The following is a 115343-nucleotide window of genomic DNA, read 5'->3' as shown; positions in this document are numbered from 1 at the left end:
TGGAAGAGGTATTCATCCTCGCCAAAGAACTAGAAAAAGCCGGAGTGACAATCATCAATACTGGTATCGGCTGGCATGAAGCACGCGTTCCAACCATCGTTACTTCCGTGCCTCGCGCGGCGTTCGTTGATGCCACAGCCAAAGTAAAAGAAGTGGTCTCTATTCCTGTTATCGCTTCTAACCGAATCAACATGCCAGACACCGCCGAAGATATTATCTCTTCAGGTAAGGCCGATATGATTTCCATGGCTCGTCCATTATTAGCGGATAGCGAATGGGCAGTGAAAGCAAAAGAAGGCCGTGCTGACGAAATCAATACCTGTATCGCTTGTAACCAAGCCTGTCTTGACCACACGTTTGAAGCCAAACGCGCTAGCTGCTTGGTAAACCCTCGCGCTTGTCACGAAACTGAATTGCTTTACACACCAACACACAATCCAAAACGCGTTGCGATTGTGGGCGCCGGACCTGCCGGTTTGGCATGTGCCACTGTCGCTGCAAAACGTGGCCATCGCGTAACGATATTTGAAGGTCGCGATAGCATTGGTGGTCAGTTTAACTATGCAAGTAAAATCCCAGGTAAAGAGGAGTTTAAAGAAACCCTCCGTTACTACAATAAGATGATTCAGGTGCATAACATCGAGCTGAAACTAAACACTTATGTTAGTGCTGACGAGCTAAAAGATGCTGGCTTTGACGAGATCGTAGTTTCTACAGGGGTAGAACCTCGCGTACCGAACATGCCGGGTATCGATCACGAAAAAGTGGTGAGCTACCAAGACCTGTTAGAGAAAGAACTAAAGCTTGGTCAGAAAGTCGCCGTCATGGGTGCCGGTGGTATCGGTTTCGATGTGAGTGAATATTTAACGCATGAAGGCGTCAGCCCTACCCTAGACAAAGAAGCTTGGTTTGGTGAATGGGGTGTCGACATTAACAACACCAATCATGGTGGCTTGAAAGACAAGCACATTGAGCCATCTCCACGTCAAGTTTATATGCTACAACGTAAGACAACGTCTTTGGGCAAAGGCTTGAACAAAACCACTGGCTGGGTTCACCGTGCCGTCATGAAAATGAAGAACGTAGAAATGATCGCTGGTGTCAGCTACGACAAGATCGATGATGAAGGCTTGCACATTACCATCAGCAACAAGGATGGTGATGTCATGGATACTCGTGTCTTAGATGTCGATCATGTGGTGATCTGTGCAGGCCAAATCAGTGTTAATAAACTTTACAAGCAACTACAAGGTAATAACGAGCACAACTTTGGCTTGCATCTTGTGGGTGGTGCTGAATTCGCTGGTGAACTGGATGCGAAGCGCGCTATTAAACTTGCGTCAGAACTGGCTGCTCGTTTGTAAGGCATAGTCTTCAATCAAAAGGTGTTTACTTCTCTTTAAGTAAACACCTTTGTATTTTCTCTACTAGATCTTCTACTTTAAATGGCTTTGATTGAACATCATCAAAACCTTCTTCCATATAATTCTGTACATCTTTTTTCATGACATTGGCTGTCAAAGCGAGAATACAAGTATTCTGATAGCCTTCGAGATCACGTATTTGTTTCATAGCTTCAATACCTGACATTCCAGGCATCTGTATATCCATTAAAATGAGATCATAAGGTACAGTCATGGCAGCATGTATCGCATCCTGACCACTCTCTACAGTATCAATAGAATTAAAGTAATCCGACAAAAGGGTCGATGCGACCTCTAAATTAATCAAGTTGTCATCGACTATCAACAAGCGTTTTTTAGCTAAATAGCCTAAATCCAAACTACTTTCGGAGATGACTTCCTGCGTATCGCTACCCGTTTTTTTCATAGTAAGGGTAAACTCAAACGTACTCCCCCCACCCAAGCGCGATTCTACCTCTATGTGACCACCTAAGGCTTTAACAATTTGCTGGCTGATGAACAAACCTAATCCCGTTCCACCATATTGTCGCGTGACAGAATCATCGCTTTGCTTAAATGCTTCAAATAAATGTGGGAGTGCATCATCACTAATGCCTATCCCCGTATCCATAAATTTAAAATGTAGAGTTAAGCTATCTACTGATTCATCTTCGATATCAATACTCGCCACTACCTTTCCTTGATTTGTGAACTTGATAGCATTAGAACAAAGATTATTAATCACCTGCTGAAGGCGAAGAGGATCGCTTAATACGCGTGTACGAATATTCGGATCGATAAAAATATGGAAATCGATATCTTTGTTGTGAGCCAAATGGGTCAGTACTGAGAATACGTGATTGAAATCAGTTTGAATATCGACTGGGATTAACTCAATATTAAATTTCCCCGATTGGATTTTTGAGTAGTCTAGGATTTCATTTACTACATCTAGAAGCATCTGCGCTGATAAATGGATCTTTTGGATCGTCTTTGATTTTTTTGAGTTAGGGTTTTGTTTAACTAACAAATTAGTCAAACCTAGAATCCCATTTAGTGGAGTTCGTAGTTCATGACTGACACTGGCGACAAATTGATCTTTATATTTTTGTTGTTGCTTTTCATAAGCATCCGCTTGCTTTAATAAGTCCCTCGCCTTGTTTCCATGATAGGCTAGATCAGCGAATTCACTCCAGATACTATCTTGAATATCGACATCATATTGTTTTCGCGCAAGATGCTTGATTGACCTTTTGATACTTCTGATCGGTCGATCTAAAGTAAAATAAAGCACAGCAAATAAAATGAACGTAATAACGAAAATCACCATGACACTATTAATAAAGCTATGGATCATTTTCTTTTCTACTATACGCTGTACGTGATGCGTATCAAAGCGTCCTATCAACATACCAACTTTTGTAAATCGTTCTTTTCTTATATCGCGAACTGGCATGTAGATGACGAAAAATTCCTCAGTGTCATATCGTTTCATAGTGGTTAGGTCAATGTCTGACAATATGGACATTTCACTATTACTCAATGTTTCGTTGATCTCATAAAAAATAGAGCTATATCGAATTTTTCCATCACCCGTAATGTATCGAAAGTACTCTAAATGCTCATGATCATTGATGGAAGAAAGAAGATGCTCTAAATCTTCAGAAATATCCTGACGAACAAATGCTTCGGTGGAACGTTTCATCAATAGCATTAGTTGCTTGCTATCATGGATGGCCAGTCTTACCTGGTCTTCATAGGTTTGCTCGCTCAATACTAAATGGATCACTGCAGATGAGGTTAGCAACAAGAATAAAATGACCGTTGGAATGCCATAAAGTAAACGGATTTTATTTCTTGGAGGAGTATTTGCCATGGCTTAAAGCCTCTGTGGCAAAAATTCGTCCGTAAACAATCTATTTATCGGTAGTTCTCGCTCGAGATAAGAAGCACTCAATAAAATTGAATGCACTTCTTTTAATATGTAATGAAGACCCGCCTTGCTACCACTCAGCATTCCCCTATTCTGGGGCAGGTTCGCCACATCTAAGCCTTCGTAGCAGGCCAAAACCTCTTGATCTGTCAATCGTAAACGCTTCGTTAAGTAAGGTAATGCGACGTCGGGCTGCGATTTTAGTAGTTCATACGCTTGAAAAAAGCCATTTACTAATTCAACAAAAACATCTTCATTAGTTTCTGCGAGAACTTCGTCTTTTACAACCAACACGTCCACTACCAAATTTGGTCGCATGCTGGTATCGAAGACTTGATAAGCACCATTTTTTGCAACATATTGACTAAAAGGCGCGTTCGTAACAATAAAGTCAGCGCCTTGTTCATATGCTTGAACACTTCTTTCAACGGTGCTATCGATGATTTTTAGGGCATTATCGGGGATATCGAAAAAATCCTGAAACGCTGCCATTACCAAAGCGCCAACAGCTGAACGCTCTACTGCAATGGTTTTCCCTGAAAAATCGTTCAATTCAGTTAAGGGAATCCGAGACATTACGACATCAGCGCCTCGCGATACATCAATTACTTGAATAATAGTGAGATTAATACCCAATTCTTGCAGGCGAAGCACTTCATCTAGCGTCAGCATGGCAGCATCCAGATCTCCGCTAATAAGTGCCTCACTCACGTAGGTAGCGTTTTGATACTCCACAAGTCGAACGTGTTCTGTATTTATAAGGCCTTTGCTTTGCGCCAAATAGTAAAGGGCAAAGCCTGGCCAAATGTTATTGCCAACCTTGATAGGATCTTTATAGGAGGTACAAGCTAGCAGTAGCGGAATAAACACCAAACCTACAACTAGCTTGAACAAGTATGACGCCATGTACCCATCTATCCTAAAAGCGAGTTTCTCGCTATTGAGTATAGATAAGCTGGGCCTATCGGCCAGTAACGTGCGTCAAATGGCGCCTTTATTAATCATCATCGGACTCATACTCTTCTTCTTCCACATCAGCATGGTAACTGGTGAATAGATTGAGCACGCGTCCCTTGCGAATCAATGCTTCGCGATAGACCACCCAAGTCTTTTCCTCCAAGGTTTGTGCCGGGCATTCCCCGCGACAGACTCGGATAAAGTGTTGCTCATCATCACTCTCTGGCTGATGATGGCCCTGTTCTAACGCCAGCATTTTATGACCACAGGCTTCTAATAGCTCTGCCTGTTTAAGGGTGAAATCCCCTGAGCGGCGAAAACCATAGGGAAAGTGCGTGTCATCAAAAAAACGCTTATTTGCGACTAGTGATGCCATAATTTGCATGCCTCATGAACAAAGTTAATCACTCTTTCTGGCCCAAGCGCCCAATGTAAGCGGACGCTTTCGATACGAGAGAATCGAACACGAAGATGACGATTTCATGAACTTTCCACCCCGTATGGGTTGACGGCATTATCGGTAGGCTCTATAAGGCGGTAAAACAAAAAATATTTTTCGTCAGAATAAAAGATAGAGAGTCAATTTGGACACGGATCTACTAAAAACCTTCGTTGAAGTCTGCCAAACTCGACATTTTGGGCGTGCTGCTGAAAACCTGTACTTAACGCAAGCTGCTGTTAGCTCTCGTATACGCCAGCTTGAGAGTCGGATTGGCGTGCCTGTATTTACACGCCTACGCAATAACCTCAAGCTGACGCCAGCCGGTGAGCGTCTACTACCCCATGCACAAGCTGTGTTGACTGCTTGGCAGCGCGCTTATCAAGAAGTCGCTATCTCCGAAAATCAGCGACAACAAATCGCTTTGGGAGGCAGCCCTAACATTTGGGATTTAACACTGCAAAACCGGTTGTTTGACCTAAAAAGCCACAAACCCGATATGGCTGTGCGTGCCGAAGTCCTGAGCCACAATGTGGTCGTTCGACAACTCTTGGAACGTACTTTGGATCTTGCTTTGGTATTCGATGCTCCAAAAGTCGATGAGTTGCATACCACACAACTGTTCCAGCTACCGTTAGCGCTTGTTTCCACTGACGCCAACCAAGACTTTGCTTCAATAAAAGGGATGGATTACATCATGATGGATTGGGGCACACTATTTAATATTCAGCATGCGAAACAGTGTGCAACCTTACCGATACCGAGCCTACACACTAATCTTGCTCGCGTTGCCTTGGATTATATGCTTCAAGCAGGTGGCGCCGCTTACTTACCGCTGACACTATGCCAAGCTTATATCGATAAAGGCATATTGCATCTTGTTGAAAACGCCCCTGAAATGCACCGTGATGTGTTTGCCAGCTACCACAAAGAGAACTCTCAACAAACACTGATTGAGGAAGTCATCAACTTATTCCGACAATACGATTCTCAGGTTGCTCCTAGCTTACAACCCACGCCTTAGTCCGCTCACCGCTTGACCCTTTAATAAAACAGGGCTTATGCTGTTACATAAGTCCTGACATGATGGCGTCACTAGCGATGAAAAAATACTTCGAGAATCTAGCGAAGGCACTACTCGGTGTGAAATATAATGAGCTTAATGATTTAGACAAAAAAGTCATCGAGAGTATTGGTAACCAAGAACCTGTGGCGGAAAACATAAATGTGGTCTTCCATGAACAATTGAGCATAGGGCAGAAGCTTGCAGATAAAGTCGCTAGTTTCGGTGGCTCTTGGACATTTATCCTTATATTTGTTGGCATCATGGCGATCTGGATGGGTGTTAATAGCTATTGGGTTTTAGCAGAAAAAGCATTCGATCCATACCCGTTTATTCTTTTGAACCTTGCTCTGTCGACTCTAGCTGCCTTGCAAGCACCCATTATTATGATGTCGCAAAACCGGCAAGTCGCAAAAGACCGCCTGGAAATTACGGCGAACTATCAAGTAAGCTTAAAAACCGACTTAGAAATCATTCGTTTACATCAAAAACTGGATGATTTGCAGGCGCTCGTAGAGCAGTTGCAACCAGCCAACAATCAACACAAAGATGAACAATAGATGCTTTGCTATTTCCGCTGCTTTTTGATGACGAGATTCTTTCCGTGACGATAAAAATTTATCGTTTTACACGCACCAAGAGGTCAATACACTGCGCCCCCTTGCCATATGAACGGCAAGCCAATTAGGCGACTTTCTCAACTTTAAGGACATGATCATGCGCATTGCAATTTTATCACGCGGACCCGAACTTTACTCTACACGTCGCCTGAAAGAAGCCGCCGAAGCGTTAGGACATGAAGTAGATGTAATCGACACATTGCATTGCTATATGGATATTACGAGTGCTAAACCAGCCGTTCGCTATCAAGGTCGGGAATTGCCCTACTACGATGCGGTTATTCCGCGCATTGGCGCTTCCATTTCGTTTTACGGTACTTCTGTTGTCCGTCAATTTGAAATGATGGGAACCTTCTGCATCAACGAATCGGTAGCAATTAGTCGTTCGCGAGACAAATTACGTTCACTGCAAATCATGTCCCGTAAAGGTATTGGTCTACCGCGTACAGGGTTCGCCAGTAAACCAGACAAAATTGACGATTTGATTAAGAACGTTGGTGGCGCCCCTGTGGTCATCAAGTTACTTGAAGGAACACAAGGAATTGGCGTTGTACTAGCGGAAACAAAAAAAGCGGCAGAGAGTATCATTGAAGCCTTTATGGGGCTAAAAGCGAACATCTTAGTACAAGAGTTCATCAAAGAGGCAGGTGGCACCGATATCCGCTGCTTTGTTGTAGGTGATAAGGTCGTTGCCTCGATGATGCGTCGTGGTGCAGAGGGTGACTTCCGCTCTAATTTACACCGAGGCGGCAGTGCTGAGTTAATCAAGATAACACCAACTGAACGCAAAACCGCTGTAGCAGCCGCGAAAGCAATGGGACTGAATATGTGTGGCGTCGACATTCTTCGCTCCAATAACGGCCCCGTAGTCATGGAAGTGAATAGCTCTCCGGGACTTGAGGGGATTGAAAAGGCGACTGGCAAAGATGTGGCCAAAATGATCATTCAATTCCTTGAAAAGAATGCCAAACCAAATAAAAACAAAACCAAAGGTAAAGGTTAGTGGAAACATTGGAAATCGCAGGTTTTAAGGTCCAGCCAGGGGAATCAAGGCGCATCGAGATTCCTATGGTATCCCTTTACACAGACACCACAATCAGCATTCCTGTTTATGTACAACGGGGTAAACGAAGTGGGCCAACGTTGTTTTTGAGCGCTGCGATTCATGGCGATGAGTTAAATGGAATAGAAATTATAAATCGCATTATCAATAGTAAAAGCTTGAAAAAGTTACGCGGCACGCTCATTGCTGTACCTATGGTGAATGTCTATGGTGTGCTCAATCAAAGCCGATACTTACCTGATAGGCGTGATTTGAATCGATCCTTTCCGGGATCAAAAAAAGGGTCGCTTGCGGCACGCATGGCCTATACGTTCCTGAATGAAATTGTCGCTAAGGCAGATTATGGTATCGACTTCCATACGGGTGCGATCCACCGCAGTAATTTGCCACAAATACGCGCCAACTTAGAGGATGAAGAAACGCTAGCACTAGCAAAAGCATTTGCGCTACCCGTGCTATTAAATGCAAATTTAAGGGATGGATCTTTACGACAATGCGCTTCAGATTTAGGCACTAAAATCTTACTGTATGAAGCAGGAGAGGCATTGCGCTTTGATGAGCTTGCTATTCGTGCTGGTGTAAAAGGCACACTTGGCGTTATGCGTTATTTGAAAATGCTCCCCAAACGAAGCCGGCCAATCCGCGATGTAGAACCTTACATCGCCAAACAAAGTGGTTGGGTCCGAGCCAGCGAAAGTGGTCTCGTTGCTCATTCTAGGCAGCTTGGGGAATTTGTGAACAAAGGCGATGTACTGGCAGAAATTCGTAATCCCTATGGCGAGTTATTGGGGGAAGTAAAAAGCCACGGCAATGGTATCATTATCGGTAAGCAAAATATTCCGTTGGTGCAAGAAGGAGAAGCTATGTACCACGTTGCGTATTTTCAGCAACCCGACGAGGTTGTGGAAAACCTAGAGATTTTTCAAGAAGATTTATTACCGGAGGACTCCCCGCCGTCATGATGAAGATTGTATTGGGCATTAGCTTTATATTGTTTGTGCTAATCCTTAATAATCAACTAACACGAATGATAAGCCGAGTAGGACATCGTAAAAAAGTCAGCCGTGATCGTGTGTTTTACGTACAAAAGACTCTGCAACTCACGATACTTGTTGTGGGAATTTTAACCGCTAGTGTGATCTTTGGTTTTAATTACGACAAATTTGGGCTGATTTTCTCATCTATATTTGCAGTCGTGGGCATAGCCCTTTTCGCGCAGTGGTCCATTTTGAGCAATATCACCGCGAGTATCATGATCTTCTTTTTCTTTCCCTATCGCGTTGGCAACCGGGTACGCATTAACGAGGATAAAGACTGGCTAAGTGGCGAAATTATCGAAATCACCTTATTCCATGTTTTGATTCGGATGGATGATAACAACATATTAAGTTATCCAAATAGTTTGGTTTTTCAAAAAGCGATCATTATCGAACCAAAAAATAAAAAGAGTTTGCCGAGTAAGGACACTGTATGAGTGATGACAAAATGCTGGTCGGCGCCTTAGAGGTGGCATCCTTACCAGACTTTGAAATTAATGGCTTACATTTGCGAGTAGACACTGGGGCTGCTACGTCCTCGTTACATGTCGACAATATTGAAGAATTTAACAAAAATGGTGACCTCTGGGTCCGTTTCGATATCCACCCAGATATATACAATGTGGATGTGGTGGCAAGACGAGAAGCCAAAGTGATCGATACTCGTTTTGTAAAGAGCTCTAGCGGGGAAAAGCAAAAACGCCACTTAATCGAAACGATTTTCGAGTTGAACAACCAACGTTGGCCCATTTATATTAGCCTCAGTGATCGCTCAAGCATGACGTACATGATGCTTTTAGGACGTCAGGCAATGAATGGTCGAGTCATTGTCGATCCGTCACAAGAGTATCTCGCCTCACAAGAGTCCTAACCCTCCTGATGCAACTAAAGCGTATTCAACGACGCTTTAGTTGCTGTAAATCAAATAATTTTCCCTTTGTTACAAATACTTACAATTGATTGGCCGATTTTGTGGCACTTTTGAGTGAACAAATGTATGCTGGCGTCCGTTCAAAGCGAGACCCTTACATGAAATATATCCGATTCCCTTTCCTGATCCTGCACTTTCTTATTGCTTCTATTTTAGGTCTTTTAGTCGGCCTCCTTAGACCCTTTAATCCAGATAATAGTCGCATCTGTGCCCGCCTTTACTCGGTGGTTGGCCTTTTTGTCATGGGCATGAAAACCAAAGTCATCGGCAGAGAGCACATGGAACAACACCAACCATGTTTATATATCGCCAACCATCAGAGCAACTGGGACCTACTTGTATTAGGATCTGTCGTCCCCAAGCGTACCGTAAGCCTAGGAAAAAAAAGCCTGAAATGGGTTCCGCTATTCGGTCAACTATATTGGCTCGCAGGCAATGTCCTAATTGATCGCGGGAATCGCCAAAAAGCCATGGAAGCGCTGGATATCACGGAAAAGGCGTTAACCGAGAAAAATACCGCTATTTGGATCTTCCCAGAAGGCACGCGTAATAAGGGCCACAACGTAAAAACGTTCAAAAAAGGCGCGTTTGTAACGGCCATTAATGCGGGGGTTCCTATCGTTCCTGTATGCTGCAGCCCGTATTTAAAAGAGCTGAATCTAAATGCCTGTAAATCGGGTACAGCATACATAAAAGCATTACCACCCATATCAACAAAAGGTTTAACGCTCGACGATGCTGAAAACTTAATGAAACAGTGCCAAGAGTTAGTCCAGCAAGAAGTAGAGAGCCTTGAGCAATTGTGTGAATCAGAAAAGACAGGCAAACTGATCACTCAGTCTTAACTATTCTGAGTACGATGAAATCCATAGTCGTCAATGGCGCTGGTGAGTACATCAGCGATGCTCCAATTCCTTCGGGTCTCGATTATTGTTGCCATCAACACGAGCTCGGAACGCTTGTCGCCTTATATAGCGACTTCGGCTTGTGCTACCAAGGATTCCATGCGCAGCCTGATGAAGCGTTAAACGAATATCAGCGCTTCAATTCGCTTGATGTCTCACTTCGAAATCAAGTTATAACTCAAGATAAGCCGCTTCATCTTATTGGTACAGATTTCCAACTAATGGTTTGGCAACGTCTATGTAAACTGTCTCGCTCAGATACCTCAAGCTACTCCCACTTTGCCGCGACCTGTCAGCGCCCTACCGCCGTGAGAGCTATCGCTAGTGCAATTGCGCGCAACCCGGTTGCTATCCGCGTCCCCTGCCATCGTATCCTTCCTAAGCGAGGCGGAACAGGACAGTACCGCTGGGGCAACGCCATAAAACATCAGTTACTTAGAATCGAATCCAATCAATTCTGACTTGCCAAGCCTGCAATTGAATCCTTAACTAAAGAGAGATTCTTGTTTATTTGCAGTAGGCCTTATGACGACCAAACTGATTATCTGCGACGACTCAAATATGGCGCGGAAGCAAATGTCCCGCGCCCTGCCCGACAACTGGCAAACAGAAGTTAGCTTTGCTAAAAATGGTGAAGAAGCCATTGAACTAGTCAAATCGGGTCAATTTGAACTCATGTTTTTAGATCTGACTATGCCCGTCATGGACGGCTATCAAACCCTAGAAGTAATCCATAAAAACGATTTACCCATTATGGTGATCGTCGTCTCTGGTGACATTCAACCAGAAGCCAGAGAGAGAGTAAAAAAGATGGGCGCCATCGACTTTATTAAAAAACCCGTCGACAAGGAAAAGGTAGCCACCGTTTTACGAGATTACGGCTTGATAGGAGGTGAACATGCCTGATCCTATCGAACTGACTGAGGACGAAAGGGATTGTATTCAAGAAATAACAAATGTAGCCATGGGGCAAGCAGCAGATCGACTAGCGAGATTGTTAAATGTTTACGTCGTTCTCCCCATACCCAATGTTAATGTAATTGAGGTTAACGAATTTGCCATGACGCTCAAATCTCTAGAGCAAGCCGATAGCGTCAGCGCGGTGTGCCAAGGATTTGTTGGCTCTGGTGTATCTGGTGAAGCCTTATTAATATTTAATGATGCTAGCTTTTCTGATATTTCAACATTGCTAGATTACCCCGGGAATCAAACTGCACACGAAGAATTAGAAATGCTAATGGACGTGGCCAATGTGTTAAACGGCGCTTGTATTCAAGGGATTGGTGGACAACTGGATATTGATTTTAGCCAAAGTCACCCCGTAGTTTTAGGTCAACATTGCAATATTTCCGATCTAATTAATCAACAGCAGACACGCTGGCGTCGTACTATGGCCATTGAAATTAACTACACCATTGAAGGACATCAAATCAATTGCGACCTGCTGTTGCTGTTTACAGAAGATAGTGTGCGTCACTTACAACGATTAATTAGCTTTTTATTGGAAGATGACTAATGTCTGATCAATTTGAAATGGCAGAATTCCACTGGTTGATGGATATCTTACAAACCATTGATGTAGGCTTGGTTGTATTGGATCGCGAATACAACATAAAGCTATGGAATAGCTTTATGGAAAACCACAGTGGTCTAAGACCAGACCAAACAAAAAATCAAAATCTTTTCTCGTTATTTTCAGAAATCGATGAGGCTTGGTTTAAGAAAAAAGCAGAGGCAGTATTTCTTTTAAAAACGCGAGCGTTCGTAATTCACGAACAACGTCCCTACCTATTCCGATTTGAAAACAATCATCCCATAACAGGTAGGGCGGATTATATGTTTCAAAATGCCACCATCATTCCCCTAAGCAACTTAGACGGCAGCACTGATCATATTTGTTTAATCGTTTACGACGTTACACGAGCAGCAACAAATCAATCAGACCTACAAAAACTACTAAGCCAAAACAGCTCTAGCTAACCCAGTGAGGGCTAATTAGTCTAGAACGCCAATCTCAGGGTCGAGATTGGCAATGGTTTGCTGTAGTTTTTCCCCAAGTCGAACATTCTTTTGCATTTCTACCATGATATGCTCCACATGCTTTTCTAATACCGCAAGCTCATGGGTAAGTTCTTCCTGAAGTCGAGCAAAGTCATCCCCTGGCTGCAAATGACGGCACTTCTCGATCAGATGCTGTACATAAGATAACTGCCGTTGAAATACGCTGTTGGTTTTGTTCGCGTTTTTCACAACGATCATAGCTTGCTTATATAACGCTTCAATATGTGCAAGATGAGGGTCATCTTCATATTCGTCTTGCTGTGATTTCAATAAAGCATCGTAAAAATAGAAAGCAAAAAAACTAACCAAATACCCAGCAATTAAAACCCAATATGAAGGATCTGCCGCATCGCTCATTAAAGCAGGTGCAAATTGTAAAAGCGCAAACAAGGTGCCGGTTAAAAGAGCGAACTTAAAAATCTGGCTATTCATCATTGTTTTGCCAACCTATCCGTATGAGATTCCGAATGCTCAGAATAAGGGTAACTGAATCCATCCTAGGTTAAACAGGATGATCACGCCCCAAACAATACCAACTTGGAGTAGACTAAAGAACACAGCAGCGCTGGCGATGTCTTTTGCAGCACCAGATAATTCGTGTCGTTCTGTACCAATGCGATCGATGGCATATTCGATAGCGGTATTGAGCAACTCCGTTATTACCACGATAAACAAACTAAAAATCATGATCGCTAGCTGCGTCACTGATTGAGCCAAGAACAAGGCTACTGGTACCATCACAATAGCAAGCATAAACTCTTGGCGTACCGCCGCCTCTGTCGTCCATGCACGCTTAATACCTTTAAAACTGTACCCTGTCGCGTTAAAAATACGCATTAGACCTTTTGCTGTAAATTTCTTGTGTTCCATATCGCTAAGCTATGCTGATCAAAATAAGTGCGACACACTAGCGCGGACCCCGTTATTTGACAAGCTTTTCAGGTAGTTAGCGTGAACCAGATAACGGTATAATAAGCAGGCGCTAGCTAATTGAGTGTTCATCACTCAAAGCGCTTTGAAAGCATCATGGCTCAATGTATTCTTCATACATACTTACAATAACTTCTGCTTTTAAACAGCCTTTTACAATGCAAAAAAATAAAATCGCCAAATGGGTTATCTATCCACTTTATAGCTTTAGCGCATTAGTAACAGCATTCCTATTAAGCTGGGTGGTCATGTACAGTGCCGATTTCGGCTACCCTTCGTTCTATGAAATGTTAGACATTGACGATCATATCGAGAAGTTTGGGCCACAGAATCGTTATCGATCAGGATTACAATTTACAGAAAAAAGCGAGCATGTGCGTCTTTTCGCTGCTATGAATGAAGCTGTCCACCAAGATGGCGTCGGGCTAGAGAGCCTTTCGTATCACTTACCCAATGGACGTAAAATCGATCAACTCTTACGCGAACCAGAAATTGTTCATCTTCAAGATGTGGCGCACCTTATCAATGTATTTGCTTGGCTCGGTTACATAGCTTGCCTGATATGGATAGGAATACTTCTCTTTAGTTTGAAGACAAAATTTAAGTTACCAACGTTAAAGCAACAGGCCATTTCCATGGGGGGACTGGTAGGTATCTGCACATTGCTTGTGCTTGTGATTGGTCCTGTTGAGGTCTTTTACGCTTTTCATGTTTGGTTATTCCCAGAGGAACACCAATGGTTTTTTTATTATCAAGAGTCTCTAATGACCATTATCATGAAAGCACCGGACTTATTCGGTTATATCGCCATTGCATTAACACTGCTGGCGATGATTTTATTTACATTGATCAATCTTGCAGTCAAAAGACTAACGACTTGGAACAGTAAAATGGGTTAAGCGTACAGACACCTTTCAATAAAAGGTATCTGTACGTTAAGCATAGCTTGATGGCGCTCTACTTCTCAAGAATGGCGACCACGCCTTGGCCACCAGCGGCACAGATACTGATAAGGCCGCGACCGCTACCCTTTTCATTCAATAGTTTTGCCAAATTACCCAAGATGCGTCCGCCTGTTGCAGCAAACGGATGACCGGTCGCTAAAGAGCTGCCATTAACATTTAGTTTTAACTTATCAATTTCACCTAAAGCTTTATCTAAGCCTAAGCGTTGCTGACAAAACTCATCTTCACTCCAAGCTTTTAAAGTCGCCAGCACTTGAGCTGCGAACGCCTCATGAATTTCATAAAAATCGAAGTCTTGAAGACTCAAATTATTACGCTGCAACATTCGTGGGACCGCATAAGCCGGTGCTAATAATAGGTCATCTTCGTAATCAGAATCTTTACCGATAAAATCAACGGCGGCCGTTTCATAATCTGTTAGATAAGCAAGCACTGGTAAACCACGTTCCTTTGCCCATTCTTCTGTAGCCAATAGAACTGCAGAGGCACCATCTGTGAGTGCTGAACTATTCCCCGCAGTTAAAGACCCCGTTTCTCTATCGAAGGCCGGTTTTAACATGGCCAGTTTTTCAACCTTTGTATCTGGACGCAGTAGGTTGTCCTTATCCAATCCATTGAATGCCGTTATCAGGTCATCCATGAAGCCACGCTCGTAAGCAGCATTCAATTTTTGATGACTCTCATAGGCCATTTTGTCCTGCTCTTGACGAGGAATTTGCCAACGTTTGGCGGTTAGCTCAGTATGTCCCCCCATACTTAAGCCTGTTCTTGGCTCTCCGTTGCGCGGTAATTTGGGGGCTAAGAAACTTGGTCTAAATGAAGCAAGAATTTTTAATCGCTCGCCTGTAGTTTTCGCCTTATTCAGCTTCATTAGCATGGCATGAAACTTATCACTAACCGCAATAGGTGCATCACTGGTCGTATCCACGCCACCAGCAATACCAGATTCAATCTGACCCAAAGCGATCTTGTTAGCCACGGTAATAAACGATTGCAAACCTGTACCACATGCTTGTTGTAGATCGGTACAAGGTGTCGAAGCGCATAGCTCTGTATCCAAGACGCTTTCTCTAACAAGGTTAAAGTCTTGGCTGTGCTTCATTACTGCACCTGCAACCACTTCACCAAGACGTTCACCCTTTAATTTGTTCTTCTCAACCAAGCCTTGAATAGCGGCCGTCAACATTTGTTGATTACTAACACCGAAATAAGCTGTATTAGATTTAGCAAACGGAATTCGGTTAGCAGCAACGATGGCTACTTTTTTCGGAAACGACATACAAACTCCAACGATAAAATTTAAAGAAATATGAGATTAGCAGCATTACCGCTTTGATCCAATTAGCTTGGCCATTTGAGATCCCAAGGTACGGCATACAACTCCATAACTTGATCAAACTCTTGCCCAAAGAACATTTCACCAGAATGCGGTAAATACTGAAAGCAATAGTCTCGCCCCTGCCAGTCAAACTTTAGCGCGTAGGCATGCAAATAGAGTCGATTTGCAGATTCACCTCCATATCGCTGATCCCCAACAATGGCCGAGCCCAAGCTTTTCATTGCCACTCGTAACTGATGTGTTTTACCTGTTTTTGGTTTCAGTAAAGCCAACCGGTAACCCGGCTTTAGCGCTTGGCTAAGAAATTGGGTGAATGCTGGATTACGGCGCTCTTGCGTCAACTTGTAACTACCATTACGGCTTTTTACCATGTCGCCAAAGACTTTCCCCTGTTTTTTCTTAAGCTTATTGCTAACAATCGCCAAATAGTATTTTTCAACTTTGCGTTGACTAAATAGCTCAACCAGCCCACGGCAGGCATCTTGGCTTTTGGCAAACAACAATAACCCAGATGTCGCTTTATCTAACCTATGCACCGGAAAAACGTTAAAACCTAACTGGTCACAAAGCTGTCGATGAAATCCAACCTCGCCATTTTGACTGTGAAAATCTACGCCCTCTGGTTTATTAACCAGAATCCAGTCTTGATGCTCATAAACAATATCGATTGACACTGTATTGGCTTCTCGCTCATACAAAAACGCCCAGTATAGCTAAGCCATACTGGGCGTTGAAGTGACAATTTGAGGCTAAAAATTCTCAGCCGGCTTGTTGTCACCGTGCTTAGCTATATGCTTAGCGATAATACGTTCTGGTCTGAGCACATAGCGTGCAAGTGCTGGCAATAGCAGCAAGGCACCAATCATATTCCAAATAAACATGAATGTTAGCAAGACGCCCATGTCCGCTTGGAACTTAATGGGCGACCAAATCCAAGTGCCCACACCGATGGCCAACGTCAAACCAGTGAAGCTCACGGCTTTACCTGTGGTTTTAAGCGTCTGGAAGTACGCATCATGCAGGCTTTTGCCTTCGATCAGCCAAGCCTCAAGACGACTGTAAATATAAATACCATAGTCCACACCGATACCTACGCCTAAAGCGATTACCGGCAATGTGGCCACCTTAACACCGATACCCAGCTGGGCCATTAAGGCCTGACACAATATAGAAGTCAGTGCTAAAGGCGTAATGATACAAATAACTGCACGCACCGAACGGAATGTCATGAAACACAGCGCCGAAACAACGATATAAACGAAAATCAGCATCAGTGTCTGTGCTTTTTCGATGACTTGGTTCGTCGCGGCTTCAACACCGGCATTACCTGACGCCAACTTAAACTGAACGGCTTCGTTGTTCTCATATTCGGCTGCAAATTCAGAAGCGGCGTTCACGGCACGCTCTAGCGTTTCTGCCTTGTGATCATTCAAAAATATTAAAACCGGAACCATAGAGCAATCGGTGTTAAGCATACCGCTAGGTGCACGCTGAATACTTGAGTTCAAAATATTTTGGTTCCGAGATAATGCAGACCAGTTCGGGTTACCCTCGTTCATGCCCTTGGTCACAAGCTTACTGACAGATACTAGGGATACAGTCGACTGTACGCCTTTGACGTTTTCCATGGTCCACATTAATCGGTCCATTGCATCCAAGGCTTCAAAACTTGCACATTGCTCACGAGGCGTTTCAGCCATAATCACTAACACATCAGAACTCGTTGAGTAATTATCTACTACGTAGGCATTATCTTGATTGTAACGAGAATCCTGACGAAGCTCTGGGGCGCCTTTGTCTAGATCGCCAATCTTAAGGTCTTGGCTACCAATCACGCCCACAACAGCTAATGCAATCGCCACTAAGATCGCCGGCACTGCAACGGTCGACTGAGTGAACTTAGCAATGATTTTCCAAAGTACAGGCTCTGATTTCTCAACTTTTTCGGCATGATTCACACCACTACGACTGATACCTACATAAGACATCAAAAGTGGTAATAGAATTAAGTTGGTCACGATAATCACGGCAACACCGATTGACGCAGCAATGGCTAGTTCGCGAATAACCGTAATCTGAATGAACAGCAGTGTTAAAAAGCCAATCGCATCAGACAGTAATGCCAACATGCCAGGTACATATAAACCCCGGAAGGCTAAACGTGCTGACATTTCTTTGCCTGCACCTTTACCCGCTTCGATGGCGATACCATTTATAATTTGCACACCGTGACTGATACCGATGGCGAACACTAAGAAGGGTACCAACATAGAGTAAGGGTCAATTCCAAACCCAATAAGATTCAGTAGACCTAACTGCCAGATAACCGCAATGAAAGAACAAACGACCGGAATCAAGGTACCGCGCAAACAGCGACTATAGACAAATAGCAATACAGCCGTAATAGCAATTGCACCCAAGAAGAACAAGGCAACATTGTATGCACCTTCCATTAGGTCAGCCATTTTCTTAGGGAAACCGATAATATGAATAGCAATTTTGTCACTAGCGTATTTATCGCGCACCTTTTCTTCTAACGCTTCCGACAATTTTTTCGGATCCAGTGGCTCACCTGTTTCAGGATCGGTTTCGTATAAAGGCACATCAATCATGGTTGATTGGAAGTTATTCGCAACTAAACGACCAACCTGTCCTGATTTTAAAATGTTTTCACGTAATTGCTCGATACTCTCGTCACTACCATTATAAGTGGCAGGAATCACTGGGCCTCCCTGGAAACCTTGCTCAGTTACTTCGGTCCAGCGCACATTTGGCGTCCATAAAGATTTTAGTTTGGAGCGATTAGATCCATTAATGAAGAAAATCTCGTCATTGATTTGGCGAAGGGTTTCCATGTACTCGGCATTGAAAATATCACCTTGCTTGGCTTCAACCACTACCTTGACGTTGTTCAAACCACTGCTCAAATCATTAGCATGACGCAAGTGATTTTTTATGTATTCATGCTCTAACGGAATGTATTTCTCGGAACGAGAGTCCAGACCCACTTTCGAAGCGTTGAAGCCCAAAAATGCTGTAAGCAATAAAAGCACCAGTAAAAATACACCACGGTTTCCGAATACTAAGCGTTCTAACCATGGCTCAGCTTTCGGTGTTGTAATGTAATGCTCTGGCTCGGTATTTGGTAAATCTTTAACTGACATTGTATTCCCCTAGCCTTCTACACTGGTGATGGTTGCATCGATGCGCTCGCCTGTTTTCTCAAGCAACTCAACACCATTGTCTCCGACAATAACAAAGTGTCCTGCGGGCGCCTCCACGATTGACGCTGCACCATGGCGACCCTCGCGGATGTAGCTTTCCCACTTACGACCTAAATCAATGCCTTTCGTGAACGAACCACCGTTACCCACGACATAGGCCACACGCCCCATTCGATCCGTGCCACCAATTAAGCTTTGTTCTGTGCCTGTGTTCATGAGTTTCCAGCGCGATCCAAACGTATCGGTTCTCGCTAAATTGCCTCGCAAACCAAAAGCTAGCTGCACGTTTTGGCTTTTTAAATTAATGATGCCAAAGAACGAACCATCGTACGGACTAAAAGTTTGCTCGAAAGTTTGCCCACCATTCTCTGAACGCAGCAACATGCCAGCTTCGCCAGCAATCATAAGTCGATTATCATCTACTGACACAATGGCGTTATAGTGGAATCGATTTGGGTTTTCCATATTCGTTGACCAGTCGCGCCACGTTTTACCACCATCTTGTGTTTTAAAAACCATACCGTACGCGCCGATAATGAAGCCTTCATTTTGATTTTTAAACCAAACGTCCAGCAACGGTTTTGTTGATTCTGACTCTAAGTCATACAATGCATCTTCCATAGCCCAGGTGGCACGTTCCAAGCGTTCCTCAACGTCTTCGATGCGTTCCATATTACCCATAACGTTTGCTTTGTTTAGTTCATCTTGAAGCGCTTCTTTGGTTTCCTTGGCTTGCTCATACACTTTTTGGTTCGCGACAAAACCATCAAACTGCTTGGACCATGTTTGACCGGCATCGTTACTGTGTAATACGACAGCATCATGACCTACTGCCCAGCCTGTATTATTGTCGACAAAGTAAACGGCTGTAAGAGTAGTGATCACCGGCACTTGAGCCTGCTTCCACGTGTAGCCATTGTCATCGCTATAAATAATGTGTCCACGTTCACCCACAGCAACAAGACGTTCACCTGCAAGATGAATATCGAGTAAGAGTGAGTTATGGGCTAAAAGCGTATCCATCGCTGGTGTATTAAGGGGGTCTTTCCACTCAGCCGTGGCCGTTAAACTGACACTGGCAAAACATAACAGCATTATCGACGCCAATACTCGGCGCACGTATATAAGACTATTAGCGGGCACTGCATACAGTGATCGCATGCTCGTTCTCCAAAATTTAAAAATTGTGAATTTAGGTTAGGCAATCTTGTACAGATTGCCCATTATTATTGTTATATACAGCCTAACGACCGCGGCGACGCAATTCCTGAGGAGTGAAATAGCGATCGCCCGGTGACGCCTGAGAGAAGTCAATGGTTGTAGGCTCTTCATTATCCATACCTTGAATGTGATAGCGTCTAGACTGCAAATCATGGAACACATCCATATCTGTCCAAACCGCTGGCAATTCGTAGTAGGTTTTTAAATAGGCCATGCTGACGCGCCAAAGTTCACCACGCTCATCATATTGGTCAATAACGGCAGCACCCCAGCTATCTTCATCAATATAGAATACACGCTTGTGATAAATATGGCGCTGACCTGGTTTCAAAGTAGCTTCGAGCACCCATACACGATGTTTCTCATAGCGAGTGTATTCCGGATTAATATGTCCCGGCATAAGCAAGTTATCGTACGTGATATCAGAAGAACCTAAACGATAGTTATTATATGGAATGAATACTTCTTGTTTGCCCTTCAGCTTCCAGTTGTAGCGGTCGGGAGAGCCATTGTATAAATCTGTTTCGTCGATAGTACGCAGACCGTCCGCAGCGGCTACCGGCGTATCGTAAGCAAGGTTTGGTGCTTTGCGAACACGACGCTGACCAGCGTTATAACCCCATGCTTGTCGAGGTTCTTTCACTTGATTCATGGTTTCATGAGCCAACACCGCACCACCAGCCAAGCGTGCAGGAGATTTCGTGAAAGAGAGGTAATAAATTAAAACATTATCAAGTTGGTCTGGAGTAATGCCTCGGCGATAGTAGTTGTAATCAATCTCTGCTTGGGTAGTGATCAGACTGTAGTCACCGTCTGGTTGTACTGCTACTTCAGATGCGCGACGTACCGCATATTGGCCACGCCAGCGGGTATTGTGATTCCATATAACTTCTAAACCATTTTGCGGAATAGGAAAAGGAATGCCACCGACAGCGTCTTTTATACCATTGCCGCCCTCAACTAATTCTGCCTTTAACGCATTTTTATAGATATTGTTGTAAATCCACTGTGGCATGGCACCAGTGCGTCGGGTTTCATAAACAGGAATCTTAAACGTATTAGGATAGGTCTTTAATAGGCCTTTTTGACCTTCCGTCAAATGCTGCTCATATTTGCCCATATTTTTTGCTGTAACAACGAAAAGCGGCTCATCTTCTGGAAAAGGATCAGGGTGATGCTGGCCTGCTTGTCGATAGTCTGCAGGTGGAAACTGAATGCCACCACGCCAAGGAGGTATCGAACCATCAGCGTTGCCGGCTCGTTCAGCTCCGACAGGTGTTAATGTAGTTCTTAGCTTGTCCGCCTCTTTCTTTGAGACAGCGGCAAAGCTGCTGGACGTTGCACTTAATGCCAAGCACAAGGTCGTTACGATTAGACCGGTTTTATTCATTTTTTATTATACCTCCAGTCAAAGTCGAGCTTTGACTGTTGCTAATGAGAGTGAAACAGGCGTACCACTCCCGACCTATTATTTTTGTTATGGCTGTAGCATATTAAAATTCCCAGAGGCATACAACCGAATACGCCACTGGGAATGAATTTTTATGATTCTACAAGACTTTTACTGACAACCTCATAGACATCTTTCGACAAGTTCTCGGTAGACTCAATACGGGCCAAAGTATTGCGCATTTTTTGACCGCCTTCACCTACAATACGCTGCCACTTAGTAAGCGGCCCCACTAGTCGAGCGGCAATTTGAGGATTTAATCGATCCAACAGTATTATCTTATCAGCAAGCCACTCATACCCTGCACCAGTCTGTGTATGGAAATGACGTAAATTTTGTCCGGCAAATACACCGATTACCGAGCGTACTTTGTTTGGATTTTTGATATCAAACGCTGGATGAGCAATTAATTCTTCAACACCTTCAACGCCATCGATGCGATCACTGCCCGCCAACATACTTAACCACAAGTTTACGACCAAGGGTTCGTGTTGCCATTTTTCGTAAAACTCATCAAGACAGGCTTTTGCCTGAACCTGAAAACGACTATTCGCCAAGGCCGATAGTGCAGCATGTTGATCCGTAAGATTATCCGAGTTCTGATATTGGCTTATAGCCAGTTGCGAATAATCGCCCTGATCGCTCTCTAGTAAATAATGCAAGCATAAGCTCTTCAAGCTGCGCTTACCGGTACCCTCTGCACTGTAGTTGTATGGCTCATCATCATGATTTTGCTGATAGCAAGATAAGAAAGCTTCATGAAGCTGATTCGCTAAAGTCTGACGAACAAATGTGCGAGCCGTGTAAATAGCATGTACATTGGCGGGCACACTTTGCTCAATCAAGAACGCCAAACTGGGGAGCGACAACATTTTACAAAGCATTGCTTTATCTGATGAGTCTTCCTTCAGAAGCTTTTCAAACGTCTCTATCAAACGGTCGTCAACTTCTAACGGTTCACCAGCTTGAACCTGCTCGCTTAGCTCAAGAACGATGTCGGTAGCCAATGTTTGACCTGCATCCCAACGATTAAAACCATCGCTATCATGAGCAAGGAGGAATAACAGTTGCTCACGGGTATACGGATAATGCAGTTTTACTGGGGCACTAAAGTCTCTCAACAAAGACGGCGTCGGTTTGGCGGAAAAACCTGAGAAAATAAACTCTTGCTCAGGTTCAGTAATACTCAAAACCTGTGTCTTTTGATTAAACTTGCCATCGCTCTTCAACGTAATTTGAGCGTCGTTACCTTCTTCATCTAACAAACCTAGCGCCATAGGAATATGGAATGGTTCTTTCTTATCCGATTCAGGCGTTGGTCGACAGGTTTGCTTAATGAATAATTTATAATCGCCGGTGGTTTCATCAAACTGATCCGTTACACTCAGCTCCGGAGTACCTGCTTGATGGTACCAGTTGCGAAATTGCGTTAGGTCAATGCCGCTAGCATCTTCCATTGCCTTAACAAATTCTTCTGTTGTAACCGCTTGTCCGTCATGACGTTGAAAATATAAATCAGAGCCTTCACGGAACTTGTCTTCGCCTAATAAGTTGTGAATCATTCGCACAACTTCAGCGCCTTTTTCATAGATCGTCAAAGTATAGAAATTTGATATCTCGATAAACGACGCAGGACGAATTGGATGCGCCATAGGACCAGCGTCCTCAGCAAATTGGGCCGTACGTAATAAATTCACATCATCAATACGTTTTACCACAGGAGAACTCATATCAGATGAAAATTGTGAATCTCTAAATACAGTAAAACCTTCTTTTAGACTTAGCTGAAACCAATCTCGACAGGTAACCCGATTACCACTCCAGTTATGAAAATATTCATGAGCTACAATCGCTTCAATTCGACTGTACGCGTTATCTGTCGCGGTGGCAGAGTTAGCCAACACACATGACGAGTTAAAAATGTTAAGGCTTTTATTTTCCATCGCCCCCATATTAAAGTCGTCCACCGCCACGATATTAAAAATATCAAGATCGTATTCTCGACCATAGCGCTCTTCATCCCATTTCATTGAACGCTTGAGGGCATCCATTGCAAAATCACACTTGTCAATATTCTGAGGTTCGACATAAATTCGCAACGTCACGTCGGTTCCACTCATGGTGGTAAATCGATCTTCGATATGGCGTAAATCCCCTGCGACCAATGCAAATAAATAACAGGGTTTTTTGTGCGGATCGTGCCAGTGAGCTAAGTGTTTGCCACCTTCTAATTCTTTGCTTTCAACTAGGTTACCGTTAGATAAAAGTACCGGATACTTTGATTTATCTGCAATGATGGTAACGTCATAAATACTCATAACGTCGGGGCGATCTAAAAAATACGTAATTCGACGGAAACCCTCTGCTTCACATTGCGTACAGTACATGCCCGCGGACTTATATAGGCCCTCTAGTGCGGTATTTTCTTGTGGCTTTATTCTTGTCTTGATGGCGACTTTACAATGGGCAGGAATTTGATGAATAACTAAAAAATCATCATCAACACTAAAGTCAGAGCCTTCACTCAACGCTCCACCATCTAACTCTACCGATACCAATTCTAACGCTTGACCGTTAAGTTTTAATTCACCTGCTGCTTCCCCTTGAATTGAAAGCAAAGAGTGGACTTCCGTTGCCTCCTCCTCAATCAAGAACGTCAAGGCTGTATGCAAGACGGTAAATTTAGGCGCCTCATAGTCTTTAAGATATATGGCTTTTGGCTGTGCATCTTTCATATTGGCATCCTAATCTCGTCGTTATGCTGCTATTTCAATCGCTACGCGGTAAGAAGTGTACTTTCGAAGATTAATCACGCCAGTATCTAAAATTAAATACTGACCCTTAATCCCCATTAATTTGCCCGTTACCTCGGGTGTTTTGTCCAAGTTATGGCTCACAACCTTTGTTGGGTACTGTTCAACTGGATAGTGAAATTCTTGGACATCGCCATCATAAATTAACTGGACTTGTTGCAGACCATAAAAGTCTTGTAGCTCTTCGATCTCTTCATGACACTCTTCGAACAAGCGATCACGCTCAGCCTCTAGATCAATATTTTCAGCATCTTGTTTTAGCAAGGCTCGCCAATTCGTCTTGTCTGCTACATGCTGTTTAAAAATGACTTCCAGTAGGCCTGATTGATGGCGGCTCGAGACTCTTGCTATAGGGAGAGCCTGTTTCGCTCCTTGATCGAGCCAACGCGTAGGAATCTGAGAATGACGAGTAATACCGACTTTTATACCAGATGAATTCGCCAAATAGACAATATGATCCTGCATGCAAAACGCCTCGCCCCACTTTGCGTCTCTACAGGTTCCTTTATCATAATGACACTTCTCTGGGCTCATTATGCATGTATCGCACTGTGGCAAGCGCTTAAAACATGGATAGCAATAACCTTGGCTGTAACTTTTTTTAGTCTTGCGCCCACAAGCCAAACAATGGATTTCCTCTAAAGACTGAATACGTACTTGAGACCCTAAAATAGACGTTAAAGGGTATACGCTATCATCTAAACGCAGTGCATACTCGGCATTTCCATCATGATGGGAAATAGCCATTTTATGTAGGTGGCCTTCGACTTTCATACTACTCAATAATTTTTAAGGGTTGTGTGTCAGATGGACCTGACTTCTTATTTTTCTTGCTTGTATCAACATATCCGACACGTTCCTTTTCTGGAATATCGTGCATGTGTTCATAGCGAATTAACGCTTCTAAACTGTGCGTCTTTTGCTCTGGCGTCATGGCTCGACCATCTCCCCAACGACCCAGTTGAACCGCGTCACGCATATTTTGATAAATTTCGGGGGTCATCGACGCAATTAAATCATCTATATTCATGTTTCCCTCCAACGGAGTGGGTTAATCGATACAACAAAAACCAAATAAATCCTGTTATAGCACCACTTAAATGAGCCGTGTTTGCCATTGAACCCAAACCGATCCACTCAAACAATGGCGTGTAACCAAGCAGCAACCATGCAAAAGCAAAATAAAATAGTCCATTTGGTAAATACAAAGATGCAATAGATTTTTGGTAACCCCAACTAAACGCGATCAGACCATATACAACACCAGAAAGCCCACCAAAAAATGGCCCTGCCATGATTAATTGCGCATAGTTACTCACAACGGCCAATACAATGAGCCCACTAATCCAATGCAGTTTCCCGATTCTTCGCTCCAACACGGAAGCGAATAACCAAAATGACAGCATATTGAAGATAATGTGCTCCCATCCAAAATGTAAAAACACAGGGCTTATGCTAAACCAAACTTGTTGCGGCCAATCATGCAGCCACCAGCTAGCCGGATAGAAAGAATACTCTGCTATGAAAAACCAGGATTTATTGCTGCTGCCCAGTTGAGTTACAAAAGCAACAACTATGGACAAGATGATGATAATCAGGGTAATCGGGACCACTCTAACATTGTCCCAACTCAAGGTGCGCTGTTGATTAGCTTGGTGTGCATCAAAAGCATCGCGAATAGCATCAACATAAACTGGTTCAGTTACGTATAGAGAGAATCCCGACTCATCAGCTTCTAAGCGGCACTCAATTGAGTTTGAATGCAACTCTTTCAATATAGGAGCCAATTCTTGCTCACTTGAGGCCTTTAGGACAAAAAACATATCAATCTTCGTTTCGCTCAACCCGCACCCAGCAAAATTTATTAGGATCTAAATGCGTTTCATCATCCATTCTATAGGCCACTAGGCGCCCATACTTTACGGCACTGTAATCAATACAAGCAATGTTAGATCGGATCGGACCGGGTATACCCTGCATCCAGTAGTGCCCAAAAAACAGAGGTTTTTCGTCTGGGCCGTAATACAATAACTCTTTACGATCATTTTTAGTGATTGGACGTTCAGCTATATCCTGCGGCAAAGGGTCTGGTTGAAAAACAATATCATCATAAATTTCAGGATCTTTTTCCCAAAATTTAGTGCGAAAAAAGTGACGTACAAAACCATCTTTGGCAGTGATACTACGACCATCAGGCAGTTCTAAGGCTGTGCCTCGAGTGAGTCGATCCACCAATTGTCCTTCAAAACTTTCGCGATCCATACTGGCGTGCAGCATTTCTTCATCAAGGTGATTACGTTGGTATCGAATCTCCATCTCTTTTATTAGGTCATGATCCCAACATGCATGCACTGCGCGAAAATGCTCAAACTCCATGAATAAGGGTAGTGTCATGAACCAATTAAGGTAATCTCGCCATTCTTGAGGGAAAGGATCGAACTGTCTCAACGTTTCTTCAACAATGAAACTGTTGCGCGCTGTGTGGTCACGAAGATAAGGATGCTCTGCTCCCGCGCGCGAAGGTGTGCAAAAGGCCAATACGTTGTATTCGTGATTACCCATCACCAAATGAGCATGACCCGCTTCTACCATGTCCCTTACTACGGCAAGGGCTAAACGGATATTTGGTCCACGATCAACAATATCGCCTATAAATACAACCTTACGACTAGGATGTTGGTAAACCCCATTCTTTTTCTGATAGCCCATCTGCTCGAGCAGCTTGCACAGGGTGATACCGCAGCCATGCACATCGCCAATCAAGTCATAGCCTTGCACTGCCATGTTTAGGCTTCTCCGTACTGCGTGGCCCAACCCAGCTTGGTGCGACAGGTTTCATAGAAATCATGATCAATCGGATGAATCAGACGGGCTTTATGAGCCATCTTACGTATTGTCACACTGTCACCCGGTGCCGCCGTGATATGTACTTGGCCATCACAACTAATTTGCGGGTATATGTCGATGTCACTGCTGATGGTGATTTTAACTTCGCTATTGGCGTCGATTACAATCGGGCGGCTACTAAGCGTATGAGGGAACATTGGAACCAGCGCGATAGCATCAAGCTTTGGATGCATAATTGGGCCCCCACCACTCAAAGAATATGCCGTAGAGCCGGTCGGAGTACTAACAATCATACCGTCAGAACGTTGGTGATAAACAAACTGACCTTCAATCTGCAGATCAAATGCAATCATTCGAGCGGATTTACCTGGATGCAAAATAACATCATTCAGTGCCTCGCCATAACCGATAGGCTCACCATTTCGTTTAACCTCTGCTTCAAGCATGAAGCGACGCTCGGTAATGTACTTACCTTCGAGTACCTCTTGCACCTTCTCTTCTAAATTATCAGGGCTAATATCGGTTAAAAAGCCAAGACGACCTCGGTTCACACCAAGGATAGGGACATTAGACTTCACAAGTGCTCGAGCTGCACCTAGTAGACTGCCGTCACCACCGACTACGATCACAAGATCACAAATCTCTCCCATCATCTTTGGGGTACACACTTGCAATCCGTGACCCATCATGACCGCAGCAATTTGCTCTTCTAGGATGATATTGATACCTTCATCCGATAAGAAGCGGCGCAGGCGTTTGATTGTCTCTATAACACGAGCACTGTTTAAACGCCCGATAATGCCTATATTGCGAAACTCATCCATTCATTCACTACCAAGATGCAAAATAAAACCCAGTTTATAACATATCTCGCCTCGAGTTTGGATAGATGAACCCTATTCTTCAGCAACTGAAAGACCCCCATATACGCCGTTTAGCGTGGTGTCTATTTGCTGACCCAATGGCGCACATATCGAGCGCTGCCCATTTGGATCTCGGTGAGTGGCACGATATCACTGCATTGGAAGATTGGCTGAAAAAACTAGATCAGCAACCAAAACCCTTACATGACTACATTTTAGCGGGAAATCACCGCCTACTTGGCAGCTATTTCGAGCGCTTATGGCAATTCTTTTTCAGTTATCACCCACAATGGAATCTATTGGCTGATCACGTTCAAATCATTCATGAAAAGCAAACTCTGGGAGAGCTCGATTTAATCGTCAGAAACCCTGAACACGATATTGTTCATATTGAATTGGCCACCAAATGGTATCTACAAGCACCTGGCCATACCGGTGCAAATACTCATGATTGGCTCGGCCCGCAAACTAAAGATCGATTGGATCTCAAAATCAAGAAACTTAAAGACAAACAATTTCCATTTGCCCAACACCCGCAAGTGATCGACCATCTGAAAACGAACAACTTGCCATTACCTCAAGCTCAACGCTTAGTCATGAAAGGCGGTTTATTTACCCAGCTGGGTGAGGATTTTACTCTACCATCATGCACGCCACCGACTATTGAAGTATTCCCTTGGTGCCATCATCAAACACTCGGCTCATGGACTCGCGATAGTCATTTGTATTGCTTATTAGAAAAGCACGAATGGCTAGGGCCAGCTCAAATAACTGAGCACAGCCGCATCCTTACTCGTGCACAATTACTCGAAGTTACATATGATCATTTCGTCAAAGGCCGACATCCGTATGCACTCATGATATGCGATCTAGGTTCCATGGATTTATACTCTCATGAAACACAACAGATGGAAGTTGCTCGTATTATGGTGGTAAAAGACGACTGGCCGCGTTAACGGGTTCATTAAAATTCAAGAGAAGGACGAACGACAAAAGTGGTTTCACTTGGAAGCTGGAGTTCACCTTTATACTTAAGACGGGTATTTCTCACTAAGCCAACGCCCAATGAAAAGACCCATCCTCGTCGTGCCCAAGGGATTTTTTTATCAAGTATTAGCTGCTGACCAATGGCTTTTCCTGAGTCTCGATCAACCCGATAGGTGAACTCAATCCCTCCATTTTGCACCCACGAAAATACATCACCATTGAATTGATGGCGTTCACGACGAATACCAACGTAAAATTCGTCGGTAATTAGCGGATTATCATGAATTTTAAAACCGAAACGAAATGACCAGCTTAAATCCCGATCACTAAAAACCTGCTCACCTTTTATTTTCCACTCAAACTCGCCCCACCGATCTTGTACCAATTGATTTTCACGGATATGCAAATGACCATAGCTCCACAAATACCCAATAAAACCGTGACTGTCGTTAGACTCCTCACCGGCAGACTGGTACTCCACCCTGTTTCCTAAAAAAAAGGACACAGCGTAAGGCTCTTCAAATCCAGTTGTTACCGCCTCGACTAGATTCAAATTTTGACTAATTGGCATGTTGTCGTAGATGGATTCATCACCACCATCATCCTTCAAGGCTACACCTAATATTGGCAATGGATTGATACTGGCTTCAATTAAAAAGAACTGTGGACGGTAAGCTCGAGCAAGAAGATCCTGGTACATCTCTAATTCGGTGCGCTTTCCCAGTCTAGGAACATCTACATCACCTATACTTTGGAAATACGCGACATTAGAGTAATACGGGTCCACTTCGTAGACCCACTCTCCCGCAACCCCAGTTTGATTCAACGAAAAAGTAAAAAGAAAACAGATAGGGATATACAATCTGTTTCTAGTAGCACGGCCACAAGCCGCCAGATTGTCTAAACAAGCAATCATGAATCCCCCAACATATCCCTCCAATTTAGTGTAGATACATCAGACGTCTTTTTGCTTGAAACCCCATAAATTTTTTAGCTCAATAAAGAATAACGCCACTAGGCCAGAGATAACGCCCCATAGATGGGCATCAACAACGACGTATCCACCTATGACCTGTCCAAGGCGATCATCGCTATACCAAGGGGTTTGCTCCCAAATCACTTTCGTGACAATGATGCCAATAAAAACGAACCGTCTCGTTAGGGGCAATATGCGGGAGTAATATGCGGCAAGTAACAACATTCCATGAAGCACTCCAGAGGCTCCAACATAGTTGGCCACTTGCTTTTGGTAAAGCAAGACTAGACTGATCACCAACCCGCTTAGTATGTAAAACACCCACCAATATAGCCATAGACCTCTTGGTGCAATATACCAAATCAGAAGCAACCCCAGTGCGTTAAGCACGGTATGTTGCCAACCCAGATGCACCCAGTGGGCCGATATCAATCGCCACCATTCATGGGTTTGCAGTAACGATATATCGAATCGCAACTGAATTTGTGTTGTTGGTAAGATAGCCAAGAACCCAATCAGCAGCAGCATGATTAGAGGCCACAGAGGTGTAATTCTCGACTCTGAAACAGCACGCATGGTAATAACAGAAGTTCCTGACATAGAGGGTTTGGAGTGGGAACATTAAAGCATTCGAGGGAACAAGCAAAGCAATGCCGACTATCGAACTTCCTGACATTGCTTTGCCTTTAAAGAAGCGCCTGTTGTTTCACTTCTATTATTAAATCTAGCAAGACGATTCACTTTTGCCATAGTCCAAATCAGCATATTTACGACCGATCTGTTATAGCAGTAGATCAGTCTGAATCTAAAGGCTATATCAAAAGTTAACTTAAACTAAATTTCGAGACTGACTAGCCGCCAATGCTTTGTCCATTCCGCCCAATGCTTTCAGTAAATCATCGCATAAAGGTTTCAACCATTGACAGGTGACGGCAAACTCATGTGCGAATCGGGCTAGCGGATCTTCAGGCATGTCCATATCATCAGGTTCGGCAATGGACTTAATGCGCTTTATACTTAAGTCATCCTGCAATAGGATTTGAATATCTTCACGCCACAGTAGCGCCAACTTAGCCACTTGTTTCGAAGCATCTAAATGAGCAGTCACTTCCTCGCTATAAAGACTTTGCTTCTTAATACGAACACTTGCTTCTTCAGCATCAACGAGCTCTACTTCCTCCCCCACAGTCCAGTTGTCCGGCAGAGTCTTGGGCTGCTGCAACCATTGGGTCATAGTAAACGCTGGGGATACTTCGCTATTCATGAGTGCTATCGGCAAACTTCCTAGGGTTTCGCGCAAAAATGCGGTCACGTCATCCGCTGTTTTACTGCTTGACGATAAAACAAACAACCAGCCTTGCCTTGGCATAATCATTACGGGTAAGCGCAGTGATTTGGTGAAAGATCTGGGTAAAAGATCCTGCACTACTTCGTCTTTCATCTGCTGTTTGATTTTGCGACTTGGTGCGTAACCTTCAGCTTGCTCGAACGCTTCTACTCGTTCGGCTAAAAAGTCGTTGATTACTGACGCTGGAAGCAGGCGTTTTTCCTGCTTAAGCATAAGTAGAATCGCCCCGTGGGCCTCATAAACCAGGTCATCGGTGTTTGGGGCAGGAGCTACCCAACCTTGAGACATTTCTTGCGTTGCCATACACGGTGCAAAAGGTGCTTTTGATAACTTGCCTGCTACCGAGGCCGTATCGTCTAGAGGTTTGGTCAATGCGTACCAATAGAAATTTCTAATTTGCATGAAAATTCAAATAGTTATTAAAAAAGTGCCGCATTATGCCTAACCCAAATCTACGATGCCAGTTTACTTTTGTTTACTCAAAGCGTGACACATGACACGTTTTTAAATTGAATGTCATCACGTTTTGGTGATATAACGCACAAATACTCAAAATAACAAGAAGAACAACTATGAACTTGATTGCTCCTTTGATTGCCATCATCCTGCTGGTATCCAGTACCTTCACGAATGCTTCCACTGTAGCAGGTATCGAAATCCCAGATAGAGTACCCGCGACTAGCGAGCGACCTGAACTTGTTTTGAATGGAGCATCGCTAAGAGAGTTATACCTCTTGATCGATACTTATGTCGGGGCGCTATATCTAGAAACACCGAGTCACGATCCTGAATTCATCATGGATTCTGCAATGCACAAACGCATGGTTTTCCATGTAAAAATGCGCAAAGTCAGCGCCCGTCGCATTGCCAACGCCCTCACAGAGGCGCTTGTTGTAAACATCACGCCAGCTCAACACAAAGAGTTAACAGACGAGCTAGAGCAAATGCTTAGTTATTTTACTGGTGACTTGTACGAGGGTGATCAAAGTATTTTTGACTACTCACCTGGCAAAGGAACCAAAGTGATCGTAAACGATAATGTAATGGGCACAATCCAAGGTGACGACTACTTTAAAGCCATGTTAGCTATTTGGATTGGAGAAAATCCTGTAGGCCGTGAGTTTAAGCAAGACGTTTTGGGACTGAGCGGAACCAAGATTCAAGAAGCAGTGGCGGGTCAATAAACGACTAGAGTTAATCATCTTCTTTACAGTAATGGGCATCGAATATCTCTTTGCCCATTTTTTGTATCTGCATATCAATCATCGCCTCGAAAGGCTTCGCCAAATCATCAAATCGAGCACTCCCTGTAAGCCAATTCAAACTATGCATAGCCGCCTCAAGCGTCGATAAACTTCCCTCCACTGAAGATTGACGGATACGATATTCAGTTGCAGGAAAATTCTTAAGATGCACAGCAGGTAGTGAATGCAACCACGGATTCATGTGCCAAATTTTCTTTGCTTTATTCCACGTACCATCTATCAAAATGACAGTAGAAACATGATTCGAAACTGATGTGTCTGGTTGGTCACAATACCAATCAGTTGCGCCAGACGAAGGAAATACGACCCTTAGGCTCTGAGGGTTTTTCAGTAAATCAGTAAGTCTTGGATTCTGTGAGAAATCCTCGCCCACCCATACTTCGCAAGGCTCAACACACCGTTGAAGAATAGGCACCGTCGCCAGTGCCTGTTTTTGCTCGCTAGGGTGCTGTAAAATCAACAACCGACAAGGCGCCCTCAACTGAACGAAATACGAGCATAAACACACACTCTGTGGTCGCTGACATTTTTCACATAGGACTCTAGGCATACGTGCACATTTTATATGAAGACAAGCATCTATTGGTCATTGATAAGCCCAGTGGATTGTTATCTCAGCAAGGCAGTCTTGATGATAGCGTTCCCCATCGACTACTGAAAGATTACGCTTACGTCGGTTTGGTACATCGCCTCGATCAAGCAACGTCTGGTGTGATGATGATGGCACTAAACAAAAAAGCCCATGGACATCTAGCCAAGCAGTTTCAAGATCGCAAAACATTCAAAGTCTACCAAGCTAGAGTATTTGGTTCATTGCCTGGTGAGCGAGGACAGATTGATTTGCCATTGCGCTGTGACTGGCCAAATCGCCCAAAGCAAGAAGTTCATATAGAGGGCAAATCGTCATTGACTCATTGGCAGTGCATTGAACGCAGCCAACATTGGAGTCGCGTAGCGCTAATACCCCACACTGGACGCAGTCATCAATTACGTGTCCATATGGCCGCCATGGGATACCCAATTCTGGGAGACCGTTTCTATGCCCATCATGAAGCCAAATCCATGGCAAAACGGCTCAATTTACATGCTGCCTCTCTGGCGGTGAATCATCCCATTAGCGGAAAACGCATGCGCTTTTTTAGCTCGGTTCCGTTTTAGGGGCGTGCTTCACTAATGCCATCAATAAAGCTTTGCGGCAACACCGGACACGGCTTCATATCCTCACCCACCGCAACAAAACTAAAATAACCAGTAATGGCTTTTTCTTGGCCATCGGCGTACAAACTTTCAACAAACACATCAACTCTCACTTTTAAGCTCGTGCGTCCAACTTCTACCACTTTTGCCACGAGTTCAACCACAGTTCCAGCAGGTACAGGGTGGTTGAAATCGATTTTGTCAGAACTCACTGTGACGATTCGTTGGCGGGAAAAACGAGTTGCAGCGATAAAAGAAACTTCGTCCATCCACTGCAGAGCCGTGCCACCAAACAAGGTATCATGATGATTTGTCGTCTGAGGGAAAACCGCTTTAGTTACACGTGTTTGGCTGAGGCGTTTACGCTCTTCGATGATTGCTTGCATAGTTTGGTCTAATTTGTCGTATTCTAGCGTTAAGGCCGCCTTTATAGCAGGCTTTTAACCTGCTGGCGAATTTTGTCTATATCTTGAGGTTTAAAACCCACATGGACGTGTTTAATTCGACCACGTTTATCGACAATAAAAGACGTGGGCATACCTGGCAGTTGATATTGAGCGGCCACGTTTCCTTCAGGGTCCAATAGAACTGGGTAATTCACGGGATACTGCTTCAAAAAACCTTTGGCGGCGTCTACCTCTTCATCTAAGTTAATCGCTAGCACTTCGAAAGGCTGCTTTTTCATTTCTGCTCGCAACTTGGTAAGAAGCGGCAAGCTTTGACGACACGGACCGCACCAAGAAGCCCAAAAGTCCACGTACACTACTTTTCCTCGATATTGTTTGAGGCTGACTTTCTTTTGGCTATCCAGCAATGGCAATCTGAAATTGGGCGCGGTTTGGCCCTTTTCTATCGCAATACTCGCTGCAGAAAACATAAGTCCTACACTGAGTAATAACATTGATAAAACGGTCTTAATCGAATCCATATTGTTCTCCTATAAATTTTGTTTCTTGTTATAAAGGAATTGCTTTATGGTGTCTGCCACCTGCTCCACGTTTCCTTCAAGATGTAAGTGATGCCCACCACTAAACCAGTGCATTTCCTTTTCTGAACGCAATGCAGACCAACGCAAGTCAATTTGCGACTGATTAAATAATCCATCACTCGCGAAAATTCCGAGTACTGGCGATTTTATGTTCAATATAAATTGCTGAATCAGCTCTTCAGACATGCGCATCATTGATGTTACTTGTAGACGTTTATCATGGGACCAGACTATACCCTCCGGCGTTTCCTTGGTTCCTCGACTCACAATAATATCCGCTGCCTGTTGTGTAAGGGCCATTGGGCCCTGCATTCTCGCCTGTGCAAATGCTTTTTGATCACGCTTTGGGCGTTGTATGGAAAGCTCTTCATAGCGCTTCATCTGACTAATCGCGGTAGCTAAACGCTCTGGCGCGCCAGAAATATCGCCTGCCATAGGGCCAAAAGCTTCTATCAAGACTAAGCCGTCAATTCGCTGCGAAAACGTACCAGCATAAAGCGTTGACATTGCCGCTCCCATTGAGTGACCAAGCAGATAAAACGACTTCAACTTTAATGCATCTGCGATCAATTCAATGTGCTCTACTGCTTCCCATAAATGATAATGCTGTCCCTGCGGCCAATGATCGCTTTGACCATGCCCTGGCAGATCGACCGCCACGACATAGTATTCATCGGCCATCAAGGGTGCGAGTAAACTAAAACTTGCGCTATTATCCAACCATCCGTGTAGCATCAATAAAGCAGGTTTGCTTTCATCACCATAACACTGCAACGCAATATTTAAATTCTTAATATTTATATTTCTGGCTTCAATTGACATGCCACTCATCCTTGGTTGTATTGATAGACCCGCCCTCGCTTTGCTGAATAATATGATGCAATCGTTTGGCCGTTTCTTCGGGTCGCTCTAATGGGAATAAGTGACCTCCCGCCATAAATTCAATTTCGACGCCCAGTTTCCGCATATGCCTTTTTTGCAACCCGCGCACTACTTGGCTAGATTCTCCCAATACCATGAAGGTTGGACGTGTTAAATATTTATGGCGGTATAAATTAAGAGGAATAGTCCGGTAAATACTCACTTCTGTTTTGGCTTCATAGGTCAATCTAAGGCCGTCACCATGAGAGATCGTACCTGCCTCGACATAATCCTCTAGACAGCGAGGATCAACATTTTTAAACAAACTTTTATGGCGAAAATACTCAATTGCTTCTTGCTTGCTCGCAAATACATCCCTACGCCCTATCGTGCGTCCTGCTGGCGTTATTCGGTCATCTAACTTCAATAACTTAGCGCCTCTGAGCATTAAACCAGACCAAAAATCAATGACGGGCGGATCAAGCATAATTACGCTTTTCACTAGATCCGGGCGTTGTAGTGATACAAGCAAACAGATTACGCCTCCCATACTGTGACCAACCAATATCACAGGCTCATCAAATCTGTTTGCAATATCATGAATCGCTTCTTCGACCAAATGATACCAGTTGGCACTGACGGGAAAGCGCTCATCATGAGCAAACTGAGGCTTATAAGCAACTTCATAATGCTGCTTTAATAGATTCAACAAAACACGATAGCTCTCGCTAGGAAAGCCATTTGCATGAATAAAATAAAGTGCTTGTCTTTCCATTGCTTTACCAGGGATTCACTTGTATTTCAGGAGGCGTGACTAAATAACCTTGTTCACGCAATAAATTGAGTAACCCATAGGTGCCAGGAAGATGCAATGCCCCTACCGCGATAAAACTCTTGTCGTCCTTCAAGTAAGGCAGCATTCTGTCTGCCATGGTGAGATTACGCTCGTCAATTAAACGCTTTCTTAATCTCGCAGCCAATTCATCATCACTACCCTGCATTGAAGTTCCTAATTTGTAGAGCTTATCCAAGTCACCTGATAAGTAAGTGTCGATCAATTCCTGATTAATCTCTTGAATGTTTTTTAGATAATTCATGGAGTCTTCTAAAAGCGTAGTCTGATCATCAAGCGACAAGTCATCAAAAATACCTAGCTGTTCATTTAATGTTTCAAGAGCACACACTTTTTTATATTCATGCAAAGCCTTGTGATAGAGGTGCTCATCAAGCGCATAACCTGCTTGCTGGTCTGGGCGTGTAATCATAATCATAGCCGCCCAAGGCTTTAAATGAGCGGCTTGAATTGGTGAGATACCGCGATCATTAAGAAGCAAGCTCAATCGACCGAATAATCCATTGCCAATTAACTGATCGAGCGTACTACCATCAGACAAGAACATAGCTCGACCAACACCTACTTGCATTTCTCTATCTGGTATGAGCTCCAAGCACACTGTCTTTGACTCTTGAAATGCGCGCCGAACCCTCGGATTCAGAGCTTTCACTCTAGGATCTGCGACATGGATCGTCGCAAAAAGGTAATGAACTCCGTGACCTGGCTTATGTATACGCCAAAGCAAACCATCCCCAATTTCAGCGAGTGCAAAGTAGGGAAATAAGAATAGAATTAGACAGAAGGAGCGTGAATAGCTTTGTAATGCGCGCATTGTTTAGCAAAAACCTCAGCCTCGAGCTCGACTGCATTGGCAGTATTAAGATGCATGCCGTGTTCATTGCCTTCCGTTAACTGAGTAACCAACCGACCAGCAAATGTTTGATGGCAAACAATGAGTGCTTTGCATGGATTGGGTAGTGTGACCAATGTATCAATAGCTTTTTTAGTGGATATGTCCGGTGTACACCAAGTAACCGTCTCAATATGATCTGTTGTGAGTTGAGAAGACAGGGCCTGCCAAGTTTGTTGTGCCCTTGTATAAGGACTCACGAAAACATAGTCAAAATGAAAACCCTGCCATTGCTTGGCAAGTTGTAATGCTTGAGCTTCACCATGAACCGTGAGCGGCCTCTCTGCATCAGATGGCGCGACATTTGCCGCCTGCCCATGGCGAAGAATAAACAATCGTGACGTCTGGCTCATTCAGCATCACTGCTTTTTTTAACATCATTCTCAGTGGCTGTTTTTGCACTGGTCTTTTTAGAACTCGATTTTTTAACCGATGTTTTTCTCGAGGTTTTTTTAGCCTTACTTGTTTTTGCTGATGTTGTTTTCTTTGCGCGAGAGCCGTTGTTGCTCTCTGGCTCGGGCCAATCACTAAATGGAAAAGGTTTTTGCTCTGAGTTATAGCTCAAATAATTCACAATTTGTGCAACATAAGCTGCCAATCCACCAGCGAATCTGCTCAAACTTGCATTATTATCGCCTGTAAGTAAGACGTATAGCCACTGACAAATAGCAACTAACAAAACCAGAATATCAACAATTCTGTAAACCACAAAAAACAGAACCATAAATAGACTGCGCAGCCAGAATGACTCTGACTTAATATTATCTTTCCATGTTTTGTCCATCTTAGGCTCCTCTAGGCAGTGAAAACTCCACGTCAGTATTGTATTCGCCTGTCATGAGTGAGTTGGCCAGCTGACTCACCTCAGCACCTTCGAACAATACCGCATATAAAGCACTAGCAAGTGGCATATAAATACCTTGCTCGTTGGCTTCATGATATATGTACCGTACCGTATTAACACCCTCTGCGACTTCACCCAAAGCTTCAACCGCTTGTTCTAACGTTTCACCCTTACCTACGGCATAGCCCACCCGATAGTTCCGACTTAATGGGGACACACATGTAGCAACCAAATCTCCCACACCGGCTAAGCCTAAAAATGTCATAGGATTTGCCCCTTGCGAAACCGCAAAACGGCTCATTTCTGCGAGACTACGAGTAATCAATGTCGCTTTGGTGTTTTCACCGAAACCTAATGCAGCAGCCATACCAGTGATAACCGCATAAATATTTTTTAGGGCACCGCCAAGTTCGACGCCATACATATCGGCATTCGCGTATACCCGGAAGAAGTTACAACTCAAACTTTTCTGAATGAAATCACGTACCCGCTTATCTTTACTCCCAATAACCGTAGCCGCAGGCTGACCTTGGCCAATTTCTTTCGCTAAATTGGGGCCGCTAATGACCCCAATAGGGTTACTAGGAAAAGTCCCCTTCAAGATATCACTCATCAAATTGAACCCTTCTGGTTCAATACCTTTAGTAGTGCTAATCAACATCTGCTCGGGCACTACTAAGCCTTGGGTACGCTCAACTAACTCTCTAAAAGACTTAGAGGGAACTGCATAAAATAAAACCTGGCTGTCCTTGATCGCAGACTCAAGATCTCCCGTTGCTTGAATATTGTCATGCAACTTTACGCCAGGGAGATATTGTTTGTTCTCACGTTCCTGTTTGATGTCTTCAATGGTCTTTTCATTGCGCATCCATAAATCAACTTGAAAACCATTAGCGGCTAAAATATTCGCAACCGCTGTTCCAAAGCTACCACCACCAAGAACCGCAGCTTTGTTACTGTTTAAATCTGTCATAATTAGTTTTCTTCTAAACTTTTAACCAGGTCTTGAAACGCATCACGATTATTCTCGTTCATATCCATTAGTAATTTATGCGCTTGTAAGACTTGCTTCTTCATTTGCTCTTCGGAAACCGTTTGTTCCGGAAGTTCCTCTAAGTATTCGACTTTAGATACTAGCTCATTAACGATATAAAAAACTTGATCGAAGCCCATGCTCGTGAGGATTCTATTGACATCGTCTCGCGTAGAGACAATCGTAGGCAATTGACCGTATTTCTCTTTATACAGAATAGAAATTTTCGCAAGCTGCCCCAAACAGGTAGAGTCAATACAATCTGTCTCGGTCAAATCAATGATGACCGTTTTAAAAAACTCATCAGCAAACATTTGATCGGTGTATTGATCCAATGTAGAGCATAAATTCAGACGTACATCGCCTAAAAATTTAACAATATATATGCCCTGACTTTGGGCCACGAGAATTTTTCCCGGGTTCATATAGAGTCGGTCCTAGATAAGGAGAGCAAAGTGATATCATCTGGTATTTCTGTACCATCTTTAATATTCAACAGTTTGGCTAGATTTTTCACTGCTAGCTGTCCCGTTTCTGCCCATTCTAATAATAACGCTTCTTTTTGCGCCAAACTCTCGCCTGGCATCACTTCCAATATTCCATCAGACACTGCCAACAAGCGGAAATTACCTGTTATTTCTTTATCGTAGGTCTGATACTGCGCCGCGGCAAATAATCCGGCAGGTTGGCTTTTCCCTTGCAAATATTCTGCACCATAATCCGTGCACAAAATCGGCATTGGAAATTGGCCGCCAACACTATAAGAAAGCGTTCCTTTTGGCAAATCTAACATGCCCCAGAACAAACTTACGTGTTTCCCCAATTGTGCATCCACTAGTTCTTTGTTGATTCGGGATAGAACATTGTCAGGAGTCAGAATTTCTTGACTAGACTGACGCCTAAGGTTTCGACGCAATCGATTAGTGAGATTTTTAAGTAATACAGTGATAAATGCAGAAGACGCGCCATGTCCGCTTACATCAGCGACATAGAAAACAATTTTATCGGCAGAGATCGGAAAGTAGTCAATGAAATCACCGCTTAAATACAAGCTTGGAATAATGTGATAATCAAACTCAACGCCTTTTAACTGGCTCTGAGGGTCTGGCAACATGCGCTTTTGCACTTCTCTTCCCGCTTGCTGATCAAGGCGAAGTTCCTCTAGACGATGCTCCAACTGTTCGTTTTTGCGCTCTAATTGCTGGCGATAGTTTTGATTTTGCAAAATCAGACGCAATTGGCGCAAGTTACGCTTAATACTGTGTTCAAGTACCTCTAAGTCAATAATCGGCTTGATTAGGTAGTCGCTCGCGCCCAATCGCAATGCTTCGACTACGTCGGCCATAACGCCGGCACCTGAGATAACAATAAAGGGGGTATTGGGGTTGGATTTGTTGATGCTCTGCAATACCGCCAGACCATCCATATTAGGCATGCGTAAGTCGCACAAAACAATATCCGGGTTTTGACTATTAAAGCATGCGATACCCTCAGTACCATTGCTTGCCTCTATTACATCAAAACCACTGTCTTCAAGGTAGGTGACAATACTATCTCGAACGATGGCCTCATCATCGATGACTAATACTCGCCCACTAAGCTGTTCCATATATGCCTACGTTTCTTATTCTTACGGCGTTGGCAACCTTAACCCGAGTCCTGCTGGGGCGCAAGACGAAATCAAGACGATCGTATAGGCATCAGCAAAAAGCGCTAAATCGCTCACAACCTATACAGATTGTCATGAATATTGCATATGAGAAAATTGGTTGATGCGTATACAGAAGTTTGACACAGTGTGTCGAGGCCACTAAGAGGACAATAACAATGAACTTAGCCAACGCCTATGAGGAAAAACGCGACTTCATCCGGATGAGAGTCGAATCCCCAATTACCCTCACAATCAAAGACAGACAGTGTCAGTGCATATGCGCAGATTTAAGCGGCACAGGCATGTGCATTGAGACAAAAGAGATTCTTGATATAGACGATGAGATCGAGGCATTCTTGCCCTCATACCAAAATAAGTTTGCGCCTCTGCACGCACTAATACGCATTCGCCGCGTACTGAAAACCAAGGACCAGTATTCGTACGGTGCAGAAATTATTGAGTTATTGAGCTAGGACGCTGTCATGATAAGCGGGTTGATCAACCCGCTCTTTCTTTAAGTGATCGCTCCATGAATAGAGAGGATAACGTTAAAAGTCGTATTCCTCTTCGAAACCTTTATCGAAGCCATCATCAAAATCGTTGGCCTTTTCACCATCCGTAACCAGGTATTCACGGCGTTGCAGGTAAATACTTCGCATGAACGAGTATTTGTCACCACTTAGGATCCCTTCTGCCACCATCAGGTCTGCTCGAATGTCCACATATTCGCTGTAAACCGATCCCCAGTACACTCTGTTCTCTTCGAGTAACTGAACTTGGGGATCTAAAGTATCTAACGTAAAGACCTCTACAGAAAAACCCGCTGTATCACGAACCGTACTTGGCCCTAATAATGGTAAAACTAGATACGGACCAGAGCTAACCCCCCAATAACCTAAAACCTGGCCAATATCTTCATCATGCTTTTCCAACCCTATGTACTTGGCAACATCAAAGATACCTAGAATTCCCACCGTGGAGTTGACTAAAAAGCGTCCAGTATCACTCAAAGCCTGTAGGAATTTGCCTTGGGCCAAATCACTTACGATAACAACGGGTTCACCCAAGTTATTAAACACATTGGAGATAGCGTCATCGACAAACTGTGGAGCGGCATTGCGATAAGCTTGTGCCACAGGACGAGCAGCGTATTTGTCCATGGTTTCATTGAACGCAAAGACCTTCCGGTTCCATTCCTCCCAAGGGTCGTCCTCTTGGGCTATGCCCACTAACGGCAAGCAGCAGAAAAAGAATAAAGCTAAGTATTTCACAATGTACTCAATGTTATTTAGGCGAAGCGGCAATTAAAACAGTGAACCCTTATAATCTCAATGTTAGACCACATAAAAACCAGTGAACATTGTGTTTACACGAAGTTATGAATCAATAGGCACAAAAAAACGGCTCATATTTTCATATGACCCGTTTTTGATCTTGCTTGTTTCGCTAGATTAGAACTTGTGTACTAGGCCGATGCGTAGTTCATTTACTGCATCAGCATCGTTCTGTTCTTCAGAATCAGCATAGAAATATGCTGTGGTTGTTTTAGCAAGTTTGCGATCTACGCCAATAGATAGGGTTTGTACTTCGTTAATGCCACCCTGATCGTCAATTGCCTGTTCGGCCGTTCCAAACTGAGCCTTAAAGGTATGCAATCCTTTAGTCAAAGCTGCATTGAACGCGAATCCAGTGTCATCAAAATTCCCCTCTTCCGCATAATTTACAATGGCACCTAAACGGATATCACCTTGCGTTACGATTGCTGTGGCGCGCAGTACGGAATCTAATTTTGCTACATCCTCGGAATCAGGAACATCTTTATCATAAGCTACAGATGCGTAAATATTGCCTTTTTCAAATACACCACTCACTGAGTAGCCATCTGAACCTTCTTCTAAAATAGCAGAAGCTGATACAGTAAGGTTACCTAATTTTTCACTAGTATAATTGATGGAGTTGTTGTCGCGGTTTTCACCTAACAGATTACGCTTTATGTCGTAAATATCATTGAACAAGTCAAATTTACCCTGTGACTTCTTCAGCGGTGTATCCATTTTACCCAGCTTAACAGTTCCTAGACCTTCATATTTCAAACCAACATAAGTACCACGTGCTTTGAGGCCGCCTTCATCTACATTATGTTGATATTCCGCTTTATAAACTAGCGTTGCGAAACCAAGGTCGTCAGAACCCTTGATACCTAAACGACTTGCATGGCTGTCCATGTTGAACTCTTCAGTGGAGTCGTTGTAGGCGGTTGAAACGTTAAATTTACCGTAAAACTTGGTTTCAGCATGTGCTCCTGCACTAAGGGCAACTGCGGCTAGAGCCGTTACGATAGGCTTTTTCATGGTCTTTTTTCACCTTATTGTGTTATCAAACTGAACATGACAGAAATATTACGATCAGTTTGTGACAGATTTATTACAATCTTTCATTTTTATGACATTTGGATGTCTTTTTTATTTCAGACGGGGCCTGATAAAAGCAAACATTATCCCCTTTACAGGATTTTCTCAACTACCGCATTAAACCAAATGTCATCACAATAAGTCGTACGCCAAAATTAAAAGGTAATTGCCTTCAAGATGGTGAGGTCCTTCCACTGCTCCATAATATGCAAACCTCCCGAGGTCACCTGATTAGAGTCCAAGTTACTCTCTTCGGCGATATCACCTAGGATTGTTAACAATGGTTTGGTTCTATTACTTTGCAAACGCTCAAACAACAATAAACTGAGCGGATTTACCTCCACAAAACCGACCTGGTCCTGCTGATTGCGATAGATCAATAGACAAGTAAGCTCAGGTTGAATTTCGACGCCTACAGCAGCCTTGTGCACTGGATATTGATAAGATACGCCCCAAACTGCTTCTTGAACGGTATAGCGTAGGTCTAAGTCGATAGTATTAATAGGTGCGGTGTAATCTTGATGGTAATCTGCGCGATCGGCCAATAACTCCATCCATTCCCAATGGGCTAATTCCAGCGCATATTCAGGCAGGTGAATACCTTGCTTGATGATTGCATCCCGATTTGCCTGTAAGAAGGTTAAGAATTCTTCACTGATTTCTAAAAAGTAAGGAGTATCTGCTGAGTGTTTTTGAAAAAACGTTCGGATAAGCTGCAACCAAACCTCTTCATCGATTATGCTTTTGAGCACAGGAAAAGTACCAGATATAAAGCTCTCGATGTTATTGAAGAAGAGCTCCCGATAGATCTTTAAACGCCGATCCTCAATCGTACCCAACTCGCCCGAGATCTCTTGGTCAGGGTAGCGAATACTTTGAGCAAACTGTCGCTGCAGTATTTTAAATTCTTTAGCCATGCTTAACCAATCCTGCTTCACCAGCTGCCATTTGTATCGATTTAATCTGATTGGTTTCTGTGAGTAATTCATCCATCGGAGGGAAATTAAAATCGCGTTCTAATACTGTAGGCCTAACACCATGAACGTCATAGGCATATGCCAGTAAATCCCAAACATCTTGTTTAACAGGGGACCCATGGGTATCAACTTTGAGATCATCGGCTTCGTCATAGTGTCCCGCAATGTGGATATAGTGAATTGCAGCGCTAGGTAGGCTACTAATATAATGATACGGGTCAAAGCTATGATTAATGCTGTTAACGTAAACATTATTCACATCAAGTAACATCTTGCATTGGGTTTCACGTAAAATTGCAGTGGTAAAAGATAGCTCATCCAAATCGCCGAACTTTGCATAAGTACTGACATTTTCCAAAATCAAAGGTCGCTCTAGAATATCCTGTACTTGGCGTACACGACTTGAAACATGGGTAACGGCTTCCTGAGTAAATGGGATTGGCATTAGGTCATACATATGCCCGTGATCGCTACAGTAGCTCAAATGCTCGCTATAAGTTTCTATTCCATGCTCATCAAGAAATGATTTTACGTCTTTGACAAAGGATTCATCTAATGGATCTAGGCTACCAATAGAAAGTGACAAGCCATGACATGCAAACGGAAAACGCTCTGTTAAACTTCGTAATACCTTACCAAACCGACCTCCAAGACCGATCCAATTCTCTGGGGCAATTTCAAAAAAATCGATCTGTTGCGGGGTTAACTGAGACATTTCCTCAAGCATGCCTCGCCTCAACCCTAAACCTGTTCCAAATATTGTTGAGCCCATGAAAGACCTCTAGCAAGTGTGTCTATCTATTTGACGATATATTCTCGATTTTGTTACAGAGACTTAGAACATAAAAAAGGGGCATATAGCCCCTTCGTTATCTGACTTCACTTTTTACGCTTAAAGCTTGCGAATGATCACGCTACCAATGGAATAACCTGCACCAAAGCTGCAAATCACACCTAGATCACCAGATTTCAGGTCTTGCTTATACATGTGATAAGCAATGACCGATCCTGCCGAACTGGTATTCGCATAACGGTCAAGAATAACTGGCGCCTCTTCTTCTGTCGCGGCACGGCCCAATACGCGTTTGGCGATCAGTTGATTCATGCTTAGATTCGCTTGATGCAACCACATACGCTTTAGCTGATCTGCCTGCAATTCGAGTTCACTTAAGTGATCACCAATCTGTGTCGCTACCATAGGACATACTTCTTTAAATACTTTACGCCCATTTTGGATGAATAACTTATCTGGCTTGTTTAAGCCAGATTCGTCACAGCGATTTAAAAACCCTGCGTTGTTGCGAATGTTATTGGAAAATACAGTTTGAAGTTTACAGCCTAGAATTTCGTACTGCTCTGAACTATTGGCTGTGTCTTTTGACTCAACGATGACTGCAGTACAGGCATCGCCAAAGATAAAGTGGCTATCGCGATCACGGAAATTTAAATGGCCGCTACAAATCTCAGGATTCACCATAAGTACGCAGCGCGCTGCGCCATTCTCAACGGCATTGGCAGCCGCTTGGATACCAAACGTCGCACTGGAACACGCAACGTTCATATCGTACGCAAAGCCTTGAATACCGAGAGCAGTTTGTACTTCCACAGCGACAGCTGGATATGCACGCTGCATATTAGAACAGGCAACAATGACAGCATCGATATCTGCCGCCGTTTTGCCTGCTTCTTCCATAGCTTGCTTGGCAGCAGTAATCGCCATATCGCACTGCAAACTATTTTCTTCATTACTGCGTTCAGCAATAAATGGCTTCATGCGCTTAGGATCAAGAATACCTTCTTTATCAATTACATAACGGCTTTTGATTCCCGATGCTTTCTCAATAAACGCACTGCTACTCGGCGACAACGCATCAATATTTCCAGCTTGAATTTCAGCTGCGTGTTCACTATTGTATTCTTCTACAAAGGTATTGAATGACGCTACCAATTCATCATTCGATATGGCATTTTCTGGGGTATATAAACCGGTACCACTAATCACTACTTGCTTCACTCACGCTCCCCTATTATTGCTGCATTTTCTATTGGGCCATATCCTATAATTATTCTTGCTCAACCTTGAGTATGACAAAACTATAAAACAAGATAGCGGTATTGACAATTATTCTCAAACTTTAGGTTAGTAATTGCCAACTCCCTCACCCTTTACTCACAGTATTTCAAGCGTTTTAGTCGCTAGAACTGATAGGCTAGCTTACCGTCACTGTTGATAGCTTTCCTTTGCAATTTGTAACTGAGCTTTCCAGCGCTTATCACTCACCGGAATTACAGTGCCTAGCTCCTGAGCAAATAGACTTACCCGATATTCTTGGATCATCCAGTTCAACGTCAATACTTCCGGATAACAATCCAGACTTGCCGGTAAATCTGAAAGAAGTTTCTGGTACTCTTCGTTCCAAGCACTGACTTTCAACTGTTGCAACTTGTCTTTTTGCACGTTTCCTTGCAATTTCGTTAACCGCTGAATCATGGACTTGATATAACGTGGATAATGCTTCAGCCACTCTAAAGGTACAAAACCTAAGAATCCTTTGGGCATAAGCGCTTGTATTTGATGCTTAATATCACTTACAGCAAACGCGAAAGCCAGTTGATTGTGTTTTTTCAGTGCTTTATTGAGCTCATGATACTGCTTCAGTATGTCTTTTGTAATGGGCAGAATTTCATCTAGACACTCGCCAATATTCGCTCTTCCCTCGTCTTTCACTTTAATATAATCACTGTGAGTATGAGGGTTGTCCTGCCAACAAAAACTATTCGCAAACACTTGCCGGGTAATGCTTTCTAACAATTCAGTTTTGTTGCCCAATTGAGAGTAATAGATAATTTCTTGCACCAACTGCTTTTGCACGCTCTTATGAATCACACTCACTTGATCTTTTAACTCAAGCTGCAATAACCGCAAGATTCCCTTTCGTGTTTGTACAGCCTGCTCATCCGCACGGTCTAATAACTTGATATCAACGGACGTCTGCTGATCAATCAGTGCTGGATAAAGCGTCACTTGTATCCCTGCTTGCGTAAGCTGGTATTCCAGAGGTAACTCATTGAAGTCCCATTGCGTAATGCCTTGGCGCTCAATATCATTTTCTTCATCCGCTGAGAACTGTTCTGCTACATCACCTACTTCATCCAGTAGTTTTTGCCAGTCACGCCCTTGCGCCAGTAGATCATCCTCAGCGCCAATCACTTTGATATTCATTCGATAGTGATCATCAATACTGGCGATATTGAAATCGTCAGCAGACACTTTTATGCGTTTTTGTTGGTAAACATAAGCGCATATTTCAGCCAATAAACTTTGATCCCTATTTGGCTGCTGACTAAGAAAGCCATCAGCAAAGTCAGGTACAGGAACCAATTGCTTTCGTATGGGTTTCGGCAAAGCCTTTAATAAAGCAATAACTTTGTCGCGGATCATACCGGGTACCAGCCACTCTAGGCGACCAACGGGAAGCTGTTTAAGGATCGGCGCTGGCACCATGACACTGACACCATCTTCTGCATGACCAGGCTCAAACCGATAGCTCAACGGATAAATCACTGAGCCATGAGAAAAATGGTCTGGAAACTGTGCTTCCGTTACATCGCTTGCAGCGTGCTGCATGAGGTACGATTTTTCGATTAATAACGTATCGTCGCCGTTTTTCTTACGCCATTTTTCAAAGCTTGCGGTATCAGCAATGTCATCCGGTACACGCTCAAAATAAAATTGAAATAAACGCTCTTCATCAATCACAATATCGCGACGACGGCTTTTATCTTCTAACTCGGCCACCTCTTCCATTAACGCTTGATTATATTCAAGAAAATCCCCTTGGGTTTTGATTTGACCTTGCACGAGGGCTTCTCGAATAAAGATTTCGTGACTGACAACGGGATCAATTTGCGCATAACCAATGCGACGTCTTGGAATAATGATCAATCCGAACAAGCTTACTTGCTCGTAGGCCATTACTTGTCCACGTTTAATCGACCAGTGAGGCTCAAGATAGGTTTTCTTTACTAGGTTTTTAGCCAATGGTTCTAGCCACTCTGGCTGAATCGTCGCGTTCATTCGACCATATAGTTTCGAAGTCTCAACTAATTCGGCGCTCACCACCCACTTCGGTCGCTTCTTGAAAATACCACTACCAGGGAACAGCAAGAATCGACGATTGCGCGCTCCCTTGTAATCATTTTCATCGCTCTTTTGACCAATATGGCTTAGGTAACCAGACAAAATACACTTATGCAATTGATCATAAGAACTTACTTCTTTGTTTTCGACAAACTTCAACTCTTTGCAAAGAATACGTAATTGATAATGCACATCACGCCACTCACGCATGCGCATATAATTCAAAAAGTGCTTTTTACAAATCTGGCGAAGCTGGTTGTTTGATAGCGCTTGGCGCTGCTCTTCGTACCAATTCCAAATATTAATCAATGTAATGAAATCGCTTTCATCATCACGAAATTCAGCGTGTTTCTGATCAGCCTGCTGCTGCTTTTCAACGGGTCGCTCTCTTGGATCTTGAATGCTCAATGCAGACGCTATGATTAGCGCTTCTGCCAATGCGTGTTTGGCGTTCGCTTCAATAAGTACCCGAGCAATACGGGGATCAACCGGAAAACGACTTAACTGACGTCCAATTCTGGTGATGTTGTTTTTCTTATCAACTGCACTTAACTCTTTCAGCAAGTTATAACCGTCTTTAATGAATCGATTATCGGGCGCATCCACAAATGGAAAGGCATTGACGTCACCCAGTCGAAGCGAGAGCATCTGTAAAATAACGGCAGCGAGATTGGTCCGCTGAATTTCAGGGTCACTAAACTCAGGTCGTGATAGAAAATCTTCTTCACTGTAAAGCCGTATGCAAATACCTTCACTAACACGCCCGCAGCGACCTTTACGTTGATTTGCACTGGCTTGAGAAATGGGTTCAATGGGCAGTCGCTGGACTTTAGAGCGATAACTGTAACGACTTACTCTCGCCACACCAGTATCCACAACATATCGGATACCAGGAACGGTCAATGATGTTTCAGCAACATTGGTTGATAAAACGATGCGTCGCTTACCACCAGTGGGTTTAAAAATGCGTTGTTGTTCACTGCTGTTTAGCCGGGCATAAAGTGGCAGTATTTCTGTTTGCTTAAGGTTGGCTTTTTTCAGTGCCAGTGATGCTTCTCGAATCTCTCGCTCACCACTCAGAAATACTAATACATCACCAATTTGTCCACGCTTCGCATCTTCTCTTTCGAGCTCATCTACGGCATCGATTATGCCTTGGTACATATCTCCTTCTTGCTCATCATCGGTGTCCACGTCAACAATGGGACGATAACGAACTTCCACAGGGTAGGTACGACCCGATACTTCGATCACAGGTGCATTATCAAAGTGCTCAGAAAAACGTTGGAGGTCGATGGTTGCGGAGGTTATAACGACTTTTAAATCAGGACGCTTAGGCAAAAGTTGCTTTAAATAGCCCAGCAAAAAATCAATATTTAAGCTACGTTCGTGGGCTTCGTCGATAATAATGACTTGATACTGATTCAGAAAACGATCATTTTGAGTTTCAGCTAAAAGAATGCCGTCGGTCATCAGCTTAAGTAAAGAGCTGTCTTTGCTTTGGTCAGTAAAGCGAACTTGATAACCTACTTGCTCACCAAGGGGAACATTGCATTCTTGAGCAATACGATCAGCGACGCTGCGCGCTGCCAATCGACGGGGTTGTGTATGAGCAATCTTACCGTATTTGGCTAAACCTAATTCCATACAAATTTTAGGCAACTGAGTGGTTTTACCAGAACCCGTCTCACCCGCAATGACAACGACTTGATTATTAGCAATGGTCTCGGCAATTTCTTGCTTTTTTTGGTTGATAGGGAGTTGATCGTCAAACTCTAAACGAGGACAGTCTTGCTCGCGATGGGAAACGATATCGATGCTTTTTTGCATCTGCTGGGCTAACTTCTCGAAACCTTTATCAATGGGCTGCTTGCTTTGCAGCCTTTTTTTCAAATAACCTACTTGCTTGCGGAATCCATGGCGGTCCCGAATTAAGGTTTCATCTATCTGTTTGGCTAGTAAGTCTAACTCTTTCAACGCTACTACAACCTACATTCATTTGTTGTCATTTTGATTTGCTCTGACGCAAAACGCCCCCAATGCAAGCATAGGGGGCGTTCGTAAGCGTTAAACAATCAAATGATTATTTGCTTGTTTCTTCATCGCGAAGTTCACGACGAAGAATCTTACCTACGTTAGTTTTTGGTAGTTCTTCACGGAACTCAACCATCTTAGGTACTTTATAAGCGGTAAGACGTTCGCGCGCAAAATCCTTCACGTCTTTCGGCGTTAGTGACGGATTGCTGGTAACGGCAAAGATCTTAACTTGCTCACCTGTAGTATCATCAGGTACACCAACAGCAGCACATTCAACAATATCAGGGTGACCTGCTACAACGTCCTCTACTTCGTTCGGATATACGTTAAAGCCAGACACGATGATCATGTCTTTCTTGCGGTCAACGATTTTCAGATAACCATCTTCCTGAATCTGAGCCATATCACCCGTCTTCAACCAGCCGTCTTCGGTGATCGTTTCTGCAGTGGCTTCAGGACGCTGCCAATAACCTTTCATAACCTGCGGACCTTTTACACAAAGCTCGCCAGCCTCTCCTACAGGAAGATCATTTCCTTCTTCATCAATAACCTTACAGACAGTATTAGAAACAGGCATACCGATAGTGCCTATTTGTGTATGACCTGGAGGGTTAAACGCAACGATTGGCGAGGTTTCGGTCATACCATAACCTTCAGATACTTCGCATCCTGTTACTTCTTTCCAACGATCGGCTGCCGCTTTTGTTAACGCCATACCACCAGAGATGGTTAGCTGTAGGTTACTAAAATCTAGCTTACGGAAGTCTTCGTTATTGCATAGACCGACAAATAACGTGTTCAAACCTAGGAAAGCATTGAACTTCCATTTTTTTAGTTCGCTAATGAAGCCTGGTAGATCACGTGGATTCGGAATCAAAACGTTATGATTACCTGTTTCCATTAGAACCATGCAGTTAACGGTGAACGCATAAATATGGTAAAGGGGGAGTGGAGCCACTACTACTTTTGCTGATTCGTCTCCGCCCTTGCTTAAGCCCATCATAAACAATGGGTGAGCTTGACACATGTTCGCAACGAGGTTGCGGTTCGTTAACATCGCACCCTTGGCAACACCAGTTGTACCACCGGTATACTGCAATACCGCAATATCTTCTGGAGCTGACGAGACAGGACTATAACTTGATTTTTTACCTTGCTTTAGGCAATTAAGTAGCGTCTTGTGACCAGGAAGCGTGAACGGCTCAACTTCTTTTTTAACATTTTTTACAACGAAGTTAACCAGTGTACGCTTTAGTGGGCTACACATGTCCCCTGCTTGTGTCACAATCACGTGCTCAATTTGAGTCTTAGGAACAACACGATCTGCTTTTCCTGCCATGTTCGCCAACACAACCAAGGCTTTCGCACCTGAGTCATTGAACTGATGTTCCATCTCGCGCTCGGTGTACAAAGGATTGGTATTCACAACCACAAGACCGGCGCGCATAGCGCCAAATACAACTACCGGATATTGCAATAAGTTAGGTAATTGAACCGCAATACGATCACCTTTTTGCAAGTTTGTGTCGTTTTGGAGGTAAGCGGCAAAATCTGCTGTTAATTGGTCTAATTCGGAATAAGAGAGAGTTTTACCCAATGCAGTAAAGGCAGGACGATCAGCATACTTTTTAACACTGTGGTTAAACACTTCTACCACATTGGCATACTTATCAACGTCAACCGTCGCTGGTAAACCCTCAGGATATTTGTCACTAAAGAAATTCTCGTTCATACCGCCTCCACAGTAAGGTACGCTTAATGGGCATCTGCCTTTAGCATTATTTTTTATTGTATAACTTAAGGGCACTCTAATAAGTCAATTTGGCTCTGCAAGACGCCTGTAGTGCTTTCATTCAAGGAAGGCTTCGCCGCGTAATGACGAGTCCTTTCCCAGAAGTCTGACACCGAAGGAAAGTGCTACAGGCCTTGCCCTTCGGGGCCTTGCTCGTGTTCCAATCTCTGTGTTGTGCTATTTCGATTTAACCCGTTAGACCTTCAATACCACGCCTTGATCTTGAAACAAGAATAAGGCCAGAGCTTAAAGTGACTTATTAGAGGCGCCCTTATATACAGCAGGAATTTGGACAGTAGAGCAGACTACCAGTTTTACCCCCACTCGCAAAGTCCCAAAATGCCCAAAATGTCTAATCTGATTATTTTATGGACACTCCCCTGACGAGTTTTTAAACAAGTAGAGCTGAGCTGCTGCGAAGTGCGTATTTTTTTGCGGGATAGTGATAGGATTAAGGCAAATAAAAACAACATGCATCATCGGGACTTTCTCGTGCAAAAACATTCAATCACCTCACAAGACAACCATGTCATTGAAGCTTTTAGCTGGCCAATAGAATCTGCAAAGGCTTGTATTCACATCAACCATGGCATGGCTGAGCATGCAGAACGCTACAATGAATTAGCCATGCATCTGAATACTCAAGGATTTTCGGTAATTGCTCATAATCATCGTGGTCATGGGCATTGTGAAAATAAAAACGAAGCATTAGGTCACTACGCGGATAACCTGGGATGGGAAAAAGTCGTCAACGATATCGACTATGTACGAGATGCTTTGGCTGATACTACCCTGCCTTACATTATAATGGGGCACAGTATGGGGTCTTTCATTATTCAAGGATATTTACTGCGCAATCAACCCACAGTGGATGGCGTCGTTTTATCGGGCAGCAATTGGCAACCAACGGCCTTACTGAAAGCTGCAACATTCGTTTCTAAAATAGAGTCTGTTCGACTATCACCATCGAAACCAAGCCCTGTTTTACAGTTCCTGTCTTTTGGCACTTTCAATAAACCCTTTAAACCCAATCGCACGGATTTCGATTGGTTGAGCCGCGATCCAGAGCAAGTAGATCGTTATATAAACGATACCCTTTGTGGTTTCGATTGTACTGTTCGGTTATGGCAGGATTTCTTTATTGGCATGAGCGAGATTTTTACTAACTCTGGATTCAAGACAATCAATCAAAATAAACCCCTCTACATCTATGGCGGAGAGAAAGATCCTGTAGGCAACTTCGGCAAAGGTTTACCAAAACTCGCCAAGCAGTATCAGAAAAATGGATGGGAAGACGTTACCATGAAGCTCTATAAAGATGGTCGACACGAAATGATCAATGAGACCAACCGTCACGAAGTTTTCAATGATCTCAGTGAGTGGCTCCTATCGCGCTTTTAAGCACCTGCGATTATCTAACGCTAAGGCGATAAAAAAGGCTTACTAGTAAAAGTAAGCCTTTTCTTTTTGCCAAGACTAGCCTGGCAACGCTAGTAACCTATGCTTTCTTAGAGTCGGCTAAGGAGCAAAGGTTAATGGAAACTCGAATTCGTCCTCTGCTGAAGCACGATCGAATGCTAGCATTTTGCAAGTCATCGTCATACGACGCATAACTTTTTTATCATCCAATTCCGATTCTTTGACAATACAGTCTTTCACTTCACCACTTGCAGCAACCGTAATCCCTAACGTGACAGTTCCTTGCAATACCGGGTTAGAACGCAAAGCGCGACGGTAAATTCTGTCAAAACGAGATTTGTTTTGTTCAAACACACGACGAATATCCATTTGTGAACGAGCCATACCTGGTGTCTTTTCTTGCGCACGAGTATTGTCAGCCAAAGCTTCCTGCGGCAATTCTTCTACTTCAGTGGTATCTCGCTCTGCTACTTGCAGATTTTCTGCCCCGGTTTCTCTCGTTAATTTGGATTCGTCCACACCTGAGACCCGCTCAACCGCATTCGTATCAACCACTGTGCCTACCGTAGTAGCCGCTGCCCCAGCGTTTGTGAGCGCGGAATTATCTACCAGCCTTGTCATATCGTCTGCCATACTACGCATCTCAGAAAGATTATCGGAGAAATCCGCGATCAGTTTTTTCGCTTTTTCCTTAGCCGCTTTTACTCGCTCAGGAGTACGTTCTTTTTTGGGAACGGCCTTCGGTTTAGGTTTGGGCTTTGGTTTTGCTACCACCTTCGGCACAGGCTTTGGTTTCGCTTTCACCTCAGCTTTTTTCTCAATCTTTTCAGGTTTGGGCTTTTCTTGAACCTTAGGAACGGGCTTAGGTTTAGGCGTTTCTTTTTTCCGCTTTATAACCCGCGCCAATTGCGGTGGTAACTCTTCTGCTTTATGACGTTCAATTTCTGGCAACTGAATACTTGGAATCACAATTCCAAGTATTACTGTCACAGCTAAGAGCGCAATTAAAACGAGCTTAAACAACCGCTCTTGCTGGCCATTAGACCAAGGTAGTTGAGGCGCTTGATATTGAATACTACTCATATCAGGCCCCCTGCTCTGCTTGTTTTTGAACAGCCAGAGAAATCTGAGTGAACTGGGCTTTCTGACAAGTGGCCATAATCCGCTTTAGTACTTTATACGGAATACCTTCATCTCCCATGATCGTAATCGGTCGCCCAATTTCCTGCTCTATTGCGCTAGCAGGGGAACGCTGGGCCAAATAAGTCAGTTCTTCTCTCAATGCAGCAATGGTTTCTACCTCTTCAGGTAATTGCAATACATCTTGGACTTTTGCCACTGCGCGACCTTGCACTACAATATCGTCATTACTCACCATAAGATTAACTGTGTTTTGCGGTTGCGAATCAGCCATGCTTTTAGGTAATTTGATACTATCGTTGCTCATCACTTCCACATCACTTTGGTTCATCATTAAGAAGAAAACCATAATGGTGAAAATATCCATTAACGATACTAGATTTAAGCCAGCTTGCTTTTTATTTCGACTATGATGCCTGGCCATTCGCTTTGCACGACGTGAAGACTTCATTGCGCCAGACCTCCTGATACCAAGCGAGGTGCATCACCAAGTGATACGTCAGGAAACAAAACGGCATTGACCACACTAGCAGCAATAACAGCAGGAAAGCTTTTCGCAGTGTCGATCACGCTAACCAAAACTTGGTAGTCAATATCCGGCTCTGACAAGATCACGATATCCGTGCGTTCGTTACCTAATTTTTTCTTCATTGCCTGCAGAGTTTTAGATAAGCCTTCGAAATTGTATTGCCCATCTTTTTTAGGTAGGGTTTCGATGGTCAAAGGACCAAAATTAACCACCATTTCACTTTCGCGTACGATCACTTCAAGCGTTAACTCTTCAGGATCCAAATCTTGCTGCTTCAATTCTTCCTCCAATGGTAATCGCAGCTCAAGCACAGTGATATGATTAAACACCATGCTGATTAGCAATACCGGAACCAGAATAATCATTAGGTTCATGAAGGAGGTAATATCTAATTCTGCCTCTTGCTGGGCACGTCTATGGCGTCTCATGCCAACCTCCGAATATAAAATTTGCGTATTACTTAGCTACTTTACTAGCAGTCTGAGGCTGCGCTGAAGCTGGCTTACGCTCAGTAATAATATTCAGAAATTTAACACCGGCCATTTCAAGGCTATCAATGATCTCCGCAGTGCGACTTTGCAAAACCGTATGCACCAATAGCAGAGGTATAGCAGAAATAAGACCGAATGCTGTGGTGTTCATGGCCACAGAAATCGATTGGGAAAGCAATGTCGCCTTCTCCGAAGGAGCGGCAGATGCCACTGCGGTGAAAGCTGCAATCAAACCAATAATCGTACCCAGTAGTCCCATTAACGTTGATATATTGGCAAGTGTCGCTATGTAAGGGGTACGCTTTTCTAACTTTGGAATCGTCTCCATTAAGCCCTCTTCCATTGCATACTCGATATCTTCTCGCTTAGTACTGGAAGGCATACGAGCAATACCTGCGGCGAAAATACTGGCTACATCACTATTGTTCTGGTTTGCGTAGCTAAGTGCTGATTTGTAATCCTTTCGTTGGATCATAGGCAATAACTCTTCAAAAGCACTCCGATTACTGCGCTTGGCTGAAGATATACTTAAAAGACGTTCGATGGCGATGGCTAGACCGACCACTAATATTACGGCAATTGGATACATGAACATGCCGCCGTCTTGGAAAAAACGAATAATGGTATCCATTGTGTACTTCCTCTCGTGTCACACGTTTTTATTATTGTATTTTGGATGGTTTCGAGAAAACCAAAGTTATTATTATTTTTATACCGCTTTCTTCAGTATGGTTGAAAACCAATGAATCGACGCGAGCGATTAATTGTCGCTAACTGGCTATTAAAAGCTTATTGCACCACAAGGTCAATGTCATTTTTTTGCTGCTGCCAATCTCGATGCAACTGGTATTCTCGCTCAAATTGATAGGGGTCCAATGGCTTTAGTCGTTCCATACGTGAGCCAGTAACCGGCGTATATAACCGCTCTGCTCCTTTCGGATTTTGCCAAGGAATAACATACATCACTTGGGGAGCTTCGTTATCGCCTTTTATTTTGATACCTTCTAATTTGACCACATCTTTTGCCAACGCTTGAGACACAAGAAACAATAGTGATATAGCTAAATGTCTCATTGAGAATCTCCGGCTATTTGCGTTTCAACGTTCGCCCGACGGTTGATATCAACAATCCATCCTGCCACTTGTCGATCAGGCTCACTTTGCAACGATTGATACGTTTGATAATGCTCACTCGCTTTCGCTAAATTTCCCATGTAGATATCGTATAGGATCCCAATATTTCGGTAGCTAGCAGCATAGTCTTTATCTGCATCAATCGCCTTTAAATATTGTTGCTCAGCACGCTCGAACTGACCTTGTTGTCGGTAAACCCAACCCAATTGGTTTAATGCTTTAACATTATTTGGTTTTTTTTCGATAGCCTTTTGAAGATAAGCAACAGCCTCATCCCATTGTTCTTGTTGGCTTGCAATTACTCCCAAGTTAGCAAAAGGTCCTGAGAGCTGGGGATAATCTTGGGTCATATTAACCAACAAGGACTTTGCTTGAGACCATTGCTGGTGGTTCATATGAGTAATAGCCTTTTTATAGGCCTTTGCCGCTTCATCTGGAATCTCGATTACTTTCGACTGTACATTCGCTTCGACGTTTTCTTTTGTCGGCGCAGAAGCAAAGCAACCGGACAAAAATAACATACTGACGATCAAAGAGGTTTTAATGAATTTCGGCGATAACGTCATAGTTAATCTCCTTTTTAGCATAACGAGCAGGCATCAAAGTGCCTAGGGCATCTACACTCTTTGCAATCCAATTATCATATAATCCATCCCAACTACGCTTAATATTACTTTCGTGAATATTGATAGCTGCTTCCTCAAATGGGAAAGCTTGATCTTCCAACAGAAACTCATATTCTTCGAGCTCCAACTCATCCAAGCCCGCGGGTCGTTCCGAATTCATTAAATCGCGAGACAGTTCTCCATAGATCTCTGCTATTTGGAAAGTTGCTGCCGTGGTGAATTCTTGAACTTCCATTTTTGCCGTACGTTTATAAGCATCCAGTGTAGATTTAAGCGCAACCTTTTTCTTGGCCAGACTTGTTCGTAACGGCAGAGTCAATGGAATCTTTGCGTAATCACGACGCTTATAATCCGCTAAATCAAATGACGCTTTGGCAGCCAAGAAACGAGAACGGTCAGTTCTCTCTTTACCGGCTTTCTTGTCAGCGATAATCAGTTTATCTAGCCAATATTGACGTTTTTCATGCTGTTCCTGCTTATTGTAAATATTCTCTAGGCGACTAATGGCCTCTAGTTGAGCATTAAATGGCTTTGGATAATTATGAGCATAGCGCTTGAGCATGGTCATGGCATTTTCCATATCGTTCGCTTTCTCAAAGTATTCTGCTGCTTGATAAAGCGCAATACGTTGTTCATTGCGAACTCTTGAAGTACGCCAGATTGTCTCTAACTCGTAGGCAGCTTTATCCCATTCCTGTGTATTTTCGTAAGCAATGATCAACTTGGATGGAATATCTTTGGCTAGCTTGTGCTTAGGAAATTGTTCGCGAAAACTTAGTAAAAGTTCCTGCGCTCGGTCCCATTTTTGCGCCTTCATTAGGTAAGACGCTGCATCATAATGAGCGGTAATTCGGATAGGAGAACTGGGAACGCGCTCACCAACACGCATAAATGTATCCACAGCGTTATCGATTTGCTTAGCTTCAACCAAAGCCACCGCTTGCTTGTAAATACTGGCAGCTAATTTTTCCTGTACATCCTTGACCTTATTCTTTTCCAAATGCTTCCCTGAAAGGACCTTAGAATAGGCCTGCTCTGCTTCAACATATTGCTTAAGATCAAAATGGCTATGACCCTTAATTAATAAGGCAACAGAAATTTGGCTTGGGCTTGCCTTAGGATTGCTTAATACTTGCTGAGCTACGCTAGTAGCTTTGTCGAACTGATTAAGACTGAATAACCCCTCTGCCGCGCGCGCCAAAACCTGTGCCACGTTACTACTATTGGGAAAACTTTGTGAGTAACGTATGGCTGTATCTACTTTTTGTTGTACCCATTGATTGTACGATTCACCTTTTGATTTAGCGATAAGTTGGTTATAGGTCACTAAAGCTGCAAAGCCTGACTCTTCTGCTTTGTCATGCCTTGGGCTATCAAATGCACCTGCCAAATAGGATGACACTGCTTGATCGTACCGACCAACTTCAAATAACGCCTCGCCCTTTAAAAAATGCATTTCACCCACGTTACTATCATTGGGGAAGGTCAAAATATATTCGTCATACCAGCGAGACGCTGCTAAAAGATGATTAAATTTTATCTTAAGCGATTTGCTCTTTTGTCCTTTTGCGTGGTGATACTGAGCTAGTTCTGATGCATAAGTTTTAATATTCGGACGAATCATCTCGCGAATGTCCTCACCATATAGATTCCAGAACTTACTTCTCGTGCCATAACGTTCAACATAAGCCATCTTATGTTCTAAGACCTGATCAATATAGCCAGCCTGCTTATAGGTTTTCACAACATTGCTATAGAAAGCAGGTGCCAGCACATCGTTCGGTGATGTTTGTACAAATGCAGTAAACGTTCGTGCTGCATCTGTATATTGCTGTTTAGACAAATAGTACTCTGCTAGAGAGTCATAGATGAGATATTCATAGTGGCGTTTGCCAATTCGCTGGAACAGGTTAGCTATTTGACGATGACCACGGCCGGCAGAGAAAATCATACTCATCACACGCGTGGTATCCTCCAGCAGGTCTTTGTCGCTTCGCGATGCCGTCACGATAGCCGCTGTATCTTCGAAGCGCTCATCAATAACCGCAATAAAAGATATGAGTGCTTCGTCAAATTTGCTCTGTTTAAACTCGCTCCAGCCCATCATATATTGTGCGCTGAGGTAAAATCGATTATCACTAGATTGCTGGGTTACCTTGGCAAACGACCGTTCAGCATTATCGTATTGGCCAAGCGTAAAATAGATATCCCCCATGCGATAATAGGATTCCATCAACAGTTCTGATTTTTCAAAACGAGCCACAAGCCTTTGTAAGGCATTGAGGGAGGATACGCTATCTCCTTTTAGAGAGTAAACTTTAGCCAATTGATAAAGCAGCATATCGCTATCAAGTCTATTGGGAAATAATTTGAGAACGCGTTCGTATGTGGTGATCGCCTCGTCATAAACCGCCTCTACTTGTTTTTGATCTACTTTTTCAACGTCTTCTGACAAAATCTCTTCGAGATCCATGAGCTTAAGATCAGCCAAGCGGTGCATAACATGTACGCGAGTATCGTTGTTAGGCGCCAACTGTAAAAACTGTTGATATCGACGAATGGCTTCTTTGGTATCCGTTTCCGGTGGGTTCATCTTAGCGAGACGAAAACCTATCGGGCGAATATTGGCAATAGTCTTATCTGTGAGATCCTCCTCCACACTGACTACACTCTTCTGTGGTTGCGTAGAACAAGCCACAGTAATAATGGAGACTAAGACGACCCCCAAACATTTTCTAAGCATCATTGCTTCACCTCCGCGACGGCTTCATTGCGGGACTTATTTGATGTCTCATCAAACAAACGGGCAGAAGCCAAGCGAGCCTGAAGCTGATATTCCACAACCTTTTCTTGTCGCTTCTTGATGTCAGCTTTAACAATACTACCCACTTGTTCTCGTTGCTTACGATAGGTTCTCTCTAACTTTGCCAATTGCGTAGTATATTTCTGTTTTAACACAGCAATTTTCGAGTCAAATCCTTGATAAGACCGAGGCGCGATCTGATAGGCATATTGTGTTGCCTTAATTTGATTCTCAATACTGCGCATTTGTTGCTTAAGACCAGCCAAATTTTCAGCAATATTTTGCTTACGAGCGGCATAGCGTTCACTTAGATTCCATGACAATAAGCCTTTCACTCGGCGTAAACGCTGCTGATAATGTTGATCCGTTTCTAATGCACTTCGTCGAGTATTAACTTTCTTGAACATTTCTAGAAAACGCTTTTCTTCATTGGTAGCAAGTCCTGAACCATCAGGCTTACCAAAGGCCTGTCTAATTTTCTTCTGTAATGATTGATAACGTAAACGCAGCTTGCTTAAACGAGATGTCAGCATGCGCATTGTATTTTGCTGATGTATCTCTTTATATTCTTGCTGTCGTGTTTGCTTAGTTACTGCAAACGCCTCCAAATCCGATAACGCTTTGTTCAACTTGTTACGCATAACATGCAAGTCACGAAGGTTTTTTAACTCTCCTTGGAAATAGCTGTCTGCCATAACGTCTTTCAAATAGAATTGGTCAGGATGCTTAGGTAGCGATAAATCAACCGGAATAAATGCCCCCCACTGGTTTGGGGATTGCTGCGCTAATAAGGGCTCAATGAATTTACCTGTATTGAGGCGATCCGCACTTTCTGAAAGCTGCTCATATACTCGATCGTATTGATCTACTGCGTATTCAAATGCACCTAATGCCATCACCTTGGCATTTAACTTTTCTAGTAAAAATGGAATTGCGATCAGAGTTTCCTGAACATCTTGATTTAAGGGAGAATGTGCTGTTTTCAGCATGTACCACGGTTGAAGTGCATCATGATATTGCCATTGCTCAGTCAATGCCCAGCCATAAGTTAGCAATGCTTTTGGAGTGTAAGGGCCATCTAAATTAACTGCCTTAAGGTGTTTGATGGCGCTACGCCCTCTGCCAGTTGCATAAAAAAAGCGACCGGCCATTAGATTAATACGATCACTCAATATGTCATGCGATTCCACCTGTGTACTAAGTTGTAGCGCTTTAGAGAAAGCTGCGTCCACTTTACTAATATGAACATCGCGCTCAGTGTAGCTCACGGCCAAATTAAGAAAACCATAAGTGGCCCACTTGCTCTCACTATTAATCGCGAGCAAGTGACGATCAGCTGCTTCGGGACGACCAACAAACAATTCTAGAGTAGCTGCAAGGAAATGATACTCATCCTTCAGTTCAGGACTAAGATGATTGATATTGATATGTTTAACGGCCTTTAAACCACTTTGCCACCAACCTTTGGTATATAAGTGTTTAGCGAGATAAAACCATGCCTGCGCTCGAGCAGGCAATGGAATAAGGCTCATCTTTTCGGATTTAAGCAATTGATTAAATACGCGCGACGCATGCTGATCCATACCCAGACCCAATTGTGCCGCAGCCTCGTAGATATCTAATTCACGACCATATCCGCGTCCGCCATTTTGGCGTAATTCATAGGTTTTGGTTAATGCTGCATCATAGTTGCCTGAGTGCAAATAAAACAAAGTTTCTGCATAGGTAACGCTTTGCGGATTATGACGCGTGATGGGTTGTTTCACATCAGGCAATAAATCTGCGCTATGTGCGAGCGAACTGCATGCGAAAAGTAAGCACAACCGCCACATGCTACTTCCACTCTACGATGGCAAAATCTGGCTGGTTCTTAGAGGTATTTCGGCTTATTTTCACCTCAAGATATTTATTTGATCTTGCCTTACCAAAGTCTGCCACAATGACTTTCTTCACTGGGCGTCCGTCTAAATCACGACCTTGAATTTCGGCTTTTAAGTTATGCAAACCTGGCTTGAGGTTGCCGGTGTAAACTTTCTGAATTCCGCCACGTCGCAAAGCTTCTACTTGGTCAGCCGTGTACAGGTGAGAGGTAACAGCTTGCTCATCAAGCATGAGTTTGATTGAGTCAATGGCAAAGTCGTCTACTTGCTCCATGGAAACAAATACCGCAAACGATGTTGTTGCTGGATACAATAGTTTTTCTTCGAGCTCGAACAGCTCTCGATTTAATTCAACGACTTCGCTTTTTAATTCTTCGATTTCTGCGTTTAGACCTGATTCATTGGCGTAGCTGGGCCATGTCAGCACCAACGCAATGAAGAGCAATACTTGAAATGCCTTCACGTTAAACCCTTATTTTTATTATTTTGGTTTTATAAGCACGGTTCAGAATGTGCGCTGGCGTATTGTTACCTAGGCTTACAGTTGATGCAAGAGTGGTTTTCTGTACGGGTGTGCTATGCAGCACAATTAGGCGCTTTGTTTCTATTGATAAGCGGTTTAAGGTGGTTTTTTTAAGGAGAGTGTTTAAAAAGTTGAAATTGTTCTAAGAGAATAAGAGCCTGCCGAGATAAACTAGCAGGCTCAACGCGTCACACTTTATCGCGTCAGCTCTCGCATAGCATCCTCTAGACCATTAATGGTCAATGGATACATTTTGTCTTCCATAATGTCACGAATGGTATTTAATGAATTACTCCATCCCCATTGGGAATCAGGGACCGGATTTAACCACACCACTTTATCAAAGGTTTCCTTCATGCGTTGTAGCCAAACTGCGCCCGCTTCGTCATTCCAGTGTTCAACACTGCCACCTACATGAGTCACCTCATAGGGCGCCATCATGGCATCACCCACAAAAATTACCTTGTAGTCCTTGGTAAAGCGGCGCATCAATTCCCAAGTCGGGGTGCGCTCTGAGTTTTTTCGGCGGTTATCCTTCCAAACCGATTCGTACAAGCAATTATGAAAGTAGAACGTCTCCATATGCTTGAACTCCGCTCGAGCCGCCGAGAACAATTCTTCGCAAACTCGCACAAAAGGATCCATGGTTCCGCCAATGTCGAAAAACAACAGGACTTTAACGGCATTATGACGTTCCGGTACCATTTTAATATCAAGAAAACCTGCGTTATTGGCAGTCGAACTAATGGTATCGTCAAGATCTAACTCTTCAGCGGCCCCTGTGCGCGCAAACTTACGTAAGCGACGTAGAGCCACTTTTATGTTGCGGATACCTAACTCGATGTCATCATCCAGATTGCGATAATTGCGTTGCTCCCAGACTTTAATCGCTTTCTTATGGCGACTACGTCCTTGATCAACACGCATACCTTCAGGATTGAAACCATCTGCACCAAACGGTGAAGTACCACCAGTGCCGATCATTCTATTACCACCACGATGGCGCTTTTCCTGCTCTTCAAGACGCTCTCTGAACTTCTTCATTAGTTCATCAAAACCGCCTTGGGATTCGATAGCCTCCATTTCCTCCTTGCTGAACATTCGCTCAAACTCGGACTTCATCCACTCTTCTGGAATACCTTTGGCGCTGGTTAGAATTTCATCTAACTTATCGATACCCTCAAAATAATGGGCAAATGCTTTATCGAACTTATCGTAATGACGTTCGTCCTTAACGAGGCAAAGTTTACTGACATGATAAAAGTCATCTAAATCGGCAAACGCTAAGTGATGTTTCAATGCATTAATTAAGTCCAAGTACTCACGTATGGAGCAAGGTACTCGATATGTTCGCATCGTTTGAAAAAAATCAACCAGCATAAATCGACCCTAGCCTTTACGGCGTGTCATAAAAGCAAGTTTTTGCAAAAGCTCTACGTCTTGTTCGTTTTTCACCATGGCTCCATAAAGAGGAGGAATGGCACTATCACGGCTTCTCAAGGTTTCTGGATCAACGTCGTCAGCTAACAACAGTTTCAACCAATCCACCAGCTCTGATGTCGATGGTTTTTTCTTTAGACCCGGCACTTTTCGCAAATCAAAAAACACGTCCATCGCTTCGCGCAAAAGATCCTTTTTAATTTCTGGGAAGTGAACATCAACGATCTGTTGCATGGTGTCTTTATCTGGGAAGTCGATGTAGTGGAAGAAACAACGACGTAAGAATGCATCAGGCAATTCTTTCTCGTTGTTACTAGTAATCAAAATAATGGGGCGATGCTTCGCTACAATGCGCTCTTGAGTTTCGTACACAAAGAATTCCATCTTGTCTAACTCTAGTAACAAGTCGTTGGGGAATTCAATATCGGCTTTGTCAATTTCATCAATTAACAGTACCGGCGGTTTGTCTGCAGTGAACGCTTCCCACAGCTTGCCCTGTTTGATGTAGTTGCTAATATCGTGAACATCGTCGTTTCCTAGTTGCGAGTCACGCAAACGAGAAACTGCATCGTATTCGTAAAGGCCTTGGTGAGCCTTGGTCGTGGATTTAATATGCCATTGAATAAGATTAGTGCCTAAAGATTCAGCTAACTGTTCCGCAAGCATGGTTTTACCGGTACCCGGCTCACCCTTGATTAATAGTGGACGCTGAAGTGTAATCGCTGCATTCACTGCCATTTGTAGCTCTGGCGTAGCTACGTAGTCTTTCGTACCTGTAAACTTCATATCACTCTCTTAACTGAGTTCAATCAATGGATAATCCGAGCCAATGTTACATCACGAAAACGGGATTGACACTAGCCTATACCAACAATTCAATGCTCTTATAAAACAAAAAAGCCCCTGTTCGGGGCTGATTTACGCAGTATTTCTGTATTTAGATTGCTGATGAGAATCTAATCCACTCGCTAGTCCTGTTTTTTGTCGGGATCATCAACATCGTCGTCCATTAACGCGTCCACGTCGATATCGTCCAACTCGCTCTCTAAACTAGCCAAAGCCTCATCAATAGCAGCTTCTCCATCTCCCTCTGTGGTGGCTGGTTCATCTGCCACATCATCAAGCTGAGGTATGTCATCTTCGGATGGGTCTTGATCCTCCGCCTCTCCTACATCATCCAAACCATTGAGTACACTATCCAGTTCATCAATGGCAGCACTGGTTTCTTCTGCATCTAGAGTCTGTTGAGGTTCACTGTCAGCTGCTTCTTGTGGGCCCGCATCAATATCAAAATTCTCATCAAAATCAGGAATCTCATCGTCCACACTCGGACTATTGTCACTCACATCGTCACCGGCAGCCTCTTGCTCATCCCCCAAATCATCCAATTCATCCATGGAAGCTTCACCTAGCGCAACTGTTTCGTCATCATCACTATCGCTTAAATCAAAATCTTCATCGAATTCCTCATCATCCAATCCATCGTTTAAGCTCACGTCTGCCATTCCGTCGACGTCACCCGATTCTTCAGTCTTCGTTTCTTTACTTTGATCGGCCTGCTTCAGTTTACGATTCATGATGCTGCGATAGACAAAAAAGCCGCCAAGTCCTAAAAGCAGGGTTACTATGGGGATACTTATGTACAACCACAGGGGATCGCTCGGTTCTTCTACTTCAGGTTCTGGTGCCACCTCGTCCTCGGGTGCTTGCTCCGCCTGAGTGTCCAGTTCATTTTCTGGTTGTGTTTCAGATAGCTGCTCAGGCTCCTGCTGTTCCTGCATTTTTTGCTCAAGATCGGGAATTCCAGGCGCATCTTCTTGCGGTTCTTCGGATGCTTCTTGCTCTGCGGTTTCACTCATTGCCGCTTCTGCTTGTGGCTCCTCAACCTCTTCCTGAGACTCATCTGTTGCTTGATTTTGTGATGCCACTAGGTATTCATGCTGAAAATCCTCAGGGATAGGATAAGTCAAAACGATAGGCTCAGGCTTCACCCGAAAATCTTGATCCTCGCCAATTTGCCCCCTGATATTAATCGCCATTTCATAATCACCCATGCCTTTGCTAGGTGAGATCACGGCCTCCCATACTCCTTCTTCCAACCAAGGCATGGCTTGAATTATGGAGCTTCCATCTGGCCCCTTAAGTTTGGCGATCACTCGCGTACGCGAGACCTCTACATTTGGTACTTGTGGCACAACTCGCACGGCATAGCGCATTTCACCTGCTACTTCACGCTTGCGAATTTCAAAGCCCACTGGCTGCCTAACTTGAATATAAGCGGTACGCATACGCGTGAAGGTTTTACCGTCTACCGCTACTTTCAGTTCATACTGACCCTCTTTCGAAAGACGCTTAATACTTTCTGGATAAAGACCGTCTGCGGGAGGATTTTCTGGATCGCTTATTACTTTGGTGCCACTGCGACCATCCTCAGCAGTCATAGTCATTTCAACTGTCATGAGTTTTAAAAACTCTGGGCGCGTGACCACTTTGTTGTCTTCGTGCAGGTATATATTGAAGTCGATTTGTTGCTCAGGGAAAATCGTCGGTGGCAAATTATCAAGACCCAACTTCAGATCACTTACCACGGTTACACGATTGTTAGGATCAAGATCCGCTTCGATCTTCCATTTGCCCGCCTCAGGCTGAATGACCGTGACTAAATCGTAAACCGCTTGCGAGAACCATTTAGCGTTCTCTCCTGTATTCATTTGATCAATGATGGCGCCCGATGGACTCACCAGCCGTGTTGGTGCCGAGCCCTCTTCTCTAAAGACTAGGGCGGTAAACTCTTCAACGGACTCGTCAATATCAAACTGATTATCATCACTAAGAGGCACTTGTTCCGCCGCTTCTGGGGCTGCTTTATCAAATGCATTTAAGAATGCTTTTACTAGTTGCTCCGAATTTTCGACTACCTCGGCCATACCGCCCGTTTCAAGCGCTAACTTTTCTAGGAGGACTTTATCTGCCGCATTCGATAAAGCAATAGTATGAATTTTCACCCCTAAGTTTTTGTACTCACTCAAGACATCTGTGAGAATGCGCTGCCTTTCGGCTTCGTTTTTATTATCTTTTTGTGGGTCATCATCCGCAGCGATATCTACAATGCCGTCGGTTAACAAGATTGCATGCTGCTCAAAGTCACTGTCGGCAGCAAGCTTCCATGTGGCTCTTTCCATCGCTTCGCCTATGTTAGTGCGCAAGCCAAAGCTATTAATCATTTTCGCTTTTTCTTTGGCGTTGGTACGCCATTCGCTGTTCACTTCAGCTGGCGGAATCAACATGTTAACCCATTGACCGAAAGTCCAAACGCCTGCTTGGGATCCATCCGGTAACAACTGCACGATAAGGTTCAGGGCGGGAATTCGTAGATTCTCAGGATCATTGTCTTTCATAGATCCTGACATATCGATTAAAACTCGCACATCCGATGATTTCGATGTGGGTAAAAATTTAGCTTCAGCACCTTCAGGGATATCGGTGAGGTTTTCATTGGCACTAATGGCACTGAAGCCGAGCAGGAACAGACCCAAGATGAACAAGCGAATTGTATCTACTGCTATCTTCACAGACCTGCATCCTTTATCGATTTCTAGTCATATTCAATCAATTGAATAGGACTTACATCTGGCTTTCGAGTACACGACGGCCTTTTTCAGTAATATGCCAACGAACACCGTTTTTGCCACTTACCTTGCCAGCCAAGCTACGCGACACCAACACATTTAAGGTTTGTAGCATTGTCGCTTCATCGTTATTTGATTCTCGACATAAACCAGCCAAAGACCTAAATATATATCGACCAGTTGCCAACATCTTTAAGGCCTTAGAACTGGTCACATCCAATTCCTCATTGATATCCATGACATCAGGTTCTTCATCTGGCTCTAGATCCTGCTCTGTTTCTGTATCAATCAAAGGCAACAACTCGTTTTTAATGACACGTAAATCGTGATGAACAGAATCGCTTTGTTCACGAGCTCGACGCGCCGCATCCAAAATGCGATCAGACATATTGGTAATGAAGAAACGACTAGCGATCGAGCTAATCAAGCAAAAACCAGTGAATATCAGCAAGCGAGATGGGTCTCCTTGAGTTTCTAGGATCAGCTCGCTATTCACTAAATCTAAAATGACCGGCACCAAGAAGGATGCGCCGATACCGACCACCAAGCAGCGTGGCAAGCTGGTTGCGTCCGGATCGTGATCACCATACAGATAGTAATTTACTAAACCACCAAAAATGCCCGCTAATAGCATCACGGTAGCAAGAATGAATATATGACTAGCCATTTTTACCTCTCATCCATTAGAGCTGGCTCTAATGGTTTAACAGTCCTTAAACGTTCCACCCATGGCGGAATCACTTAAAGGTCCCATTGTTATCCGTACAGTACTGCTAAACCTGTATCCCTCTTATAAAACTAGACCGAAATTTCAAATGCGCAAAAAAATCAACATGTTAAGTAACACGAGACATGATGCGCCAAATATCTCGGCAGACCTCTTCAAACTGTTTATAATTCACGACAAATAAGGAGTCCGCATGAATCAATTAAACCACTGGCAGCAATTGACTATTTGCTGTGCATTATGCGAGCGCAGCATGCCCAATCTAGATCTCTATTGTGAACTCACCGAAACCTCGGAGTTGGCGCAGAATTGTAGGAAAATGCTCAACAAAGTATGGGAATACTTACGCGGTCAGCTAAAAAGCGAAAAAAACATCGAAAAACAATTGATCTTGTTAAATGACATCATGCCTGAATTGGATGAGGATCAATTTGGCGCACTAGCTGCCAATGATTGTTTGGTGGCATTGCAAAGTTGCTTGCAAGCTATTCTTGATAAAAGTATCTCAGATGCCGAAGCCATATCTCAGATGATGAGTGAACGCCTCGATCAGTTCTTGGAATTACAAGGCTTTACAACCGACCATGAATTAGTACAACGCCACAGTGCTTTTGTGATTGATCTTGAGCAGGCAGTGGCGTCTCAGACATCCCATGCTGACGTCGTTAAGCAACTAATGCCCCTCGCCAAAGATGGCGGTCTCAGTCACTTGGGAATCAGTTTAGATGACTAAGCGCTTGCTCCGAGCAATACGCCAAGTGCCTACTTTAATCTTAGTATTAGGTTACCTGTTTTTTAGTACTGCATTACTGGCGTCATCAAATGATGAAGCGACAAACGGGCATCATGACCATAACTCCCACCATCATAGTGACATCCTTTTGTTGTTAATTGCCGATAAGCTTGCTATCAAAAAATTACAGAAAGCATTTAATGAAGTAGATTCAAATAGCCAACAGCAACATAACCTCAATGAGCAGAAGTTACGGCTCAACCGCTCTTTGCAAAGATTGCGAGATTTTAGTGCGACTCCAGAAGGCTACTACGCCAATTTGGAGCTTTATCAGCAAAGTCTAGAAAACAGAGCCAATATGCTGGTAGATTTTGCTCAACTACTACATACCCACCACCAACAGCATGATCTGGGTCAAATCGGCCAATAGTCATTCCTGAGAAAATAGTACAGTTCGCAGATTCTGATCAGAGTCACTGATCAAGTATTGCGAGCTCTGCACTTAGCCACCATTCAAGAACGACAAAGCCACTTACAAATCTTATGAAAACAGAACTTTTGAGCCCTGCTGGCACGCTCAAACACATGCGTTATGCTTTTGCTTATGGGGCGGATGCTGTGTACGCAGGTCAGCCAAGATACAGCTTGCGCGTACGCAACAACGAATTTGACTTAGAAAACCTAGCTATCGGTATTCAAGAAGCTCACCGTTTAGGAAAGCAATTCTATATCGCTAGCAACATTGCGCCCCACAACAAAAAGGTTCACTCCTATCTAAAAGATATTGAACCCGTTATCGCCATGAAACCCGACGCTCTCATTATGTCGGATCCTGGGTTAATAATGTTAGTTAAAGAAAAGTGGCCAGAGATACCCATACATCTGAGTGTTCAGGCCAATGTGGTGAACTATGCTGCAGCTCAGTTTTGGTACAAGCAAGGCGTTGAACGCATTATTCTTTCTCGTGAGTTATCGTTAGACGAAATCGAAGAAATCCGCATGCGCGTTCCCGAATTAGAACTCGAGGTCTTTGTTCACGGTGCGCTTTGCATTGCCTACAGTGGTCGCTGTCTACTAAGTGGTTATATTAACAAGAGAGACCCGAATCAAGGCACCTGCACTAATGCGTGCCGTTGGAAATATTCAGCAACACCGGCCAAAGAAACCAATACCGGCGATGTCATTGCGAAAAGCGATACGCAAATCTGGACACCGCAACCAACATTAGGTGACGGAGCCACAACAAATGACATCTTTCTTTTAGAAGAGGAAGGCAGACCCGGTGAAACCATGGCCGCATTCGAAGACGAACATGGTACGTATATTATGAACAGTAAAGACTTACGCGCAATTCAACATGTAAAGCGCTTAGTCGACATGGGTATCCATTCGCTAAAAATTGAAGGCCGCACAAAAAGCCACTATTACGCGGCTCGTACAGCACAAACCTATCGCCAAGCGATTGATGATGCTATTGATGGGCGGGACTTTGACATAGCATTGATGGATCAATTAGAGGCTTTATCAAATCGTGGCTACACAGAAGGTTTTTATCGACGCCATGTACATGATGAATATCAAAATTACGAACGCGGTACTTCAGACGCTAATAAACAGTTATTTGTCGGCGAAGTCATTCAAAATATTCATCCAGAGTACTTAACTATTGATGTCAAAAATCGATTTGAGGAAGGAGATCGCGTCGAGCTGATGACCCCGCAGGGCAATTATGCTTTTACTCTATCTGGAATGTTAAATACCAAGCAAGAGCCAAAACACGTGGCTCAAGGCTCTGGAGTTAAGGTGCTTATACCTAAACCCAAGGACTTTTCAGGAAGTGCGAACGCAATGGAATATGCGCTTTTAATGAAAGAATTACACACTTAATCTGGGCGCTCTACTGCGCCTTTTTTGTGCATTCGTCTTGTATGTAAACAAACACTTCGCCCTAGCATCCGATAATATCTAGACGCAAGTCGTTTGCCAATTTCTTACGCTATTTCGTACTTAATTGTCATACATTGCGACAAGTCACACAGCTAGCAAGACATCTTATTCTTTTTGATTCCATACCCCATTTTAGGTTTGCAGTCTTAGCTGTTGGTATCTAAGTTTTAATAAGTCACTGCAAATTCCGAACCCATGTTAAGACCATTACTATGACGCATTTTTATCGCTTGTTCATGTGCATTTGCTTTGCTTGGTATAGCCAAACGAGTATCGCGATTCAAGTTATCCCTAAAGGTCTGGACACCACGCCACCAGAATCCATCGAGATAAGCGAAGAAGCCTTCCGCGAGAACTTTACAAAAGCGGTGAGCGAATATCGCAATACACTAAGGCAGTATTGGCCTGACGCAGAAATCAGTAGTCGAACACGACTTGTCATGTATGCTGATGATTATCAAAAAAAACAGGCTATTGATTTCAAGGCGAACGAATTGCAGATCACAATGGCCAGCATCCGACAAGGTAAAGTCTTAAATTACCGCGCCATGCAAGAAGCGCTCAATGACACAATACAAGCAATTCTAACATTGGATTTGCAAACAGCTATTGCTAACGACCCCATCAATCAAAAAATGGAGCAGTTATCTGGCATCCGCTACGCCTCTGATTTGGGTGCCATGGGAAGAGATCTCATTCTAAGCGAGCTATTTCCAAACGAGCGCCCAAGTATCAAAGCTATTGAGCGCATGGCGTCAAAACTTACAAAAGAGGCCTATATCCGCTATCCCGCAGTCGCGTCTACTCAACTCACTTTTATTATGCAGGATCGCACTACTTATATTGTTCCCCTACCGGAAAAGCGTATCCGTAAACGAGCTCGACGTTACAAACCATTCATCTATGAATACGCCCAGCAATACAGCCTGCCACCCTCGCTTGTGTTTGCAGTGATCCATGCAGAGAGTAGTTTCAATCCCCTAGCGCGTTCACAAATCCCAGCATTTGGTCTTATGCAAATAGTGCCTCACACAGCAGGCAAAGACGCAACGAAGTTGGTCTATAGTCGCAGTCGAGTGTTATCGCCTAGTTATTTGTATAACCCGCAAAAGAATGTGCGTATTGGCGCCGCGTATTTACACCTATTGTATTATCGCTACCTCAGCGAAATTCAAGATCCCAAGACTCGTATCTATTGTGCTATCGCCGCATACAATGCTGGCTTAAGCAGTGTAATGCGTACTCTTACTGGAGTACCCAGCATCAATCGCGCAACAGACGCCATCAACCGCATGGATTCCAACCAAGTACTACGAACGCTGGTGAGGCAAATGCCCAGTGCAGAAACCCGCGAATACCTAAGTAAAGTTCTTAAACTGCAGAAAACTTATGGAAATATTTAAACCTGTTTTAGTGCTGGCTCTAACCGTCAGCTTAGTTGGTTGCTGGCTCATAGAAGAAAACGAATCTGAAGAAGCTACACCACCGCCTGTTCCGTTCTTTCATAATGAACGAAGCTATGATGGACACTTTAAGCTAAATAAAAGCCATAACTTAACCCTTCGAAAGGGACCTGTTAAGTGGGATATTGATGAATCAGGTTTTAGCCCCTTGTTGGAAGCCAGCTTTGTTCTGAATAGCCGTAAAAAGGGCATGTGGCCCAAAGCTTGGGTCGCATTCAATATACACTTATTCTGGAAAAAAGAAGCGCTCGCCCATATCCCAAGATCAGGGGTAATGGTTGACCATGAACTTAAAATATCATTCCGACAATCTCTACCCAAGTTTGGAATCAAACCGCAAGATCTTCACGTGGAGATCGAACCCATTGCATGGATGCCAGCATTTCCTCTGCAAATTGACTAGCTCATTTTTGATAGCGCGTTGATCCATTTTTTGCCATTTGCCACTATACGGGGATACTATGTATAAAAAGGAGGCAACATGACAAAAATAAATCAGCCTTTACATGAAATTATCAAGCAACGTCGCTCTGTTCGTGGCTACAAGCCAGACATCATTGACGACAAAACATTGGAAGACATTTTCACACTTGCTCAGCAAAGCCCCTCCAATTGCAATGTGCAGCCTTGGGGGGTTTTACTCGCAACCGGCAATGCGTGCGACCGAATCCGTCAGCAATTGACTCAACATTTCATGGCAGCCAAACCCATGAATCCGGATTTTGAAGGATTACCAAAATTCGAAGGAAAGATGCGTGAGCGACAAGTGGAATGTGCCCAAGCTCTATACGGTGCAATGGACATAGAGCGCAAAGATCACGCTGGCAGGATGCGCGCAACAGCGCGTAATTATGCGTTTTTTGATGCACCTCATATAGCATTCATAACCATGGAGAAACGATTTAGTCCTGCTATCGCCGTCGACGTTGGCATGTACGCACAGACATTGATGTTAGCAATGGAATCACATGGTATAGCTAGCTGTGCACAGGCCAGCGTGGCATATTACCCGGATCTGGTAAGAGAGTTTTTTGGAGTTGATTCAGATATGGGAATACTTTTGGGTATCAGTTTTGGTTACGAAGACTCTAACGTACCCGCAAACAAGGCCCGCACTACTCGAGCACCGTTAGATGAAATCATCACCCACAAACGTGATTGAATAAAACCTATTTTAGAAGCCCGATGGATGCATCTCCTTGATGCAACCATCGCGATAAGACCTGCATTAACGTGGCTTTTTTATAGGGTTTAGCGAGAAAATCACTCATTCCGGCTTGCATGCATTGAGTCTTGACGTCATAGAATGCATTAGCAGTTAATGCAATGATAGGTACATGACGATTACCGCCCGGCTCTGAGCGAATAACTTTGGTCGCTTCGTAGCCGTCCATATTGGGCATCTGTAAATCCATGAGTACCAAATCATAAGTATTTTCTTTACAGCGCTGTACCGCCACCTCACCATCTTCCGCTAGGTCCACACTGACACCTAGGTTTGTCAGCATTTTCATCGCGACTTTCTGATTAACGTCATTATCTTCGACAAGCAAAACACGACCGTTAAATGACTCTTGCTCATTTGCATCCTGAGTCACGTCCGACTGCTCGTTAGCAACGTTTATAGGCCAGCAGAATCGGCAGATAAAGGTTGAACCTCGATCTTTCTCGCTTTGAACTTCAAGTTTACCCCCCATCTTCTCGACCAACTGTTTAGAGATAGCTAAACCTAATCCAGTGCCTCCGTACTGTCGAGAAATGGAAGCGTCTTCCTGTTGAAAGGCATCAAAAATACGACTCAATTGTGCTTGATTAATACCTTTACCCGTATCCTGCACGACTATTGACAACTCTACTTCGTCGTCTTCGATCGATAAATCTTGCAGTGATAAATTGATTGAACCGGTATCGGTAAACTTTACCGCGTTCCCCATCAAGTTCAACAACACTTGTTTTAAACGCGTTTGGTCAGTCTTGACCCATAGGTTTGTATGGGTCATGAAATGAACGTTGAATTGAAGACCTTTCTTTTGTGCGATTGGGGTGAAACTATCGCAAAGGGACTTAAGGCTTTCCACTAAATCAAAATACTGTTCGTCAAGATCAATTCGGCCCTGCTCAATTTTCGAGAAATCTAAAATATCATTAATCAAACCCAGTAAATGGTCACCTGAATTTATGGCAACATCGACATATTCATTTTGTTCTTTACTTAATTGAGTGCCTTGCAGTAACTGAAGCATGCCCAAAACGCCATTCATTGGGGTGCGTAATTCATGGGTCATGACCGCAAGAAATTCACTTTTCGCTTTATTAGCAGACTCTGATGCTTCACGAGCTCTGATTAAATCTTTTACATAATGGTGCTGGACCTTTTCTGCTTTTTGCAGCTCGTTGGCAAGCTTATTTACGCCAACTTGGAGTTGCCCCACTTCACCACTAGCCGTTTCTTCAGTTCGTGTGTCATAAACACGATGAGAAAGTTGATCCACGACATCTGATAGCTTCTTAATCGGTCGGACTAAACGTGCGCCGCTAAGCCATGCAATCAAGGCGCACACTGTCATGGCAACGACCACAATCAACATGGCATGAATCAAAATTTCTTGCTGACGCTGTTCGACAAATGCTTGTGATAAGCCGACGCGTACTTGGCCTAACACTCGCGCTCTGTTGCGACCTGTCGCGAACCAGTCATCCTCTTCCTGTAAGACATCGTACTGAATGATATCCGCTTGATACCAATTTAACGATTCACGGCTTGCTTGGCTCAACTCAAACTCAGTGTCACTTTCACTGAATAATAAACCACCAGATATGTCTTCAATTTCAATAAGTTCAACATCTTTGTCTTCAAGCAAAACACGGGTTAAGGGGTTAATAATCGATGGATTGCCAGTCAAAACAAAATAATCTGATGTGGCAGCAAGTTGAACCGCTATCAACTCACCTTTATTTTGCATTTCGATATTCACGTCTTGAATGCGAGCGTTGATGAAGTATCCACCCAGCATAATGGAAATAATGAGGGCGGGGCCCAATCCCAATAGAAGTGTTCTAGCGTAAAGCGATAAGCCTGTTTTGGGGGTCATTGCATTGCCCCCAATATTTTGTCAACCAAATCCGCTTCACTTAGTAGCGGTATATTCAGTGATCGAGCAACTTGTTCGTTGGTTGCGACGGTGAAATAGGGGTTAATTTCAACATTTTCCCACTTCGCCTTCTTTAGAAGGTGTTTAACTGCCTCCAGTGTTTCTTTCACACCTGAATAGGTGCTTGCGACCGCACCCGCTCGAACATAGCCCTTATCTGGTCCTATGAGCGGTTTACCCGCTCGATACAGGCGCATAAGTATGCTTCGAATATTCGTTGCATTATATATGGCACTATCATCCACACCGAGCACTGCATCCACTTCTTTGAGTGTAATAAGAGCCTCTCGATCCCAGTTCAAAGGATCAGGTAACGGAGTCAAAGATAAGCGGACATTTAATTGTTTTGCGAAATTTTTCAGTGGCGAGAAGTCCTGCTGACTTTGCGGGGAATAAAACAACCCCACATGCGAAAAGCCAGGAGAAAGTTGCTTAATTAAGGCCAATTGTCGGGTTAGGGGCGCCCTATTGCTCAATAAGGATATTTGTTTGTTAGGATACATATCGGACAGTTTCTTGTAGGCATCCGCTTTCACGAACAATCCTAAAACTGGCGCATCATCGGAGACCTTATCCAAGAGCTTAACCATTGCACTAACACCCATAGCAATCCATCGCTGACTGTCTTGCGGAAAAGGCGCTGCTTTATTCTGGATATCATATAGGCGAATAGAGTGTTCAGAAACGATACTATTTAGACGCTGATGAAACTGCACTACCTGTTCGGACTGGCCATCAACCACTAGGGTTACCGACGCATAGGCATAAGTAGTCGAGCCCACTAGCGCTAAAACAAGCAGGAGTCGTCCTACGACTTTACTAATCACTGAGCTTTCCATGCCCAAACGCTTATCTCCTGATTGCTTTTATCAAAAATCACCAGCCAGTTTTACCGCTCTATCCAGCATTATGCCGTAAAGATCAGCCTGACGCTCGTTCCAACTGACGCTGCTTAGCTTTAGGCTGAAACTTTTTATCCATGTAATTCGCAATTTGCTCTGAACGATAGACCCACTCAACACCTTTGGAGCGATCAATTTTCAGACAAGGCACCTGAGCTTTACCGCCACCTGAAAGCAGCTCTTTTTGATAAATGTGGCATCTATCAAGATTTTTAATCGTCAATGGAATATTGAGATGCTTCACCTGCTTTTTAACCTTTGTACAATAAGGGCAAGTGTCCGATACATACAAGGTTAATCCACTGGCAACCTTCTCCACTCTTCGTTGTTCTTTGCTTGATCGCTTCACAGTTGGGGTCAGCATCACACTGCACGAATACAAGAGTTTTTGTAACCAAGGCATCACTAACACTACAGGTTGAGGTTTGGCGCTATTCTACTCATACCAATATAAAAAAACAGCCCTAAAATACATGGATTTGGGCTGTCATCATTCCAATCAAAACAAACGCAGTTAGTAGTACTGCGACAAACAACCTGACCTGTTGGCACCTTCGACATGATCTCGCCATATTTCACTCCCTTATAGAATAAAATATAGCGCAATAATGGGTTATTGCAGCACTTTGTTGCGATCAAAACTTGGAAGCGATCCCCAATTTTCCCAGTGCATCCAAACTGCAAAAGCCTTACCAACAATGTTTTCATCTGGAACAAAGCCCCAGAAGCGACTATCACCGCTGTTATCACGATTATCACCCAACATAAAGTAGTGCCCTTCCGGCACAATCCACTCTCCATCTCCCTTTGATGGCAGGCCTCTGTAGTGCTGTACGGTGTAATCCTTTTCTGCCAACTCTAAAACGCGAGAGCTGCTTGCCATGGGTAAATTAGTCGGTTCATGGAGTATTTTCTCGCCATTAACAAACAACTCCTTATTTGAATAACGAATTTGATCACCCGGTAAACCAATCACGCGCTTTATGAAATAGCGAGGATCGTGAGGAGGAATAAATACCATAATATCTCCACGTGCAGGGTCATCCATTTCAATGACTTTGGTACCCAAAACAGGCAAGCGGAACCCATACGCGTATTTGTTAACCAAAATGAAATCGCCTTTTACTAATCCTGGCTCCATTGATCCTGACGGAATCTGGAAGGGTTCTACTAAAAACGAACGCAAAACCAATACGAGAAGAAGTATCGGAAAAAAACCTTTTGCGTTTTCAATGATCGCGCCTTCATTTTGTGCCGACTCGATCAGCTCACTGCCAGCACCTTGCTGCTGTAATTCCTGAACAGCCTGTTGGCGACGCTTAGAAAACCAGACTTTATCCAACAAACTAATGACACCGGTCACAAACACGGCAATGACTAATACTAGGGGAAAATCTATATCCATGATGACTCTTTATTACTATTTGTTATTAACTATAAGTGGGCGGGATAATAGCAAGCATTCATAGCCTGCGCACCTGGTTAGCGGCGTAATCCACGGATAGCTTGTGCCAGCTCAACGGCATAGTTGTCTGTCATACCAGCAATGTAATCAACCACGCGTAAGTAGGCTCGATATTTATCCCAACCCACTTGGGGAGCATGTCGACCAATCAGTTCTAAAATTCGTTGAGCTTTGTAGCTGATGGGCCCGCCTTCCACAACCTCGTTTGCAGCTGTTAAAAAAGAATCTAACAAGCTACCTAATGTGGTGTACGCACCTATTTCAACCAAGGCTTTCTTTGGATCTTTGAATATCTTATTACGGGCTAAATTCTTAGCTCCAGTAATACATTGACGCACATCTTTACTACAGCAATCAATTAAGTCCCCTGCCAGTTTGCCATCTAACAGTTCTGATTCATGGGCAATAAATGCGCTCGCAACGTCGCGAACCATAATATCTATGGCTTTACCCCGCAAAATACCCAAGCGGCGTCTTACCGGGTCTTGCTCGGTCGTATCAAAATAATAGTCGGGTACTTCATTGCCCAATAAATCTAAAAGCAAAGACTCTACTTCGCCGTAAGACAGCAAATCCATTTCCACACCATCTTCAAGATCAATTATGGCGTAACAAATATCATCTGCTGCCTCCATCAAATAGACCAATGGATGACGGGCGTATCGTCCGGGTTCGAGCTCTGGTAAACCTACTGTCGCCGCGATCTGCTTTAAAAAGTCAGACTCGGATTGATAAACTCCAAACTTCCCCTTCTTTTCAGGGTGCTCGAAATCGCTAGTCCATGGGTATTTGAGGAATGTCCCCAACGTTGCGTAGGTCAATCGCATACCGCCATCGAAACGATGATGCTCCAGCTGCGTTAAAATACGGAAACCTTGGGCATTCCCCTCAAATGTCTGAAAGTCTTTGATTTCCAAAGGATCTAACCCGTCAAGAAAATGAGCATTACTAACATCTCGGAACCAATGACGAATAGCATCTTCACCAGTATGACCAAATGGTGGATTGCCGATATCGTGAGCTAAACAAGCAGCTTGAACAATAGCTCCCACATCAGCCGGTGACACCCCCGCGGGCAGTTTTTCTTCAAGTCCTTCCCCTACTAGTGTTCCCAAGGAGCGGCCGACGCAACTCACTTCTAAGCTATGGGTCAAGCGAGTATGAATGTGATCGTTATCACTTAATGGATGAACCTGCGTTTTGCGCTCTAGTCGTCGAAAACTGCTAGAGAAAACCACTCTGTCATGGTCTTTATGAAAAGGTGTTCGACTGGCACTCGTATCCTGGCTTTCTTGCTTTCCAAAACGCTTACTTTGCAGCAATTGTTGCCACGTCATTGACATACAAAATCCTTACACCGTTCTTAATAGTTGCTCATCTCAGTCTGCAACAGGTTAAAATCTAAACCGACTATCTTTACGAACACAAACATTAGAGTAAAACGACCATCATAAAAAGCGGTTTTTATAACGTCTTATCCTCGCGCATGGCAATTGGCGCCTTTGAATACTTTCACTATGACTACATACAGACCCCAATGACTTTCACTAGTTCATGATGGCCTCAAAGTAATAGGTGCACTCTTGTATTCCATGACGGTCCGATTGCCGATTACGTCAGTGGCGAATGCTTAGGCCTACCTCTCACTGAAATTGGCCATTTCTTATCTATACTCATTAAATAGTAGGGGTGCCCATGCTAAAAAAGATTGATATACAACATCTCAAACCCGGTATGTATGTAGCGAATATCACACAAACCGGGGTAAGCCTGCATGCTCATGAGCGAGAAGGCCGTATTAAAGATGAAAAAACAATTGAGAGCCTGCGAAAGCGTGGCATTCGGTCTGTCTATATCGATGATGAGCAAGGATTAGACAGTGACCAAGCCAAACCCATCGCAGAGGTCGATCGGAAAATGGAGCAAGCCATTAAGGCCATCGTTCCAGAATCGCCTCAAGTCGCCAAAGTCAGCTTTGAACAAGAATTTGAGAAGGCCGACAAGCTTCACCACCAAGCTCTTGATCTTGTTGAAAACGCCATGGCCTTGGCAAAAGCAGGAAAAACGGTCGAGGTAGGTCCTTTTGAAGACACAGCAAATAACTTTATAGACTCGATTACACGTAATCAGAACGCCCTAGCCTGCTTAACTCGTATTCGTGATAAAGACTCCTATCTAATGGAACACAGCGTCAATGTAGCTGTGCTTATGGGTATTTTAGGGCGACACCTTAAATTGCAGCCGCAATATCTTCACGAATGTGTCACGGGTGCATTACTGCATGACATTGGCAAAATATTGATACCTGATTCAGTCTTGCATAAACCCGGAAAATTAACCGAAGACGAGTTCACTATCATGAAACGCCATGCCAGTTTGAGCCGTCAGATCCTACAAGAAAGCCAAGAATTCCCAGAAGTCTGTGTAAATATTGCTGGGCAACATCATGAGAGAATGGACGGCAATGGCTACCCAGACGGGCTATCCGGTGAGCAAATAAGCCCTGAAGGTCGCATGGCTTCTGTGGTGGATGTATATGATGCTATTACCGCTAATCGCGTGTATCACAAAGGTTTAACCCCAAGCTCTGGCTTTAAGCGATTACTGAAATGGGCTGGGCCACACTTAGATACCCAGTATGTCCACGGTTTCATCAAAGCCATGGGAATTTATCCAATTGGAAGCTTAGTTGAACTCAATAACGGTCTGCTAGCCATCGTTCAAGAGGAGACCGACACTAGTATGAAACCCGTAGTGCGAACGCTCTACGACACTAATCGACGTGATTACTGCAAACAGCGACGTATTGACCTCTCTCAAGCCCAAGAATACAGCATAAAACAAGTCGTCGACCCGAACAGTTACGGTATTGATCTCACGTCTTTCCTAAAACGGCCTATTTATTGAACGATTCCCTAAGTCATTGTATTTAGGTAAAAAAAATTTAAAAAAAGTGTTGACGCTAGTGCCATTCATCAATAATATACGCCCCGCAGTTGAGGCAACAGCCCAGCAGCAATGTGATTCCTCGATAGCTCAGTTGGTAGAGCAGTAGACTGTTAATCTATTGGTCACTGGTTCGAGTCCAGTTCGAGGAGCCACTTCGGAGCATAGCGCAGTCTGGTAGCGCATCTGGTTTGGGACCAGAGGGTCGGGGGTTCGAATCCCTCTGCTCCGACCAACTTCCCCCTTATTTTCAAACACTTAGCAAACTAGTCTTTTTCCTGATTTCTATTTTTTCAGTACGCCCTTTAGATTCTTGCTTTATAGCCACGTCACTGGTTAATGAGCTCTATCTAGAATAGTGTCGTGGAAATATCCACTACTCCATTAAGCAGCTCTCAGCTAATTCATTAGCCTCGAGTAATAAGCACAAAAAAAACCGGCCGAAGCCGGTTTCTTTCCTAGAGAACAATAAAGGTGTCTATTAAGACTCTTTTTGAACTTCTAGCAACTCTACTTCAAAGATCAATACAGAGTTGGCTGGGATCTTAGGACTTGGGCTTTGCGCACCATAGGCCAAATCAGCAGGTACAGTCAGGCGCCACTTATCACCTTCTTGCATCAACTGAAGAGCTTCGGTCCAACCACTGATCACACGGTTAACAGGAAAGGTTGCTGGCGAATCACGCTCAACAGAGCTATCAAACACAGTTCCATCAATCAAAGTGCCATGGTAATGAACTTTTACTGTATCTGTTGCAGCAGGTGTTGCGCCCTCACCAGAAGACAGCACTTCATACTGAAGACCACTCTCAGTTGTTTCTACACCTTCCTTTTTAGCGTTTTCTGCAAGATAGTCTTCACCGACTTGCAATGCTTCAGCAGAAGCTTCTTCTTGTTTCTGCATTTGCGACTCACGAACCGATGCAAACGCTTCACGAAGGGTGGCTTCATCAATCTTTGGCTCTTTTTCAGCCAAAGCATCTTTAAGACCCATTACCAATGCATCATGGTTAAATTCAATTGGCTGACCAGCAACACTGCGTGCCATACTCAAGCCGATACCATAGCTCATTTTGTCGATATCACTTTCTAAAGCGACTTCTTTGTCTTGGCTGCACCCTACTAGGGCAGCTGCACTCAATGCTGTAACTAAGGCTAATTTACGCATAACATCCCCAAATCTTTGTTTTATTGGCAAACAAAACGCTCTTCTTCATCCAAGCGGCGCTTACATTCCCTATGATAATTCCTGCAAACCTGATGCTCTGCAGGGGTTAAACTAACAGCATAATCACACTCGTTAATTCGTTTTCTTAGCTCATCGTCTTCCAAAGCACTTAAATCACTTTCACAACCGAGAAGCCCAAACGTCATAACGAAAACTAAAAAGCGTTTTTTCACTGTTATTGTTCCGCTCTGTGACCTACTTCTTTCAGTTAAGTTTCAACTGAATACAAAAAAGCCAGCCCATCGGCTGGCTTATCAACATCTTTATTAAAGATGTAGGCTAAGACCCAAATACGGACCAGAGATAGTCGATTCTGCGGTCAGATCATTTGAGCTACCACCAAAATCTTCTGGATCAATCTCAAAATCAAAACTGCGATAACCGGCAGTGATACCTACGTCCAATACTGGGATTACTGGCAATACATAAGTAACATTTACATCAAAGTCGTTAATACCGGTATCGCCATAAGAAATAGCATTTAGGTCAGCGCCAATCGATACACCCGTTAGAGGAATATCAACAGCCGCTTTCAGGTAACCCATAGGTACTGTTACGTCTAGATCGGCCTCAGAAGAATTCCCACCATTTTCAACAGCACGCATGTAACCATCAAACTGACGTGCTGTGATACCAAAATCCAGCGTTACGATTGGCAATGGCAATCCCCAATACAGGGTGTAATCGGTATGCGATAAGTCCAAATCCGTAGCAACGCCTGTTGCACCTGTAATCGTCTCACCACCCAAATTGAACGTTGATGCAAATGTACCATTACCATCAGCGGTCATCTCAGTATTTTTTATCTTAATGTTTGGAATAACTGGAATCGGATGCTCAAACGCAAAATACACGACGTTTTGACCACCGGCATCCAGATTCAAATCATCTTCAAAATCTGCAACATTATTGCCTGTACCCACCTCACCGCTGATACTTTGGTCCCAGTAATGAGCACCTGCATAAAAATCAACAAGTGGCAGTGCAGAAGCGGCTTGAGGTAAAGCTGCAGTCAAGGCGGCAGCAAACAGAAGTTTTTTCATTGTTATCTTCCTTCAACTATAAAAGTGATAGCATTAAACTACCACGACAATATGAATCCCACAAATATAATGCACGCTTTACGTGATTCATAACCCGATATTTAAGCTATTTCTTCAATACTAGCGTCAACCGATAAGTCACACCAGTCAAAGCCATTTTCTTGATCAGCGACAATAATTTTTTCAGCGGGCCATTGTGTTACAGCTTGTAAATTTGAGACAGCCAATTCTTTCGAATTATTTTGCTCACTTATATGAGTCGCCACCAAATACTTCAACTCCGCACACCCCAGCTCAGATAAAAACCAAGCCGCTTGTTCATTATTTAAGTGCCCAAGATTCCCTTCTACACGCCTTTTTAATTTTGGCGGATAAGGCCCGGCCCGTAACATTTGCACATCATGGTTGGTTTCCAACATCAAAGCTTGGCACTCAGCGTATGCTTCCAATATATAAGGTGTTAACGAACCCAAGTCCGTTAATATTCCCAACTTCGCTGAATTATTTTTTATAACAAATTGAGTCGGCTCTCGAGCATCATGAGGAACAACGACTGGTGAGATTTGTAGATCACCAATTACAAAGTCACCATGACTATCAAATATGCGCAAGGAAGGGATATCTCCAAGCCCATGATATTGAGCGGTGCCATGAGATGCATAAACAGGGATACGATATTTTCTGGCCAGTGGGCCCACACCTTTAATGTGGTCACTGTGCTCGTGGGTAATTAGAATGGCGGAAAGATCTAGTGGCGTTAGACCTTTCCGTGCTAAACGATTTTCAAATTCCTTTAGCGTAAAACCATTATCGATCAATACGCGCGTTGAACGATAAGCGACTAAGGTACCGTTACCTTTGCTGCCGCTACCAATACTACAAAATTTCACAGCTTATCTTGTATTCGCTTAAGTAATCCGCGAGCACTTGCTTCAGCTGCAAGCACGTCTTGTGACTCGTGAATAGCAATATAAACGCCGCTACGAGCTCGATTTAATTTGATCTCATAACTTTCATTTACAGCTTCCGGATCGGCTCCAAATAGACCTGCCCAAAACCCTGGTTCTTGGGTTTTATCGGGATTTTTCACGTCCACGTAATAAGTACCGATACTGCGATTAAGATCTGTAATGCGCATGTCTGTTTTTTTGATGGCTTCTCCCAACTCAGACCACGCCCGAGCAAACTCAATATTCAAACGCAATATTGGCGTACCGTTTCCATCTGCAACTAGCTCTGTACGGATATCAACACTAGAAACCTGCTTCAAACTAGCTTGTGAATCCTCTTCATCTTCCAGCTCAAGTGGTGCCGGACGGGGCACACTAAACTCTTCCGGTAATGGCTTTTTATTTTTTACCGCAGGAATCGGTAGTTGCGGCTCCAAATTAACGCGAGCAACGTCTTTGGGCACTTGAATAACCGGTTGCTGTTCCGCTTGCAAATAGTCGTTGCTACGATCATGAAAAAGCCAGCTACAACCCGTCATAGGTAATAGCAATAAAAGCATTAATGCATTGCGCATTCACTACACTCCTAACTTATTATTTTAGTAGATCGTATTGACGCAATACTTGGCGTAATGGTTCCCGCAAGTGCTCTGATAAAGGAGTAAGAGGCAAACGGATGCCTGGTCCCATCAACCCCATTTCGTGCATCGCCCACTTCACAGGAATCGGGTTCGCTTCAGTGAATAGTGAGTGATGTAAAGGCATCAGCTGATCATTTAAGGCTTTTGCCTCCTCCGCATGCCCTTCAATAGATAAACGACATAGCTCCGCCATCTGTTTTGGAGCGACGTTAGCAGTCACTGAAATATTGCCTTTCCCGCCCGCCAGCATTAGCTCATAGGCCGTGGCATCGTCACCACTGTATATGATCATCTCATCACCACAGCGATTAATAATATCGTAAACACGATTGATATCGCCGGTGGCCTCTTTTATACCGACGATGTTTTTGATCGAGGCTAGACGCTCCACAGTCTCTGGTAACATGTCACAAACTGTACGACCCGGAACGTTATACAAAATCTGGTCAATCCCACTGGCCTCAGCAATTGTTTTATAGTGCTGATATAGACCTTCTTGAGTCGGCTTATTGTAATATGGGACGACCAATAACGCGGCATCTGCGCCCAGACGCTCGGCTTCTTTGGTTAGATAGAGAGCCTCAGATGTTGAGTTCGCACCGGTACCAGCAATTACGCTAATACAGCCATTTGACCACTTGATAACTTGTTCAATAACTTTCAAATGCTCTTCGGTTGACAAGGTGGATGACTCGCCTGTGGTACCTACAGCAACAATCGAATCGGTACCCTCTTTTATATGCATCTCCACCAATTTTTCTAGGGAATCCCACTGAATATCCCCTGCTTTACTCATTGGTGTGACTAATGCCACCATACTTCCGGTGATCATGATTGCTCTCCGAGACCATGTAGAAAAAATAAAACGGCAATGGTACTGACGTAACCCTGCCGTGGCAAGCGTTCCAAATACGGAATTACTGAAAGAATTAGGCTTGCTGCTCGTGTTGCTGGGCCGCCCTCACCCCTCTGGGCCAAGCAGTCAGAACTGCTTTAAATAAAGTGGCCAGCGGAATAGCAAAAAACACACCCCAAAGCCCCCACAATCCCCCAAACATGAGTACAGACAAAATGATCACCACCGGGTGTAAATTTACTGCTTCGGAAAACAGAAGTGGGACCAATACATTGCCGTCTAACGCCTGAATAATGAAATACACAGCTACCAGGTAGTAAAAATCACTGGTCAACCCCCATTGAAAGTAACCTATCAATACAACAGGTACGGTTACAACTGCGGCACCGATATATGGAATAACCACAGAAAAGCCAACCAGCAAAGCCAGGAGCGCTGCATAGCGAACCCCCATGATGGCGAACGCAATGTAAGTTACAAAACCCACAATGACGATTTCTAGTACTTTACCGCGGATGTAATTTGCAAACTGCTGATCCATCTCACGCCACACACGCCCAATCAATATTCGCTTCGTTGGCATGATCGACACCCACCAACGCACCATCACGTCACCGTCTTTCAAGAAAAAGAAAACCAAAATAGGCACCAAGATCATATAAATCAAAATGGCGACTAAATTAGGTAACGTAGATAAAGACAATTCAACGGCAGCTTGACCTAAACGACCAATTTCTTCAGCCATAGCAGCACCCAAGGCCTTTATCTGCGCTTCATCAAATACATCGGGATAACGCTCAGGTAAAACCACCGCTAGCTTCTGCATCTGATTCAACATGTTCGGTAATTCACCGAACAATTGTGTAATCTGGGTCCATACGGCAGGAGCCAGCACGAGTATCACTGCCAAGCACACTATCAAGAACAACAGAAATACCAAAACACTTGCTGCTAGATGGCCAACCCCCAAACGTTTCAGAGCCAATAACGGACCTTGCAGCAAATAAGCTAATACAACACTGGCAAGGGCCGGAGCCAATATCGCCCCCATCGTGAGAATAATCACAAAGCCCGCAATAAGCAGTAGCAATAGAAATAAAGCTTCCTCATCAGAGAAATAGTCTTCAATCCAACTTCTAATGAGACGCATCATAGACATAGAATGCCTACTCTCCTTTTTCAATATAAAAAATAAACAGCTCTGACTGCTCAAGACTATCCAGTAAACGATGAGCAGTTAGAGCGACAAACGCAGGTATATCTCTTTTTGCACCTGCATCTGTCGCTACGACCTTCAAAACTTCCTTTGGTTGCAAGGAACTCAAAGCCTGTTTTGTTTTCAAAAGTGGCATAGGGCACCGCAAACCGACTGCATCTAATGTATGATCCACTTGTATATCTGTCATTGCATTGGCCTAAACGTAAAACAACAGGCTAATATTAAGGTAAAAGCATAGGTCTGACGAGCCTGAAACCAAAGGAAAACAACAAGAGAATCCATGCATTTTTTCATAGCAGCGATATTGGCGGTATTTTCGGCAAACCTATTCGCTAATAGTGAGCAAGACCTACCCAGCCTTGGGGACAGTACTTCAGGGCTGATTTCTATGGAACAAGAATATAAGTTAGGGCGGACTTGGTTACGCAAACTTCGCCAGAACGCATCAAGTATCAATGATCCCTTAATCAAGGAGTATACAGAAAACCTTATCTACCGTTTAGCCACCCATAGCCAAGTAAGCGATCGTCGATTCGAAATCATCATTCTCGATAACGAACAACTAAACGCGTTTGCGGTACCTGGCGGCATCATTGGCATTAACGCGGGCTTATTTCTTTATGCGCAAACCGAAGCGCAATTTGCATCGGTAGTAGCCCACGAACTCGCGCATTTAAGTCAGCGGCATTTTGCCCGTCAGGTCGATGAAAGTCGCAAACAGGCTCCTATTGCCCTTGCCTCTCTACTTGGTAGTATCCTGCTCCTTGCCACAAACAATACAGAGGCGGGATTTGCGGGGCTGGTGACCAGTCAGGCCGCAGCCACACAAAACTCACTAAGCTATAGCCGCGACTGGGAAAGAGAGGCTGACCGCATTGGACTGCAAACCCTCGTTAGCGCACAAATCGATCCTCGTGGTATGCCGCAAATGTTCGAGCAAATGTTTGCAGCACATAAATACTCACAACGCCCTCCTGAATTCTTGATGACTCACCCAATTACCGCGAATCGTATCAGCGACGCTGCCGCTCGTGTAGACAACTTAGATGTACCCGTTACGGCCCCTGATTTCGAATACAGCTTAAGACGAACAGCCTTGCTCATTCGTTATCGCCCCGAAAGTCATAGCAGAGAGTATTTTGAGAAAGTCCTAAAAACATCGAAAACGCAAAGCGCTCAGCAACGAGCACGCTATGCATTAGCCTTGATTGACTTGCAAAAAGATCAATATGCATCGGCTCACGAATTTGCAATAAATTTAGTCGAACAGGACCCTCATCGGATTAGCTATCAAGTATTGAAAGCTAAAACCCTCTTTAAGCTAGGACAGCAAGATGAAGCGATTAACTACACAGAAGAACTATTGGAGCTCAATCCAGACAATCACCCCCTCACAATGACATACGTCGAATTACTTTCAGATAAGGGTGAACACCATAAAGCCGCGATCCAGCTACGCAGTCATTCCATACAGCGAAATTATGATGCTTACATATGGCAAAAACTTGGCGAACTGGAGGCAAAAGCGGGCAACGAAGTAGCGACTTTTCAAGCAAGGGCAGAATATTTCTTTTTAACTGGACGTAAAAAGCAAGCCCTTTCTCAACTCAAGCAAGCCCTTGACTTAAGCCAAGATAAATACATGCTAACCGCAAAAATCCAACAGCGCGCACGCGAGATTGCAGGTTCAGCAGACAATCTACAATTTTAAAAAAGCCAACCTACATTGAACATTAAAAAAGGCAGCCTTGGCTGCCTTTTTTAATGTTCGGTCGCTACCATCAAGCTTACTTAAAATCGGCGTCCTTGGCTTTGCACACCATGTTGTTTAGCAAAGTCCAGCATGCGGTTAAGCGAGCGTGTGGCTTTGGCTGCAACATCCGGATCAACAGTAATTTCGTTATCACTTTGTTCTAAAGTCTGAGCCATATTCTCAAGCCCGTTCATAGCCATCCAAGGACAATGAGCACAGCTTCGACACGTTGCACCAGTGCCAGCAGTAGGCGCTTCAATAAACGTCTTACCTGGAGCCATTTGCTGCATTTTATAGAAGATCGCCTTGTCGGTGGCAACAATAAAGGTATCGTTGTCCATCGTCTTTGCAGCTTGAATAATCTGCGAAGTACTACCAACCACATCTGCAATTTCTACCACGGATTGAGGTGATTCGGGATGAACCAAAACCGCAGCGTTTGGATATACTTTTTTAAGATCTTCCAAGCCCTTGGCTTTGAACTCTTCGTGAACGATACATGCTCCGTCCCACATCAACATGTCTGCGCCCGTCATGCGCTGGATATAGTTTCCTAAATGTTGATCCGGCGCCCAAATAATCTTTTCACCTTGATCCATTAAGTGCTGCACGATTTCAAGAGCGATGCTCGAAGTCACAACCCAGTCCGCTCGAGCCTTCACTTCGGCGGAGGTATTCGCATAGACAACAACTTTTCGGTCAGGATGGGCATCGCAAAACTCGGAAAACTCTTTGATCGGACAGCCAATATCAAGACTACAGGTAGCCTCTAATGTCGGCATCAACACGGTCTTCTCTGGACTAAGAATCTTGGCCGTTTCACCCATAAATTTCACACCAGCCACAACAAGAGTGTCTGCTTCGTGATCACGACCGAAACGCGCCATCTCTAATGAATCAGCAACGCAACCGCCGGTTTCGTCGGCCAAAGCTTGAATTACAGGATCAGTATAATAATGGGCAACCAGTACTGCGTTTTTTTCATGCAGCAACTGTTTAATTTGGTCTTTATAGGCTTGTTGCTGAGCACTACTCAGATCGTCACCATGGGCATGATCTAAATGGTTTCTTACGAAATCTTGAATGGGCTCTAATACAGACTCAGTCATAACAGAATATCTATCTACGCTATCTGGTCATTTTAACACAAGGTTATCTATGCCACACAGCCTACCCAGAAAGTAAAAAGGCAGAGTGCCAACACTCTGCCTTTTAGTAATATGGTGGGTCGTGCAGGATTCGAACCTGCGACCAATTGGTTAAAAGCCAACTGCTCTACCAACTGAGCTAACGACCCTTAGTTGGAGAAGCGCATTTTATAGATAAAAATTATTTTGTCAACAAATTCAATAACTTATCTGCGCTTTATTTTTTGCTTTGCTTAGATACCACCCTGTTAGCTTAAGGTGGTGGGTCGTGCAGGATTCGAACCTGCGACCAATTGGTTAAAAGCCAACTGCTCTACCAACTGAGCTAACGACCCCCAAAGCGGGCGCAAATGTTACTATTTTTTTTAAATAAAACAACCCCTTATGGCACTTTTTTACAAATAAATTTGAACCAAGGGGAAATTAGAAGTGCTGTTTCAAGTATTGCTGTGCAAATCGAGCAGTCGAAGTACCTTTGTGATCACTTACAATGGCTTCTAAAATTGGCTTAGATTGAGCCTTATCACCCAAGCGATGCAACACAACCGCTAACTTATACTTAGAATCCAGCGTTTTTTGGTGGTCTGGAAATTGATTAACAACAAATGCAAAAGCCTTTCTAGCCTCATCTAGCATGCCTTTATTGTAATAAACCTGACCCAGCCAATAATAGCCATTAACAGCCAAGGAGCTCTTTGGATGCGCTTCTAAAAACGATTTAAACTCGCTGATAGCCTCATCAAATTTTCGCTCTTTCATCAGGGCAAAGGCATGATCATATTGTTCTCGACCCTCAGAGCCTGATGAACTACTAGAGGAAGCCAATGAACCACTTTTAGCGACTTGGGATAAGCGTCGGTCCAAGTCCAGATAGCGTTCTTTCTGCTCCGCTTTTAACTTGCGAAGCTCGTAACCTTGTTTCTCCACCACACCTTGTAGACGTTGAATTTCTTGCTTAAGCATTTCAATTTCAGAAAACAAAATTTGATTTGCTGAATTGTTACTAGCTGAAGCCGTACTAGAAGTAGAGGGTTTTGTTTGAGGGGAGACATTAGCTGGCGTTTGAGCCGCATTTGAGGACTGCGCGTTGTTAAGAGAAGACCAGGTTTCCGCGGAAACCTGGCTCAATCCCAAAGCACATGAAAGTGCCAAGGGAATCGTCATTATCTTTTTCATAAATAATTAACGGTTTTGGTAATCCAATTCTGCACGACGGTTTTTAGACCAAGCGCTCTCGTCAGAACCCATAACGGCTGGACGCTCTTCACCATAGCTAACTGTTTCTAGCTGGCTCGGTGCTACACCTTGTACGATAAGGTAACGCTTAACAGTTTCTGCACGACGTTCGCCTAGCGCCAAGTTGTACTCAACTGTACCACGCTCATCACAGTGACCTTCAACTGTCAGGGATGCTTGTGGGTTTGCTACAAGGTACTCAGCGTGTGCATTTAGCACGTCCTTGAATTCAGGGCGAAGCTCAGAACGGTCAAAACCAAAGTACACTACCGTTTGATCTAGTAGAGGATTGTTTTGCGCCGCTTCTGCTTGAGCATCTGTGTTTACGTCAACATTAGGAGACTCTGGCACGGCCTGAGTTTCGCTTTGCTGCTGTTCAGTTTCTGTTGTTGCTGCTTCGTCAGTTGTACCACCACTGCTTGCGCAGCCGGCCATAACTAAAGAAAGCGCTGATACCGCGAACAATTTATTCCAAGCTAGTTTTTGCATTATATATACCTTACTTATGACTAATTCAAATAGGGGCCCCATGCGGGTTCACGTACATCACCAGTCTTCGATGGGACGAGAAACTTTACATCACCATCGACCGATACAGCCGCTAGAATACTTCTATTATTATGTTTTGCCGCATACATTACCATAACTCCATTAGGAGAAACACTAGGCGACTCATCCAAATATGTGTCTTCTGTCAAAATCTGCAACAGTCCACGAGTCAAATCTAGTGAGGCAATGTGAAAGTCCCCACCTCTTTCTGCTTGATGAACCAAAACCAAAAAACGCCCATCTTGAGCTAAGCGCGCTCTTGCATTGTAATGCCCATCAAACGTTAAACGTTCAACATACTCGGTCTCAACATTAACACGATAGATCTGAGGACTGCCAGAGCGTCCGCTGGTAAAGATGATGTGTACACCATCAGGCATCCAGTTTGGTTCAGTATCAATCGAATAATGCCGAGTAATTCGAGACCATTCGTTGGTTCTCAAATCTACCGTGTATATTTCTGAATTACCGTCTTTTGAGAGGGTTAATGCCAGTTTGTTCCCATCCGGGGAGAAAGATGGCGCACTGTTTATTCCTTTTTGTGCGCTAATTAACTCTTTTTGCCCTGTAGCTAAGTCTTGAATATAAACTTTACTGCCCTCATCTTCCATCATTACGTAAGCAAGCTTCTTACCATCGGGTGACCAAGTGGGTGAAAAAATGGAATACGATGAGCGCAAAACCACCTTTTCTCTCGCCCCATCGCTATCAGCAATGGCTAAGCTAAATTGGGTGCGCTGAGGGTTAGTAGTTACATAAGCAATTTTGGTAGAGAACGCGCCGCGAATTCCAGTTAATTGCTCGTAAATCGCGTCACTGATTCGATGCGCTACATCTCGCAGTTGTTCGGCCGTGCCTGTAAGAGTCTGAGCCAATATTTCAGTTTCATTAAAAACATCGAATAACTGGTATTGAACTTGATATTTATCACCTAGAGGCGTGACGCGCCCAACAACAACATATTCCTGCTTAAGCAAACGCCAATCTGTAAAATATATATCCGACTGGACATGAGGATGACTCAACATATCCTTTGGGGCTAACACCTCAAAATGCCCACTTCGCTCCAAATCATTGCGAACAATTCCTTCTGGCAACGTAGTAAGGCCCTCAGGTACTTGAAAGGGGACAACTGAAATCGGAATTGCAGAGGCTATACCCTGACTAATCTCGATTGTTAATTCTGCTTTTGCAGAAGCATGAATCAAAAAACTCAGTAAAACGAAAATTAGATATCTCATAACCGCGCATTTTCAGGTTGTAGTTTTAAAATAATTTGTCGGAATTGCTTTTCGAACAATACCACATCATCAGGAACAGGCAATTTACCGACTTTCCACACTGCTTGTTCAGCGCTTCGATCTAACGCCGGATTACCACTGGATTCAAGCAATTGTACTTCTGTCACCTCTCCAGTAGGCACCAAGAAGACTTTAAGCATGACCACTTGATCATGTTTTGCGCTGGGAGGGAAACGCCATACAGATTGAATCAAACCAACAATTTGTGAGGTGTAGTCGTTAACGGCCTCCTGCTCTTGTTCTGCTTGCTTAGCCGCCTCCTCTTCTTTCATGAGGCGCTCTAATTCTCTTTGAGACTCTTCCTGTGCCAATTGTTCCGCAAAATTATCCTCGATAGGCTGAGGGTTGATTTTTGCTTCGGGCTTTTCAGCCGGTTTTGGTTTTGCAGGTTTCGCTTTTTCCTGGTTTGTCTTCGGTTTAGATTCCACTTTAGGCTTTTGTACCGGTTTTGGCTTGGGTTTCGGTTTTTTTACAACTTTTTTAGGCTTGGGTTTATCCAACTGCACTAGCGTGGCCGAAACATGTTTGGGCGTTTTGTAAACCATAGGCTCGCTTTTAGACCAAGGCGCCAGTAATAAAATAATACTTGACAGAACAATGGTGCCCGAAAGGATACTTGGAATGGTAAAACTACGCGGATCAAAAAAGTGTAAACGCGGCGACTCCATCATGCCCCCGGTTCAGGCGCTTCGGTAACAAGACCGACACTTTCGGCGCCCGCTGCTTGCAGCGTCGTCATTAAAGATACGACTTTGCCATAAGCAACAGACTGATCTCCACGCACAAGAACTTGCGTCTGTGGTTGTTGTTTTAAGATCTTACTCACGTAACGCTGTACGTATTCCAAATTAGCTGCTTGATCTTCATCACGACCACGCTCGATAACATAGTCTCCAGTAGCACGAATACTAACAATTATCGGCAACTCATTTTTTGGCGTTTTGATGGGTTCACTGGCCACTTTGGGCAGGTCAACCTTAACACCTTGCGTTAAAATGGGTGCGGTAATCATGAATATCACAAGTAACACCAACATCACATCGATGTAAGGCACTACATTCATTTCTGCAATAGGACGTCTCTTAGCCATAATGACTTCGCCTATTCTGCCACTGCTTGGGTTTTGTTCTTTTTATAAACCTGCCGGTGCAAAATACTGATGAATTCTTCTGCAAATGTTTCGTAATGACTGGTTATTTGATCGACTTTCGTCGTAAAGCGATTGTAAAAAATAACCGCAGGAATCGCTGCAAACAAACCTATTGCCGTTGCAATCAATGCTTCAGCAATTCCCGGTGCAACCACTGCCAACGTTGCTTGCTGGACATTGGCTAACCCTCTAAAGCTGTTCATAATCCCCCAAACCGTACCAAATAAACCAACGTATGGACTTGTGGAACCTACTGTTGCAAGAAATGGTAAATGGTTTTCTAACAGCTCAGCCTCTTTTGTGGTCGCTACTCGCATGGCTCGTTGCGTCCCCTGAATAATTGCTTCAGGATCGCCACCTTGCTGACGCAAACGCGAAAACTCACGAAAACCAGCTGCAAATATGTTCTCAACTCCAAATGCCGGTGGCTCTTGATTAATTTCTTTGTAGAGCTGACTGAGATCCATCCCAGACCAAAATCGATCTTCAAAGTCTTCGTAACCATCTTTCACCGCTGTCAATAAACGGTGACGTTGGATAATAATGGTCCAAGAAATAAAAACAGCAGCAACCAGTACTAGCATCACACCCTGTACAACCCAACTGGCGTTGGCAATGAGTGACCAGATACTCATAGATTCATTCACAAATAAACTCCTTATGTGCTCGCTGCAATTCGAACGGCTTCAGGTAATGGTTGCGGTTTCATGGATTCAACTTGCAAGCAAGCTATCGTCACATCCGCTTTGACTAAAACCTGATGATTTTTATAAATAACTTGCTGCATAGTAAAGGATGCTTTTTTAACTTGCACCTGTTCAATAACGACAATGAGTTCGTCATCAAGTTTTGCTGGCATTTGCCACTTGATGTTCATATCACGAATAACGAAGAGTATATTTTGCGCCTTAAGTTCAACCTGATTGAAACCTAATTGTCTTAACCACTCTGTTCGTGCTCGCTCAAGAAAATGCAAATATTGAGCATGATAAACAATACCGCCAGCATCGGTATCTTCATAATAAACTCGAATGGGCCAGCTAAAAGGCGTATCCACTTGATTCATTTACGACTTGTCCTGCTCTAAACCAAAATGGAGATATGCGTTTTCCGTAACCATCCGACCGCGAGGGGTTCGCATCATAAAACCTTGCTGGATCAAATAAGGTTCTAAAACATCTTCTATGGTATCGCGCTCTTCACTAATAGCCGCAGCCAATGAATCAACGCCCACTGGCCCACCACCAAATTTTTCAATCATGGCAAGCAATAAACGACGGTCCATGTGATCAAGACCATGAGTATCAACATGTAACATATTAAGCGCTAAATCAGCGATATTCTGAGTGACTGTACCATCACCTTTCACTTGAGCATAATCACGAACCCGCTTCAATAGACGATTAGCAATACGCGGTGTACCACGGCTGCGTTGTGCAATTTCACCCGCACCCTTGTGATCAATTTCTACACCTAACATACCTGCACTGCGCGTCACTATACCCGTTAAATCTGCTACGTTATAAAATTCCAAGCGCTGCACAATACCAAAGCGGTCGCGCAGCGGAGACGTTAACAAGCCTGCGCGAGTAGTCGCCCCAACAAGCGTGAACGGTGGCAAATCAATTTTAATAGAACGAGCAGCAGGACCTTCCCCTACCATGATATCCAGTTGATAGTCTTCCATCGCTGGATAAAGCACTTCCTCAACAGAGGGATTCAATCGGTGAATCTCATCAATAAATAAAACATCACCTTCCTCTAAATTGGTGAGCATAGCTGCGAGATCACCGGCCTTTTCCAAAACAGGACCTGACGTGGATTTAATATTTACGTCCAACTCATGGGCAATAATATTGGCCAATGTGGTTTTGCCCAAACCTGGTGGACCAAAAATCAGGGAGTGGTCGAGGGCTTCTTGACGAGCCCGTGCTGCACCAATGAATATCTCCATCTGCTCACGCACTTGTGGCTGACCTTCATAATCCGCCAATCGTGTAGGGCGAATAGCACGGTCGTGATGAACTTCTTCCGCTTTTAATTGAGGGTTCTCTGCACTAATAAAACGATCACTTTCAATCATAGGAAACCCTCAATCTATTGCTTTAACATGCCTTTCAATGCCAGGCGGATGAGATCTTCCGAACCGTTAACAGGTTCTTTTATCGCGGCAATGGCTTTGGCTGCTTCCGTCGGTTTGTAACCCAGAGCAATCAATGCGCCCTCAGCTTCTTGTATCCACTGATCCTGTGAGGCAGGCGCAGGGTTGGCCGCGGCCATAAGTGGTAAATCAGAGTCCACTTGCCATTCTTTTAAGCGGTCTTTCATTTCCACGATAAGCCGTTCTGCGGTTTTTTTACCAATTCCCGGAATACGAACCAAGGTTGCACTATCACCATCATGAACACTGCGCACAAAGGTGTCCGTTTCGATACCCGATAAAATCGCCAACGCCAATTTAGGACCGACTCCGGATACTTTAATCAGCGCACGAAAGAGCGCCCGTTGCTGCTTATCCGAAAAGCCATAAAGAATTTGCGCATCTTCACGAACAACAAAGTGGGTGTGTAAAGTGACACCTTGCCCCACTTCAGGCAAAGCGTAAATGGTGGTCATGGGCGCATGCACTTCATAACCAAGGCCATTTACTTCAATCAATAGTTCTGGGGGGAGTTTTTCGAGCAGAGTACCGCTAATTCGACCGATCATTTTTTATTCTTAACTCTAAAGACGCTAAAAGTACTGTAAATTTAATCAGTGCTTAGAGTAACCAAATGACACGATAATTGGAAGGCAAAAGCATGGGCTCTGAGAACAGAGCGGCTGTCCAGCTAGGAATATTGACGCAAGCGCCCCGATTTTTGCTTGCTAGCACCGGATTTGGCTACTAAATGCTGAGTGTTATACGCATGCGTGATAGCAATCGCTAAAGCATCGGCAGCATCAGCCTGGGGCTTGCCGGGTAACTTTAATAATAGCTGCACCATATGCTGAACTTGCTCTTTGTCGGCACTGCCCTTTCCAACAACCGCTTGCTTTACGGCTCGAGCAGCATATTCATGAACTGGCAAATTATTCACCGCTGCGGCAACAATGGCACTTCCGCGAGCTTGACCGAGCTTAAGTGCGGAATCCGCGTTTTTACCCATAAATACCTGCTCAATTGCAAATTCATTGGGTTGATGAGTTTCAATCAACTCGCTGACACAATCATGTATTTGCTTTAAGCGGTATGCCAAATCTTCACTGGTATCAATGCGGATACAACCAGAACCGATATAACGTAACCGACTGCCCTGTGCTTCAATCACACCAAAGCCTGTCAAACGTGAGCCAGGGTCTATTCCGAGGATAATGGGCATAAGCAGTTAGTATAAATAATGAGGTAGTTTTAAGTTTGCAGGAAAACAGTAACGGAGAGAAGACTTATATAAAACAAAGGGGCTGATCAAAGCCCCTTTGTTCCCAAGTCACTTCGCATAACGCGATGTAGGCTTTATTCAGCCTTTGGACGCAATTGAATACCGACTTCACGTAAGTTCTTAGTCGGTACTTCACCCGGCGCGTCTGTCATAACACAAGCAGCAGACTGAGTTTTCGGGAAAGCAATCACTTCACGAATGCTCTCAGAGCCTGTCATTAGCATGATCAAACGGTCCAGACCAAATGCCAAGCCACCGTGTGGTGGCGCACCGAATTGAAGGGCGTCAAGCAAGAAGCCAAACTTCTCACGCTGCTCTTCTTCACTAATGTTTAAGATTTCAAAAACGGTTTGCTGCATAGCTTGGTCGTGGATACGAATTGAACCACCACCTAGCTCACAACCATTCAGAACCATGTCATAAGCACGACTTAAGGCTGCGGTTGGGTTAGCTTTCAACTCTTCAGGTGAGCATGAAGGCGCGGTGAATGGGTGGTGAATAGCGTGCAGCTTGCCATCTTCTAGCTCTTCAAACATTGGGAAATCAACAACCCACAACGGAGCCCACTCACAAGTTAGCATGTTTAGGTCATGACCTAACTTAACGCGCAAAGCACCAAGCGCTTCGTTCACGATCACTTCTTTATCGGCGCCAAAGAACACGATATCGCCATTCTTCACTTCCAAGCGATCCATGATCTTCATGGTATTGTCATCGCCGATGAACTTGATGATCGGAGACTGAAGACCTTCAACGCCTTTTTCAATTTCGTTGACCTTGATCCAAGCCAGGCCTTTCGCACCATAAATACCTACGTATTTAGTGTATTCATCAATTTGCTTACGCGACAACTCGGCACCACCAGGTACTTTAAGCGCTGCAACACGGCCTTTAGGATCTTTTGCAGGACCTGCAAATACTTTGAATTCGATGTCTTGCAATAAGTCAGCAACATCCACCAGCTCCATAGGAATACGCAAGTCCGGCTTATCTGAGCCGTACTTGTTCATGGCTTCGCTGTATGGCATGTGTGGGAACTCGCCTAAATCGATGCCCTTTTGCGTTTGGAAGATTTGCTTAATCATGGATTCTGCTGCGCCCATGATGTCTTTTTCTTCTACAAACGAGGCTTCCATATCGATCTGCGTGAACTCTGGCTGACGGTCAGCACGCAAGTCTTCATCACGGAAACATTTGGCAATCTGGTAGTAGCGATCGAAACCCGACACCATCAATAACTGCTTAAATAGCTGAGGCGACTGAGGTAATGCAAAGAACGAACCCTGATGAGTACGGCTTGGTACTAGGTAGTCACGGGCACCCTCTGGCGTTGCGCGAGTTAGAATCGGCGTTTCAATATCTAGGAAACCTTGCTCGTCTAAGATATTGCGGATCTGAGTCGTCACTTTGTGGCGGAAACGCAAGTTGTGCTGCATTTCGTCACGACGCAAATCCATATAGCGGTAGCGCAGACGTACATCTTCGCCCACAGGACTGTATTCATCCAACGGAAATGGCGGAGTCGCTGCTTTATTAAGGACCGTGATCTCTTTACCAAGAACCTCAATTTTACCTGTAGGCATATTTTCATTTTCACTGCCGGCAGGACGAGCACGAACCAAACCTTTTACCTGTACGACAAATTCACTACGTACGCTATCGGCTGTATTAAACGCTTCAACTGTGTCCGGATCGAACACGGTTTGTACTAGACCTTCGCGATCACGAATATCCAAGAAAATCACACCACCGTGGTCACGGCGACGGTGAACCCAACCGCAATAGGTCACGGTCTCGTCAATGAGGGTTTCTGTAATTTCACCACAATAATGGCTGCGCATAGTGCATTCCCACCGTTTTAGCTGTCTACAACTGACTATATTTATAAAAAGTGCCGCATTATACCCAAATTACAGGAAATTCCGACATCTTCCGTGGGACTGCTATGCTTATTTTTAAGGACTTTGTCAATTTGAGGGCGGTCTATGGTTACGGCAGCGGATTTCAATGGCGATCTACTGCAAGATCTCAGCGATGAACTTGAGGACAAGCGGGACAGTTGCACCCAGCATCTACTGAAACTCGAACAAGATCCAAGCGATTTAGAAGCGGTCAAACTGATGTTTCGAGATGTTCACACAGTAAAAGGCGACCTAGGGATTGTCGGTATTCATCAATACATGCCACTCATACAGTCTATCGAGGACGTTCTAGATTCATTACGCCAAGAAAAGCAAACCTATAACCCAATGCTGGGTGACGCTTTACTATTGTCGCTAGACCTAGTTTACAACGAACTTAATCACTTCCTTGAAGGTAAAGAGGATTTTGATGAAGTTCATTACAACACTATCGCGAAGATGGTTGCTAAATTAGCTAGCCAAGACAACCAAGACGTGAATGATCGAGCTATGGACGTGGTGAGTACATTGGCCCCAGAAACAGTCAAGCCTCCCCAACCAAGTGACACTGCAGAATCGTCATTAGACGAATATTTTACCGAGAAAGAAATAAATGAAGAAGTGGCCTTCTTTCTACAGTTAAGCCTGCTCATCGACAATAGATTACCCAAAGGCTCTGGTCGTACCGAACGTCAGTTTTTGCTTGCAATGACGATGAACAACCTTGCGGGAAACCCGATTAACAGCAGTCAGCTACAAACTGCCGTATATCTTCATGATGTGGCAATGGCCTTTATCCCCAAAGGCCTCATGCAAAAATCCGCTGAGCTATCGGAAAAAGACTGGAATACCATTAAACGCCACATGGAAATCGCCCATCAACTTATCGCGCCATACGATGTTTGGAAAGAAGCTGCAGAAATGATTATTCAACACCACGAACGCATCGACGGAAAGGGTTATCCGAACCAATTAACCGGAGACGAGATTCATGATGGCGCAAAAATACTATCCATTATTGATAGTTTTGAAGCCATCACTCAAGGACGCAATTATCAAACCAGTCAACAGCGACCTATCATGCGCGCCATTATGGAAATCAACCAATATGCTGGCACTCAATATTGCCCAAAATGGGTGAAGCATTTCAATCGTGCAGTCAAGCAATTGCACGTGAAAAAACACAAATCTTAATTAAGCTCAATTTTCTCTTAAAAAATATAAAAAAAGCGAAAAAATAGGCTTTTTTTGCATTTTTTTACTTGCCTTAAAGTTCTAGTTGTTTGTATATTGCTACCGTCGTTTTATATCAACAACAAGGACAATGTAATGGCAGCCAAAAAAACCGCACGCAAGAAAGTAGCCGCGAAAAAAGCAGCCCCTAAGAAGGTAGCAGCCAAAAAAGCTGTAGCTAAAGCTCCTGCGAAAAAATTAACTGCTGTTAAAGAGCGTTATAACAAAACTCAAATCTTGACTGAAATCGCAGAAAACACCGAACTTACTAAAAAACAAGTTCAGGCTGTTTTAGATAACCTAGGCGACGTTATCGAGCGCCACGTTAAGAAGCGTGCTGTAGGTGAGTTTGTACTCCCGGGCCTTCTTAAAATCCAAGCGGTTAAAAAACCAGCCAAGAAAGCGCGCAAAGGTATTAACCCATTCACTGGCGAAGAAACTGTATTTAAAGCAAAACCTGCTTCAATTGCCGTTAAAATCCGTCCGTTGAAAAAACTAAAAGAGATGGCGGAATAATCGCCATTTTGTAACGGGTGCGACGCGCACCCGTTTTTATTTATGTCTCTGCACGCTGAAATTCAGCATTGCCTGATTTGCCAATCAAACCTTCCATTGCCCCCTCGACCGGTTTTACAGTTTAGCCAGAATAGTAATATCTTGATTATTGGCCAAGCACCCGGACAGAAAGCACACCATGCGCATCAACCGTTTAAAGACGCAAGTGGCAAACGCTTAAGAGAATGGTTGGGCTTAACTGAATCCGAATTTTACGATGCGGATAAAGTCGCTCTCATGCCCATGGCTTTTTGCTACCCAGGAAAAGGTAAGAGCGGTGATTTACCGCCCCCTCCTATCTGCCATCAAACATGGCATAAAAGGCTATTAGATCACATGCAGAAGATCCAACTCGTTGTGCTATTAGGGCAATACTCTCAACGACATTATCTAACGCAAGCGACGGATTTTCCTTGGTTAAAACCATCCGAATCTGAGCGATGCCAAAAACTATATAAGCAATACAACAATCTTGCAGATCGGGTAGCAAATCAGTCAACCAGCCTACCTGAGAGCATTATGGCTTTGCCCCATCCATCTCCACGCAATCAGTTGTGGCTTAAGAAAAACCCGTGGTTTGAGCAACAAGTCATACCCATACTACAACAACGCGTCATAAAGGCTTTACATCATGAGTAACACCATTCAGGCCATATTGTTTTGGTTTAAATACGCTCTTCTACTGCCGACAATCGTTCTACAAGGAAAACGACTAAAGCAAAATAGTGTGCGCTTACCTGAAGCAGATGGCGCGCGACACTATCATTTTTCTGAACACGGTATTGAGCTTAAACACATTGGTGAATCTACAGTCGCAGGAGTTGGCGTAGAACATATGAAACAAGGACTCACCATGCAAACCGTATCGGCATTGCAAAACATCCCTGATATATATCCATCAAATATTGACATTTATGGCGTTAATGGTATTGCACTCAAGCCATTACTTCTGCAAAGCCACAACTGGCTAAATACAAAATCAACATCGTCCCCCTGCTATATTGTCACCTTGGGCGTCAACGACACCACAGGCTTAACATCAATTTTTGATTGGAGTGAAGGTTTGATGGAATTGATTCAACGCGTCAGAGGTCAAGCGAAAAACGCAAAGATCATTTTTACTCATGTACCAGACATGAAACGTTTCCCAGCTTTACCTTGGCCGCTGAACCAGTTTTTGGGGGATCGAAGTGCACTATTGGATAAAGCTTTGAGACGGATTTGCGAAACTAATGAATGTCATTATGTGGAAGCTGATATCAAGATAGAAGAGGCCTATATGGCAGAGGACGGCTACCACCCCAACGCCAAAGGCTATGAACGCTGGGGAAAAAAAATCGCGGATGTGATCTGCGAAGCTTACCAATAAACTGTATCGCCTTCTTCTTGCGGTGCATCTTCAACGAACTTGTCGCTAAACAAACGCTTTAATTGATCAACACGTTCTTCCAGCTCTTTCGCATCATACTCTTTCGCAGGATGAGCACCCCATACTGGTTTTGGCCAAGCGATGTCTTCTTTGTTACGCACGACATGGTGTACATGGAGCTGTGGCACAACATTACCCAGAGCGCCAACATTCATTGAATCCGCCTCGAAGAAATCGGATAAGCGTTGACTCACGTAAGAGCTTTCATCACTCATTTGATGACGATCTTTTTGCGATAGATGAAACAGTTCGCGAATAGCAGCGCGGCGCGGAACAAGAATAACCCAAGGATAATTGGCATCTTTCATGAGTAGGACATCACACAATGGAAATTGTCCCAATAACTCGGTATCTTGTTCTAATTGTTTGTCCAATGAGTACATATAGGCTCTCCGTGTATGAACTAGGCAGACCCAGTAGCAATGCGATATCAGCTGTAGGTCTTTATTCTATTTAACCAGCAAGGACCTGGAAAATGCAATGTTTTAATGATGCTAAACAGTGGTCAAACCATAATCCAAGCCTTCATAGTAAGAATGAGTACCCGTTTATCCAAACTGAATTTCTTCAGTCACTTGAGTCTAATAATAGCCTAAACCAAGACACTGGCTGGCAAAGTCATTACTTATCCCTAGCTGATTTAGATATGGCAGTGCCCGCCTTTATTAAACATCATTCTTACGGCGAATACGTATTTGACTGGGCCTGGGCAGATGCTTATGCACGGCATGGCTTAGTGTATTACCCCAAGCTCATTGTTGCTGCTCCTTACACACCGGCTACGGGACCTAGAATATTAAGCTCAACTTCAACCTTTGATGGCAAAGAATTGAGTAATCGCCTATTTACACACTGTGAAGAAAAGCAGCTTTCTGGTGCACATATACTCTTTCCTACCCAGAATGAATCACAACAACTAATCGATCACGGATGGCAACAACGACTTGGAGTGCAATTTCACTGGTACAACCGTGGCTATGAAAACTTTGAGCACTTCCTCAGCCATTTTAAATCACGAAAGCGAAAAAATATTATAAAAGAACGAGCTCAGTTCCAGCGATCGGATATGGATTTTATTTGGCGCGAAGGCCATGCCATAACCCAGCAGGAATGGCAGGATTTTTATTTTTGCTACCAACGAACCTATGCTAAACGTGGCATGCAAGGCTATATTACCTTAGAAGCCTTTAAGGAAATGGCGACTATGCAGGCACTGAATAAGCAGATGCATCTACTGGTTTGTCGCTACCAACATCAAAATATTGCCTTTGCATTATTTTTTAGTGATTCACAACACTTATACGGTCGCTATTGGGGATGTGTACAAGACATCCATGGCTTGCATTTTGAAGCCTGTTATTATCGCGGTATTGAATTCGCAATAGCTAAAGGGTTAAAAGTATTTAATCCAGGCACTCAAGGTGAGCATAAAATCAGCCGAGGTTTCGAGCCGGTGTTAACCCAATCGTTGCACTACTTATCTCATCCTGACTTTCATCAGGCGGTAAGTCGTTTTGTAAAAGAAGAAGCAGAAGCTTTATTAGATTACCAAAAGCAATGTTATGAAGAGCTGCCATTTAATGAAACGAGTAAACCGGCGATAAAACGCTTTTCCGACGAAACAACTTAACTCACGTGATCTGCCTTTCGTTATAGCTCCATTTCTTTCATCATGGTTTCTGTGACCAATTCAGGATCCTCAGCCTGTGTAATCGCACTAATCATAGCGATGCTATCAACCCCAGTAAGAGCTACTTGGGAGATACGCTCTAGTTTTATACCGCCGATCGCTACCATGGGTATATGCTGAATGTTTTTCTTCCAAAATGACAGTTGCTGTAAACCCTGCGGCTGCCATGGCATTTGTTTACTGTCTGTATGGTAGATTGGACCATAAGCAAGATACGATGGATTAATCGTTAATGCTCGCGCAACCTCAAAATAACAATGACTACTTACTCCCAGCCGCAAGCCAGCTTGTTCAATCGCTTTTAAGTCAGCTTCGAGTAAGTCTTCTTGTCCTAGGTGCACCCCATAAGCGCCAAGTTCTATTGCAAGCTGCCAATAATCATTAATGAACAATTGCACTCCGTAATCTTCACTGATATGTATCGCCCGAGTAATTTCTTCTCGCAGTGCTTGACCCGATAGATCCTTGATACGTAACTGAATGATCCTGATACCTAAAGGTAGTAACCGTGTTAGCCATTCCGCTCTATCAACAACAGGGTATAAACCCAACCCTGGCTCACAGGGTAAAAAATGGGTATCTAACAAATCTCTATGACCATGAATCAATGGCAAGTATTGAATCATGCTCGTTCCGGAAAAAAGACTTTTTGGTTGTAGAGCAACCTGACCGGATGACAATTCAAATTCATTATCCCACGCGCTCTCCATCTGCATTTTAGCGATAACAACTGCATCCTCTAAGCGATGACCTAATGCAAGAGCAGCAGCAATAGAGCTCGCTATTATGCACCCGGTGCCTCTTGCAGAGAAACTCTGTGTACGCTTTCCAACTAAATTAAAAGACTCTCCAATGTCTTTTAACTCGGCATTACACTGTCGAAAGAGATCTCGGTTTTTTTGTGCTGTATGACCTCCTTTCAAATAAACACTATGGCAACCAAGCGCTAATACTTGATTAGCCAATTCTTCGACAATCACATTCTGATCTGCGTTACTGAGTAACAGAGCTTCATCCCAATTCGGCGTTACAACATAGGCTCTCTCAATAAGCTTCTTAACGATAGCAAGCTGAGTTGCTAGGTTTTGGAAATGACCGCTGGTTGCAGACAATATCGGATCCAAAATAATTTTAGCGTTTTGACTAATGGGATGATTGAGCAATACGTCTACTTGCTCTTCAGAGGCGACCAAACCAACCTTTATCACATTAATTTGATATTCACTCGCAATACTGTCTAACTGAGACTGAAACACTTCAATATCAACAGGGTTAAGTGCATTCACACCTGTTTGAGTTTGTGCTGTCAAAGCGGTTGCAGCTAAACAACCGTGTACCGCCATGGCTTCTAGCGCTCTTAAATCCGCTTGGTAGCCAGACAATCCTTGTGCATCTATTCCAGATACGCACAATACCATTGGTCTCGTTTCGTGGTTCATAAGGGCTCGCTATGCCAAAACGGTTTGGCAATATCCGGAGTACTTGCATGGGCCGTTTCTTGTTGCTCCATACAACCTGCTTCATAAGCTAAACGACCTGCCTCTATACTGTGCTTAAACGCTTTCGCCATCGTAATCGGGTCCATGCTCTTCGCCACGGCACTATTTAATAGCACCGCGTCATAACCCATTTCCATGGCTTGCGCTGCGTGACTTGGCCTCCCGATACCTGCATCAATGACTAATGGTATCTTGTGAAAATGTTTACGAATTTGTTTTAACGCATAAGGATTCATCAGTCCCTGGCCGGTACCAATGGGCGCTCCCCATGGCATCAAAATATCACAGCCTACATCGATTAAGCGCTCACACAAAACAAGGTCATCAGTGCAATAAGGAAAAACTTTAAAACCTTGCTCCGTTAATTCCTTGGCGGCATCGACTAATTGAAATGGATCCGGTTGTAGGTTGTAGTCGTTACCGATTACTTCCAACTTTATCCAATGAGTTTTGAGTAGTTCACGAGATAGTATTGCCATATTAATCGCTTCTTTAGCACTATGGCAGCCAGCGGTATTGGGTAAAAGATGCAACGACTCTCGTTTGTTTTGCAACCAATGCTGCAATGCATACTGTTTGCTTTGTGCTGTGGCCCGCCTTAAAGATAAAGTGACTACTTGAGCCTCAGAAGCTTCAATAGAGCGCTCCATTAATTCAGGAGAATCATAAAGCGCGGTACCAATAAAAAAACGGCTGCGTAAATCAATACCATCAATATTGAGCATACTAGCCTCCCACCACAGCTGTTAAAATATCCACTTCATCGTTATCTTTAAGTTCAAACTCATCATATTGATGGCGATGAACTAAACACTGATTAACAGCAATGACACAATGCTCTAAATCAATATCAAGTTTCTGCACATGTTCTTGTAAAATGCCTATGAGAAGGGCTGGCTGTTCTGTGGCAAACTCTTCACCATTTACTCGTATTTTGATCTTTATCTTTTGATCGCTCGATGCAGTCATGAAATCGCCCCTGTCTCAATCACAAAGTGCTCCGATGATAGTACTCTCGTCGCTTGTTCTAGTAGCGCCGGAGCAAGTAAATACCCATGACGGTACAAGCCATTAATTCGTGTTAAACCAGTTTTAGATTGAATATAGGGCTCTCTATCCCAAGTCGCTGGTCTTACCTGCGTGGAAAGATCTACTATGCGTGCTTCGGCAAAACCTTTGTGAACGCTATAAGCCGCGGTCAGTAGCTCCAGAGTTGAACGAACACTTATTGGGCTTTCGTCATCTGAATCTATCTCTGTTGCGCCCACAATAAAATGATTGTCAGGTCTGGGCACAATGTACAGCCGATAGCGAGGATGCATAAGCCTTATCATGTGTCGAATATGTACATCTGGTGCATGCAGTAAAATACGCTCCCCTCGTACACCGTGCATTTTGGCAATGTCTTTCTTGGCCTGTAAACCACGACAATCAAATACCCAGTCGTATTTTCGATCATCAACTTTGTTTGGTTCAATGCAGTTTGCTTCCGTTGCTATCCACTCACCATTTTGTTGTATATATTCATGCAATGCTTTCAACGTTAGAGACGCATTAATATGCGCTTCGTGTGGTAACCAATAACCATGTTGAAAACCGTTAATTTCCGATTCTTTTTCAGTAATCAGCATTGATTGACAAAAGCTTTGAGTATCTTTTCCAAGCTTGTGAGAAAGACTATTATAAAACTGCTTCAAACTGGCTTGATCTTGGCTATGACTAATGACCAAAGTACCCGCTAAATCACAATAAAGAGGCTGGCCTGTTTCTGTTTTCAAGGTCTCAATAATTTCAGGCCACAATTGAATACTACGTAAGCCCAATTGAAAAACCTGTTCACTGCCTTGTTCCAATTCTGAGGTAGGCGCAAGCATGCCTGCAGCCACTTGGCTGCAGATTTTTTGTGTGATCTCAGGTTGATATATAGTGACCCGTTTACCTTGTCGAATCAGCTGAAATGCCAATAAACTTCCAGCTATTCCAGCACCAACGATGGCAATTTGATTCACTATGCATCCTCCTCCACAGGAACATAGACTTGAGCACCTTGAGCTTTAAACTCTTCGCTCTTTTGTTGCATGCCCTGCTCGATTTCATCCTTACTGTAATCTCTGACTTCTTGTGAGATTTTCATAGAGCAGAATTTGGGACCACACATGGAGCAAAAATGCGCTACTTTTGCGCTGTCTTTTGGCAAGGTTTCATCATGGAAAGACTGTGCAGTTTCTGGATCTAAACTTAAATTAAATTGATCCTGCCAGCGGAACTCAAAACGCGCTTTAGACAGCAAATCATCACGATAGCGTGCTCCTGGATGACCTTTCGCAACATCCGCTGCATGGGCCGCCAGCTTGTAAGTAATGATGCCAGTTTTTACATCGTCACGATTTGGCAAACCTAAATGTTCTTTTGGCGTGACATAGCAAAGCATGGCACAGCCATACCAACCAATCATTGCAGCACCAATACCCGAAGTAATGTGGTCATAACCAGGAGCAATGTCGGTGGTCAACGGTCCTAACGTATAGAACGGAGCCTCATCACAACACTCAAGTTGTTTATCCATATTCGCTTTGATCATGTGCATAGGCACATGTCCAGGACCTTCAATCATGACTTGAACATCATGCTTCCATGCAATTTGAGTTAACTCACCCAGGGTTTCTAGTTCTGCAAATTGTGCAGCATCATTGGCATCGGCCAATGAACCAGGTCGCAAACCATCACCTAAAGAAAAACTTACATCATAGGCTTTCATAATCTCGCAAATATCTTCGAAATGCTCGTATAGAAAGCTTTCTTTATGATGATAAATACACCACTTCGCCATAATTGATCCACCACGACTAACAATACCCGTGACTCGATCCGCAGTGAGTGGGATATGAGCCAAGCGAATACCGGCATGAATAGTAAAGTAGTCAACACCTTGCTCTGCTTGCTCAATCAAAGTATCGCGGAATACTTCCCAAGTAAGGTCTTCCGCCACACCATTTACTTTTTCCAACGCTTGATAAATAGGAACCGTACCCACTGGAGCAGGGCTATTTCGCACAATATAATCACGTGTACTGTGAATGTACTTGCCCGTTGATAAGTCCATGATGGTATCGCCACCCCAGCGTGTTGACCAAACCATCTTTTCTACTTCTTCTTCAATAGAAGATGTCAGGGCGCTGTTACCGATATTAGCGTTAATTTTTACCAAGAAATTTCTGCCAATAATCATTGGCTCCAATTCAGGGTGGTTAATATTTGCAGGAATAATAGCCCGACCTCTGGCGATTTCATCGCGCACAAATTCAGGCGTGATGACATCCGGTATAGCGGCACCAAAGTCATTACCTTTTAAGCGAGCCTGACGCTCTTCTGTGGTAAATTCGTTAGCTAAAGCTTCGCGCATTTGATTTTCGCGAAGGGCCACGTATTCCATTTCTGGTGTAATCAATCCCTGTCGGGCGTAGTGCATCTGACTGACGTTTCTCCCCGCCTTTGCACGACGTGGTTGGCGCTGTAATAGCGGGTTATAAAAGCGCTGCCCCTGAGCTTCGTCAGTCACTCCATTGTCAATTGGCTTCATATCACGGCCTTCATAAAATTCCGTATCCGCGCGCTCGTCAATCCAAGCAGAACGTGTCTCTGTGGACAGACCTTTGTGCACATCAATCTGAGCCGTATTGTCAGTATAAGGACCTGATGTATCATAAAGCGTCACGTGCGTGCCATCAGTCAAACTCACTTTACGCATAGGCACACGTACATCATCGCGATTTGGGCTGGTTACATATACTTTTTCGCTTGCAGGCAACGGGCCCAGAGTAATTTTATTGTCAGCAATATCAGGAATAGCATGGGCTGCAATTTGATTGCTCGCCGTTTGATTTTGTTGTTTATCATTGGTTTGCATAGTGGCTCCTTACTTTTGGCATAAGTACCACTAGCAAGGACGAGGACTATCCATTACGTTCAGTAATTGGATAGAGAGATAGGTAAATATAACAGTCCAGTTTTGAGTGTTGAGTGCTTAGTTTTGAATGACTAAAGTGGAATTGGGGGCTTGCTTAAAACAAACTCACAACTCAACACTCACCATTCAACATTGGATTATTACATTTAGCTCATTCCTACGCCGATGCTAGTCGGATCAGGTTCTACGGGTCATAATCTCAGCCTTATGCGCATGGCACATTGGGCACCCCGTGAGCTAATGTTTTGCTTATCACAAAACAACGTAAGCAGAGTGTATCACTGCTTTTGTAGGTATCAACCTTTTCTTTGTTGGGTCTGAATCTCTATTCAGTTTGATTCATCAGTAAATTCAACAAGTGGATCTATACCACATTGCGAATAGGTTAATTCGATAGAATTAGAGTCGGCATCTAAAACAGAAACATTCCCGCTTCTAATTTCACCATTATTACAGTAACTTAGATCATCAAAGGCCAGTGATAACATGCCAAACTCCGCTAGGTAGATTTTACCTACCCCAGTCCAAGTAGATGCATAAGATTGAGATTGATCGATACTCAAATCTGCTATTCTGTACACTTGATCATCTGCAGCCTTAAGTTCTGCATCAATTTCACAGGAATTGCTTGAATCACACATGCGAACAAAGTTAATCGCTTGAGACAAAGACCCTACCTTGAGATTGGCATAAGCTTTGAGCTCATTATTGTTCTCATCAATCTCACCAGCACCCATTCGGCCATTTAGCTTTATCTCAACACCATTGAATTCAAGTGTAAATTGCTCAAAATAAAATGTTTGATACTTGGTATGAGTATTGGTTGACAATCGTGCATACCCATTGGCAGTAATGGGTGTATTATTAATAGTTTCGCAGTAGTCGTTAGCGGTAAAATTGAAATTTAAGTAATCGCCACTAGCGCTAACGGTGCCACCACATTCCCCACCAATGGAGTCTTCGGGAATCTGATCTTTGCCAACATAAGACTCAATCGTATCTGAATAATTATCCATGGCAGAGGCTAAAGAATCTGTGGCAGTATCAATCGTCAACAAAGCAGGCTCTATAAAAATATCTGAGTCAGTGGTGACCTTTGTGCCAGACAAAAATGCCTTAAATGCGGTATCAACAGACGCACCTATGGTTAAGCTCTCGGCTTGCGTTAATACCGCCGCCTCTGTCTTACCGATGTAATCGAACCCAGAATTGTGACTGCTATCTTCCGTACTAGAGTCTGAACCATTGCCACATCCAACCAAACATCCCATTGATAGCACACATGCTATGGCCTTATTACCAATTACCATACTTATCCCTTATTAATCAGATAGTTAACATCGTGGTGCAATATAAAGGCAAGCTCTCGCTTTGTACATTAACCTTGTCAAAATATATAAACTGAGTGATATACCTGTTCAAAAAACAACCACCAGATAATCCATAATTCAAACGGTTTGATACTCAACTAAGTAGCGTGACGGTTCGTTATGCGTCTTCGGTATACACTTGATCGTAGGTAGAGCCAATTCATTGAGCTAATAGCATATAGACAACGATTCCCGCTTGCTCTAAGGTCGAAATAGGCTCAATACAATAAAAAAAACGAGGATTCATCATGGCCATTCCGTTTTATGACGTCATCATAGGTGGTGCAGGATTGTCAGGTATTGGCATGGCATGCCATCTTGCACAAAAATGTCCGAATAAAAGTTTTGCGGTAATAGAGCGTCGTGATGATATTGGTGGCACTTGGGATTTATTTCGCTATCCAGGCATTCGCAGTGATAGTGATATGTTCACCTTTGGTTATGACTTCCGTCCTTGGCATGATCTTTCTGTACTGGCTGATGGCACCAGCATCAAAAACTACATAAAAGATACAGCCAAAGAATTCTCTGTCTACGATGAGATTCAATTCTCGACTTCGATTATTCATGCTGACTGGGATACTCAAAAACAAACTTGGACCCTTACACTAGAAGACAATGACTCCCAACAGCAGCGACAAGTAGAATGCCAGTTTTTTGTACCTTGTACCGGTTATTACAATCACGCTGAAGGTCACCGCCCGAGCTTCCCCAATGAAGATAGCTTTAAAGGACAAATTATTCATCCTCAATTCTGGCCCAATGATTTAGATTATAAAGGTAAAAAAGTCGTGGTTATTGGTAGTGGTGCCACAGCCGTTACTTTAGTCCCTGCCATGGCTGAAGACTGTGCAGAAATTACTATGCTGCAACGTTCACCTTCTTATGTATTTTCTGTACCAGCCTTCGATGCATTATCAAAATGGTTAGGCTTCATTATGCCCAAAAAATGGGTATTTAACCTAGCCCGCAAGCGCAACATTTTCTTACAACGGGCCTTGTACAAAGTCAGTAAACGCTACCCCAATGCCATGCGTCGGTTCTTTTTATGGACAGTCAAAAGACAAGTGGGCGACAAAGTGGACATGAAACATTTTACGCCATATTACAACCCTTGGGATCAGCGTTTATGCGCCGTACCCGATGGCGATTTATTCGAAGCGCTCTCGTCCAGCCAAGCGAATATTGTCACAGATACGATCAAGCAATTTGATGAAACCGGTATCAAACTAGATAGTGGTCAACACCTCGATGCGGACATCATTATTACCGCTACTGGTCTTAGCTTGCAGGTTCTGGGTGGAATGACGCTCGGTCAAGATGGGCAACAGCAAGCCTTTAGTGAGCGCATGACCTACAAAGGCGTACTCGTAGAAGACGTACCCAATTTCGCTTATATCTTTGGCTATACCAATGCCCCATGGACATTAAAAGCCGATATTGCTTCACGTTATGTCTGCCGTTTAATCAACTACATGGACGAAAACCAGCTGCAGAGTGTTTATCCCCACGCAGACGCCGGACAAAAAACCGATGCCACGGTAATGGACGAGATGCAATCAGGTTATATCAAACGGGCAAAAGATGTCTTACCTAAACAAGGAAAAGATGTGCCATGGCGTGTTTTAAACAAATACGAGATCGATAAAAAGATGTTGCTCAAGCAACCAATCGAAGACAGTCCTCTTGTTTTTCTAAGAAAGAATGAAAATTCTATTGTAGAGGAATTACAGCAAGCTAATCTTTGATATATAACTTAATCCGCTTACAAATATAAGGAAATGTATGGAAGATAAAAAGATAGATGAATTGATTAATAAAATCGGTGATAGCCAGAACAACGCTAATTTACAGTCATTATTAAACTCCACTAACCAGCAAAAGTTTTTTGGACCTAAGTTAGAGCAGCTTACAGAATCTATCAATAAAGCGTCTGATAGCTCAGGATTCCTTTCCAAAGTAGTAATAGCTTTGACATTAGTTGCAACATTCATTGCAGGCCTAGAGGTTTATCTCAATTTCTTTAATACAAATGCTTACTCTAATTATAAAACTGAGAGTCTAACTTGTATCATTAATACTCAAAAACTATCGGACAATATTCCAGTAGATCTTGCTACGGAATATTGCGATAGACTAAACAGTAATCAAAAAAAAGATAGCTAAATTTCTGGTTTGGCGAGGTCTTGCATCATGGCTTTTAAGAAGCGCGCGGCTTCGCCGCCCGTTGCCGCTCGATGATCAAACGTTAAAGAAAGCGGAATGATCGCATGGGCACAAACTTCACCCTCCCACACAACGGCTTCCCGTCGAATGCCACCGGCACCCACAATCGCTACCATAGGCGGTACAACTACGGGGTTTGCATATTTACCGGCCAAGGTGCCAAAGTTACTTAACGTAATGGATGCACCTTGCATTTCTTGCGGTGGAATTTTTCGCTCTTTTACCGCTTGGCGCAAGGCATTAAGGCCATCACGCAGGTCAAACATATTGCGATTGCGAATATCGCGCAGTACAGGAACAAATAAACCTTGCTCTGTATCAACGGCAATACCCAAGTCCACTTGGTTTAACATACGCCGCGTCATCTGTTCCCCGTCAAACCAAACATTTAGTTCTGGCTGAACTTCACAAGCATAAGCTATAGCATGTACCAATCGCATAGTCACATCCTGCCCTTCCTTCCATTGATGAATATCAACATCATCGTGAAGGGTGACAGGCACAACATTCGCATGACTATCTGCCATGGCTTTGGCCATGGATTTTCGCACACCTTTTAAAACTTCGCTTCTGCCTTTTTCATCATTCAATGCGGCGGCTTTTTCGACGTCTTCTATGGTAAATCGACCATCACCACCTGACGGCTTTAAATGAGAAAGATCGACACCTAAGCGTTTTGCTAAAGCACGCACACTGGGCGTTGCTTTAACACTGGCATTTGCGCCACTATTTGCGGGGTCATAGGCACTGCCGACAATAAAGCCTTGCTCACTATTGCCTTGGGGTGCTTTCGACAGATCACCCACAACCGTGCCGCTATCTTCTTCGCCTTCGTATTCAACAAGTGCTTCGCCCACGTGTACCGTATCGCCCTCTTCTGCGAAAAACGCCGCGACGACTCCCGCTTGCGGACTAGGTACTTCGACAATGGCTTTTGCCGTTTCTACCGAAACCATCAATTGATCTACAGCCACTTGATCACCGGGTTTAATATGCCATTCGACAATTTCTGCTTCGTGTAACCCTTCGCCTAAGTCCGGCAACTTGAAGTATTTCATTGTTATTCTTCCTTCATGCTTTTATCGACCGCGGCAAGGATGTCCTGAACATTAGGCATATAATAATGTTCGTTCTGAAAATACGGCATGTGAGTATCAAAACCGGCAACACGCTGTACTGGCGCTTGCAAATTCAAGAAGCATTTTTCACTCACTTGGGCTGCGATTTCCGCGCCTACAGCGAACGATTTTGCTGCTTCATGCACAATCACACAGCGGCCTGTGCGAGCCACACTGATTAGAATGGTTTGCATATCTAACGGTTTTATAGAAGCCACATCAATAACTTCCGCATCAATACCATGCTCCGCTAATGCATCCGCTGCTTGCAATGTTTCTGCGATACTCGCGCCCCAACTCACAAGAGTAATATCTTTACCCTGTCGCAACGTAAAACAACTATCTAACGGCAAGGCTTCACCGTTATTTTCATAGCTCTGTTTACTGGAACGATAAACCCGTTTAGGTTCTAAAAAGATAACCGGATCAGGATCACGAATGGCGGCTAACAATAAACCATAAGCTCGTGCTGGGCTGGAAGGAATCACCACACGTAAACCAGGAATGTGCGCCATTAACGCTTCAATGCTTTCGCTATGGTGTTCAGGTGCATGAATGCCACCACCATAAGGTGCGCGCAATACCATTGGACA

Annotated in this window: 117 protein-coding genes, 4 tRNA genes and 1 riboswitch (2 of these 122 running past the window's edge); of the genes, 35 read left to right on the top strand and 86 right to left on the bottom strand. The window is 43.8% G+C overall.

The features are described 5' to 3' along the window. A protein-coding gene (locus tag HF888_RS06390; RefSeq protein WP_007017484.1) for an NADPH-dependent 2,4-dienoyl-CoA reductase crosses the window boundary here: on the top strand, positions 1–1364 show its 3' portion. Its footprint begins 688 nt before the window's first position; the window shows 1364 of its 2052 coding nt (coding positions 689–2052); its start codon lies beyond the left edge, outside the window; the stop codon is at positions 1362–1364. A gap of 25 nt (positions 1365–1389) precedes the next feature. Here the strand turns inward: HF888_RS06390 and HF888_RS06385 are convergent, their stop codons facing one another. From HF888_RS06385 to HF888_RS06375, 3 genes are all read right to left on the bottom strand, one after another. Beyond that, entirely contained in the window at positions 1390–3279 is a 1890-nt protein-coding gene (locus tag HF888_RS06385; protein WP_007017483.1) for a hybrid sensor histidine kinase/response regulator, read from the bottom strand. Positions 3280–3282: 3 nt separating this feature from the next. After that, positions 3283–4242, bottom strand: coding sequence for an ABC transporter substrate-binding protein (locus HF888_RS06380; protein WP_007017482.1), 960 nt, complete (start codon positions 4240–4242; stop codon positions 3283–3285). Positions 4243–4333: 91 nt separating this feature from the next. Further along, positions 4334–4669, bottom strand: coding sequence for a MaoP family protein (locus tag HF888_RS06375; RefSeq protein WP_040297697.1), 336 nt, complete (start codon positions 4667–4669; stop codon positions 4334–4336). A 208-nt stretch (positions 4670–4877) separates the two neighbouring features. Between HF888_RS06375 and HF888_RS06370 the strand changes: the two genes are divergently transcribed. The 11 genes from HF888_RS06370 (at position 4878) to HF888_RS06320 (ending at position 12331) form a co-directional block, all read left to right on the top strand. Further along, positions 4878–5756: a LysR family transcriptional regulator gene (locus tag HF888_RS06370; protein WP_168367050.1), complete on the top strand. Its 879-nt coding sequence runs from the start codon at positions 4878–4880 to the stop codon at positions 5754–5756. Positions 5757–5815: 59 nt separating this feature from the next. Beyond that, positions 5816–6355: a DUF1003 domain-containing protein gene (locus HF888_RS06365; protein ID WP_133308408.1), complete on the top strand. Its 540-nt coding sequence runs from the start codon at positions 5816–5818 to the stop codon at positions 6353–6355. Positions 6356–6512: 157 nt separating this feature from the next. Further along, positions 6513–7418 carry a 30S ribosomal protein S6--L-glutamate ligase gene (gene rimK / locus HF888_RS06360; protein WP_007016438.1) on the top strand — a complete coding sequence of 302 codons (906 nt, stop codon included), beginning with the start codon at positions 6513–6515 and terminating at the stop codon, positions 7416–7418. Continuing rightward, positions 7418–8440 carry a succinylglutamate desuccinylase/aspartoacylase family protein gene (locus HF888_RS06355; protein WP_007016437.1) on the top strand — a complete coding sequence of 341 codons (1023 nt, stop codon included), beginning with the start codon at positions 7418–7420 and terminating at the stop codon, positions 8438–8440. The genes rimK and HF888_RS06355 overlap by 1 nt, the downstream gene beginning before the upstream one ends. Continuing rightward, positions 8437–8952, top strand: a complete 516-nt coding sequence (locus HF888_RS06350; protein ID WP_007016436.1) for a mechanosensitive ion channel domain-containing protein — start codon at positions 8437–8439, stop codon at positions 8950–8952. The genes HF888_RS06355 and HF888_RS06350 overlap by 4 nt, the downstream gene beginning before the upstream one ends. Beyond that, positions 8949–9386, top strand: coding sequence for an ATP-dependent zinc protease family protein (locus HF888_RS06345; RefSeq protein ID WP_007016435.1), 438 nt, complete (start codon positions 8949–8951; stop codon positions 9384–9386). The genes HF888_RS06350 and HF888_RS06345 overlap by 4 nt, the downstream gene beginning before the upstream one ends. Positions 9387–9544: 158 nt before the next feature. Continuing rightward, positions 9545–10291 carry a lysophospholipid acyltransferase family protein gene (locus HF888_RS06340; protein WP_040297406.1) on the top strand — a complete coding sequence of 249 codons (747 nt, stop codon included), beginning with the start codon at positions 9545–9547 and terminating at the stop codon, positions 10289–10291. A gap of 14 nt (positions 10292–10305) precedes the next feature. Then, positions 10306–10812, top strand: coding sequence for a methylated-DNA--[protein]-cysteine S-methyltransferase (locus HF888_RS06335; RefSeq protein ID WP_007016433.1), 507 nt, complete (start codon positions 10306–10308; stop codon positions 10810–10812). A 64-nt stretch (positions 10813–10876) separates the two neighbouring features. Next, positions 10877–11257 carry a response regulator gene (locus HF888_RS16620; protein WP_007016432.1) on the top strand — a complete coding sequence of 127 codons (381 nt, stop codon included), beginning with the start codon at positions 10877–10879 and terminating at the stop codon, positions 11255–11257. Next, a complete protein-coding gene (locus HF888_RS16615; RefSeq protein WP_007016431.1) occupies positions 11250–11867 on the top strand; it encodes a hypothetical protein in 618 nt (205 codons plus the stop codon). The genes HF888_RS16620 and HF888_RS16615 overlap by 8 nt, the downstream gene beginning before the upstream one ends. After that, positions 11867–12331, top strand: a complete 465-nt coding sequence (locus HF888_RS06320) for a PAS domain-containing protein (protein ID WP_007016430.1) — start codon at positions 11867–11869, stop codon at positions 12329–12331. The genes HF888_RS16615 and HF888_RS06320 overlap by 1 nt, the downstream gene beginning before the upstream one ends. Positions 12332–12346: 15 nt before the next feature. Here the strand turns inward: HF888_RS06320 and HF888_RS06315 are convergent, their stop codons facing one another. Together HF888_RS06315 and HF888_RS06310 are read right to left on the bottom strand one after the other, a co-directional pair. Beyond that, the gene (locus HF888_RS06315) at positions 12347–12847 is read right to left on the bottom strand and encodes a hypothetical protein (RefSeq protein ID WP_007016429.1); all 501 of its coding nucleotides are present in this window, start codon (positions 12845–12847) and stop codon (positions 12347–12349) included. A 36-nt stretch (positions 12848–12883) separates the two neighbouring features. After that, a complete protein-coding gene (locus tag HF888_RS06310) occupies positions 12884–13282 on the bottom strand; it encodes a diacylglycerol kinase (RefSeq protein ID WP_007016428.1) in 399 nt (132 codons plus the stop codon). A gap of 218 nt (positions 13283–13500) precedes the next feature. Here HF888_RS06310 and HF888_RS06305 point away from each other — a divergent pair, with 218 nt between their 5' ends. Next, complete coding sequence (locus HF888_RS06305; protein WP_007016427.1) at positions 13501–14241, top strand: lipoprotein intramolecular transacylase Lit; 741 nt, start codon at positions 13501–13503, stop codon at positions 14239–14241. A 58-nt stretch (positions 14242–14299) separates the two neighbouring features. On the opposite strand, the gene HF888_RS06300 is transcribed toward HF888_RS06305, so the two are convergent. From HF888_RS06300 to HF888_RS06250, 11 genes are all read right to left on the bottom strand, one after another. Beyond that, a complete protein-coding gene (locus HF888_RS06300; RefSeq protein ID WP_007016426.1) occupies positions 14300–15586 on the bottom strand; it encodes an acetyl-CoA C-acetyltransferase in 1287 nt (428 codons plus the stop codon). Positions 15587–15648: 62 nt separating this feature from the next. Beyond that, positions 15649–16320, bottom strand: coding sequence for a TIGR01621 family pseudouridine synthase (locus HF888_RS06295; protein WP_007016425.1), 672 nt, complete (start codon positions 16318–16320; stop codon positions 15649–15651). A gap of 75 nt (positions 16321–16395) precedes the next feature. Beyond that, positions 16396–18810, bottom strand: a complete 2415-nt coding sequence (locus tag HF888_RS06290; protein WP_007016424.1) for an efflux RND transporter permease subunit — start codon at positions 18808–18810, stop codon at positions 16396–16398. 9 nt (positions 18811–18819) lie between these two features. Continuing rightward, a complete protein-coding gene (locus HF888_RS06285) occupies positions 18820–20031 on the bottom strand; it encodes a WD40/YVTN/BNR-like repeat-containing protein (protein ID WP_083771854.1) in 1212 nt (403 codons plus the stop codon). A gap of 82 nt (positions 20032–20113) precedes the next feature. Beyond that, positions 20114–21481 carry a DUF1329 domain-containing protein gene (locus tag HF888_RS06280; RefSeq protein WP_007016422.1) on the bottom strand — a complete coding sequence of 456 codons (1368 nt, stop codon included), beginning with the start codon at positions 21479–21481 and terminating at the stop codon, positions 20114–20116. 152 nt (positions 21482–21633) lie between these two features. Then, positions 21634–24276, bottom strand: coding sequence for an aminopeptidase N (pepN, locus tag HF888_RS06275; RefSeq protein WP_007016421.1), 2643 nt, complete (start codon positions 24274–24276; stop codon positions 21634–21636). A gap of 21 nt (positions 24277–24297) precedes the next feature. Beyond that, on the bottom strand, positions 24298–25128 hold the full coding sequence (locus HF888_RS06270) for a DUF2797 domain-containing protein (RefSeq protein WP_007016420.1): 831 nt from the start codon (positions 25126–25128) through the stop codon (positions 24298–24300). A 1-nt stretch (position 25129) separates the two neighbouring features. Then, positions 25130–25384 (bottom strand): YeaC family protein, encoded by a 255-nt coding sequence (locus HF888_RS06265; RefSeq protein WP_007016419.1) that lies wholly within the window; start codon positions 25382–25384, stop codon positions 25130–25132. After that, entirely contained in the window at positions 25371–26177 is an 807-nt protein-coding gene (locus HF888_RS06260) for a rhomboid family intramembrane serine protease (RefSeq protein WP_007016418.1), read from the bottom strand. Before HF888_RS06260 ends, HF888_RS06265 begins: the two co-directional genes overlap by 14 nt. A 1-nt stretch (position 26178) precedes the next feature. Then, positions 26179–27138 carry a metallophosphoesterase gene (locus tag HF888_RS06255; RefSeq protein WP_007016417.1) on the bottom strand — a complete coding sequence of 320 codons (960 nt, stop codon included), beginning with the start codon at positions 27136–27138 and terminating at the stop codon, positions 26179–26181. A 2-nt stretch (positions 27139–27140) separates the two neighbouring features. Continuing rightward, a complete protein-coding gene (locus tag HF888_RS06250; protein ID WP_007016416.1) occupies positions 27141–28025 on the bottom strand; it encodes an NAD(+) kinase in 885 nt (294 codons plus the stop codon). Positions 28026–28090: 65 nt separating this feature from the next. Here HF888_RS06250 and HF888_RS06245 point away from each other — a divergent pair, with 65 nt between their 5' ends. Continuing rightward, complete coding sequence (locus HF888_RS06245; RefSeq protein ID WP_007016415.1) at positions 28091–29020, top strand: DUF1853 family protein; 930 nt, start codon at positions 28091–28093, stop codon at positions 29018–29020. Between the two features lie 8 nt (positions 29021–29028). Here HF888_RS06245 and HF888_RS06240 read toward each other — a convergent pair whose 3' ends face one another. From HF888_RS06240 to HF888_RS06230, 3 genes are all read right to left on the bottom strand, one after another. Next, positions 29029–29967, bottom strand: coding sequence for a hypothetical protein (locus HF888_RS06240; protein WP_007016414.1), 939 nt, complete (start codon positions 29965–29967; stop codon positions 29029–29031). Positions 29968–30006: 39 nt separating this feature from the next. Beyond that, positions 30007–30603 carry a rhombosortase gene (rrtA, locus tag HF888_RS06235; RefSeq protein WP_007016413.1) on the bottom strand — a complete coding sequence of 199 codons (597 nt, stop codon included), beginning with the start codon at positions 30601–30603 and terminating at the stop codon, positions 30007–30009. Between the two features lie 253 nt (positions 30604–30856). Then, positions 30857–31777 (bottom strand): recombination-associated protein RdgC, encoded by a 921-nt coding sequence (locus HF888_RS06230; protein WP_007016412.1) that lies wholly within the window; start codon positions 31775–31777, stop codon positions 30857–30859. 170 nt (positions 31778–31947) lie between these two features. Between HF888_RS06230 and HF888_RS06225 the strand changes: the two genes are divergently transcribed. Then, positions 31948–32559: a chalcone isomerase family protein gene (locus HF888_RS06225; RefSeq protein WP_007016411.1), complete on the top strand. Its 612-nt coding sequence runs from the start codon at positions 31948–31950 to the stop codon at positions 32557–32559. A 10-nt stretch (positions 32560–32569) separates the two neighbouring features. Here the strand turns inward: HF888_RS06225 and HF888_RS06220 are convergent, their stop codons facing one another. After that, positions 32570–33190: a tRNA-uridine aminocarboxypropyltransferase gene (locus tag HF888_RS06220; protein ID WP_040297388.1), complete on the bottom strand. Its 621-nt coding sequence runs from the start codon at positions 33188–33190 to the stop codon at positions 32570–32572. Positions 33191–33192: 2 nt separating this feature from the next. On the opposite strand from HF888_RS06220, the gene HF888_RS06215 reads away from it, so the two are divergent. After that, positions 33193–33798 (top strand): RluA family pseudouridine synthase, encoded by a 606-nt coding sequence (locus HF888_RS06215; RefSeq protein ID WP_007016409.1) that lies wholly within the window; start codon positions 33193–33195, stop codon positions 33796–33798. Here the strand turns inward: HF888_RS06215 and HF888_RS06210 are convergent. The 10 genes from HF888_RS06210 to HF888_RS06165 are packed head-to-tail and all read right to left on the bottom strand — an operon-like array spanning position 33795 to position 40917. Continuing rightward, complete coding sequence (locus HF888_RS06210; RefSeq protein ID WP_007016408.1) at positions 33795–34223, bottom strand: acyl-CoA thioesterase; 429 nt, start codon at positions 34221–34223, stop codon at positions 33795–33797. The genes HF888_RS06215 and HF888_RS06210 overlap by 4 nt on opposite strands. Positions 34224–34264: 41 nt before the next feature. Continuing rightward, entirely contained in the window at positions 34265–34765 is a 501-nt protein-coding gene (locus HF888_RS06205) for a TlpA disulfide reductase family protein (RefSeq protein WP_007016407.1), read from the bottom strand. Positions 34766–34774: 9 nt separating this feature from the next. Beyond that, positions 34775–35647: an alpha/beta hydrolase gene (locus tag HF888_RS06200; protein ID WP_007016406.1), complete on the bottom strand. Its 873-nt coding sequence runs from the start codon at positions 35645–35647 to the stop codon at positions 34775–34777. Further along, positions 35637–36461, bottom strand: a complete 825-nt coding sequence (locus HF888_RS06195; RefSeq protein WP_007016405.1) for an alpha/beta fold hydrolase — start codon at positions 36459–36461, stop codon at positions 35637–35639. Before HF888_RS06195 ends, HF888_RS06200 begins: the two co-directional genes overlap by 11 nt. A gap of 4 nt (positions 36462–36465) precedes the next feature. Continuing rightward, positions 36466–37353, bottom strand: a complete 888-nt coding sequence (locus HF888_RS06190; protein WP_083771851.1) for a TraB/GumN family protein — start codon at positions 37351–37353, stop codon at positions 36466–36468. Beyond that, positions 37314–37784 carry a phosphohistidine phosphatase SixA gene (sixA, locus tag HF888_RS06185; protein WP_007016403.1) on the bottom strand — a complete coding sequence of 157 codons (471 nt, stop codon included), beginning with the start codon at positions 37782–37784 and terminating at the stop codon, positions 37314–37316. Before sixA ends, HF888_RS06190 begins: the two co-directional genes overlap by 40 nt. Continuing rightward, positions 37781–38215, bottom strand: coding sequence for a DUF4389 domain-containing protein (locus HF888_RS06180; RefSeq protein WP_007016402.1), 435 nt, complete (start codon positions 38213–38215; stop codon positions 37781–37783). The genes sixA and HF888_RS06180 overlap by 4 nt, the downstream gene beginning before the upstream one ends. Position 38216: 1 nt before the next feature. Continuing rightward, positions 38217–39248 carry an NAD(P)H-dependent glycerol-3-phosphate dehydrogenase gene (locus tag HF888_RS06175; protein ID WP_007016401.1) on the bottom strand — a complete coding sequence of 344 codons (1032 nt, stop codon included), beginning with the start codon at positions 39246–39248 and terminating at the stop codon, positions 38217–38219. 2 nt (positions 39249–39250) lie between these two features. Next, positions 39251–39733, bottom strand: coding sequence for an STAS domain-containing protein (locus HF888_RS06170; RefSeq protein ID WP_007016400.1), 483 nt, complete (start codon positions 39731–39733; stop codon positions 39251–39253). After that, entirely contained in the window at positions 39730–40917 is a 1188-nt protein-coding gene (locus HF888_RS06165) for a response regulator (protein ID WP_007016399.1), read from the bottom strand. Before HF888_RS06165 ends, HF888_RS06170 begins: the two co-directional genes overlap by 4 nt. Positions 40918–41135: 218 nt before the next feature. Here HF888_RS06165 and HF888_RS06160 point away from each other — a divergent pair, with 218 nt between their 5' ends. Next, positions 41136–41432 (top strand): PilZ domain-containing protein, encoded by a 297-nt coding sequence (locus tag HF888_RS06160; RefSeq protein ID WP_007016398.1) that lies wholly within the window; start codon positions 41136–41138, stop codon positions 41430–41432. A gap of 75 nt (positions 41433–41507) precedes the next feature. Here HF888_RS06160 and HF888_RS06155 read toward each other — a convergent pair whose 3' ends face one another. The 7 genes from HF888_RS06155 to HF888_RS06125 all read right to left on the bottom strand — a co-directional run bounded on the left by HF888_RS06155 (position 41508) and on the right by HF888_RS06125 (position 52257). After that, on the bottom strand, positions 41508–42230 hold the full coding sequence (locus HF888_RS06155; protein WP_007016397.1) for an MlaA family lipoprotein: 723 nt from the start codon (positions 42228–42230) through the stop codon (positions 41508–41510). A 180-nt stretch (positions 42231–42410) separates the two neighbouring features. Next, complete coding sequence (locus HF888_RS06150; RefSeq protein WP_007016396.1) at positions 42411–43310, bottom strand: porin; 900 nt, start codon at positions 43308–43310, stop codon at positions 42411–42413. A 215-nt stretch (positions 43311–43525) separates the two neighbouring features. Beyond that, positions 43526–44287, bottom strand: a complete 762-nt coding sequence (locus HF888_RS06145; RefSeq protein WP_007016395.1) for an HvfC family RiPP maturation protein — start codon at positions 44285–44287, stop codon at positions 43526–43528. After that, entirely contained in the window at positions 44280–45119 is an 840-nt protein-coding gene (locus tag HF888_RS06140) for an HvfB family MNIO-type RiPP peptide maturase (RefSeq protein ID WP_040297385.1), read from the bottom strand. The genes HF888_RS06145 and HF888_RS06140 overlap by 8 nt, the downstream gene beginning before the upstream one ends. Before the next feature lie 120 nt (positions 45120–45239). Then, the gene (locus HF888_RS06135; RefSeq protein ID WP_007016393.1) at positions 45240–46361 is read right to left on the bottom strand and encodes a beta-ketoacyl-ACP synthase III; all 1122 of its coding nucleotides are present in this window, start codon (positions 46359–46361) and stop codon (positions 45240–45242) included. 207 nt (positions 46362–46568) lie between these two features. Then, a complete protein-coding gene (hrpA, locus tag HF888_RS06130; RefSeq protein WP_007016392.1) occupies positions 46569–50465 on the bottom strand; it encodes an ATP-dependent RNA helicase HrpA in 3897 nt (1298 codons plus the stop codon). A 106-nt stretch (positions 50466–50571) separates the two neighbouring features. After that, complete coding sequence (locus tag HF888_RS06125) at positions 50572–52257, bottom strand: AMP-binding protein (RefSeq protein ID WP_007016391.1); 1686 nt, start codon at positions 52255–52257, stop codon at positions 50572–50574. A gap of 552 nt (positions 52258–52809) precedes the next feature. On the opposite strand from HF888_RS06125, the gene HF888_RS06120 reads away from it, so the two are divergent. Further along, a complete protein-coding gene (locus HF888_RS06120) occupies positions 52810–53718 on the top strand; it encodes an alpha/beta fold hydrolase (RefSeq protein WP_133308406.1) in 909 nt (302 codons plus the stop codon). Positions 53719–53835: 117 nt separating this feature from the next. On the opposite strand, the gene HF888_RS06115 is transcribed toward HF888_RS06120, so the two are convergent. The 13 genes from HF888_RS06115 to HF888_RS06055 all read right to left on the bottom strand — a co-directional run bounded on the left by HF888_RS06115 (position 53836) and on the right by HF888_RS06055 (position 68598). Further along, a complete protein-coding gene (locus HF888_RS06115; protein ID WP_007016389.1) occupies positions 53836–54819 on the bottom strand; it encodes an AgmX/PglI C-terminal domain-containing protein in 984 nt (327 codons plus the stop codon). A gap of 1 nt (position 54820) precedes the next feature. Continuing rightward, on the bottom strand, positions 54821–55327 hold the full coding sequence (locus tag HF888_RS06110) for an ExbD/TolR family protein (protein ID WP_007016388.1): 507 nt from the start codon (positions 55325–55327) through the stop codon (positions 54821–54823). Further along, positions 55324–55833, bottom strand: a complete 510-nt coding sequence (locus tag HF888_RS06105) for an ExbD/TolR family protein (protein ID WP_007016387.1) — start codon at positions 55831–55833, stop codon at positions 55324–55326. Before HF888_RS06105 ends, HF888_RS06110 begins: the two co-directional genes overlap by 4 nt. Positions 55834–55861: 28 nt before the next feature. Continuing rightward, complete coding sequence (locus tag HF888_RS06100; protein ID WP_007016386.1) at positions 55862–56527, bottom strand: MotA/TolQ/ExbB proton channel family protein; 666 nt, start codon at positions 56525–56527, stop codon at positions 55862–55864. A gap of 158 nt (positions 56528–56685) precedes the next feature. Next, positions 56686–56970 carry a hypothetical protein gene (locus HF888_RS06095; RefSeq protein ID WP_007016385.1) on the bottom strand — a complete coding sequence of 95 codons (285 nt, stop codon included), beginning with the start codon at positions 56968–56970 and terminating at the stop codon, positions 56686–56688. Then, positions 56967–57596 (bottom strand): tetratricopeptide repeat protein, encoded by a 630-nt coding sequence (locus tag HF888_RS06090; RefSeq protein ID WP_007016384.1) that lies wholly within the window; start codon positions 57594–57596, stop codon positions 56967–56969. The genes HF888_RS06095 and HF888_RS06090 overlap by 4 nt, the downstream gene beginning before the upstream one ends. Further along, a complete protein-coding gene (locus HF888_RS06085) occupies positions 57571–60402 on the bottom strand; it encodes a tetratricopeptide repeat protein (RefSeq protein ID WP_040297383.1) in 2832 nt (943 codons plus the stop codon). Before HF888_RS06085 ends, HF888_RS06090 begins: the two co-directional genes overlap by 26 nt. Further along, positions 60399–62291, bottom strand: a complete 1893-nt coding sequence (locus HF888_RS06080) for a GumC domain-containing protein (RefSeq protein WP_007016382.1) — start codon at positions 62289–62291, stop codon at positions 60399–60401. Before HF888_RS06080 ends, HF888_RS06085 begins: the two co-directional genes overlap by 4 nt. A 1-nt stretch (position 62292) precedes the next feature. Further along, complete coding sequence (locus tag HF888_RS06075) at positions 62293–62802, bottom strand: hypothetical protein (RefSeq protein ID WP_007016381.1); 510 nt, start codon at positions 62800–62802, stop codon at positions 62293–62295. A gap of 255 nt (positions 62803–63057) precedes the next feature. Next, positions 63058–64242: a vWA domain-containing protein gene (locus tag HF888_RS06070; RefSeq protein ID WP_007016380.1), complete on the bottom strand. Its 1185-nt coding sequence runs from the start codon at positions 64240–64242 to the stop codon at positions 63058–63060. A gap of 9 nt (positions 64243–64251) precedes the next feature. After that, a complete protein-coding gene (locus HF888_RS06065; protein WP_007016379.1) occupies positions 64252–65088 on the bottom strand; it encodes an AAA family ATPase in 837 nt (278 codons plus the stop codon). 182 nt (positions 65089–65270) lie between these two features. Then, the gene (locus tag HF888_RS06060; RefSeq protein ID WP_007016378.1) at positions 65271–67874 is read right to left on the bottom strand and encodes a VWA domain-containing protein; all 2604 of its coding nucleotides are present in this window, start codon (positions 67872–67874) and stop codon (positions 65271–65273) included. Between the two features lie 52 nt (positions 67875–67926). Further along, positions 67927–68598: a YEATS-associated helix-containing protein gene (locus HF888_RS06055; RefSeq protein WP_007016377.1), complete on the bottom strand. Its 672-nt coding sequence runs from the start codon at positions 68596–68598 to the stop codon at positions 67927–67929. Between the two features lie 253 nt (positions 68599–68851). Here HF888_RS06055 and HF888_RS06050 point away from each other — a divergent pair, with 253 nt between their 5' ends. The 6 genes from HF888_RS06050 (at position 68852) to HF888_RS06025 (ending at position 73963) form a co-directional block, all read left to right on the top strand. After that, the gene (locus tag HF888_RS06050; protein ID WP_007016376.1) at positions 68852–69391 is read left to right on the top strand and encodes a DUF416 family protein; all 540 of its coding nucleotides are present in this window, start codon (positions 68852–68854) and stop codon (positions 69389–69391) included. Continuing rightward, entirely contained in the window at positions 69384–69821 is a 438-nt protein-coding gene (locus tag HF888_RS06045) for a hypothetical protein (protein WP_168367048.1), read from the top strand. The genes HF888_RS06050 and HF888_RS06045 overlap by 8 nt, the downstream gene beginning before the upstream one ends. A 113-nt stretch (positions 69822–69934) precedes the next feature. Beyond that, positions 69935–71278, top strand: coding sequence for a prephenate-dependent tRNA uridine(34) hydroxylase TrhP (gene trhP / locus HF888_RS06040; protein ID WP_007016374.1), 1344 nt, complete (start codon positions 69935–69937; stop codon positions 71276–71278). A gap of 272 nt (positions 71279–71550) precedes the next feature. Next, positions 71551–72741, top strand: coding sequence for a transglycosylase SLT domain-containing protein (locus HF888_RS06035; protein WP_007016373.1), 1191 nt, complete (start codon positions 71551–71553; stop codon positions 72739–72741). Next, entirely contained in the window at positions 72728–73204 is a 477-nt protein-coding gene (locus HF888_RS06030; RefSeq protein WP_007016372.1) for a hypothetical protein, read from the top strand. Before HF888_RS06035 ends, HF888_RS06030 begins: the two co-directional genes overlap by 14 nt. A gap of 78 nt (positions 73205–73282) precedes the next feature. Beyond that, a complete protein-coding gene (locus HF888_RS06025; protein ID WP_007016371.1) occupies positions 73283–73963 on the top strand; it encodes a nitroreductase in 681 nt (226 codons plus the stop codon). 7 nt (positions 73964–73970) lie between these two features. Here HF888_RS06025 and HF888_RS06020 read toward each other — a convergent pair whose 3' ends face one another. The 5 genes from HF888_RS06020 to HF888_RS06000 all read right to left on the bottom strand — a co-directional run bounded on the left by HF888_RS06020 (position 73971) and on the right by HF888_RS06000 (position 79657). After that, positions 73971–75893 (bottom strand): ATP-binding protein, encoded by a 1923-nt coding sequence (locus tag HF888_RS06020; RefSeq protein ID WP_007016370.1) that lies wholly within the window; start codon positions 75891–75893, stop codon positions 73971–73973. After that, positions 75890–76792 carry an ABC transporter substrate binding protein gene (locus HF888_RS06015; RefSeq protein WP_007016369.1) on the bottom strand — a complete coding sequence of 301 codons (903 nt, stop codon included), beginning with the start codon at positions 76790–76792 and terminating at the stop codon, positions 75890–75892. The genes HF888_RS06020 and HF888_RS06015 overlap by 4 nt, the downstream gene beginning before the upstream one ends. Positions 76793–76874: 82 nt before the next feature. Further along, positions 76875–77258, bottom strand: coding sequence for a glutaredoxin family protein (locus HF888_RS06010; protein ID WP_083771848.1), 384 nt, complete (start codon positions 77256–77258; stop codon positions 76875–76877). 210 nt (positions 77259–77468) lie between these two features. Next, positions 77469–78260, bottom strand: coding sequence for a signal peptidase I (gene lepB, locus HF888_RS06005; protein WP_007016367.1), 792 nt, complete (start codon positions 78258–78260; stop codon positions 77469–77471). A gap of 77 nt (positions 78261–78337) precedes the next feature. Continuing rightward, positions 78338–79657, bottom strand: a complete 1320-nt coding sequence (locus HF888_RS06000; protein WP_007016366.1) for a deoxyguanosinetriphosphate triphosphohydrolase — start codon at positions 79655–79657, stop codon at positions 78338–78340. 358 nt (positions 79658–80015) lie between these two features. Between HF888_RS06000 and HF888_RS05995 the strand changes: the two genes are divergently transcribed. From HF888_RS05995 to HF888_RS05985, 3 genes are all read left to right on the top strand, one after another. Continuing rightward, the gene (locus HF888_RS05995) at positions 80016–81227 is read left to right on the top strand and encodes an HD-GYP domain-containing protein (RefSeq protein ID WP_007016365.1); all 1212 of its coding nucleotides are present in this window, start codon (positions 80016–80018) and stop codon (positions 81225–81227) included. Positions 81228–81345: 118 nt separating this feature from the next. After that, a tRNA-Asn gene (locus HF888_RS05990) sits at positions 81346–81421 on the top strand. Positions 81422–81424: 3 nt separating this feature from the next. Further along, positions 81425–81501, top strand: a tRNA-Pro gene (locus HF888_RS05985). A gap of 246 nt (positions 81502–81747) precedes the next feature. Here HF888_RS05985 and bamJ read toward each other — a convergent pair. From bamJ to HF888_RS05945, 8 genes are all read right to left on the bottom strand, one after another. Next, entirely contained in the window at positions 81748–82434 is a 687-nt protein-coding gene (bamJ, locus tag HF888_RS05980; protein WP_007016364.1) for a BamJ family beta-barrel-assembly machinery protein, read from the bottom strand. Positions 82435–82454: 20 nt separating this feature from the next. Further along, positions 82455–82640 carry a hypothetical protein gene (locus HF888_RS05975; RefSeq protein ID WP_165837000.1) on the bottom strand — a complete coding sequence of 62 codons (186 nt, stop codon included), beginning with the start codon at positions 82638–82640 and terminating at the stop codon, positions 82455–82457. Between the two features lie 120 nt (positions 82641–82760). After that, positions 82761–83537, bottom strand: a complete 777-nt coding sequence (locus HF888_RS05970) for a TIGR04219 family outer membrane beta-barrel protein (RefSeq protein ID WP_007016362.1) — start codon at positions 83535–83537, stop codon at positions 82761–82763. 101 nt (positions 83538–83638) lie between these two features. Next, positions 83639–84427, bottom strand: a complete 789-nt coding sequence (locus tag HF888_RS05965) for an MBL fold metallo-hydrolase (protein ID WP_007016361.1) — start codon at positions 84425–84427, stop codon at positions 83639–83641. After that, positions 84424–85062, bottom strand: a complete 639-nt coding sequence (bamC, locus tag HF888_RS05960; protein WP_007016360.1) for an outer membrane protein assembly factor BamC — start codon at positions 85060–85062, stop codon at positions 84424–84426. The genes HF888_RS05965 and bamC overlap by 4 nt, the downstream gene beginning before the upstream one ends. Before the next feature lie 19 nt (positions 85063–85081). Further along, positions 85082–85960, bottom strand: a complete 879-nt coding sequence (gene dapA, locus HF888_RS05955) for a 4-hydroxy-tetrahydrodipicolinate synthase (protein WP_007016359.1) — start codon at positions 85958–85960, stop codon at positions 85082–85084. Positions 85961–86057: 97 nt separating this feature from the next. Beyond that, complete coding sequence (locus tag HF888_RS05950) at positions 86058–87137, bottom strand: AI-2E family transporter (protein WP_040297391.1); 1080 nt, start codon at positions 87135–87137, stop codon at positions 86058–86060. Positions 87138–87150: 13 nt separating this feature from the next. Next, positions 87151–87390, bottom strand: coding sequence for a sulfurtransferase TusA family protein (locus HF888_RS05945; protein ID WP_007016357.1), 240 nt, complete (start codon positions 87388–87390; stop codon positions 87151–87153). Between the two features lie 93 nt (positions 87391–87483). Here HF888_RS05945 and HF888_RS05940 point away from each other — a divergent pair, with 93 nt between their 5' ends. After that, the gene (locus tag HF888_RS05940; RefSeq protein WP_007016356.1) at positions 87484–88914 is read left to right on the top strand and encodes a M48 family metalloprotease; all 1431 of its coding nucleotides are present in this window, start codon (positions 87484–87486) and stop codon (positions 88912–88914) included. Positions 88915–88994: 80 nt separating this feature from the next. On the opposite strand, the gene nadA is transcribed toward HF888_RS05940, so the two are convergent. The 14 genes from nadA to aspS all read right to left on the bottom strand — a co-directional run bounded on the left by nadA (position 88995) and on the right by aspS (position 99603). After that, positions 88995–90065 (bottom strand): quinolinate synthase NadA, encoded by a 1071-nt coding sequence (gene nadA, locus HF888_RS05935; protein WP_007016355.1) that lies wholly within the window; start codon positions 90063–90065, stop codon positions 88995–88997. Between the two features lie 112 nt (positions 90066–90177). Beyond that, positions 90178–90253: transfer RNA gene (locus tag HF888_RS05930), tRNA-Lys, on the bottom strand. A gap of 110 nt (positions 90254–90363) precedes the next feature. Next, positions 90364–90439 (bottom strand) — tRNA-Lys (locus HF888_RS05925). 88 nt (positions 90440–90527) lie between these two features. Next, positions 90528–91268, bottom strand: a complete 741-nt coding sequence (ybgF, locus tag HF888_RS05920; RefSeq protein ID WP_007016354.1) for a tol-pal system protein YbgF — start codon at positions 91266–91268, stop codon at positions 90528–90530. 18 nt (positions 91269–91286) lie between these two features. Then, positions 91287–91829 (bottom strand): peptidoglycan-associated lipoprotein Pal, encoded by a 543-nt coding sequence (pal, locus tag HF888_RS05915; protein ID WP_007016353.1) that lies wholly within the window; start codon positions 91827–91829, stop codon positions 91287–91289. A 20-nt stretch (positions 91830–91849) separates the two neighbouring features. Continuing rightward, a complete protein-coding gene (gene tolB, locus HF888_RS05910; protein WP_007016352.1) occupies positions 91850–93130 on the bottom strand; it encodes a Tol-Pal system beta propeller repeat protein TolB in 1281 nt (426 codons plus the stop codon). Continuing rightward, the gene (locus tag HF888_RS05905; protein ID WP_007016351.1) at positions 93127–93861 is read right to left on the bottom strand and encodes a cell envelope integrity TolA family protein; all 735 of its coding nucleotides are present in this window, start codon (positions 93859–93861) and stop codon (positions 93127–93129) included. The genes tolB and HF888_RS05905 overlap by 4 nt, the downstream gene beginning before the upstream one ends. Beyond that, the gene (gene tolR, locus HF888_RS05900; RefSeq protein ID WP_007016350.1) at positions 93858–94280 is read right to left on the bottom strand and encodes a protein TolR; all 423 of its coding nucleotides are present in this window, start codon (positions 94278–94280) and stop codon (positions 93858–93860) included. The genes HF888_RS05905 and tolR overlap by 4 nt, the downstream gene beginning before the upstream one ends. A gap of 11 nt (positions 94281–94291) precedes the next feature. Further along, a complete protein-coding gene (gene tolQ / locus HF888_RS05895) occupies positions 94292–94987 on the bottom strand; it encodes a protein TolQ (RefSeq protein ID WP_007016349.1) in 696 nt (231 codons plus the stop codon). Between the two features lie 11 nt (positions 94988–94998). Next, entirely contained in the window at positions 94999–95406 is a 408-nt protein-coding gene (gene ybgC / locus HF888_RS05890) for a tol-pal system-associated acyl-CoA thioesterase (protein WP_007016348.1), read from the bottom strand. After that, the gene (gene ruvB, locus HF888_RS05885; RefSeq protein WP_007016347.1) at positions 95407–96423 is read right to left on the bottom strand and encodes a Holliday junction branch migration DNA helicase RuvB; all 1017 of its coding nucleotides are present in this window, start codon (positions 96421–96423) and stop codon (positions 95407–95409) included. A 14-nt stretch (positions 96424–96437) separates the two neighbouring features. Continuing rightward, positions 96438–97049 carry a Holliday junction branch migration protein RuvA gene (ruvA, locus tag HF888_RS05880; protein WP_007016346.1) on the bottom strand — a complete coding sequence of 204 codons (612 nt, stop codon included), beginning with the start codon at positions 97047–97049 and terminating at the stop codon, positions 96438–96440. A 122-nt stretch (positions 97050–97171) separates the two neighbouring features. Next, positions 97172–97702, bottom strand: coding sequence for a crossover junction endodeoxyribonuclease RuvC (gene ruvC / locus HF888_RS05875; RefSeq protein WP_007016345.1), 531 nt, complete (start codon positions 97700–97702; stop codon positions 97172–97174). 134 nt (positions 97703–97836) lie between these two features. Beyond that, positions 97837–99603, bottom strand: coding sequence for an aspartate--tRNA ligase (aspS, locus tag HF888_RS05870; protein ID WP_168367047.1), 1767 nt, complete (start codon positions 99601–99603; stop codon positions 97837–97839). A 144-nt stretch (positions 99604–99747) separates the two neighbouring features. On the opposite strand from aspS, the gene HF888_RS05865 reads away from it, so the two are divergent. The 4 genes from HF888_RS05865 (at position 99748) to HF888_RS05850 (ending at position 102820) form a co-directional block, all read left to right on the top strand. Continuing rightward, the gene (locus tag HF888_RS05865) at positions 99748–100857 is read left to right on the top strand and encodes an HD domain-containing phosphohydrolase (protein ID WP_168367046.1); all 1110 of its coding nucleotides are present in this window, start codon (positions 99748–99750) and stop codon (positions 100855–100857) included. Positions 100858–100992: 135 nt separating this feature from the next. Then, on the top strand, positions 100993–101412 hold the full coding sequence (locus tag HF888_RS05860) for an HU family DNA-binding protein (RefSeq protein WP_007019277.1): 420 nt from the start codon (positions 100993–100995) through the stop codon (positions 101410–101412). A gap of 42 nt (positions 101413–101454) precedes the next feature. Then, the gene (locus tag HF888_RS05855) at positions 101455–102090 is read left to right on the top strand and encodes a uracil-DNA glycosylase family protein (RefSeq protein ID WP_007019278.1); all 636 of its coding nucleotides are present in this window, start codon (positions 101455–101457) and stop codon (positions 102088–102090) included. After that, positions 102083–102820, top strand: coding sequence for an SGNH/GDSL hydrolase family protein (locus tag HF888_RS05850; RefSeq protein WP_007019279.1), 738 nt, complete (start codon positions 102083–102085; stop codon positions 102818–102820). Before HF888_RS05855 ends, HF888_RS05850 begins: the two co-directional genes overlap by 8 nt. Here HF888_RS05850 and HF888_RS05845 read toward each other — a convergent pair. After that, positions 102811–103263 (bottom strand): HIT domain-containing protein, encoded by a 453-nt coding sequence (locus tag HF888_RS05845; protein ID WP_007019280.1) that lies wholly within the window; start codon positions 103261–103263, stop codon positions 102811–102813. The genes HF888_RS05850 and HF888_RS05845 overlap by 10 nt on opposite strands. A gap of 92 nt (positions 103264–103355) precedes the next feature. Here HF888_RS05845 and HF888_RS05840 point away from each other — a divergent pair, with 92 nt between their 5' ends. Continuing rightward, the gene (locus HF888_RS05840) at positions 103356–104510 is read left to right on the top strand and encodes a GNAT family N-acetyltransferase (RefSeq protein ID WP_007019281.1); all 1155 of its coding nucleotides are present in this window, start codon (positions 103356–103358) and stop codon (positions 104508–104510) included. A 20-nt stretch (positions 104511–104530) separates the two neighbouring features. Here the strand turns inward: HF888_RS05840 and thiE are convergent, their stop codons facing one another. The 6 genes from thiE to HF888_RS05810 all read right to left on the bottom strand — a co-directional run bounded on the left by thiE (position 104531) and on the right by HF888_RS05810 (position 111346). Continuing rightward, on the bottom strand, positions 104531–106009 hold the full coding sequence (gene thiE, locus HF888_RS05835) for a thiamine phosphate synthase (protein ID WP_007019282.1): 1479 nt from the start codon (positions 106007–106009) through the stop codon (positions 104531–104533). After that, positions 106006–106794, bottom strand: coding sequence for a thiazole synthase (locus tag HF888_RS05830; protein WP_007019283.1), 789 nt, complete (start codon positions 106792–106794; stop codon positions 106006–106008). Before HF888_RS05830 ends, thiE begins: the two co-directional genes overlap by 4 nt. Before the next feature lies 1 nt (position 106795). Next, positions 106796–107038, bottom strand: coding sequence for a sulfur carrier protein ThiS (gene thiS, locus HF888_RS05825; RefSeq protein WP_007019284.1), 243 nt, complete (start codon positions 107036–107038; stop codon positions 106796–106798). Continuing rightward, positions 107035–108078: an FAD-dependent oxidoreductase gene (locus tag HF888_RS05820; RefSeq protein ID WP_007019285.1), complete on the bottom strand. Its 1044-nt coding sequence runs from the start codon at positions 108076–108078 to the stop codon at positions 107035–107037. The genes thiS and HF888_RS05820 overlap by 4 nt, the downstream gene beginning before the upstream one ends. Then, positions 108078–109976: a phosphomethylpyrimidine synthase ThiC gene (gene thiC, locus HF888_RS05815; protein WP_007019286.1), complete on the bottom strand. Its 1899-nt coding sequence runs from the start codon at positions 109974–109976 to the stop codon at positions 108078–108080. The genes HF888_RS05820 and thiC overlap by 1 nt, the downstream gene beginning before the upstream one ends. 197 nt (positions 109977–110173) lie before the next feature. Further along, positions 110174–110279, bottom strand: a riboswitch (TPP riboswitch). Between the two features lie 86 nt (positions 110280–110365). Next, positions 110366–111346 (bottom strand): hypothetical protein, encoded by a 981-nt coding sequence (locus HF888_RS05810; RefSeq protein ID WP_007019287.1) that lies wholly within the window; start codon positions 111344–111346, stop codon positions 110366–110368. A gap of 308 nt (positions 111347–111654) precedes the next feature. On the opposite strand from HF888_RS05810, the gene HF888_RS05805 reads away from it, so the two are divergent. Together HF888_RS05805 and HF888_RS05800 are read left to right on the top strand one after the other, a co-directional pair. Then, positions 111655–113154 (top strand): flavin-containing monooxygenase, encoded by a 1500-nt coding sequence (locus HF888_RS05805; RefSeq protein WP_007019289.1) that lies wholly within the window; start codon positions 111655–111657, stop codon positions 113152–113154. A 37-nt stretch (positions 113155–113191) separates the two neighbouring features. Next, positions 113192–113572, top strand: coding sequence for a hypothetical protein (locus HF888_RS05800; protein WP_007019290.1), 381 nt, complete (start codon positions 113192–113194; stop codon positions 113570–113572). On the opposite strand, the gene HF888_RS05795 is transcribed toward HF888_RS05800, so the two are convergent. Beyond that, entirely contained in the window at positions 113569–114690 is a 1122-nt protein-coding gene (locus tag HF888_RS05795) for a dihydrolipoamide acetyltransferase family protein (protein ID WP_007019291.1), read from the bottom strand. The two genes, HF888_RS05800 and HF888_RS05795, sit on opposite strands and share 4 nt — an antisense overlap. 2 nt (positions 114691–114692) lie before the next feature. Then, positions 114693–115343 carry the 3' portion of an alpha-ketoacid dehydrogenase subunit beta gene (locus tag HF888_RS05790; protein WP_007019292.1) on the bottom strand. Its footprint extends 360 nt past the window's final position, so only the last 651 of its 1011 coding nucleotides appear in the window; its start codon lies off the right edge, out of view; its stop codon occupies positions 114693–114695.

This window comes from Bermanella marisrubri (assembly GCF_012295615.1).
Classification (GTDB): domain Bacteria; phylum Pseudomonadota; class Gammaproteobacteria; order Pseudomonadales; family Oceanobacteraceae; genus Bermanella; species Bermanella marisrubri.
This window is presented reverse-complemented; position numbering and strand designations above follow the sequence as displayed.

What these genes read in the sequence shown, in the direction of transcription:
- HF888_RS06385 (WP_007017483.1), bottom strand. Translation starts at nt 3,279, where the DNA reads ATGGCAAATACTCCTCCAAGAAATAAAATCCGTTTACTTTATGGCATT.
- HF888_RS06380 (WP_007017482.1), bottom strand. Translation starts at nt 4,242, where the DNA reads ATGGCGTCATACTTGTTCAAGCTAGTTGTAGGTTTGGTGTTTATTCCG.
- HF888_RS06375 (WP_040297697.1), bottom strand. Translation starts at nt 4,669, where the DNA reads ATGGCATCACTAGTCGCAAATAAGCGTTTTTTTGATGACACGCACTTT.
- HF888_RS06365 (WP_133308408.1), top strand. Translation starts at nt 5,816, where the DNA reads ATGATGGCGTCACTAGCGATGAAAAAATACTTCGAGAATCTAGCGAAG.
- rimK (WP_007016438.1), top strand. Translation starts at nt 6,513, where the DNA reads ATGCGCATTGCAATTTTATCACGCGGACCCGAACTTTACTCTACACGT.
- HF888_RS06350 (WP_007016436.1), top strand. Translation starts at nt 8,437, where the DNA reads ATGATGAAGATTGTATTGGGCATTAGCTTTATATTGTTTGTGCTAATC.
- HF888_RS06345 (WP_007016435.1), top strand. Translation starts at nt 8,949, where the DNA reads ATGAGTGATGACAAAATGCTGGTCGGCGCCTTAGAGGTGGCATCCTTA.
- HF888_RS06340 (WP_040297406.1), top strand. Translation starts at nt 9,545, where the DNA reads ATGAAATATATCCGATTCCCTTTCCTGATCCTGCACTTTCTTATTGCT.
- HF888_RS06335 (WP_007016433.1), top strand. Translation starts at nt 10,306, where the DNA reads ATGAAATCCATAGTCGTCAATGGCGCTGGTGAGTACATCAGCGATGCT.
- HF888_RS16620 (WP_007016432.1), top strand. Translation starts at nt 10,877, where the DNA reads ATGACGACCAAACTGATTATCTGCGACGACTCAAATATGGCGCGGAAG.
- HF888_RS16615 (WP_007016431.1), top strand. Translation starts at nt 11,250, where the DNA reads ATGCCTGATCCTATCGAACTGACTGAGGACGAAAGGGATTGTATTCAA.
- HF888_RS06320 (WP_007016430.1), top strand. Translation starts at nt 11,867, where the DNA reads ATGTCTGATCAATTTGAAATGGCAGAATTCCACTGGTTGATGGATATC.
- HF888_RS06315 (WP_007016429.1), bottom strand. Translation starts at nt 12,847, where the DNA reads ATGATGAATAGCCAGATTTTTAAGTTCGCTCTTTTAACCGGCACCTTG.
- HF888_RS06310 (WP_007016428.1), bottom strand. Translation starts at nt 13,282, where the DNA reads ATGGAACACAAGAAATTTACAGCAAAAGGTCTAATGCGTATTTTTAAC.
- HF888_RS06305 (WP_007016427.1), top strand. Translation starts at nt 13,501, where the DNA reads ATGCAAAAAAATAAAATCGCCAAATGGGTTATCTATCCACTTTATAGC.
- HF888_RS06300 (WP_007016426.1), bottom strand. Translation starts at nt 15,586, where the DNA reads ATGTCGTTTCCGAAAAAAGTAGCCATCGTTGCTGCTAACCGAATTCCG.
- HF888_RS06290 (WP_007016424.1), bottom strand. Translation starts at nt 18,810, where the DNA reads ATGTCAGTTAAAGATTTACCAAATACCGAGCCAGAGCATTACATTACA.
- HF888_RS06285 (WP_083771854.1), bottom strand. Translation starts at nt 20,031, where the DNA reads ATGCGATCACTGTATGCAGTGCCCGCTAATAGTCTTATATACGTGCGC.
- HF888_RS06280 (WP_007016422.1), bottom strand. Translation starts at nt 21,481, where the DNA reads ATGAATAAAACCGGTCTAATCGTAACGACCTTGTGCTTGGCATTAAGT.
- pepN (WP_007016421.1), bottom strand. Translation starts at nt 24,276, where the DNA reads ATGAAAGATGCACAGCCAAAAGCCATATATCTTAAAGACTATGAGGCG.
- HF888_RS06270 (WP_007016420.1), bottom strand. Translation starts at nt 25,128, where the DNA reads ATGAAAGTCGAAGGCCACCTACATAAAATGGCTATTTCCCATCATGAT.
- HF888_RS06265 (WP_007016419.1), bottom strand. Translation starts at nt 25,384, where the DNA reads ATGAATATAGATGATTTAATTGCGTCGATGACCCCCGAAATTTATCAA.
- HF888_RS06260 (WP_007016418.1), bottom strand. Translation starts at nt 26,177, where the DNA reads ATGTTTTTTGTCCTAAAGGCCTCAAGTGAGCAAGAATTGGCTCCTATA.
- HF888_RS06255 (WP_007016417.1), bottom strand. Translation starts at nt 27,138, where the DNA reads ATGGCAGTGCAAGGCTATGACTTGATTGGCGATGTGCATGGCTGCGGT.
- HF888_RS06250 (WP_007016416.1), bottom strand. Translation starts at nt 28,025, where the DNA reads ATGGATGAGTTTCGCAATATAGGCATTATCGGGCGTTTAAACAGTGCT.
- HF888_RS06245 (WP_007016415.1), top strand. Translation starts at nt 28,091, where the DNA reads ATGAACCCTATTCTTCAGCAACTGAAAGACCCCCATATACGCCGTTTA.
- HF888_RS06240 (WP_007016414.1), bottom strand. Translation starts at nt 29,967, where the DNA reads ATGATTGCTTGTTTAGACAATCTGGCGGCTTGTGGCCGTGCTACTAGA.
- rrtA (WP_007016413.1), bottom strand. Translation starts at nt 30,603, where the DNA reads ATGCGTGCTGTTTCAGAGTCGAGAATTACACCTCTGTGGCCTCTAATC.
- HF888_RS06230 (WP_007016412.1), bottom strand. Translation starts at nt 31,777, where the DNA reads ATGCAAATTAGAAATTTCTATTGGTACGCATTGACCAAACCTCTAGAC.
- HF888_RS06225 (WP_007016411.1), top strand. Translation starts at nt 31,948, where the DNA reads ATGAACTTGATTGCTCCTTTGATTGCCATCATCCTGCTGGTATCCAGT.
- HF888_RS06220 (WP_040297388.1), bottom strand. Translation starts at nt 33,190, where the DNA reads ATGCCTAGAGTCCTATGTGAAAAATGTCAGCGACCACAGAGTGTGTGT.
- HF888_RS06210 (WP_007016408.1), bottom strand. Translation starts at nt 34,223, where the DNA reads ATGCAAGCAATCATCGAAGAGCGTAAACGCCTCAGCCAAACACGTGTA.
- HF888_RS06205 (WP_007016407.1), bottom strand. Translation starts at nt 34,765, where the DNA reads ATGGATTCGATTAAGACCGTTTTATCAATGTTATTACTCAGTGTAGGA.
- HF888_RS06200 (WP_007016406.1), bottom strand. Translation starts at nt 35,647, where the DNA reads ATGTCAATTGAAGCCAGAAATATAAATATTAAGAATTTAAATATTGCG.
- HF888_RS06195 (WP_007016405.1), bottom strand. Translation starts at nt 36,461, where the DNA reads ATGGAAAGACAAGCACTTTATTTTATTCATGCAAATGGCTTTCCTAGC.
- HF888_RS06190 (WP_083771851.1), bottom strand. Translation starts at nt 37,353, where the DNA reads ATGCGCGCATTACAAAGCTATTCACGCTCCTTCTGTCTAATTCTATTC.
- sixA (WP_007016403.1), bottom strand. Translation starts at nt 37,784, where the DNA reads ATGAGCCAGACGTCACGATTGTTTATTCTTCGCCATGGGCAGGCGGCA.
- HF888_RS06180 (WP_007016402.1), bottom strand. Translation starts at nt 38,215, where the DNA reads ATGGACAAAACATGGAAAGATAATATTAAGTCAGAGTCATTCTGGCTG.
- HF888_RS06175 (WP_007016401.1), bottom strand. Translation starts at nt 39,248, where the DNA reads ATGACAGATTTAAACAGTAACAAAGCTGCGGTTCTTGGTGGTGGTAGC.
- HF888_RS06170 (WP_007016400.1), bottom strand. Translation starts at nt 39,733, where the DNA reads ATGAACCCGGGAAAAATTCTCGTGGCCCAAAGTCAGGGCATATATATT.
- HF888_RS06165 (WP_007016399.1), bottom strand. Translation starts at nt 40,917, where the DNA reads ATGGAACAGCTTAGTGGGCGAGTATTAGTCATCGATGATGAGGCCATC.
- HF888_RS06160 (WP_007016398.1), top strand. Translation starts at nt 41,136, where the DNA reads ATGAACTTAGCCAACGCCTATGAGGAAAAACGCGACTTCATCCGGATG.
- HF888_RS06150 (WP_007016396.1), bottom strand. Translation starts at nt 43,310, where the DNA reads ATGAAAAAGCCTATCGTAACGGCTCTAGCCGCAGTTGCCCTTAGTGCA.
- HF888_RS06145 (WP_007016395.1), bottom strand. Translation starts at nt 44,287, where the DNA reads ATGGCTAAAGAATTTAAAATACTGCAGCGACAGTTTGCTCAAAGTATT.
- HF888_RS06140 (WP_040297385.1), bottom strand. Translation starts at nt 45,119, where the DNA reads ATGGGCTCAACAATATTTGGAACAGGTTTAGGGTTGAGGCGAGGCATG.
- HF888_RS06125 (WP_007016391.1), bottom strand. Translation starts at nt 52,257, where the DNA reads ATGAACGAGAATTTCTTTAGTGACAAATATCCTGAGGGTTTACCAGCG.
- HF888_RS06115 (WP_007016389.1), bottom strand. Translation starts at nt 54,819, where the DNA reads ATGAGTAGTATTCAATATCAAGCGCCTCAACTACCTTGGTCTAATGGC.
- HF888_RS06110 (WP_007016388.1), bottom strand. Translation starts at nt 55,327, where the DNA reads ATGAAGTCTTCACGTCGTGCAAAGCGAATGGCCAGGCATCATAGTCGA.
- HF888_RS06105 (WP_007016387.1), bottom strand. Translation starts at nt 55,833, where the DNA reads ATGAGACGCCATAGACGTGCCCAGCAAGAGGCAGAATTAGATATTACC.
- HF888_RS06100 (WP_007016386.1), bottom strand. Translation starts at nt 56,527, where the DNA reads ATGGATACCATTATTCGTTTTTTCCAAGACGGCGGCATGTTCATGTAT.
- HF888_RS06095 (WP_007016385.1), bottom strand. Translation starts at nt 56,970, where the DNA reads ATGAGACATTTAGCTATATCACTATTGTTTCTTGTGTCTCAAGCGTTG.
- HF888_RS06090 (WP_007016384.1), bottom strand. Translation starts at nt 57,596, where the DNA reads ATGACGTTATCGCCGAAATTCATTAAAACCTCTTTGATCGTCAGTATG.
- HF888_RS06085 (WP_040297383.1), bottom strand. Translation starts at nt 60,402, where the DNA reads ATGATGCTTAGAAAATGTTTGGGGGTCGTCTTAGTCTCCATTATTACT.
- HF888_RS06080 (WP_007016382.1), bottom strand. Translation starts at nt 62,291, where the DNA reads ATGTGGCGGTTGTGCTTACTTTTCGCATGCAGTTCGCTCGCACATAGC.
- HF888_RS06070 (WP_007016380.1), bottom strand. Translation starts at nt 64,242, where the DNA reads ATGCTGGTTGATTTTTTTCAAACGATGCGAACATATCGAGTACCTTGC.
- HF888_RS06065 (WP_007016379.1), bottom strand. Translation starts at nt 65,088, where the DNA reads ATGAAGTTTACAGGTACGAAAGACTACGTAGCTACGCCAGAGCTACAA.
- HF888_RS06055 (WP_007016377.1), bottom strand. Translation starts at nt 68,598, where the DNA reads ATGGCTAGTCATATATTCATTCTTGCTACCGTGATGCTATTAGCGGGC.
- HF888_RS06050 (WP_007016376.1), top strand. Translation starts at nt 68,852, where the DNA reads ATGAATCAATTAAACCACTGGCAGCAATTGACTATTTGCTGTGCATTA.
- HF888_RS06045 (WP_168367048.1), top strand. Translation starts at nt 69,384, where the DNA reads ATGACTAAGCGCTTGCTCCGAGCAATACGCCAAGTGCCTACTTTAATC.
- trhP (WP_007016374.1), top strand. Translation starts at nt 69,935, where the DNA reads ATGAAAACAGAACTTTTGAGCCCTGCTGGCACGCTCAAACACATGCGT.
- HF888_RS06035 (WP_007016373.1), top strand. Translation starts at nt 71,551, where the DNA reads ATGACGCATTTTTATCGCTTGTTCATGTGCATTTGCTTTGCTTGGTAT.
- HF888_RS06030 (WP_007016372.1), top strand. Translation starts at nt 72,728, where the DNA reads ATGGAAATATTTAAACCTGTTTTAGTGCTGGCTCTAACCGTCAGCTTA.
- HF888_RS06025 (WP_007016371.1), top strand. Translation starts at nt 73,283, where the DNA reads ATGACAAAAATAAATCAGCCTTTACATGAAATTATCAAGCAACGTCGC.
- HF888_RS06020 (WP_007016370.1), bottom strand. Translation starts at nt 75,893, where the DNA reads ATGACCCCCAAAACAGGCTTATCGCTTTACGCTAGAACACTTCTATTG.
- HF888_RS06015 (WP_007016369.1), bottom strand. Translation starts at nt 76,792, where the DNA reads ATGGAAAGCTCAGTGATTAGTAAAGTCGTAGGACGACTCCTGCTTGTT.
- HF888_RS06010 (WP_083771848.1), bottom strand. Translation starts at nt 77,258, where the DNA reads ATGCCTTGGTTACAAAAACTCTTGTATTCGTGCAGTGTGATGCTGACC.
- lepB (WP_007016367.1), bottom strand. Translation starts at nt 78,260, where the DNA reads ATGGATATAGATTTTCCCCTAGTATTAGTCATTGCCGTGTTTGTGACC.
- HF888_RS06000 (WP_007016366.1), bottom strand. Translation starts at nt 79,657, where the DNA reads ATGACGTGGCAACAATTGCTGCAAAGTAAGCGTTTTGGAAAGCAAGAA.
- HF888_RS05995 (WP_007016365.1), top strand. Translation starts at nt 80,016, where the DNA reads ATGCTAAAAAAGATTGATATACAACATCTCAAACCCGGTATGTATGTA.
- bamJ (WP_007016364.1), bottom strand. Translation starts at nt 82,434, where the DNA reads ATGCGTAAATTAGCCTTAGTTACAGCATTGAGTGCAGCTGCCCTAGTA.
- HF888_RS05975 (WP_165837000.1), bottom strand. Translation starts at nt 82,640, where the DNA reads ATGACGTTTGGGCTTCTCGGTTGTGAAAGTGATTTAAGTGCTTTGGAA.
- HF888_RS05970 (WP_007016362.1), bottom strand. Translation starts at nt 83,537, where the DNA reads ATGAAAAAACTTCTGTTTGCTGCCGCCTTGACTGCAGCTTTACCTCAA.
- bamC (WP_007016360.1), bottom strand. Translation starts at nt 85,062, where the DNA reads ATGCGCAATGCATTAATGCTTTTATTGCTATTACCTATGACGGGTTGT.
- dapA (WP_007016359.1), bottom strand. Translation starts at nt 85,960, where the DNA reads ATGATCACCGGAAGTATGGTGGCATTAGTCACACCAATGAGTAAAGCA.
- HF888_RS05950 (WP_040297391.1), bottom strand. Translation starts at nt 87,137, where the DNA reads ATGATGCGTCTCATTAGAAGTTGGATTGAAGACTATTTCTCTGATGAG.
- HF888_RS05945 (WP_007016357.1), bottom strand. Translation starts at nt 87,390, where the DNA reads ATGACAGATATACAAGTGGATCATACATTAGATGCAGTCGGTTTGCGG.
- HF888_RS05940 (WP_007016356.1), top strand. Translation starts at nt 87,484, where the DNA reads ATGCATTTTTTCATAGCAGCGATATTGGCGGTATTTTCGGCAAACCTA.
- nadA (WP_007016355.1), bottom strand. Translation starts at nt 90,065, where the DNA reads ATGACTGAGTCTGTATTAGAGCCCATTCAAGATTTCGTAAGAAACCAT.
- ybgF (WP_007016354.1), bottom strand. Translation starts at nt 91,268, where the DNA reads ATGACGATTCCCTTGGCACTTTCATGTGCTTTGGGATTGAGCCAGGTT.
- pal (WP_007016353.1), bottom strand. Translation starts at nt 91,829, where the DNA reads ATGCAAAAACTAGCTTGGAATAAATTGTTCGCGGTATCAGCGCTTTCT.
- tolB (WP_007016352.1), bottom strand. Translation starts at nt 93,130, where the DNA reads ATGAGATATCTAATTTTCGTTTTACTGAGTTTTTTGATTCATGCTTCT.
- HF888_RS05905 (WP_007016351.1), bottom strand. Translation starts at nt 93,861, where the DNA reads ATGATGGAGTCGCCGCGTTTACACTTTTTTGATCCGCGTAGTTTTACC.
- tolR (WP_007016350.1), bottom strand. Translation starts at nt 94,280, where the DNA reads ATGGCTAAGAGACGTCCTATTGCAGAAATGAATGTAGTGCCTTACATC.
- ybgC (WP_007016348.1), bottom strand. Translation starts at nt 95,406, where the DNA reads ATGAATCAAGTGGATACGCCTTTTAGCTGGCCCATTCGAGTTTATTAT.
- ruvB (WP_007016347.1), bottom strand. Translation starts at nt 96,423, where the DNA reads ATGATTGAAAGTGATCGTTTTATTAGTGCAGAGAACCCTCAATTAAAA.
- ruvA (WP_007016346.1), bottom strand. Translation starts at nt 97,049, where the DNA reads ATGATCGGTCGAATTAGCGGTACTCTGCTCGAAAAACTCCCCCCAGAA.
- ruvC (WP_007016345.1), bottom strand. Translation starts at nt 97,702, where the DNA reads ATGCCCATTATCCTCGGAATAGACCCTGGCTCACGTTTGACAGGCTTT.
- aspS (WP_168367047.1), bottom strand. Translation starts at nt 99,603, where the DNA reads ATGCGCAGCCATTATTGTGGTGAAATTACAGAAACCCTCATTGACGAG.
- HF888_RS05865 (WP_168367046.1), top strand. Translation starts at nt 99,748, where the DNA reads ATGGTTACGGCAGCGGATTTCAATGGCGATCTACTGCAAGATCTCAGC.
- HF888_RS05860 (WP_007019277.1), top strand. Translation starts at nt 100,993, where the DNA reads ATGGCAGCCAAAAAAACCGCACGCAAGAAAGTAGCCGCGAAAAAAGCA.
- HF888_RS05855 (WP_007019278.1), top strand. Translation starts at nt 101,455, where the DNA reads ATGTCTCTGCACGCTGAAATTCAGCATTGCCTGATTTGCCAATCAAAC.
- HF888_RS05850 (WP_007019279.1), top strand. Translation starts at nt 102,083, where the DNA reads ATGAGTAACACCATTCAGGCCATATTGTTTTGGTTTAAATACGCTCTT.
- HF888_RS05845 (WP_007019280.1), bottom strand. Translation starts at nt 103,263, where the DNA reads ATGTACTCATTGGACAAACAATTAGAACAAGATACCGAGTTATTGGGA.
- HF888_RS05840 (WP_007019281.1), top strand. Translation starts at nt 103,356, where the DNA reads ATGCAATGTTTTAATGATGCTAAACAGTGGTCAAACCATAATCCAAGC.
- thiE (WP_007019282.1), bottom strand. Translation starts at nt 106,009, where the DNA reads ATGAACCACGAAACGAGACCAATGGTATTGTGCGTATCTGGAATAGAT.
- HF888_RS05830 (WP_007019283.1), bottom strand. Translation starts at nt 106,794, where the DNA reads ATGCTCAATATTGATGGTATTGATTTACGCAGCCGTTTTTTTATTGGT.
- thiS (WP_007019284.1), bottom strand. Translation starts at nt 107,038, where the DNA reads ATGACTGCATCGAGCGATCAAAAGATAAAGATCAAAATACGAGTAAAT.
- thiC (WP_007019286.1), bottom strand. Translation starts at nt 109,976, where the DNA reads ATGCAAACCAATGATAAACAACAAAATCAAACGGCGAGCAATCAAATT.
- HF888_RS05810 (WP_007019287.1), bottom strand. Translation starts at nt 111,346, where the DNA reads ATGGTAATTGGTAATAAGGCCATAGCATGTGTGCTATCAATGGGATGT.
- HF888_RS05805 (WP_007019289.1), top strand. Translation starts at nt 111,655, where the DNA reads ATGGCCATTCCGTTTTATGACGTCATCATAGGTGGTGCAGGATTGTCA.
- HF888_RS05800 (WP_007019290.1), top strand. Translation starts at nt 113,192, where the DNA reads ATGGAAGATAAAAAGATAGATGAATTGATTAATAAAATCGGTGATAGC.
- HF888_RS05795 (WP_007019291.1), bottom strand. Translation starts at nt 114,690, where the DNA reads ATGAAATACTTCAAGTTGCCGGACTTAGGCGAAGGGTTACACGAAGCA.